General features: G+C 59.9%; 107 protein-coding genes, 4 tRNA genes and 1 riboswitch (1 of these 112 cut by a window edge). Of the genes, 51 read left to right on the top strand and 60 right to left on the bottom strand.

The features are described 5' to 3' along the window. The 10 genes from D8U70_RS24625 to D8U70_RS24575 all read right to left on the bottom strand — a co-directional run. Window positions 1–833 carry the 5' portion of a LysR family transcriptional regulator gene (locus tag D8U70_RS24625; RefSeq protein ID WP_130929963.1) on the bottom strand. The gene continues 145 nt to the left of window position 1, outside the view, so only the first 833 of its 978 coding nucleotides appear in the window; its start codon is at window positions 831–833; the stop codon falls past the left edge of the window. Between the two features lie 166 nt (window positions 834–999). Then, the gene (locus D8U70_RS24615; RefSeq protein WP_130929962.1) at window positions 1000–1947 is read right to left on the bottom strand and encodes a peptidylprolyl isomerase; all 948 of its coding nucleotides are present in this window, start codon (window positions 1945–1947) and stop codon (window positions 1000–1002) included. Next, window positions 1944–2414: a YbjN domain-containing protein gene (locus D8U70_RS24610; protein ID WP_130929961.1), complete on the bottom strand. Its 471-nt coding sequence runs from the start codon at window positions 2412–2414 to the stop codon at window positions 1944–1946. Before D8U70_RS24610 ends, D8U70_RS24615 begins: the two co-directional genes overlap by 4 nt. 17 nt (window positions 2415–2431) lie before the next feature. Then, on the bottom strand, window positions 2432–3061 hold the full coding sequence (locus tag D8U70_RS24605; RefSeq protein WP_130929960.1) for a DNA repair protein: 630 nt from the start codon (window positions 3059–3061) through the stop codon (window positions 2432–2434). 17 nt (window positions 3062–3078) lie between these two features. Beyond that, a complete protein-coding gene (locus D8U70_RS24600) occupies window positions 3079–4776 on the bottom strand; it encodes a putative porin (RefSeq protein ID WP_024012852.1) in 1698 nt (565 codons plus the stop codon). Window positions 4777–4815: 39 nt separating this feature from the next. Further along, entirely contained in the window at window positions 4816–5520 is a 705-nt protein-coding gene (locus D8U70_RS24595) for an energy transducer TonB (RefSeq protein WP_130929959.1), read from the bottom strand. Between the two features lie 3 nt (window positions 5521–5523). Then, window positions 5524–5949, bottom strand: coding sequence for a biopolymer transporter ExbD (locus D8U70_RS24590; RefSeq protein ID WP_003201710.1), 426 nt, complete (start codon window positions 5947–5949; stop codon window positions 5524–5526). Between the two features lie 11 nt (window positions 5950–5960). Then, a complete protein-coding gene (locus tag D8U70_RS24585) occupies window positions 5961–7760 on the bottom strand; it encodes a MotA/TolQ/ExbB proton channel family protein (protein ID WP_130929958.1) in 1800 nt (599 codons plus the stop codon). A 12-nt stretch (window positions 7761–7772) separates the two neighbouring features. Next, window positions 7773–9371 carry a ShlB/FhaC/HecB family hemolysin secretion/activation protein gene (locus D8U70_RS24580; RefSeq protein ID WP_071172333.1) on the bottom strand — a complete coding sequence of 533 codons (1599 nt, stop codon included), beginning with the start codon at window positions 9369–9371 and terminating at the stop codon, window positions 7773–7775. A gap of 54 nt (window positions 9372–9425) precedes the next feature. Then, window positions 9426–10037, bottom strand: coding sequence for a transposase (locus D8U70_RS24575; RefSeq protein ID WP_073474621.1), 612 nt, complete (start codon window positions 10035–10037; stop codon window positions 9426–9428). Window positions 10038–10413: 376 nt separating this feature from the next. Here D8U70_RS24575 and D8U70_RS24565 point away from each other — a divergent pair, with 376 nt between their 5' ends. From D8U70_RS24565 to D8U70_RS24550, 4 genes are all read left to right on the top strand, one after another. Next, the gene (locus tag D8U70_RS24565; protein ID WP_130929957.1) at window positions 10414–12039 is read left to right on the top strand and encodes an NADP-dependent glyceraldehyde-3-phosphate dehydrogenase; all 1626 of its coding nucleotides are present in this window, start codon (window positions 10414–10416) and stop codon (window positions 12037–12039) included. Window positions 12040–12141: 102 nt separating this feature from the next. After that, window positions 12142–12498 (top strand): DUF3302 domain-containing protein, encoded by a 357-nt coding sequence (locus D8U70_RS24560; RefSeq protein WP_016774599.1) that lies wholly within the window; start codon window positions 12142–12144, stop codon window positions 12496–12498. A 2-nt stretch (window positions 12499–12500) separates the two neighbouring features. Further along, entirely contained in the window at window positions 12501–13460 is a 960-nt protein-coding gene (locus D8U70_RS24555) for an HlyD family secretion protein (RefSeq protein WP_095179894.1), read from the top strand. Window positions 13461–13517: 57 nt separating this feature from the next. After that, window positions 13518–14558 carry an FUSC family protein gene (locus D8U70_RS24550; RefSeq protein WP_038861649.1) on the top strand — a complete coding sequence of 347 codons (1041 nt, stop codon included), beginning with the start codon at window positions 13518–13520 and terminating at the stop codon, window positions 14556–14558. Between the two features lie 3 nt (window positions 14559–14561). On the opposite strand, the gene D8U70_RS24545 is transcribed toward D8U70_RS24550, so the two are convergent. Continuing rightward, window positions 14562–15455, bottom strand: coding sequence for a DMT family transporter (locus tag D8U70_RS24545; protein WP_130929956.1), 894 nt, complete (start codon window positions 15453–15455; stop codon window positions 14562–14564). Between the two features lie 147 nt (window positions 15456–15602). On the opposite strand from D8U70_RS24545, the gene D8U70_RS24540 reads away from it, so the two are divergent. Continuing rightward, the gene (locus tag D8U70_RS24540; protein WP_056785725.1) at window positions 15603–16040 is read left to right on the top strand and encodes an Lrp/AsnC family transcriptional regulator; all 438 of its coding nucleotides are present in this window, start codon (window positions 15603–15605) and stop codon (window positions 16038–16040) included. A 58-nt stretch (window positions 16041–16098) separates the two neighbouring features. Beyond that, complete coding sequence (locus D8U70_RS24535; protein ID WP_024012842.1) at window positions 16099–16428, top strand: YceK/YidQ family lipoprotein; 330 nt, start codon at window positions 16099–16101, stop codon at window positions 16426–16428. 65 nt (window positions 16429–16493) lie between these two features. Here the strand turns inward: D8U70_RS24535 and D8U70_RS24530 are convergent, their stop codons facing one another. Continuing rightward, the gene (locus D8U70_RS24530) at window positions 16494–17165 is read right to left on the bottom strand and encodes a Bax inhibitor-1/YccA family protein (RefSeq protein WP_008006561.1); all 672 of its coding nucleotides are present in this window, start codon (window positions 17163–17165) and stop codon (window positions 16494–16496) included. A 123-nt stretch (window positions 17166–17288) separates the two neighbouring features. On the opposite strand from D8U70_RS24530, the gene D8U70_RS24525 reads away from it, so the two are divergent. After that, window positions 17289–17376, top strand: a tRNA-Ser gene (locus D8U70_RS24525). Between the two features lie 151 nt (window positions 17377–17527). Here D8U70_RS24525 and D8U70_RS24520 read toward each other — a convergent pair. The 6 genes from D8U70_RS24520 to pstS all read right to left on the bottom strand — a co-directional run bounded on the left by D8U70_RS24520 (window position 17528) and on the right by pstS (window position 22780). Then, window positions 17528–18169, bottom strand: a complete 642-nt coding sequence (locus D8U70_RS24520) for a hypothetical protein (protein WP_241664690.1) — start codon at window positions 18167–18169, stop codon at window positions 17528–17530. Then, on the bottom strand, window positions 18169–18867 hold the full coding sequence (locus D8U70_RS24515; protein WP_073474629.1) for a hypothetical protein: 699 nt from the start codon (window positions 18865–18867) through the stop codon (window positions 18169–18171). Before D8U70_RS24515 ends, D8U70_RS24520 begins: the two co-directional genes overlap by 1 nt. 93 nt (window positions 18868–18960) lie before the next feature. Further along, the gene (gene pstB, locus D8U70_RS24510; RefSeq protein ID WP_016774591.1) at window positions 18961–19722 is read right to left on the bottom strand and encodes a phosphate ABC transporter ATP-binding protein PstB; all 762 of its coding nucleotides are present in this window, start codon (window positions 19720–19722) and stop codon (window positions 18961–18963) included. A gap of 75 nt (window positions 19723–19797) precedes the next feature. After that, window positions 19798–20709, bottom strand: coding sequence for a phosphate ABC transporter permease PstA (gene pstA / locus D8U70_RS24505; RefSeq protein ID WP_130929955.1), 912 nt, complete (start codon window positions 20707–20709; stop codon window positions 19798–19800). Further along, on the bottom strand, window positions 20709–21674 hold the full coding sequence (pstC, locus tag D8U70_RS24500) for a phosphate ABC transporter permease subunit PstC (RefSeq protein WP_024012838.1): 966 nt from the start codon (window positions 21672–21674) through the stop codon (window positions 20709–20711). The genes pstA and pstC overlap by 1 nt, the downstream gene beginning before the upstream one ends. A 74-nt stretch (window positions 21675–21748) precedes the next feature. Beyond that, entirely contained in the window at window positions 21749–22780 is a 1032-nt protein-coding gene (gene pstS / locus D8U70_RS24495; protein WP_051600442.1) for a phosphate ABC transporter substrate-binding protein PstS, read from the bottom strand. 313 nt (window positions 22781–23093) lie between these two features. Between pstS and D8U70_RS24490 the strand changes: the two genes are divergently transcribed. Both D8U70_RS24490 and D8U70_RS24485 read left to right on the top strand, forming a co-directional pair. Beyond that, window positions 23094–24533 (top strand): ATPase domain-containing protein, encoded by a 1440-nt coding sequence (locus D8U70_RS24490; protein WP_130929967.1) that lies wholly within the window; start codon window positions 23094–23096, stop codon window positions 24531–24533. A gap of 23 nt (window positions 24534–24556) precedes the next feature. Beyond that, window positions 24557–24919, top strand: a complete 363-nt coding sequence (locus tag D8U70_RS24485; RefSeq protein ID WP_122746352.1) for a response regulator — start codon at window positions 24557–24559, stop codon at window positions 24917–24919. 21 nt (window positions 24920–24940) lie between these two features. Here D8U70_RS24485 and D8U70_RS24480 read toward each other — a convergent pair whose 3' ends face one another. The 9 genes from D8U70_RS24480 to D8U70_RS24440 all read right to left on the bottom strand — a co-directional run bounded on the left by D8U70_RS24480 (window position 24941) and on the right by D8U70_RS24440 (window position 34359). Further along, window positions 24941–25855 carry a LysR family transcriptional regulator gene (locus D8U70_RS24480; protein WP_130929954.1) on the bottom strand — a complete coding sequence of 305 codons (915 nt, stop codon included), beginning with the start codon at window positions 25853–25855 and terminating at the stop codon, window positions 24941–24943. Window positions 25856–25942: 87 nt separating this feature from the next. Further along, window positions 25943–26479, bottom strand: coding sequence for a 2,4'-dihydroxyacetophenone dioxygenase family protein (locus D8U70_RS24475; protein WP_016774574.1), 537 nt, complete (start codon window positions 26477–26479; stop codon window positions 25943–25945). 130 nt (window positions 26480–26609) lie between these two features. Next, on the bottom strand, window positions 26610–27734 hold the full coding sequence (locus D8U70_RS24470; protein WP_130929953.1) for a glycerol dehydrogenase: 1125 nt from the start codon (window positions 27732–27734) through the stop codon (window positions 26610–26612). Window positions 27735–27758: 24 nt separating this feature from the next. Next, window positions 27759–28529, bottom strand: coding sequence for an SDR family NAD(P)-dependent oxidoreductase (locus tag D8U70_RS24465; RefSeq protein WP_130929952.1), 771 nt, complete (start codon window positions 28527–28529; stop codon window positions 27759–27761). Between the two features lie 33 nt (window positions 28530–28562). After that, window positions 28563–29267: an ABC transporter ATP-binding protein gene (locus D8U70_RS24460; RefSeq protein ID WP_130929951.1), complete on the bottom strand. Its 705-nt coding sequence runs from the start codon at window positions 29265–29267 to the stop codon at window positions 28563–28565. Next, on the bottom strand, window positions 29260–31041 hold the full coding sequence (locus D8U70_RS24455; protein ID WP_206663056.1) for a branched-chain amino acid ABC transporter ATP-binding protein/permease: 1782 nt from the start codon (window positions 31039–31041) through the stop codon (window positions 29260–29262). Before D8U70_RS24455 ends, D8U70_RS24460 begins: the two co-directional genes overlap by 8 nt. A gap of 11 nt (window positions 31042–31052) precedes the next feature. Next, window positions 31053–31928 carry a branched-chain amino acid ABC transporter permease gene (locus D8U70_RS24450; protein WP_024012825.1) on the bottom strand — a complete coding sequence of 292 codons (876 nt, stop codon included), beginning with the start codon at window positions 31926–31928 and terminating at the stop codon, window positions 31053–31055. Between the two features lie 76 nt (window positions 31929–32004). Continuing rightward, complete coding sequence (locus D8U70_RS24445; protein WP_130929949.1) at window positions 32005–33252, bottom strand: ABC transporter substrate-binding protein; 1248 nt, start codon at window positions 33250–33252, stop codon at window positions 32005–32007. A 201-nt stretch (window positions 33253–33453) separates the two neighbouring features. Next, entirely contained in the window at window positions 33454–34359 is a 906-nt protein-coding gene (locus tag D8U70_RS24440) for a LysR family transcriptional regulator (RefSeq protein ID WP_130929948.1), read from the bottom strand. Window positions 34360–34477: 118 nt separating this feature from the next. On the opposite strand from D8U70_RS24440, the gene D8U70_RS24435 reads away from it, so the two are divergent. Together D8U70_RS24435 and D8U70_RS24430 are read left to right on the top strand one after the other, a co-directional pair. Next, complete coding sequence (locus D8U70_RS24435) at window positions 34478–35404, top strand: alpha/beta hydrolase (protein WP_177433993.1); 927 nt, start codon at window positions 34478–34480, stop codon at window positions 35402–35404. A gap of 94 nt (window positions 35405–35498) precedes the next feature. After that, a complete protein-coding gene (locus D8U70_RS24430) occupies window positions 35499–35708 on the top strand; it encodes a hypothetical protein (RefSeq protein ID WP_073474659.1) in 210 nt (69 codons plus the stop codon). Between the two features lie 25 nt (window positions 35709–35733). Here D8U70_RS24430 and D8U70_RS24425 read toward each other — a convergent pair whose 3' ends face one another. Continuing rightward, window positions 35734–36048 carry a hypothetical protein gene (locus D8U70_RS24425; protein ID WP_016774554.1) on the bottom strand — a complete coding sequence of 105 codons (315 nt, stop codon included), beginning with the start codon at window positions 36046–36048 and terminating at the stop codon, window positions 35734–35736. 320 nt (window positions 36049–36368) lie between these two features. Between D8U70_RS24425 and cyoA the strand changes: the two genes are divergently transcribed. The 9 genes from cyoA to D8U70_RS24380 all read left to right on the top strand — a co-directional run bounded on the left by cyoA (window position 36369) and on the right by D8U70_RS24380 (window position 44978). Further along, complete coding sequence (gene cyoA / locus D8U70_RS24420; RefSeq protein ID WP_130929947.1) at window positions 36369–37298, top strand: ubiquinol oxidase subunit II; 930 nt, start codon at window positions 36369–36371, stop codon at window positions 37296–37298. A gap of 3 nt (window positions 37299–37301) precedes the next feature. Beyond that, complete coding sequence (gene cyoB, locus D8U70_RS24415; protein ID WP_039760284.1) at window positions 37302–39275, top strand: cytochrome o ubiquinol oxidase subunit I; 1974 nt, start codon at window positions 37302–37304, stop codon at window positions 39273–39275. A gap of 2 nt (window positions 39276–39277) precedes the next feature. Next, window positions 39278–39892 (top strand): cytochrome o ubiquinol oxidase subunit III, encoded by a 615-nt coding sequence (locus tag D8U70_RS24410; protein WP_130929946.1) that lies wholly within the window; start codon window positions 39278–39280, stop codon window positions 39890–39892. Window position 39893: 1 nt separating this feature from the next. Continuing rightward, entirely contained in the window at window positions 39894–40232 is a 339-nt protein-coding gene (gene cyoD / locus D8U70_RS24405) for a cytochrome o ubiquinol oxidase subunit IV (protein WP_016774550.1), read from the top strand. Next, window positions 40190–41215, top strand: coding sequence for a heme o synthase (gene cyoE, locus D8U70_RS24400; protein ID WP_130929945.1), 1026 nt, complete (start codon window positions 40190–40192; stop codon window positions 41213–41215). Before cyoD ends, cyoE begins: the two co-directional genes overlap by 43 nt. Then, the gene (locus D8U70_RS24395; RefSeq protein ID WP_177433992.1) at window positions 41208–41468 is read left to right on the top strand and encodes a metallothionein; all 261 of its coding nucleotides are present in this window, start codon (window positions 41208–41210) and stop codon (window positions 41466–41468) included. The genes cyoE and D8U70_RS24395 overlap by 8 nt, the downstream gene beginning before the upstream one ends. Continuing rightward, window positions 41465–42649, top strand: a complete 1185-nt coding sequence (locus tag D8U70_RS24390) for an MFS transporter (protein ID WP_130929944.1) — start codon at window positions 41465–41467, stop codon at window positions 42647–42649. Before D8U70_RS24395 ends, D8U70_RS24390 begins: the two co-directional genes overlap by 4 nt. Window positions 42650–42676: 27 nt before the next feature. Next, window positions 42677–43351, top strand: a complete 675-nt coding sequence (locus D8U70_RS24385) for a polysaccharide lyase family 7 protein (protein ID WP_056785602.1) — start codon at window positions 42677–42679, stop codon at window positions 43349–43351. A 289-nt stretch (window positions 43352–43640) separates the two neighbouring features. After that, a complete protein-coding gene (locus tag D8U70_RS24380) occupies window positions 43641–44978 on the top strand; it encodes an MFS transporter (RefSeq protein WP_323167399.1) in 1338 nt (445 codons plus the stop codon). A gap of 7 nt (window positions 44979–44985) precedes the next feature. Here D8U70_RS24380 and D8U70_RS28150 read toward each other — a convergent pair whose 3' ends face one another. Together D8U70_RS28150 and D8U70_RS24375 are read right to left on the bottom strand one after the other, a co-directional pair. Then, window positions 44986–45114: a hypothetical protein gene (locus D8U70_RS28150; RefSeq protein WP_024012797.1), complete on the bottom strand. Its 129-nt coding sequence runs from the start codon at window positions 45112–45114 to the stop codon at window positions 44986–44988. A gap of 132 nt (window positions 45115–45246) precedes the next feature. Beyond that, complete coding sequence (locus tag D8U70_RS24375) at window positions 45247–45798, bottom strand: cytochrome b (protein WP_130929943.1); 552 nt, start codon at window positions 45796–45798, stop codon at window positions 45247–45249. Window positions 45799–45973: 175 nt separating this feature from the next. Between D8U70_RS24375 and D8U70_RS24370 the strand changes: the two genes are divergently transcribed. Genes D8U70_RS24370 through D8U70_RS24335 form a run of 8 tightly spaced genes read left to right on the top strand, consistent with a single transcriptional unit; the run spans window position 45974 to window position 52483 of the window. Continuing rightward, a complete protein-coding gene (locus D8U70_RS24370) occupies window positions 45974–46651 on the top strand; it encodes a thermostable hemolysin (protein WP_130929942.1) in 678 nt (225 codons plus the stop codon). Further along, on the top strand, window positions 46641–48119 hold the full coding sequence (locus tag D8U70_RS24365) for an AMP-binding protein (RefSeq protein WP_130929941.1): 1479 nt from the start codon (window positions 46641–46643) through the stop codon (window positions 48117–48119). The genes D8U70_RS24370 and D8U70_RS24365 overlap by 11 nt, the downstream gene beginning before the upstream one ends. After that, a complete protein-coding gene (locus tag D8U70_RS24360; protein WP_041478762.1) occupies window positions 48119–48793 on the top strand; it encodes an iron-containing redox enzyme family protein in 675 nt (224 codons plus the stop codon). Before D8U70_RS24365 ends, D8U70_RS24360 begins: the two co-directional genes overlap by 1 nt. Then, window positions 48780–49589, top strand: a complete 810-nt coding sequence (locus D8U70_RS24355; protein ID WP_130929940.1) for an SDR family oxidoreductase — start codon at window positions 48780–48782, stop codon at window positions 49587–49589. The genes D8U70_RS24360 and D8U70_RS24355 overlap by 14 nt, the downstream gene beginning before the upstream one ends. Continuing rightward, a complete protein-coding gene (locus D8U70_RS24350) occupies window positions 49586–50230 on the top strand; it encodes a tetratricopeptide repeat protein (protein WP_016774539.1) in 645 nt (214 codons plus the stop codon). Before D8U70_RS24355 ends, D8U70_RS24350 begins: the two co-directional genes overlap by 4 nt. Window positions 50231–50241: 11 nt before the next feature. Further along, entirely contained in the window at window positions 50242–50904 is a 663-nt protein-coding gene (locus D8U70_RS24345; RefSeq protein WP_016774538.1) for a response regulator, read from the top strand. Next, window positions 50901–52271, top strand: a complete 1371-nt coding sequence (locus tag D8U70_RS24340) for an ATP-binding protein (RefSeq protein ID WP_130929939.1) — start codon at window positions 50901–50903, stop codon at window positions 52269–52271. The genes D8U70_RS24345 and D8U70_RS24340 overlap by 4 nt, the downstream gene beginning before the upstream one ends. After that, complete coding sequence (locus D8U70_RS24335; RefSeq protein WP_241664689.1) at window positions 52268–52483, top strand: hypothetical protein; 216 nt, start codon at window positions 52268–52270, stop codon at window positions 52481–52483. Before D8U70_RS24340 ends, D8U70_RS24335 begins: the two co-directional genes overlap by 4 nt. Before the next feature lie 18 nt (window positions 52484–52501). Here the strand turns inward: D8U70_RS24335 and D8U70_RS24330 are convergent, their stop codons facing one another. Next, the gene (locus D8U70_RS24330) at window positions 52502–53389 is read right to left on the bottom strand and encodes a universal stress protein (RefSeq protein ID WP_130929938.1); all 888 of its coding nucleotides are present in this window, start codon (window positions 53387–53389) and stop codon (window positions 52502–52504) included. Between the two features lie 443 nt (window positions 53390–53832). Between D8U70_RS24330 and D8U70_RS24325 the strand changes: the two genes are divergently transcribed. Continuing rightward, entirely contained in the window at window positions 53833–54045 is a 213-nt protein-coding gene (locus D8U70_RS24325; RefSeq protein ID WP_241664688.1) for a hypothetical protein, read from the top strand. A 44-nt stretch (window positions 54046–54089) separates the two neighbouring features. Here D8U70_RS24325 and D8U70_RS24320 read toward each other — a convergent pair whose 3' ends face one another. Next, complete coding sequence (locus D8U70_RS24320; protein WP_130929936.1) at window positions 54090–55010, bottom strand: universal stress protein; 921 nt, start codon at window positions 55008–55010, stop codon at window positions 54090–54092. A 233-nt stretch (window positions 55011–55243) separates the two neighbouring features. Between D8U70_RS24320 and fnr the strand changes: the two genes are divergently transcribed. The 4 genes from fnr to D8U70_RS24300 all read left to right on the top strand — a co-directional run bounded on the left by fnr (window position 55244) and on the right by D8U70_RS24300 (window position 59766). Further along, on the top strand, window positions 55244–55984 hold the full coding sequence (gene fnr / locus D8U70_RS24315; RefSeq protein ID WP_130929935.1) for a fumarate/nitrate reduction transcriptional regulator Fnr: 741 nt from the start codon (window positions 55244–55246) through the stop codon (window positions 55982–55984). 71 nt (window positions 55985–56055) lie between these two features. After that, window positions 56056–57246 (top strand): cation:proton antiporter, encoded by a 1191-nt coding sequence (locus D8U70_RS24310; RefSeq protein WP_130929934.1) that lies wholly within the window; start codon window positions 56056–56058, stop codon window positions 57244–57246. 224 nt (window positions 57247–57470) lie between these two features. Beyond that, on the top strand, window positions 57471–58811 hold the full coding sequence (potE, locus tag D8U70_RS24305) for a putrescine-ornithine antiporter (RefSeq protein WP_122750783.1): 1341 nt from the start codon (window positions 57471–57473) through the stop codon (window positions 58809–58811). 49 nt (window positions 58812–58860) lie between these two features. Beyond that, entirely contained in the window at window positions 58861–59766 is a 906-nt protein-coding gene (locus D8U70_RS24300) for an amino acid ABC transporter substrate-binding protein (protein ID WP_130929933.1), read from the top strand. Window positions 59767–59807: 41 nt separating this feature from the next. Here the strand turns inward: D8U70_RS24300 and D8U70_RS24295 are convergent, their stop codons facing one another. Then, entirely contained in the window at window positions 59808–60719 is a 912-nt protein-coding gene (locus D8U70_RS24295) for a universal stress protein (protein ID WP_130929932.1), read from the bottom strand. Window positions 60720–60932: 213 nt separating this feature from the next. Between D8U70_RS24295 and D8U70_RS24290 the strand changes: the two genes are divergently transcribed. Further along, window positions 60933–61496 (top strand): GNAT family N-acetyltransferase, encoded by a 564-nt coding sequence (locus tag D8U70_RS24290; protein ID WP_122750780.1) that lies wholly within the window; start codon window positions 60933–60935, stop codon window positions 61494–61496. Between the two features lie 53 nt (window positions 61497–61549). Here D8U70_RS24290 and D8U70_RS24285 read toward each other — a convergent pair whose 3' ends face one another. From D8U70_RS24285 to D8U70_RS24270, 4 genes are all read right to left on the bottom strand, one after another. Continuing rightward, window positions 61550–62473: a universal stress protein gene (locus tag D8U70_RS24285; protein ID WP_130929931.1), complete on the bottom strand. Its 924-nt coding sequence runs from the start codon at window positions 62471–62473 to the stop codon at window positions 61550–61552. Between the two features lie 100 nt (window positions 62474–62573). Next, window positions 62574–63815, bottom strand: coding sequence for a DUF4010 domain-containing protein (locus D8U70_RS24280; protein WP_130929930.1), 1242 nt, complete (start codon window positions 63813–63815; stop codon window positions 62574–62576). A 37-nt stretch (window positions 63816–63852) separates the two neighbouring features. Then, a complete protein-coding gene (locus D8U70_RS24275) occupies window positions 63853–64077 on the bottom strand; it encodes a hypothetical protein (protein ID WP_016774525.1) in 225 nt (74 codons plus the stop codon). Window positions 64078–64112: 35 nt separating this feature from the next. Beyond that, window positions 64113–65186 (bottom strand): NAD(P)-dependent alcohol dehydrogenase, encoded by a 1074-nt coding sequence (locus D8U70_RS24270; RefSeq protein ID WP_130929929.1) that lies wholly within the window; start codon window positions 65184–65186, stop codon window positions 64113–64115. Window positions 65187–65442: 256 nt separating this feature from the next. On the opposite strand from D8U70_RS24270, the gene D8U70_RS24265 reads away from it, so the two are divergent. Next, window positions 65443–66369, top strand: a complete 927-nt coding sequence (locus tag D8U70_RS24265) for a universal stress protein (RefSeq protein ID WP_130929964.1) — start codon at window positions 65443–65445, stop codon at window positions 66367–66369. Between the two features lie 144 nt (window positions 66370–66513). Here the strand turns inward: D8U70_RS24265 and D8U70_RS24260 are convergent. After that, window positions 66514–66600 (bottom strand) — tRNA-Leu (locus D8U70_RS24260). A 488-nt stretch (window positions 66601–67088) separates the two neighbouring features. Between D8U70_RS24260 and D8U70_RS24255 the strand changes: the two genes are divergently transcribed. Then, window positions 67089–67628 (top strand): GAF domain-containing protein, encoded by a 540-nt coding sequence (locus D8U70_RS24255; RefSeq protein ID WP_016774514.1) that lies wholly within the window; start codon window positions 67089–67091, stop codon window positions 67626–67628. An 82-nt stretch (window positions 67629–67710) separates the two neighbouring features. Here D8U70_RS24255 and D8U70_RS24250 read toward each other — a convergent pair. The 6 genes from D8U70_RS24250 to D8U70_RS24225 form a co-directional block, all read right to left on the bottom strand. Continuing rightward, window positions 67711–67784: transfer RNA gene (locus D8U70_RS24250), tRNA-Cys, on the bottom strand. Window positions 67785–67830: 46 nt separating this feature from the next. Further along, window positions 67831–67906 (bottom strand) — tRNA-Gly (locus tag D8U70_RS24245). Between the two features lie 60 nt (window positions 67907–67966). After that, window positions 67967–68527, bottom strand: a complete 561-nt coding sequence (pgsA, locus tag D8U70_RS24240; RefSeq protein WP_016774513.1) for a CDP-diacylglycerol--glycerol-3-phosphate 3-phosphatidyltransferase — start codon at window positions 68525–68527, stop codon at window positions 67967–67969. 32 nt (window positions 68528–68559) lie between these two features. Then, window positions 68560–70383 (bottom strand): excinuclease ABC subunit UvrC, encoded by a 1824-nt coding sequence (uvrC, locus tag D8U70_RS24235; RefSeq protein ID WP_024012762.1) that lies wholly within the window; start codon window positions 70381–70383, stop codon window positions 68560–68562. A gap of 2 nt (window positions 70384–70385) precedes the next feature. After that, complete coding sequence (uvrY, locus tag D8U70_RS24230) at window positions 70386–71027, bottom strand: UvrY/SirA/GacA family response regulator transcription factor (protein WP_024012761.1); 642 nt, start codon at window positions 71025–71027, stop codon at window positions 70386–70388. A gap of 127 nt (window positions 71028–71154) precedes the next feature. Continuing rightward, window positions 71155–71598: a GNAT family N-acetyltransferase gene (locus tag D8U70_RS24225; RefSeq protein ID WP_130929928.1), complete on the bottom strand. Its 444-nt coding sequence runs from the start codon at window positions 71596–71598 to the stop codon at window positions 71155–71157. A 603-nt stretch (window positions 71599–72201) separates the two neighbouring features. Between D8U70_RS24225 and D8U70_RS24220 the strand changes: the two genes are divergently transcribed. Continuing rightward, entirely contained in the window at window positions 72202–73275 is a 1074-nt protein-coding gene (locus D8U70_RS24220) for a 3-deoxy-7-phosphoheptulonate synthase (protein WP_110646513.1), read from the top strand. A 17-nt stretch (window positions 73276–73292) separates the two neighbouring features. Here the strand turns inward: D8U70_RS24220 and D8U70_RS24215 are convergent, their stop codons facing one another. Then, a complete protein-coding gene (locus tag D8U70_RS24215; protein ID WP_130929927.1) occupies window positions 73293–74405 on the bottom strand; it encodes a hypothetical protein in 1113 nt (370 codons plus the stop codon). A gap of 334 nt (window positions 74406–74739) precedes the next feature. Here D8U70_RS24215 and D8U70_RS24210 point away from each other — a divergent pair, with 334 nt between their 5' ends. From D8U70_RS24210 to D8U70_RS24165, 10 genes are all read left to right on the top strand, one after another. Further along, window positions 74740–75609: a triacylglycerol lipase gene (locus D8U70_RS24210; RefSeq protein WP_110646565.1), complete on the top strand. Its 870-nt coding sequence runs from the start codon at window positions 74740–74742 to the stop codon at window positions 75607–75609. Between the two features lie 95 nt (window positions 75610–75704). Then, window positions 75705–75986, top strand: coding sequence for a peptidylprolyl isomerase (locus D8U70_RS24205; RefSeq protein ID WP_073474718.1), 282 nt, complete (start codon window positions 75705–75707; stop codon window positions 75984–75986). Window positions 75987–76117: 131 nt separating this feature from the next. Next, entirely contained in the window at window positions 76118–77986 is a 1869-nt protein-coding gene (locus tag D8U70_RS24200) for an extracellular solute-binding protein (RefSeq protein WP_130929926.1), read from the top strand. Further along, window positions 77986–79047, top strand: a complete 1062-nt coding sequence (locus tag D8U70_RS24195; protein WP_071172270.1) for a microcin C ABC transporter permease YejB — start codon at window positions 77986–77988, stop codon at window positions 79045–79047. Before D8U70_RS24200 ends, D8U70_RS24195 begins: the two co-directional genes overlap by 1 nt. Further along, on the top strand, window positions 79047–80069 hold the full coding sequence (locus D8U70_RS24190; RefSeq protein ID WP_024012756.1) for an ABC transporter permease: 1023 nt from the start codon (window positions 79047–79049) through the stop codon (window positions 80067–80069). The genes D8U70_RS24195 and D8U70_RS24190 overlap by 1 nt, the downstream gene beginning before the upstream one ends. A gap of 9 nt (window positions 80070–80078) precedes the next feature. Then, window positions 80079–81653, top strand: a complete 1575-nt coding sequence (locus D8U70_RS24185) for an ABC transporter ATP-binding protein (protein WP_073474724.1) — start codon at window positions 80079–80081, stop codon at window positions 81651–81653. 132 nt (window positions 81654–81785) lie between these two features. Next, window positions 81786–83201, top strand: a complete 1416-nt coding sequence (locus tag D8U70_RS24180; RefSeq protein WP_071172268.1) for a sigma 54-interacting transcriptional regulator — start codon at window positions 81786–81788, stop codon at window positions 83199–83201. A gap of 276 nt (window positions 83202–83477) precedes the next feature. Next, window positions 83478–84869, top strand: coding sequence for a GntP family permease (locus D8U70_RS24175; protein WP_016774505.1), 1392 nt, complete (start codon window positions 83478–83480; stop codon window positions 84867–84869). 7 nt (window positions 84870–84876) lie between these two features. Further along, on the top strand, window positions 84877–85650 hold the full coding sequence (hbdH, locus tag D8U70_RS24170) for a 3-hydroxybutyrate dehydrogenase (RefSeq protein WP_110599378.1): 774 nt from the start codon (window positions 84877–84879) through the stop codon (window positions 85648–85650). Between the two features lie 150 nt (window positions 85651–85800). Continuing rightward, a complete protein-coding gene (locus D8U70_RS24165; protein WP_130929925.1) occupies window positions 85801–87756 on the top strand; it encodes an acetoacetate--CoA ligase in 1956 nt (651 codons plus the stop codon). 48 nt (window positions 87757–87804) lie between these two features. Here the strand turns inward: D8U70_RS24165 and D8U70_RS24160 are convergent, their stop codons facing one another. Together D8U70_RS24160 and D8U70_RS24155 are read right to left on the bottom strand one after the other, a co-directional pair. Then, window positions 87805–91563 carry a hypothetical protein gene (locus D8U70_RS24160; RefSeq protein ID WP_130929924.1) on the bottom strand — a complete coding sequence of 1253 codons (3759 nt, stop codon included), beginning with the start codon at window positions 91561–91563 and terminating at the stop codon, window positions 87805–87807. 134 nt (window positions 91564–91697) lie between these two features. Further along, entirely contained in the window at window positions 91698–92807 is a 1110-nt protein-coding gene (locus tag D8U70_RS24155; RefSeq protein WP_130929923.1) for a PilT/PilU family type 4a pilus ATPase, read from the bottom strand. 109 nt (window positions 92808–92916) lie between these two features. Between D8U70_RS24155 and D8U70_RS24150 the strand changes: the two genes are divergently transcribed. Both D8U70_RS24150 and D8U70_RS24145 read left to right on the top strand, forming a co-directional pair. After that, the gene (locus D8U70_RS24150; RefSeq protein ID WP_130929922.1) at window positions 92917–95466 is read left to right on the top strand and encodes a PAS domain-containing protein; all 2550 of its coding nucleotides are present in this window, start codon (window positions 92917–92919) and stop codon (window positions 95464–95466) included. A 40-nt stretch (window positions 95467–95506) separates the two neighbouring features. Next, window positions 95507–95782 (top strand): peptidylprolyl isomerase, encoded by a 276-nt coding sequence (locus tag D8U70_RS24145; protein ID WP_007912322.1) that lies wholly within the window; start codon window positions 95507–95509, stop codon window positions 95780–95782. A gap of 116 nt (window positions 95783–95898) precedes the next feature. Here D8U70_RS24145 and D8U70_RS24140 read toward each other — a convergent pair whose 3' ends face one another. From D8U70_RS24140 to D8U70_RS24105, 8 genes are all read right to left on the bottom strand, one after another. Beyond that, window positions 95899–96819, bottom strand: a complete 921-nt coding sequence (locus D8U70_RS24140) for a sugar kinase (protein ID WP_130929921.1) — start codon at window positions 96817–96819, stop codon at window positions 95899–95901. Between the two features lie 134 nt (window positions 96820–96953). After that, on the bottom strand, window positions 96954–98168 hold the full coding sequence (locus D8U70_RS24135; protein WP_130929920.1) for an amino acid deaminase: 1215 nt from the start codon (window positions 98166–98168) through the stop codon (window positions 96954–96956). 38 nt (window positions 98169–98206) lie between these two features. Beyond that, window positions 98207–98971: an IclR family transcriptional regulator gene (locus D8U70_RS24130; protein ID WP_016774498.1), complete on the bottom strand. Its 765-nt coding sequence runs from the start codon at window positions 98969–98971 to the stop codon at window positions 98207–98209. Window positions 98972–99118: 147 nt separating this feature from the next. Continuing rightward, window positions 99119–99508 (bottom strand): RidA family protein, encoded by a 390-nt coding sequence (locus D8U70_RS24125; protein WP_016774497.1) that lies wholly within the window; start codon window positions 99506–99508, stop codon window positions 99119–99121. 31 nt (window positions 99509–99539) lie between these two features. Next, window positions 99540–100331: an amino acid ABC transporter ATP-binding protein gene (locus D8U70_RS24120; protein WP_110646500.1), complete on the bottom strand. Its 792-nt coding sequence runs from the start codon at window positions 100329–100331 to the stop codon at window positions 99540–99542. Then, window positions 100328–100990, bottom strand: a complete 663-nt coding sequence (locus D8U70_RS24115) for an amino acid ABC transporter permease (RefSeq protein ID WP_071172258.1) — start codon at window positions 100988–100990, stop codon at window positions 100328–100330. The genes D8U70_RS24120 and D8U70_RS24115 overlap by 4 nt, the downstream gene beginning before the upstream one ends. Window positions 100991–100999: 9 nt before the next feature. Next, a complete protein-coding gene (locus tag D8U70_RS24110) occupies window positions 101000–101662 on the bottom strand; it encodes an amino acid ABC transporter permease (RefSeq protein ID WP_024012746.1) in 663 nt (220 codons plus the stop codon). Between the two features lie 51 nt (window positions 101663–101713). Beyond that, window positions 101714–102562, bottom strand: a complete 849-nt coding sequence (locus tag D8U70_RS24105; RefSeq protein ID WP_122707956.1) for a transporter substrate-binding domain-containing protein — start codon at window positions 102560–102562, stop codon at window positions 101714–101716. Window positions 102563–103020: 458 nt separating this feature from the next. On the opposite strand from D8U70_RS24105, the gene D8U70_RS24100 reads away from it, so the two are divergent. Next, window positions 103021–103452 carry a thioredoxin family protein gene (locus tag D8U70_RS24100; protein ID WP_130929919.1) on the top strand — a complete coding sequence of 144 codons (432 nt, stop codon included), beginning with the start codon at window positions 103021–103023 and terminating at the stop codon, window positions 103450–103452. A 115-nt stretch (window positions 103453–103567) separates the two neighbouring features. After that, complete coding sequence (locus D8U70_RS24095) at window positions 103568–104644, top strand: GGDEF domain-containing protein (RefSeq protein WP_130929918.1); 1077 nt, start codon at window positions 103568–103570, stop codon at window positions 104642–104644. A 35-nt stretch (window positions 104645–104679) separates the two neighbouring features. On the opposite strand, the gene D8U70_RS24090 is transcribed toward D8U70_RS24095, so the two are convergent. From D8U70_RS24090 to cobW, 5 genes are all read right to left on the bottom strand, one after another. Then, window positions 104680–106239, bottom strand: a complete 1560-nt coding sequence (locus tag D8U70_RS24090; RefSeq protein ID WP_130929917.1) for a TerC family protein — start codon at window positions 106237–106239, stop codon at window positions 104680–104682. Between the two features lie 357 nt (window positions 106240–106596). Next, window positions 106597–107289, bottom strand: a complete 693-nt coding sequence (locus tag D8U70_RS24085; RefSeq protein ID WP_241664691.1) for a VWA domain-containing protein — start codon at window positions 107287–107289, stop codon at window positions 106597–106599. Further along, the gene (locus D8U70_RS24080; RefSeq protein WP_130929915.1) at window positions 107262–108272 is read right to left on the bottom strand and encodes an AAA family ATPase; all 1011 of its coding nucleotides are present in this window, start codon (window positions 108270–108272) and stop codon (window positions 107262–107264) included. The genes D8U70_RS24085 and D8U70_RS24080 overlap by 28 nt, the downstream gene beginning before the upstream one ends. A gap of 216 nt (window positions 108273–108488) precedes the next feature. After that, window positions 108489–112337 (bottom strand): cobaltochelatase subunit CobN, encoded by a 3849-nt coding sequence (gene cobN / locus D8U70_RS24075; RefSeq protein WP_130929914.1) that lies wholly within the window; start codon window positions 112335–112337, stop codon window positions 108489–108491. Between the two features lie 3 nt (window positions 112338–112340). Next, complete coding sequence (gene cobW / locus D8U70_RS24070; RefSeq protein ID WP_024012737.1) at window positions 112341–113405, bottom strand: cobalamin biosynthesis protein CobW; 1065 nt, start codon at window positions 113403–113405, stop codon at window positions 112341–112343. 98 nt (window positions 113406–113503) lie between these two features. Next, a riboswitch (cobalamin riboswitch) is annotated at window positions 113504–113716 on the bottom strand. Window positions 113717–114643: the final 927 nt, after the last annotated feature.

Below are 114643 nucleotides of genomic sequence, written 5' to 3'. Positions count from 1 at the left end.
GCGATGAGGCCACGATCGAATCTGCTCATGTATGCCGGCAGCAACCCGATGCACGCGCTGCAGCGAATCATCTCCAGCATCAATTCATAAGACTGCATCTGCACCACCCCAGCCAACCTCTCCTCCACCAACTCATTCCACGGCCGAAAGCTCTCAACCTGTCGATCATGCTGCCAGTGCACCAACATGAAATCAGCCAGATCATCCGGCGTTTCCGGTCGCGCTGTCACCCGCGAATAGCGCTTGGCAATGTGCGGCAGATATTCAATTCGCGCGAGGTATTGCGGTGCGCTGGTGGCGAAGGTGGGACCAAGGTTTGGAGCTTCGCCGGAGGCGAGCCAGAGGACAATGTCGGCGCTGACCGCACGCAAGGCCAGTTCGCTGTCGAGGGCGATGATTTCCAGGCGCAGGCTGGCGTTGCGCCGCAGCAGTGCGATGAGGTCGCGGCCGAGGATGTCGTGGAGGATGGATTCGGCGATGGCGAGGCGGATCAGCGGTTGTTCGATGACCGGGAGTTTGCGTTGGTGGGCCAGGGTGCTGAGTCGGGCCTGCAACTGTTGACCTTCGCGGGTCAGGCTGAGGGCGCTGCCCTGGAAGCTGAACAGGCTGTGTTGCAGTTGTTGTTCGAGTTGCGCGAGTTGTTTGCGCAGCAGCGTCGAGCGCACATTCAGGCTGCGCGCGGCTTGCATGAAGCAGCCGCAGCGGGCGCTGACGAGGAAGTATTGGGCGACTTCGCTGTCGATGGTCGCGGCCTGGAGCCAGGGTTCGGGGCTGGTTTGGGGCGTTTGGTAATCAGCGGGGCACGGGCGTCCTGCGGGTTCGGTGAATGACATTGATGACTCCCTGTCGATCTAATGTGGTTGCTCTGATACACCGGATTTCATTGTGGGAGCGAGCCTGCTCGCGAAAACGTTGGCACATTCAACATCTTCGCTGACTGACCCACCGCATTCGCGAGCAGGCTCGCTCCCACAGGGGTGAATGGCGTTCTGGCTAACGTCAGTGTTTTTCCTCCAGGACTTTGTTCAGTTCAGCGCCGTCGATGCTGAGGGTGGCGGTATTGAGCACGCCGTCCAGATAAGCCTGGGCGATCTGTTCCTGGCGTTGTGCGCGCAGGGCCTGGGTCAGTTGGTCGCGCAGTTCCTCCAGCGTCGCGGTGCGGGCCGGTTGTTGTTCGGTTAGTTTGATCACGTGGAAGCCGGCGGCACTTTGCACCGGATCAGACACGGCGCCCACCTTGAGCCGCGCCACGGCGCTGCGCACTTCCGGCACCAGTTGTTGCAACGGTTGCAGGCCGGTATCACCGCCCCGCTCTGCCGTGACGCGATCCTGCGAATATTGCGTAGCGAGCGCCGCAAAATCAGCCGGTGCTGACTGCGCCTTCTTGCTCAATTCAGCGGCTTGTTTGCGCACGGTTTCCAACGAAGCGGAATCACTGACAGCAAGGAAAATCTGACTGACCCGGTACAGCGCCGGCGTCTGCCAATTGGCCTTCCCCGCGTCGTACGCCTGCTGCAACTCGGCCGCGCTCGGATACTCCGCCGGCACCTGACTCACCGAGCGCAAATAATCACGGAACACGATCTGCTCAGTCGCTGCGCGAGTCTGCCGGGCGACGTCCGGACGCTGCGCCCACCCCTGCGCATCGGCCTGTTCCAGAACGGCTTTTTCCGCCAGTCGCGTACGAATCCAGCGTTCCAGCGCCTCACGGTTGCCGCGCAGCTGTTCGCGGGTTTGCGCCGGGACGGTGGCCAGCAGCGCCTGCAATTCCTCTGGCGAAACCTGCTGATTGCCCAACCGCGCGACCGCTGGCCCGGCTGCAACCGGCATCACCGGCGACGGCTGCTGAGCGGCGACCGGATCACTGCCCGGCCGCAGCACCAATGCCACGGCCACCACCAACAACGCCAGCGCTCCGGCGCCGATCACCATGGCAGGCTTTTTCACAGCGCGACTTCCTCTTGTTCGGCGATAGCTGATTTGGCGGTTTGCACACCAGTGGCCTGGCTGAAGTCGCGCAGGTAAACGATGAATTCCTGCAACAGGCGATCCCACAATTCCAGATTGCCGCGCAGGTGCTCGTTGCTCACGCCAGCAGCCACGACCACGTCCATCTCCATGACCAGAAACTCACCCTGCAACGACAACCGTGCAAAACGTCGAGTAGCATTCCACTGCTCTGCGACTCCCTCAGGCAACTCACCCTGCACGCGCAGCGCACAGCTGAAGGTGAAATCAACAAAGTTGCCCTGCTCCAGCGCCGCGTTGCCGAACCGCACGGCGTAGCCGATGCCCTGACTGGCGCTGAGCAACTGGACGATGCCGTTCTGTTCACTCTGGTTGACGCGGTAACCGGCGGCTTGCAGGACGTCGGTCAGCGATTGCGGGGAAACGTGGGTGATCAATTGAGTCATGGCTTTCTTCCTTGTTATCAGTGAGCGATCGCGGCTTGCGGCGCGTCGAATTGGGTTTTGTACAGCTCGTCGCCAAAGCCTTGGGCCAGTTCATCGAACTTGACCCGGGCACTGCCGGCGAATGGCTGGCGGATCTTCATCACTTCGGCGACGTCGATGTTTTCGTAGGCCGTGAGGATCTGTTTGGCGACGCCGTACATTTGCTGATTCTTGGCTGAACATTGCTGCACTTGTGTGTCACGTTCCGCCAGCTGCGCTTGCAGCTTCGCGCGTTCGGCTTCTTTGCCACGGGCGAGGACGAGCAACTCGTCGTAGGCTTTCTTGAACTTGCCAGTCTGCTCGGCACTGGCCGCGACTTGCGCCTGCGCCTGGCTGTGCAGGGCCTGCTGCTGCCCGGCCAGTTGCTCGGCGAGGCCTTTGGCTTTGGCCAGTTCGGCGGTCAGCTGCTTGATCTGCGCTTGGGCAGCCTTGGCTTCGTTCTGTGCCGCCAGTTGCGCGGCGCTGGCCTGGGCCTGCTGGCTTTGCAGGGCCTGCAATTGCTGGGTGGTGCTGCGCAATTGCGTGCGCAAGCGTTCTTCCATGCCTTCGCCGTTCGCCCCGGTGGCAATCAACAAACCCAGGCCCAGCGCGAGAAAACGCGTGTTCATAAAGCTCTCCCGGCGCCTTAGAAGCGCGTGTTGATCTCAAGCTGCAAGACGTCGATGTCGAACGGCGCGCCGTACACCGCTTCGGTGCTCATCCAGCGGCCCGTGGCGGAAACGTTCTTCGCCAGGCCGTAGTTGCCGCCCATGAAATAGCCCTTGGCGTTGGTGCCGCCGAGGTGGAACGACGAGTCGTTGAAGCCGTCCGGCAAGGCGTCCGGCTGGATGTACTTGTAGCCGGCGAACAGGTTCCAGTCGCCCTTGCGCTTGAGGTCCAGCGCGTTGCCGAGGGTGAACTGCACCATCCATGCATTGGCGCCGCTTTCGATCTCGCCGTTGCTGTCGAGGTTGTTGACGATCTGCCCGGCGGAACGCTTGCGCATGTCGCCTTCGTCGTAGCTGAGGTTGTGGATGTAGTTGCCCTGGCTGCGCAGTTTGAAGTCCTGCGGCAGGTCGGCATCCCAGACCACGTTGAGATCGAGCAGGTTGAACTCGGACGCAAGCCCGACGAATTGCGGCTGCGGCGTAGCGCTCGGGTTGAGCGGGTTCGGCGTGATGTCACGCAGTAGGAACACGCTGTTGCCCTTCTGCATGAACGCTGCGCGGGTGCCATCGCTGTCGCAGCCCGGCGCGCCGGCCCACGGTTCGCAGGGGCTGGAGCGCTGGCCTTGTATGTCGTCGAAGCGGTAATAGGCCAGCGCACCTTTGAGGCGGTTGTTGCTGTTGATCGCCCATTTCGCGCCGAGCTGCGCGCCGTACAGCCATTTGTTGTCGCTCTCTTCCTTGTCGAAACCGTTGCTGCTGGAGGTGTCGTTGGTGTAGTCCACCGGGAACGCGCCGACGGTGCCGAACACGCCCCAATCGCGGTTGAGCTTGTGATCGAAAATCGCCGCCACACCATCGAAATTCAGGTCGTTGGAATAGAGCATGTCGGTGGACATGAACGGGTTGGCGAAGCGCCCGCCGGTCAGGGTCAATTCGTCCATTGGCTTCCAGGTCAGGTAGCCCTGATCGAGCCAGATGTCCTTCTTGGCAAAGCCGCCGCCGAGGTTCTGCGTGGTCGATACCGGGTTGTTGTCCGAACCGGTGCCGATGCGAATGCCGGCGGTCCATTCCTCGGAGATCACCGCTTTCATGCCCAGGCGTGCGCGCAGGCGAAAGAGGTTTTCGCGGTCTTCGCGGGTGTTGAGCAACGGCGGCAGACTGGTGCTGCTGTTGGGATTTACGTCGTACGGGCCGTTGTTGTTGAGCTTGGCGAAGTCGACGATTTCGTTGCTGTTGTTGCCCGAGTAGTACCGCGACTCGTCTCGCAGGCGAATGTCACCGTCGAAGCTGATGCGCGAGGCCCAGTCCGGAAAGGTATTCGGCGCGGCCCAGTTTTCCTGTTTGGCGGTGGCCATGACCTCGGCTTTGACCTGATCGCGGATCTGGTCACGCACCGCTGCCGGCACGTACTGCACGCGCACATCGCCCGGCGCGGCGACCGGTCCGGCCGCGACTGCGGTGGACGCTGCGGCCTGTTTGGCCTGCGCCGCTTCGTTCTGCGCCTGGGCGATCAGCGCGTCGGCCTTGTCCTGCTTGAGAATGCCCTGCTCGACCAGCAAGCGGATCAGATTGATCGTGGCGTTCTCCGACGGCGCAGGCGCTGCCACGGCCTGACCGACCAGGGTCGCAATGACCATGCCGACCGCCAGGGACAATCGATTCACGTTGGAAATCATTTGCACACAACTCCTTTTGCCGAAGCTTGAATAAGTGAATTAACCCGGACGCCGCCCTTGCAGGGACAGGCGCACGGGCAAAGTGATGGAGGCCGGAGGCCGTTCGCTGAGGGCTGGCGCACCGCGTAAAGCGGCCAGCACCTGGGTATCGATTTGCGGGTTGCCGCTGGACTTGATCAGCTCGACACGGGTGATCTCGCCGACGCTGCTCAGCCAGACGTCGGCCTGTAGCGAGAACGCGAGGTTGCGCAGGTCGGGGTTCTCGCGCAGCAAACGCTGGAAGGTGAACGCGAGAAACTGGCTGTACGTGCCCGTGCCCAAACGCCCGCCGCCAGCACCGGCCATGCCGCCGCCCTTGCCCGCGCCGATGTTGAAAGCGTCGCTGCCGGACTGCGCGTCGCCGTCCATTTGCATCGGGTTGGCCAGATCGTCCGCCGGCGATGGCGGCGCCTCTTCTTCAGGCTTGACCTCCTCCGGCTCCGGCGTTGGCTCGGGCTCGACGACTTTTTCTTCCACCGGCGTTTCCGGCTCTGGCGGTTTCTCCGGCGGCGGTGGTGGCGGTGGCGGCAATGGAATGATCGTCGGCACTTTCGGCGCTTCGCGGCGCACGCCAGCCATGTCGTTGGCCCACTGCCAGAGGAACCACGCGGCGAGCGCGGCGACCAGCAGTCCGGCGCCCCACTTCACATAGCGCAACGGCGACTTTTTCACGGGCGGCGGTTCGATCGGGAGTTGTGCGGTCATGACTCAGCCCTGACTCGGTTTGCCGGTAACGAGACCGACCTGGGACAGTTCGAGCCGACGCAGCAGGTCGAGCACTTCGATGACTTTCTGGTACTGCACCGTCGCATCGCCGCGCACGATCACCGGGAAATCCGGGCTCTGCGCTTTCTCGATGCGCAGGCGCTCTTCCAACTCGGCCAAAGTGACCGGATAGGCATCGAGGAACACCTGGCCGCCGTCGTTGACCGAGATCGCCTTGGTCTTGGCTTCCGACAGCGACACCGACGCGCTGGCCTTGGGCAGGTTGATCTGGATCCCGGAGACCTGCGCCGTGGCGGTGAGGATGAACATCACCAGCACCACCATCAGCACATCGACCAGTGGGGTGATGTTGATGCTGTCGACGGCGGCATCGTCATCATCGTCGTGGGAGGCATTTACGGACGCCATGTCAATGCTCCTCAGGCCGGTACGGAGTGGTTGGCGTGATGGCCGCGCTGGTGCGACGCCTCACTGAACTGGCTCTCGCCATGCATCTCCGCCAGACGAGTGATGAACTCGTCGACGAACACGCGCATGTCGGCGCTGACTTCCTTGTTGCGGGTGATCAGGCGGTTGTAGCCAAACAGCGCGGGGATCGCGACGAACAGCCCCATGGCCGTGGCCAACAGCGCGGCGGCCATACCGGGAGCGATGGCGTTGATGTTGACGTCGCCGGCCATTGCCGTGCCGAGGAACACCACCATGATCCCCAGCACCGTACCGAGCAGGCCGATGTACGGGCCGCCGGCGATGGCGTTGGACAGGGTCGAGAGTTTCGAACTCAGCTGCTGGTTTTCGCGGGTACGCACACCGTCCATGGAGCAGCGGATGGCTTCGATGGTTGCCGCTGAAACCGAGGAGGTATCGGCGCCCTGCTCGCGACGGGTACGGATCTCTTTGACCGCCACCAGATACAGGCGCCACAGCGACGAATGCTGCAGACGCTGAGCCAGTTGCGCATCGTCGGCGAACATTTCCAGACGCGTGCCGACCTTGGCGAATTGCACGCGGAAGTCTTCGTTGGCAGCGGTGACGCGGCTGAGGCTGCGGTTCTTGCGCAGCATGATGATCCACGACTGGAACATCATCAGCACCAGCACGGCGATGATCACCCAGGCGTCGACTGGCACCGCGTTGAGCAGGAAGCCGAGGCTGCCGAAGCCAAAGCCGGATTGTTCTTCATCGACGCCGTAAGCCACCAGTTTCGACTCGGCGCCTTGCGAGGTGGCATCGGCCAGCAACAACGCGGCCGGACGGGCGACTTTCGACAGGCGCAGCTCATCAATAGCGCCAGCGAATGGCTGGAACGCGCCTTCCTGCAGATCGGCGCCGATGGCCATGACCGAGTTGAACGCCGGCATCGCCTGGGCCAACGCAGCACTTTCGCGACCGTTGATATACAGGGTGACTTTCGAGCCCTCGGCGGTCAGCGCAACGTGTTGCCATTGCGAAGGAGCCAGTGCTTGCGTGGCGGCAGCGCGCTGGCCGTCGATTTCCACGAACGGCAGGCCTTGGCTGACGCCGATCAGCAGACTTTGCGTGCCTTCGCGACGCGCCAGTATCACTTGTTCGCCGCTGGCCTGATCCAGACGCAGCCAGGCACTGAAGGTGAACGCGCTGCCGGCGTTGTGTTGCAGCGACGGACTGGCCGGCAGCAACAACGGCTGGCCGCTGAACTGCAAGGCGCGCCCGACGACGCCATCGATCGCTGTGCCGGTCGCGCTTTGCGCGGTGTTGCCGTACGCCGTGGTGTCTTTCGCCGGGGTGCCGGTGGCGCCGTCGAAGTGATACAGCGCGGTGTAATTCGGATCGAAAGTGAGTTGGCCGTTGCCAGTGGCCGGGGCTTTCTGGTTGCCGTAGTACATCCAGATGTCCTGACGCTGACCACCCTCGACATTCGGCACATCGACCCAGATCAGCGCCATCCCCATCAGCGCATCGAAACTTTCGATCTGGTGGTTGAGCACGGTTTTGTCATCCGCCGCGACGAAACGCAGATCGGAGCCATCCTCTTTCACGCCGTCGAAGGTGAAGTTGCCGGTGTGCAGGCGCACCAGCAGTGCGGTGCGGCCGAGGGCCTGATTGATCGCCGCGCCTTGTGGCGTGGTGTCGACGGCAATCTGTTTGCGGTAATGCCAGTCGTCCTGCCACCAGGCCTGAGCCGTGGCCGGGAGCACGAAGCCCAGGCAGATCAACAACGAAAGGAAGAGGCGTTGCATGGACGTGCTCCGTTAGAAAGTGGCTTGGAGGTTGAAGTGCAGGCGCGATTCCTGCTTTGAGGTGTTCGGCCCTTCGAGTAGCGGGTAGCCCCAGTCGAGGCTGCCGGACAGCCATTTACTCAGGCTGGCGCGGGTGCCGAGGCCGACGCTGGCCAGGGCGTAATTGGCGTCCTGATCCGGCAGTTCGTCGCGCAGGTAAAGTTGCGCACCCTCGGCGAAGGCGTAGAAGCGCCAGTCCTGCATCCACGTGCCGGCAAATTTCGCCAGCGACGGTGTGCGCAATTCCTGGCTGAGCAAATAGCCGTCATCGGCGGTGCGCTCTGCCGCGAGATAGCCGCGCACGGAGGTGGCGCCACCGGCGGAGAATTGTTCGTTGGAAACCAGCGGCCCCGAGGCGAGTTGGAATGCGGCTTTGCTTGCGCTCTGCCAGTCGTTGTCAAAGGTCCAGGTGTAGTTGGTGTCGCCCTTGAGCACGGCGAAACTCGGTTTGGCGCGATAGCGTTTGTAGTCGAAGTCTTCGTCGTCGCTGCCATAGCCGAACACGCTGCGGGTGGCGGCAACCAGACTCAGGCCGAGGCCGAGCTGGCTCTTTTCGCTATAGCGAAAGCCGTTGTAAGCGAAGGTGAACGGTGCGTATTTGAGCGGCACCTTGTCGCTTTCGCCGGACAGGCTCAGACGCTCGTCGAAGTCCTTGAAGTCGATCCCGGCCGACAACGAGTTCGACCAATTGCCGCTCGAGGGCAATGTGTAAATCGCCGCGACGCCGTAGCTGTGACCCTTGCCGAGCACGTTGCTGCCGCCGATGGTGGCGACGTTGCTGTCGGACTGGTAACCGGAGAACTGCACGCTCCAGCGCTCGCTCAGCGGCGCGGTGTAGGACCCGGACCAGACCTTGGCGTTGTCGGTTTCCTGCGGCGCGGTGAAGAACGTCAGGTTGACGCTGTGACCGAGTTGCCAGAGGTTGTTGTAACCGAGGCTGGTAACGCTGCGCAGCTTTTCGGTGTCGGCACTGTAGTCGTTATTGAGGCCGACGCTGGCCGTCCACGGGTTCTGGTCTTCGACCTGCAAGTCGACATCCATGGTGCCGGGGCGCTGACCCTCGCGCACCAAAGGCATGACCTGGCGACCGGGGGTCTTGTTGAGCTGCGCGAGTTCGCCCTGGACTTTGGCAAAGTCCGGCACCTCGCCTTCTTTCAGCGCCGGGACGTTGTCGCGGATGTCCAGCGGCGAATAGTGTTTGGCGCCGACCACGCGCACCCGGCCGACCTTGGTTTCGCTGACTTGCAGATAGACGATGCCATCGGCCACGGCCTGCTCGGGCAGCTCGACAAACACCGATTGATAGCCGCGTTCCTGATAGGCCTTCTGCAACGCATCGCGGGCGCCTTCGATGTCGCTCAAGGCTTTCTGCGGGCCGAGAAACGGGTACACCGCTTCTTCGATCGCGCGGGCATCGAGCACGGTATTGCCGCGCACGAAGTATTCGTTGACGTCGACCAGTCGCTGCGCGGCGGGCGCTTCTGTGCCCTCCTCGGCCAGCGCCGGCTGCGCGCCCGCCGTCACCAGCAGCCAGCCCCACAGCGCCAGCCGTGACGTGAAAATCCGTTCCACATTACCCCCTGAAATTCGCGATGACCTGTGGGCGTTAGCGCCCGGTGTGCTGCGTCAATTGCTGATCGTTGTGGCGCAGGCGTGCTTGCCCAGCCAGGTGTGCAACAGCGCAAAGTTCAGCGAGAACTCGGGCATTTGCAGCAGGGCACCGCAGAACACTTCGCCGATGATTTTCTGAATCAGCAGCACCGCGCGCGGCTCGTTGAGCAGCGTGGCGATGTCACGGCTGAGGGCGGTGAAACTCCAGACTTTCTGGTTCAGGCCGAGGCCGACGAACCAGCGGAACAGCAGGTTGTAGTTCAGCTGTTCATAGAGCTGCTGTTCGCTGGGCACCGAATACAGCAATTGCAGGAGCAGGATGTGCATCACCGTCTGCGCGGGAATGAGCATGCCGGGTGCGGCATTGAGGTCGTGCAGCAGGTCCTGGTGGGCGTCGAGCAGATCGTCGATCTGCGGGCGCAGCAACACCAGCGAATGGCCCGGCGGAATGTAGCTGGACACTTCTTTCAAAGCACCCTGCCAGTCCTCCTGCGAGACGATCCAGACCCACGGCGCGCCGTAGCGATACACCGAAACCGGCTTCTTGCGCGCCGCTTCGACGATCTTCGACAGGCGTTGATCGAGCTCCTGCATGCCCACTTTCGAATAGCGTTCCATAGTCCCCATTGCCTCACTCCCGGCGTCCCGCCCCGACTCGCAAAGTGCGCCCCGAAAGGCCCCTCAAGCGCGTTACACAGGCATGACCGGACTGGCAAAGGGCTACCGAACTTTTGTCATAAAAGCTTCATTACCGAAGACAGACTGACTGATTTAAACGATCGACCGTGGGAGCGAGCCTGCTCGCGAAAGCGCTGTGTCAGGCAATGAGGATGTTGGATGTGCCGCCGCCTTCGCGAGCAGGCTCGCTCCCACAGGGTGGACTGCGGTTGCACGGGTGCGTGACATTCGCGTGACATTCACAGGGTTAAATCCCGGCCCGTTCAGGCGTATAACCTTCACAAGACTTTCAATCGGCACGCCGACTTCAACACAGGGTAGTGACATGACCACAGCAAAAATCCTTGGCAACCTGTTCCCTTCGGTCAGCGACATCCCGGAAAAATATCGCCTCGACGCTCAGGTCGAGCAGCGTGAATATCTGGTCGATGGTCAATTGCGCCGCTGGGACGGCCCCCTCGCGCAGGTGCGCAGTCCGGTTTATCTGAAAAGCGAAAACGGCGAAGAACAGGTGATCCTCGGCAGCACGCCGCTGCTGGATGCCGACACCGCCCTCACCGCCCTCGACGCTGCCGTTCGCGCTTACGACAGAGGTCAGGGCCTGTGGCCGACCATGCGCGTGGCCGAGCGCATCCAGCACGTCGAAGCATTCCTCGGCCGCATGCGCGAGCAGCGCGAGGCCGTGGTCAAGCTGCTGATGTGGGAGATCGGCAAGAACCTCAAGGACTCGGAAAAAGAGTTCGATCGCACCTGCGATTACATCGTCGACACCATCAATGCCCTGAAAGAACTCGACCGCCGTTCCAGCCGCTTTGAGCTGGAGCAGGACACCCTCGGCCAGATCCGCCGCGTGCCGCTCGGCGTCGCCTTGTGCATGGGGCCTTACAACTACCCGCTGAACGAAACCTTCACCACGCTGATTCCGGCACTGATCATGGGCAATACCGTGGTGTTCAAACCGGCCAAGCTCGGCGTGCTGCTGATTCGGCCTTTGCTCGAAGCCTTCCGCGACAGCTTCCCGAGCGGCGTGATCAACGTCATCTACGGCAGCGGCCGCGAGACCGTCAGCGCTCTGATGGCCAGCGGCAAGATCGACATCTTCGCCTTCATCGGCACCAACAAGGCCGCCAGTGACCTGAAGAAGCTGCACCCGAAACCACACCGTTTGCGCGCGGCTCTGGGTCTGGACGCCAAGAACCCGGGTATCGTCCTGCCCGAAGTCGATCTCGACAACGCCGTCAGCGAAGCGGTCACCGGTTCGCTGTCGTTCAACGGTCAGCGCTGCACCGCACTGAAAATTCTTTTCGTGCATGAAGACGTGGTCGACAGCTTCATCGAGAAATTCAACGCCAGACTGGCCACGCTGAAACCGGGCATGCCGTGGGACAGCGGCGTGGCGCTGACGCCGCTGCCGGAGTCGGGCAAGGTCGATTATCTGCACGGTCTGGTCGCGGATGCGCAAAGCAAAGGCGCACAGGTGGTCAACCCGAATGGTGGCGAGTCCCACGCCTCGTTCTTCTACCCGGCAGTGCTCTATCCGGTGAACCCGCAGATGCGCGTGTATCAGGAAGAACAGTTCGGCCCGGTCGTGCCCATCGTGCCGTACCGCCACCTCGATACCGTGATCGACTACGTGCTGGAATCCGATTTCGGCCAGCAGTTGAGCATCTTCGGCACCAACCCGGTGGCGGTCGGCCGGCTGGTCGACACTTTCGCCAACCAGGTCGGGCGGATCAACCTCAACGCCCAGTGCCAGCGCGGCCCGGACACTTACCCGTTCAACGGTCGCAAAAACTCCGCCGAAGGCACGCTGTCGGTTCACGATGCCTTGCGGGTGTTTTCGATCCGCACGCTGGTGGCGACCAAATTCCAGGAGAGCAACAAGGACCTGATCAGCGAGATCATTCGCGGGCGGGATTCGAGTTTCCTGACCACCGATTACATCTTTTGACGGATGATCGGCAGGATTGAACGATCCTGCCGATCCGTCAGCCCCCCGGCGATTCAGTGACTACACTCAGCCCAGCATTGCTGAATGCCCGGGAGGCTGACCATGCTCGATTACTTCGCGTTGGGTCTGTTGGTTTTTGTCGGTCTCGTGCTGTTTTACGGGATCATCGTGCTGCATGACATTCCGTACGAGATCGCCGTCCACCGCAACCACCCGCATCAGGACGCGATCCATGCCACGGGCTGGGTCAGCCTGTTTACCCTGCATGCGCTGTGGCCGTTTCTGTGGATCTGGGCGATGGCCTATCGCGAGGATCGCGGTTGGGGTTTCGGCGATGGCAAACCCATTCAGAATCACGTCAATCAACTGGAGCAGCAGGTCGTCGAGCTGCAAGCCCGGATCGAGCGGCTCGAAGCGCAGTCGCCGGTTGCGCCGCAATCTGACAGCCGGGGGATCTGAGCATGGATCTGTTGCTCATCCTCACGTACGCCGCACTCTGCGTCGCCATTTTCAAGATCTTCCGCATTCCGCTGAACAAATGGACGGTGCCCACCGCTGTGCTGGGGGGCGTGCTGATCATCGGCGCGCTGATTTTCACCATGAACTACAACCATCCCTATTCCGAGGTGGCGCGCTCCTACTTTGTCTCGGTGCCGGTCATTCCGATCATCAGTGGCCAGGTGATCGACGTGCCGGTAAAGGGCAACGAACCCCTGGAAAAAGGCGACGTGCTGTTCCGCATCGATCCCACGCCTTTCCAGAACCGCTTGAAATCGCTGAAGGCGCAACTGGTTGCAGCCAAAGGCGACCGCTACCGCATCACCGAACTGATCCGCCGCAACTTCGGCACCCAGCGTGAACTGGATGCAGCCATTGCCCGCACCGACGATCTGCAGGCGCAACTGGACAATGCGCAGTTCGAGCTGGACAACACCGTGGTTCGAGCGCCGAGCAAAGGCTTCGTCACCCACGTTTCGCTGCGCCCGGGGATGATGGCGAGCAAGCTGCCGCTGCGCCCGTCGATGGTGTTTATTCCGCAGGAAGGTCAGTACTTCGCCGCCTGGATGCGTCAGAACAGCCTGCTGCGTCTGACCGTGGGCGACGAGGCCGAAGTCGCCTTCGACGGCATTCCCGGCAAGGTCTTCGCCGGTCGGGTGAAAAGTGTGATCGGGGTGATCGCCGAGGGCCAGGTGCAACCTTCCGGTACCCTGATCAGTTACACCGGCTCGCCACCGGCCGGACGGGTGCCAGTGATCATCGAGATAACCGATCCGGCGTTCGCCGAATACAGCGCGCTCATGCCAGGCGGCGCGTATGGACAAGCGGCGCTGTACAGCAAGCACTTTCAACACATCGGCGCGATGCGCAAAATCCTGCTGCGCATGTCCGCCTGGATGAATTACATTTTCCCCTTCCATTGATTTGACTGACTCACGAGGTTCGCACTGACTACTTACAGCACCCACCGCCTGCCACCGCTGTTGCGCCGTATCCTGCGTCCGCTGCTGGACCCGTATCGGCGCTACCGTCACGCCCGCCTGATCCATTCCGTGCGGGTGGCCTTGGGGTTGCTGGCGACGATTCTGCTGACCACTGGCATCAATCTGCCCCACGGCGAATGGGCATCGGTGACCATGCTGGTAGTCATCGGCGGTTTGCAGCACCACGGCAACATCGGCAAAAAAGCCGCCGAGCGCGCTATCGGCACCCTGATCGGCGCGGGGGTCGGATTGGCCCTAGTGGCGCAGCACGCCTGGCTGGGCATGCCGTGGCTGACCTATTTTTCCATGGCCGTGGTCTGTGGGTTTTTCTCTTATCACGCGATCGGCAAGGGCGGCTACACCGCTCTGCTCTCGGCGATCACCGTGTTCATCGTTGCCGGGCATGGCGACAACCCGATCACCGATGGTCTGTGGCGCGGCGTCGACATCCTGATCGGCATCGCCCTCGCCCTGGCGTTTTCCTTCGCCCTGCCGCTGTACGCGGTCTACTCGTGGCGTTACAACCTCGCCGACGCCTTGCGCGACTGCGCCACAGTGTACGGGCGCATCATCAACGGTGAAGCGGTCAGCGCCGACGAGCATGTGCGGCTGATGAGCAAAGTCGGCGCGGTGATGGTGCAATTGCGCTCGCTGATGCCGTCGGTGTCCAAGGAAGTGAAAATCTCCATGACCGAGCTCGACGCGATTCAGCGCAACCTGCGCATGTGCATCAGTACGCTGGAAATTCTCGGCAATATCCGTCCCAACGCAAGCGACCCGCAGGCCACGGCACATCTGCAAACGGCACTGAAGGCTGAGCACCGGCAGATTCGTGTGCAGCTGATCGGCATGGCTCGCGCGTTGAAAACCGGGGCCTCGCAACGGCTGGAGCGACCGATGGAGCTGCCAGCAGCGGACCTTGATGCGCCAGTCGCCAATACGCTCGACGGCTACCGGATGCTGACCCGGCAACTGGCGGCCAATATCAGCGAGATGCGCCAGCGCTTGGCAGCAACCGCACCGCGCTGGAACATCTGATCCTTATTGTGCCGCCAGCCGCCGGGCTTTCCAGCCCCAACCTTGTTGCATGCCGGCGGCCGCCAGCAGGATCGCTGCGACGCCTATCCATTGCAGCAATTGGAGGCGATGGCCGAAGGCGAACCAGTCAACGAAAATTGCCGCGATCGGATAGATAAAGGACAGCGCGCCGGTCAATGCCGTCGGCAATTTTTGAATCGCGCCGTACAGCAAGACGTACATCAGACCGGTGTGCACGATCCCGAGAGTCAGCAGACTGGCCCAGGCATCGACGCCTTGCGGCAACGCATCGAAATGCGCAAAAGGCGCGAGCAACAGCACCCCGGTGCAGACTTGAATCAGCGCGATCAGGTGCGGCGGCGTGCCGGTCAGGCGCTTGATGATCAGTGCCGCGATCGCATACAGAAACGCCGCGCCCAACGCCAGGGCAATCCCCATCAAGTAATCGTTACCCTCCTCGCCTTGCGTGCCATGGGCGCTGACGATCGCCAGCATGCCCATGAACGAAATCGCCAGCCAGAACAGCTTCTGCAGGGTAATTTTCTCGCCGAGGAACAACGCCGCCAGGCCGACCAGCATGAATGGCTGCACGTTATAGACTGCGGTGCCGATGGCAATCGAGGCGCGGGAATAGGATGCGAACAGCAGCACCCAATTGCCGACAATCGCCATGCCACTGAGCACCGCCAGCAGAAACGTTGTGCGAGTCAGCATTCCCGGACGCAGGAAGCCAAAAGCGGCGCAGACCAAGAGCAAGGTGCCGGCGCCGAACACGCAGCGCCAGAACACCACGTCGAGCACCGGTTGCCCGGACACCAGCACAAACCAGCCGATCGTCCCGGATATCAGCATGGCGGCGGTCATTTCCAGCGAGCCGCGGCGGATTGCGTTGTCCATCATCTTCTCCTGAGGCTGTGAGCGAAGCATGGCAAAAGTATGCCAAGCGCACCTCGCGCTGCTCCAGCGCATAAAGCAGGCTAAACTTGGTTTTCGCCTTTTTTATCGAGGGTGATTTGCGCCCTTCGCCTAATCCGGAGTTTGAATGTGACTGACGATATCGATCAGATCCTTATCAGCGCGCTGATGGAAGACTCGCGGCGCTCGCTCAAAGCGCTGGCGCAGATCAGCGGCCTGTCATCGCCTAGCGTGGCAGAGCGGTTGCGGCGCCTGGAAGAGCGCGGCGTGCTCAAGGGCTACACGGTGGAGATCGATCCGAAATGCTTCGGCTATCAGTTGCAGGCGATCGTCCGTGTGCGGCCGCTGCCAGGGCAATTGCAGGAGGTTGAGCGGCAGATCATGTCGATTCCGGAGTTCACCGAGTGCGACAAGGTCACCGGTGACGACTGTTTTATCGCCCGCCTGCACGTGCGCTCGATGGAGCAGCTCGATACCCTGCTAGACCGACTGAATACGTTGGCCGAAACCAACACCGCGATCGTCAAGAAGACCCCGGTCAAGCGACGCCTGCCACCGATGGCGTAGGTGTCTTTTACCAGTGATCAGGGTAGATTGGGGTTTTTCGCGGCTAAGGAATGGCGCTATGAAAATTCAGGCAATACTGCTCGCGGCCCTGCTGCTCGGCGGTTGTGGCACGATTCAAACGGTGGCGCGCGACGACCAGGCTGCCATTGACGGGCTCAAGCAGCAGAAAAGCTATTGCGGCGCGGTACCGAGAATCTACAGCGGCCTCGCTTATGACTTCTGCACGCTGAACGCTCCGCTGGCCTCAGGCATCGATCCCGATGATCACCGCAACGCGGCCATTCCGGTGGTGCTGGTGGACGCCGTGGTGTCCGGCGCGCTCGATACTTTGCTGCTGCCCTACACGATCTACCGTCAGCAAGTGGACGGCAGCATCGTCATCAACTGAGCAGACACTTTTCTCCAGACGATAAAAAACCCGCCGAAGCGGGTTTTTTATTGCAGCCATTACGATCAGTCGTCGCGGCTCATGATGCCGAACAGTTGCAGCAGGCTGACGAACAGGTTGTAGATCGATACATACAGGCTGATGGTCGCCATGATGTAGTTGCGCTCGCCGCCGTGGATGATCGCGCTGGTCTGGAACAGAATGCAGACCGACGAGAACAGCACGAAGCCGGCGCTGATCGCCAGTTGCAGGCCGCTGATCTGGAAGAAGAAGCTCGCCAGCGTAGCGCCCAGCAGGACAAAGAAACCGGCGGTGATGAAGCCACCGAGGAAGCTCATGTCCTTGCGGGTGATCAGCACGTAGGCCGACAGACCACCGAACACCAGCGCGGTCATGGCGAACGCCGAGCTGACCACTTCAGCGCCGCCCTGCATGCCCAGGTAACGGTTGAGGATCGGGCCGAGCAGGAAACCCATGAAACCGGTCAACGCAAAGGCGGACACCAGGCCCCACGCGGAATCACGGAGTTTGTTGGTGAGGAAGAACAGCCCGTAGAAGCCGATCAGCACCACGAAAATGTTCGGGTAGCCGACACGCATCTGCTGGGCTACGAAGGCCATCACACCGCTGAATGCGAGGGTCAGAGCCAAGAGACCATAAGTGTTGCGCAGGACGCGGCTAACCTCTAGCTGCTCAGCCTGCACGCTGTTATTAACTGCGTAATCCTGTTCGCGCATGGCGACACTCCTGTTGGTTTGAAACGTTCAGTCGCAAAGATCATAACAGACGCTCTGTAACAAGCCATGCAGAGAGTTTGACAGTGTGTTTCATTCAGGTATTATGGCGCCCGCAACGCAAACGGAGGTGTGGCCGAGTGGTTTAAGGCAACGGTCTTGAAAACCGTCGACTGTAACAGGTCCATGAGTTCGAATCCCATCGCCTCCGCCATCTTATGTACGACAAAGCCCTGATTATTCAGGGCTTTGTCGTTTCTGCGAGACATGTTTGCACAGCAGCGTTTGCGCATCTGTTGAGTCATTTCACAGCAGTGCCTCGTACACCTGAGGCGCTGCTGTCCAGATAGCCAATGTGTACTCGCTCAGCCAAGCGACTCAAAGACAGCCTCCGCACGCTGTTGCACCGGCGCCTGAGGTCTGAGCATTTGCTGCCAGGCGAGCTGCGCCTGGACCTTGGCCACCGAATCGAGCACTTTCTGCGCCCAGCGATCATCCTCGGGATGCACCACGACCACCCGGAAGCCATGATCCTTGCCTTCAATCTGCACGCCCTCCGAATCATCGACATGCAAGTCGATATCGAACGCTGGCGGATACTTGGAAGGCGCATTCGACATCCCGTGCGCCGTCAGGGCACGGTTGTGCAGCACGCTGTTGACCACGCCATCGACGCGGATACCGTACAGCGCCAACCAGCGCCTGATATAGGACGGCGTGCGCCCGGATGAGGTGTAGACCCAGACACTGCAATCCTGGCGACGCAGCTCTCGGATCAGCGATCGTGTGCCCATCCGCAACGGTTCACCCAGCCAACGATGAATACAGGCCGGTAGTCGACTGGTCTCGACTGCGCAGTGATGAAGCTGGCAAGCGAGCGTGTCATCGATATCGAACGAAATCCGTATGCGCTGACGTTCGAACAACTGCGGCAAAGCGCAGCGGATAGCCTGCCCTGCCCGGCTGCCGAAGGTTCTCAATCTGGCAAATGCTGGAGCCCAGCTCATCAATTACTACCCTGCGAGAGAGGCAAAGGCTTGCCTTTGAGAAAGAACTTCATTGGATCAGGCGCCTGTTCTTCCAGGAATGCTGCATATTTTTTCTTGATCTTGGGCAATTCGTACAACGCCTTGACGCCATGCTTGGCGGAGTTGCGGATGACCGAAGACGGGTTGAAATAGCCCTCGGCATTTTCCAGGGTCAACACGAATGGAGGCAGCCCTGCCCGCATGAGCAGGTAGCTGACAATCAGCGAGCCACTGCGGTTGTTGCCTTCGATAAACAGCTGCGGCTTGCTCAGAATGCGCACATAGACACCCGCTGCACGCTTCCAGACTGACTCACTGCGATAAGCGCAATACCAGTTGTACAAGTCCTTGATGCCTCCCTCAACATTGTTGAAGAAGTGCGCCTCGGTAGCTGCCAGATGCTGGGCGTATTCGAGCCGGCGCGCCGGATCCCGGCCACAAAGCACTGTGGCATTGATCTCCAGCATCAGGTTCAGTTGCTGCAGATCGAACAGGTCGACGCCGCGGGCAACATATTCGTCAACCAACGCATAGCCTTCAAGCACATTGTTCAGGACTTCGTCAGTGAACGGGTCTCGGGGCTCGGTGAAGTGCCGGCTGAGCTCGGCGAAACGACTCTGCACATTACGCAGTGCGCGTTCAATCGCAGGCAAATCAAGGCGATGCGTGGCAGGCATTGGAGCTCCTTGGAAACGCTTGGTAAATGTCCACCGATGCCCGCCAAATCCATTTGGCTTGTGCAGGTAGGCGGCCGTGACCGGTGGCAAGGCTCAGCTGAACTTGCCGCTGATGTAATCGCCGGTCATCTGTTCACGCGGGTTGTCGAAGATCTGCGCGGTCGGGCCCATCTCGACCAGATAACCGGTGCGTGTGCCCTGGGAAATATCCACCGAGAAAAACGCCGTGGTGTCAGCAACACGGATGGCTTGCTGCATGTTGTGAGTCACCAGTGCGATGGTGTAGTCCTTCTTCAACTCGACCATCAGTTCTTCAACGCGTCGGGTGGCGATCGGGTCCAGTGCCGAACAAGGCTCATCCAGCAGCAGGACTTCCGGCTCAGTGGCGATCGCCCGGGCGATACACAGGCGTTGTTGCTGGCCACCGGAGAGCGACAGGCCGCTGACCTTGAGCTTGTCCTTGACTTCGTCCCACAGCGCGGCGCCTTGCAGCGCATGCTTGACGCGGTCGCCGATATCGCCCTTGTAGCGGTTGAGGCGAAGACCAAACGCGACGTTGTCGAAGATGCTCATCGAGAACGGGTTAGGCTGTTGAAACACCATGCCGATGTAGCGGCGCACGACCACCGGATCGACGCCCTTGCCGTAGACGTCCTGCCCGAGGAAATGCACATGGCCCTCGAAACGAAAGCCCTTCACCAGATCGTTCATGCGGTTGAGGCTGCGCAGCACGGTGCTTTTGCCGCAGCCTGAGGGACCGATGAATCCGGTGATCTTGTTTTTCTCGATGGGCACGTGGCTGTCACGTACTGCCATGAAGTTGCCGTAGAAAATCTTGTCCAGTTTGCAGTCCATGACTACAGGCGCCTGGGTGACAAAAGGAGCGGCAATTTGCGCAGTGGATACGTTCAAAATCAGATGCTCCCGTTCTTAATACTTGGGCTTGCCGAAGATCCGGCTGATGATGTTCACGAACAGCACGATCATCACCAGCACCAACGAGGCCGCCCATGCGAGCTCGAGCTGGTTATCGAAAGGCATGCCGGAGAAGTTGTAGATCAGCACCGCCAATGAGGCAGTCGGATTCATGACATCGAGATTGCCCTGGTGGTAGATCCAGTAGTTGCTGAACAGCGCGGTAAACAACAAGGGGGCCGTCTCGCCTGCGGCACGCGCCACGGCGAGCATCACGCCAGTCAGGATCGCCGGCATGCCGGTCGGCAAGATGATCTTCCAGATGACCTGCGAGCGAGTGCAGCCCATGCCATAAGCAGCATCTTTCATGATCTTGGGCACCATCCGCATCGATTCTTCTGCGGTCAGCGCCACGATAGGCAGCATCAGGACGGCGAGCGCCACGCCACCTGCCGGTGCCGAATACGTGCCGGTGGTCATCACTACCAAGGCGTAGGCAAATACACCTGCCAGGATTGATGGCAGGCCCGTAAGCATCTTGGCGGCAAAACGTGCGGCGTTCCCCAGCTTGCTGTCCGGCCCCAGCTCAGCCAGAAAAATGGCCGCCATGATCCCGACCGGCACCGCGATCGCTGCCGCGATACCGACCATCACAAAGGTACCCGCCATCGCGTTGCCGAAACCGCCGCCCATCTCGAAGCCGGTCGGCGGCAGTTCGGTGAAGACTTCCAGGTTCAGACGCGCGCCACCACGGGTGATCAGCATGTAGAGCACGGAAATCAGCGGCACGCTGGCCAGCAAAGCACCTGCCCAGACCAGGGTGGTCAGGATCAGGCTGCGCAGCGCGCGGCCTTCGAACCTGCGTTGCAAGCTGGGCATCGCACCGGTTGGCGCCGTCAGGTCTGTTGCTGCGGTCAGATCAGTCATCACTTGTTACCCCGTTGGGCGTACATCATGATCATCGAGCCGAAAATGTTCACGATCAGCGTAATCAACATCAGCACGAGCGCGGCATACATCAACACCTCGATCTCGTTCGGCCCGGCTTCGGGGAAGTTCAGCGCCAGCAGAGCGGCAAGCGTGTTGGCCGGTGCAAACAACGAAAGGGAAATGTTGTTGGCATTGCCGACCAGCATGGCCAGCGCCATCGTTTCACCCAGCGCGCGCCCCAGGCCCAGCACCAGCGAGCCGAAAATGCCGGTGGCAGCCGAAGGCACCATCACCTTGAGAATCGCTTCCCAATGGGTTGTGCCCATGCCGTACGCGGCCTGTTTGGTTTTCATCGGCACAGCCGTCAGCGCGTCCTGCGAAACGGCGGCAATGGTCGGCAGAATCATGATGGCGAGCACCAGCGCTGCGGGCAGCAGGCCCGGACCGCTCAGGGACGTGCCGAAAAAGGGTATCCAGCCCAGCTCGCTGTTCAACCAGGTCGTCAGCGGCCGAATCGCCGGGATCACCACATAGATCCCCCACAGGCCATAGACCACGCTGGGGATGGCCGCGAGCAGTTCGACGATGGTGCGAAACAGCGCAGCGAGCTTGGTCGGCAGGAAATCCTGGGTCAGGAAGATCGCCATGCTCACACCAAAAACACCGGCGATCAGCAACGCGATGAACGCGCTGTAGAGCGTGCCCCAGATGGCTGGCAGAATGCCGTATTTGCCTTGGTTGACGTCCCATACGCTGCCCAGAAGCACATCGAAGCCGTGCTTCTCCATACCGGGAAGTGCCTTGCGTCCGACTTCGAACACCAGTGCAAATACCAGCGCCAGAATCAGTACCACACCGATGCGCGCCAGCGCGCGGAAGGTGCGATCAACCAGGAAATCCTTCGTCGAAGGTGGCTGGCAGGCAGAGTCGGGATTAACCGGTACGACAAAAGGTTTGTTCATGGGCTAAGTCCGGAACAGGGGGAAAACTCTCACGGCGTGGCGCAGACGCACACGCCGTGAGAGACCTCACGGCGTTACTGAATGTTGGCGGACGCTTTGCGAACCTGTTCGACGACCGATTGCGGCAACGGGATGTAACCCATCGAATCGGCAATCTTCTGCCCCTCGGTCAGGCTGTATTCGACCATTTCACGCATGGCCTTGGCCTTGGCCGGGTTGCCATTGTCCTTGCGGAAAATCATCCAGGTATAAGAGGTGATCGGATAGGACTTGGCACCGTCCGGATCAGGCAGCCAGGCCACCAGGTTTTCCGGCATCTTCACCGCCGCCAGGGCCTCGGCACCGCTTTCGGCGTTTGGCACGACGTAATTGCCAGCCTTGTTCTGCAACTGGGCAAAGTCGACCTTGGCCAGCTTGGCGAAGCCATATTCGATGTAACCAATCGCACCAGGGGTCTGGCGTACGGTAGCGGTTACGCCATCGTTTTTTGGCGATTTGATGAACTTGTCACTGGCCGGCCAGTTGACGGTGTTGCCCTCACCCAACGCCTGCTTGAACTCGGCGTTGACGGTTGCCAGGTGCTTGGTGAATACCGCGGTCGTACCGCTGGAATCTGCACGCACGACAACGGTGATCGGCGTATCGGAGAGTTTCAGGTCCGGGTTGGCTGCGACGATCTGCGGATCGTTCCAGCGCGTGATCTTGCCCAGGAAAATGTTGGAATAGACGTCGCGTGGCAGCTTCAGACCCTTGGGATTGCCCGGCAGGTTATAGGCCAGCACGATTTCACCGGCGGTCATTGGCAGCAACTGCACGCCTTCGGCGACCTTGGCGATATCTTCGTCTTTCATTGCCGAGTCACTGGCAGCGAAATCCACGGTTTTGTTCAAGAAGTCCTGTACGCCCGCGCCACTGCCCTTGGATTGGTAATCGACAGTGACGCCATCGGATTTCTTGCTGAAATCCTTGAACCAGGTCAGATAGATCGGCGCCGGGAAACTTGCTCCGGACCCCGTCAGGCGAACATTTTCTGCTGCAAAGGAGGCCGAGGTGGCACAAAGAGATACCGCAATGGCGAGCGCAGCAGACTTCATCAAACTTTTCATTAAATGACACCTAGTGATTACGGGCTCCCGAACTCTGCAGCAGTTTTGTGACGATTTCATGAAAGCAAAGTGGCAAGCGTTACCCTCATGGTCCGCAGCAGCGCCTATGGATGTAATCGGCTTCCGGGTTTCGAAAAATCGAATCTTCCTGTGCCGGGCTTGTCACTACCCCCTGATCCCGAGCAGTCACGTGCCAGGTTCACATTGCAAAAACGCTACTTTTCCCCAGCCTTTATGGCCCTCAACCGGAAATGGCGTTAGCATTTCACTCATTCGGCTGAACAAGCCTGTTTATTCAGATCAGGGTCGCATTGTGGAAAAGCTAAAACGCCTTCAAAGCGGGATCGAAGGGCTCGACGCGCTGCTTCAGGGGGGCTTTGTCGCCGGCGCTTCATACATCATTCAAGGGCGCCCGGGCTCCGGCAAGACCATCCTTGCCAACCAGCTAGGGTTTCACCATGCCCGCAACGGCGGCCGTGTGCTGGTCGCCACGTTGCTGGCCGAGTCCCACGACCGCCTGTTCCAGTTCCTGTCGACCATGAGTTTTTTCGACGCTTCGCGAGTCGGCGCGGAAATTCAGTTTGTCAGCGCATTCGATACGCTGGAAAACGAAGGCCTCGATGAAGTCGTGAAGCTGCTGCGACGTGAAATCACTCGGCAGAAGGCGACCGTCATGGTCGTCGATGGCCTGCTTAATGCACGCTCCAAAGCCGACTCGCCGATCGACACGAAAAAATTCATTTCCGAACTGCAAGGCCATGCCGCATTTGCCGGTTGCACCGTGCTGTTCCTGACCAGCTCGCGCCTGGACGACGGCAGCCCCGAGCACACGATGGTCGACGGCGTCATCGAAATGGGTGAAGAGCTGTTCGGTACCCGTTCGGTGCGCCGCATTCATTTGCGCAAGACTCGCGGCAGCGGCGCGTTGACCGGTCTTCACGAATGCGAAATCACCGATAACGGCCTGGTCGTCTATCCGCGCCTCGAAAGTCTCTACAAGCGCCCTTCCGCCCCTGACAGCGCGGACATGACGCGCATCCCCAGCGGCATTGCTTCACTGGATGACATCCTCGGTGGTGGCTTGCACAGCTCCAGCGTGACGCTGGTCATGGGGCCTTCCGGGATCGGCAAGACCACGCTGGGTCTGAAGTTTCTCGCGCAATCTACGGCCGAAGCGCCTGGCCTGCATTTCGGTTTCTATGAAAGCCCGCAGCGCCTGCGCCTGAAAGGCCGTTCGCTGGGCATCGATATTGAACACATGGAACACAGCGGCGCATTGAGCATTGCCTGGCAGCCAACAACGGAGGGTTTGCTCGATGGCCTCGGCGCACGCCTGCTGAGCCTGGTCGATGAGAGAGGCATCAAGCGCCTGTTCATCGATAGCCTGAGCGGCATGACACGGGTGTCAACCACACCGGAACGCATCACCGACTTTTTCAGTGCACTGATGAACGAACTGCGGTCCAGAGGCGTGACGGTCTTTGCCTCCTGGGAAATGCGCGATTTGTTCGGCTCCGAGGTCAGCGCACCGAACTCTGACCTGTCCAGTATTGTCGACAACCTGATCCTCATGCGGTTCTTTGAAAATCACGCTGAACTTCGCAGGACGCTTTCCATTCTCAAGATACGCGATAGCTCCTACAACCCGTCGCGGTTCGAGGTGGTTGTACGCGATCAAGATGTGTTCCTGGAAAAGGCTTTGAAAAATGAACCTTCAGTCGCAGCTGAGTCATTGCCTGGTTCAATTTCGTAAGTCTTCAAGCGGGTTGAAATAACATGACCACCATTCTGGTAGTCGACGACGAGTATCTGATTGCTGACATTCTTGGCTTTGCGCTTGAGGATGAGGGCTTCATGACTGTGACCGCGAGCAACGGCAAGAAAGCGCTCGAAGTGCTGGAAAGAGAACGTCCGGCGCTGGTTATTACCGACTTCATGATGCCAGTCATGGACGGCCTCGAATTCGCCGAAGCCGTGCGTGCCCAGCCGTCCGTCAAACACTTGCCGATCATTCTCATGAGTGGCGCGCAAGCGCACATCGGCATGCAGCGTTCGGATCTGTTTGATGTGGTGGTGCCCAAGCCGTTTGATATTGCGGTGATTGTGGCTGAGGTAAAGAGGCTGTTGGCGACGGAGTAGTCCGTCGCTGACGCCAGTCTTTTACAGCCAGCTTGCAGTTTTCCACGGATGCTCACGCCACTTGTTCTGAAAAAACTCGATGAACACTCGTATCCGTGGACTCAAATGCTTGCGATCCGAATAAAGCAGGTAGATCGGCTCGACCACACCCGTTTTGAAATCCTCAAGCAACGGCACCAGTGTTCCCGCTTTTACATCAAGCCCGATATGAAAGTCCGCAAGCTTCACCACGCCAGCGCCTGACAGCGCCATGTCGCGCAACAGATCGCCTTGAGTAAACGACGCGCTGGCGGTCACCGGTACCGAGACGCCGTCTCCATCCTGCAAAAATGACCATTTGTTCCACGGGCTGACGAAGCTGAAATTGAAGCAACGATGATTCAGCAAATCTGCGGGTGTGGTTGGTGTGCCGTGTACGGCCAGGTACTGGGGCGAGGCACAGATCAGCCATTCACATTCGCCGATGCGTCTGGCAATGCGTGATGAGCTGGGCAATACGCCGCTGTGGATGGCGATATCCAGACCTTGCTCGAAGTGATCGACAAATTGCGCACCGAGCTGAATCTCAACGTCCAGTGAGGGATACAAATCCAGAAATTCCGGCAGCCACGGCACGATCTGGTGTTTGGCGAAAGAGGTCATGGTGTGGATGCGCAGGGTGCCACTGACCCTGGAGGGCAACGCCTCGGCCAGCGAGTCCGCCTCGTTCATGGCTTCGACGACGGCTTTGGCGCTGCGCAGGTAAGCGGCGCCCTCCTCGGTCAGCGTCAGCACGCGTGAGCCGCGCTGGAACAGCCGGACCTGCAAGCGATCTTCCAGGCGAGTGATCAGTTTGCTGACCGCTGATGGCGTCAGGTGATGGGCGCGCGCGGCAGCAGAAAAACTTCCACATTCGGTAGACCAGATAAAAGCGAGTAGCTGCGAATAATTGTCCATGGCCGGTCCTGGCGAAAAGCTTGAAGGCATGTTGTCTCAACGCTCATGAAAAAGCGCGCCGAAGCGCGCTTTTTCCTGGGGGCCGGGTCAGCGAATGAACTGTTCGATGTAGTCGTCCGGCAAACCCAGCGTCTTGTAATGCGCTCGGGCGGCTTCAAGCTTGGTGAACACATCTTCGTAACCCACGGCAACGCCCTGCGGATCGACGTAAGTGTAGCCACCCTGCACGTGGAACCAGGTGATCATTTCACTCACATCCTCGGGGACGAACAGGGTATGCGTTTCACCGGGCGGCTCATAGGCAAAAGACCCCTCCTCCGCGATCCAGTCATGCTCCAGGTAGTACCAGCGACCCTTGAGCACGATCGCATGCACGCCGCCGGTATGGCGGTGACGCGACAGCACGCCGGCCTGACGCACCCGCAACAGGTTGATGTAATAGCCGCCGCTGGTGTTGAGCAGCAATGGCTTGAAGGAGACAGATTTCGTTACCGGCACCCACAGCGCATCGTCTTCGAGCCACTGCGTCATGACGCCCGGATGCACCATGTCGGGCGTCATGAAGGGAACTTGCGGCAACTGGTACGCAATGGCGAGCTCATCAGGTTTAACAGGAGTATTCATAGTCAGGCCTCTAGGTTTTCTTGACGAACTCACAGCACTTGATTGCGCCAGGACTTCGCTTGAGGGAAAGGTTATGGCGTCGCTGTACGGGAGAAAACAGCTACTTGGTCACACCTGTTGTGACGCAGGATCACAGCGTCGCGGGCGGCTTCGCGCAGCCTCTGATCAACCGCGCCCCCAGGCTGTCAGCCGCCGCCAATCCTTCCACCAGGCGCTGGTAGGTCAAGGGCGGCTGCATGTTTCTGGCGTATGCCGCCGATAAGGTCGCGTCCACGAGAATACTGATCTGCGCCGTCGTCAACGGCGTGCGCTGACCCAGCTCAGCGAGCGTCACAGGCAGCTTCACCGCGTGCAGCAGACGCGCGACCTGTTCAATCTCTTCGACCGGTCGCGCCTCCACCGCCATCTGCACCAGCGTGCCGAACGCTACCAGTTCGCCGTGCAGCATCGACGCCATCGCCGGTATCGCGGTCAGCCCCCGAACGAGGGCATGGGACAGTGACAAACCACCGCTCTCGAAACCGACACCGCTGATCAGCACGGTGCCTTCGATGACCCGCTCGACATCATCGGTGAGTTCATGTCGACACACCGCCTGATAAGCCGGCACGCCGTACTGCATCAGCGTGTCGAAAACCAGGTTGGTGAGCATCAACGCGGTGTGCAGAGGCGGTGTGCCGAAAGAGTTGTGGCCTGCGGCGGCGTAGCACTGTCGGGCTTCGAATTTCTTGCTGATGGCATCGCCGATCCCGGCCGCGAAGAACCGTGCCGGCGCCTGAACGATGACCTCTGTATCGACAATCACCGCAGCGGGATTCATCTTCAGGAACTCCACGCCCACCACTTTGTGCTCTTCGTCGTAAAGCACGATCAGCCGACTCGTTGGCGCGTCACTTGAAGCGATCGTGGGGCAGACAATGATCGGTACGTCGAGATTGGCCGCCAGCCCCTTCGCCGTATCGATGGTCTTGCCACCGCCCAGCGCAATGATCGTGTCGGGGGCGTGCAGCAATGCCTGCTCGGATAACTGCGCAATGGCAGCGCGCGTGCACTCGCCGGGAAACTCGATGTGCAATGGTTCCAATCCCTGGTCCTGCAACGCGGCGCCAACCTGCGGCCATAGATGCCGGGCGACAAACTCATCGCAAAGCACCAGCGGCCGTGATCGGCCCATGTCGCTCAGCACTCTGCCCAATTGTTGCAATGCATTCGGACCCTGCTCGTAGCGACCGGGAAATCCCATCGTTTTAACCATGACAAACGTCCTCGCAAGAAGTCATCAGCGCATCAACCAGCCGCCCGCGACATCAATCACCTGGCCGGTGATGAAGTCGCTTTCGCTCGACGTGAGAAAACACGCCGCCCTTGCCACCTCAAGCGGTGTGCCCAGCCTGCGCAGCGGCGTCTCGTCGACCACGGCTTGATTGGCCTGGGCCGATACGGTCTTGAGTAATGGCGTTTCGATTCGTCCCGGTGCCAGCGCATTGGCGGTGACTCCGAACGGCCCGAGTTCGCCGGCCAGGTGGCGGGTAAAGCCGATGATTGCGGCTTTGGTCGCACTGTAGTGCGCTGCGACAATCGGCAAGAACGCGCTGCCCGCCACCGAAGACATATTGACGATGCGCCCGAACCGGCGCTCGACCATGCCGGGCGCGAGCACTCGCACCAGGTTGAAGGAGCCATTGAGGTTGATATCGACCACCCGCAGCCACTCATCCGGCGCCATGGTCCAGATCGGCGCGGGTGCGCCGTGGTGTTTGGGCGAAATGCCGGCGTTGTTGATCAGCGTATCGATGAGGCCGAGCTCACCTTGCAAGCGCTCGCAGGCAGCAGCGCAGTCTTGAAAACTCGCGACATCAGCCTGCGCCCACGCGACCGCAAAACCCGCATCACGCAACGCCCCGGCCTGCTGTTGCACCTTGTCGGCATCAGCGTCGAGCAGCGCCACGGCTGCACCTTCTTCGCAATACAACCGCGCGATCGCCGCACCGATGCCACCACCGGCGCCGGTGACCAATACGGTGCGCCCGGCGTGTCTGGAATGAGTCATGACCTTCTCTCGCTTGCAGATGAATGGACTGGGTCAGAGCCCCAGATAAGCACGCTTGACGTGCGGGTTTTCCAGCAGTTCCTGGCCGGTGCCGCTGAGCACCACTTCGCCGTTCTCCAGCACGTAACCTCGATGAGCAATGCGCAGCGTATGAACGATGTTCTGCTCGACGATCAACACGGTGGTGCCCAACTGGAGAATCCTGTTGATGATCTCGAAGACCTGCGACACCAGCAGCGGTGACAGGCCCAGCGACGGCTCATCAAACATCAACAATTTCGGCTCGGCCATCAGGCCCCGGGCGATGGCAACCATTTGTTGTTCGCCGCCCGACAGTGTCCCGGCGTTCTGATCAAGACGTTCGCGCACCCTCGGAAACAGATCGAGAATATTGTCCAGACGCTGCCTGTAGCCCGCTCGTGCACTGCGTTTGTAAGCGCCCATCAACAGGTTGTCGCGCACGCTGATGAAGGGAAACAACTGGCGCCCCTCCGGTATCAGCGTCAGGCCCGCGTCGACAATCTGATCGGGGCGATGGCCATCGATGCGCTGGCCTTCGAATTCGATCGTGCCTTGGGACGGTGTGACGATGCCGCACAAGCTGCGCAGGGTCGTGGTTTTGCCGGCGCCGTTGGCGCCGACGATAGTCACCACCTCACCGGCATTGACCTCGAACGACACGCCACGAAGGATCTCCGTACCGCCATAGCCGCTGTGGACGTTGTCGAGTTTAAGCATGGCTGTACTCCTTACCGAGGTAGGCTTCGATAACCTGAGGATCGTTGATCACATCGTGAGGCGCGCCCTGCATCAGCAGCGTGCCGGAACTGATCACGACGATGCGGTCAGAAAGGCTCATGGTGGCTTGCATCAAGTGCTCGATCATCAACACGCTGACGCCCGAATCACGCACCCGGCGAATCACTGCGATGGCCCTGGCAACATCCGTCGGGTTGAGGCCGGCCATGACTTCGTCGAGCAGCAGGATGCGCGGGCGGGTCGCCAGAGCGCGTGCCATTTCCAGGCGTTTCATGCCGCCGACCGTCAAGTTGCGCGCCCGGGTGTCGAGCAGCGCGGTGAGTTCGGTCAGCTCGGCGACTTGCTCGGCGATCGCCCTCGCCTCCTTCGCGTCGGCGGTGTGCATGAATGCACCGAGCATGATGTTCTCGCAGACACTCAAATCAGCGAATGGCTGGACGATCTGAAAGGTCCGGCCAATGCCTGCCCTGGCGAACTCGGCCGGGCTGCTCGGGGTGACCCAGTCGCCATTGAGCAGGCGCACTTTCACTTGGCCTTTGGACGGCAGGAGAAATCCGGAGAGCTGGTTGAACACCGTGGTTTTGCCGGCGCCGTTCGGGCCGATCACACCCACGATTTCGCCTTCGGCCAAGCTCAGCGAAACATCGTTGGTAGCGTGCAGTCCGCCAAAGAACTTGTGCAGGTTTTCTGCGACCAGAACCGGCTCACCGTGCGTGGCCGAGTGGGCTTGCGCCAAGGTCGGCCCGATCGGTGCTTCTGTATTTGCCATCGAACGACGGCCGCCGGGCAATGAGTCGAGCCAGGCAAATATCCGGGCCCCAAAACGCCCCACCACGCCTTGCGGAATAGTCAGCACCACCGCGACCAGCACGATGCCATAGACCAGACCGTGCACACCGCTGCCCAGATCGCCCAGCCAGCCGCGTGCCAGTTCAGCCAGCGGCAGCACCAGCAAAGTGCCGATCAGCGGTCCCGATACCGTGCCCAGTCCACCAATCAACGCGAACATGGCGATCTGAATCGACATCTCCAGAGAAAACATCGAGCCGGGTTCGATGAAGGTCAGGTACATCGCGTGAAAGCTGCCGACCAGGCTGGTAATAAATGCGGACAACACCACGGCGATCAGCTTGACCTTGACCGAGTTCACGCCCACCGCATGGGCGGCGTCTTCACGTTCACGCACGGCGATCAGGTAATAACCCAGTCGGGAATTCTTGATCTTCCACGACACTGCCAATGTGATGACCAGAAACGCGAAGGCGATCAGCAGGTACGGCCAGCGCGGGCGGAACAACATCCACTCGAAACCGAGCCTCAGCGGTACGCCCAGCCCTGCCGCACCACCGGTCACGTCATGCTGATTGATCGCCACCAGACGCACGACCTCCAGCACCGCAATGGTCGCCAAGGCAAAAAACGGCCCGCGCAATCTGAAGCATGGCCAACTGATCAGCACCGCGACAATCGACGACAGGATTGCGCCAGCGAACATGCCGATCCATGGACTGATGCCCAGTTTCATCATCAACAGCGTCGTCGTGTAAGCGCCCACTCCATAGAACACGGCATGCCCCAACGACAGCTGGCCGGCAAACCCGCCGACGATGTTCCAGGCACTGGCCAGTGCCGCATAACTGCATATGAGGATGAACAGGTGATAAACGAACGGCGAGCCAACGCTCAATGGAATGATCAGTAACAGCGCCAGGGCCAGTGCACTGACATAGACACGCGGGTGCAAAATATTCATGACCATTTTCCTCACTCAGACCCGCGACCGGCGCCGAAAAGACCTGTCGGACGAAACACCAGGATGCCCAGGAAAATCGTGAAATAGACGACCTCCTTGAGGTCTGGCGCGATGTAGTAACCGGCGAGACTGTCGACGATGCCGATCAGCATTGAACCGATCAGTGCGCCGGACAGGCTGCCCAGACCGCCCAGCACCACAATCACAAACGCCGTCAGCACGAAGAAAGTGCCAACGGTTGGAAAGACCGGATATTGCGGAGCGATCAGTCCCGAGGCGACGCCCAGGCAGGCGCAACCCAGGCCGAAGGCAAACACATAGATGTTCTTGACGTTGACGCCCATCAGTTGCGCCGCGTTGCGATGCTGTGCAGTAGCGCGGACAGCCCGGCCGAGAAAGGTGTTCTGCAAAAACCAGTGCAGCCCCGCGACCAGTGCGAGCGACGCGACAAACGTGATCAACTGACCGCTGCTGACGCGAAAGGCGCCAAAGCTGACGGTTGTGGTACCGACGCTGATGTTCTTCACCGTCATGACGTCGGCACCGAAGATCAGCAACGCGCCGTTCATCAGAGCAATCGAGACGCCCACGGTGGCGAAAATCTGGATATGTCCCTCAGCGCCAAGCAACGGCTGAATGATGAAACGCTGCATTGCCGCACCAGCGGCAAACAACAGGATCGTCGCAGGAATGATCGCCATATACGGGTGGATGCCGAAGTGCGAATTCAGCAAGTACACGGCATACAGGCCGATCATCAGAAACTCGCCATGGGCGAAGTTGACCACACGCACGATGCCGAAAATCAAAGTCAGGCCGATGCTGATGATGGCCAACGTGCCACCGAGCAATAAGCCGTTCAACAGGAGCTGGATGAAAATTTCCACGGTTGGCGCCCTCTTTGCGAGCGAACGAACCCGTGAAGCTCAATGATCAAGCTTCAGCAGATTGCGGGTTCAGGTATCAGGGTTGGTCGGAAAAACGCGCTTGGGCAACGGCGGCTGCCTGGGGGTAAACGGTTTTCAGCAGTCCGTTCTGCCACTGCATGATTGCCGTATTGGCGCGCTGGTTCTGGCCGTTCTTGCCAAACCTGGCACCGATGCCGGCAGCCGTACCGCCGAGAGGAATATCGATGGTTGCCACCGACGCACGGATCGCATCGGCGTCCAGCGAAGTACTGTTTTCCATGGCATCGAGGAATATCTTCGCCCCGACATAGTTGATCAGGCTGTGGCCCGAGCGCGGTTCGCTGCCGTAGCGATCCTTGTATGCCTTGGCGAACGCACCGATACCGGGAGCGCCGTTTTCATTGGTCTGGAACTGTGGGAAATCGACATCGAGCACGCCTTCCATATTGGCTGCGCCGACGACCTTGACCGTGTCCTGCATGGAATAGCCGCCGCCGGCGCCGATAACGGCTTTGGGCCTGAAACCGGCTTCGCGGATCTGGCGGAAAAACAGCGTCGTGTCGTTCTGATAACTGGTCTGCAATACCACATCCGCCTGGGCGCCTTTCAAACGCAGGATCAGCGATGAGAGATCGACCGCTTTGGCCGAATACGGTAGTACCTCGACCACATTCAGACCTTGCTCCTGAGCGATTTTTTTCTGAAACCCGGCGATGGTCGTACCGTACAGCGCATCCTCGTGGATGATCGCGACCTTCAATTGTTTCGGATCGACCTTGAGCGATGGGCTGACAATCTCCGTGATGGCGGTGATGGTGCCTTCGGCAAAATTCCTGGCGGTCGGGTTGCTGCGCATCACGTAGCTCAGATCACGCTCAGTGATGTGGTCGGACACCGCACCCAACTCGAAAAACGGCACCCCCGCCATCTCCGTCACCTGCGTGGCCGCAAATGACAGCGCCGAGGAATAGCTGCCAAATACAGCAGTGACGTTCTCAACAGAGGTGAGCCGGCGCGCGGCACCGACCGCTTGTCCCGCATCGACTGCGTCGGCCTTGAGCAACTTGATCGGCTCGCCCTTCAAACCGCCCGAGGCATTTCGTTCGGCGACGGCCAGTTCGAGGCCACGGAAGCTCTCGTCGCCCAGCAACGCCAGGGATCCACTCAGGGGATAAAGCGCACCGATCCTGATGTCCGCGAGCGCGGCAACCGGAGTGGACAGGCAAAGCAGGATGCCGGCAGCTTTCAGCCAGCTTTTCGCGGTAGCCGCCACGGCCACGACTTCCTCTTGAGCGAGTCTCATTGGATTCATCTCCCGCAGATATTGTTTTTATTGTTCCTTCAAGTGATCCGTGCCGAGCACAGACATCGTCGGATTACAGTGGCAATGAAACGGCAGTTTCTGCGCCACTGTTTGCAAGAGTACGGCTCGCCGAGATTGGCTGGATATAGCTGAAAAAGCACACCTGCTGTGAATTTGCGGCACAGCTTTTATCGCCGCTGATCAGTCCCAAGGCGCCGGCGACCATGCTTCCACCAGCCTGTCGATGAACAGCCGAATCTTCGGCGACAGGTGTCGCTTGCTCGGATAAATCACCCGGATCGGCTCGGCAGCCTCGGCGTACTCTGCGAGCAACTGCACGAGCTTGCCACTGCGCAGGTCATCGTTGACCACATAGGATGGCAACGTCGCGATACCGAGGCCTGCCGCAGTCGCCTGATGCAAGGCTTCGGCGCTGTCCATTTGCAGCCGTCCGGCATGAATGACCGGCACAGGCTGACCATTGACGCGAAAATTCCACGGCAGCAATCGGCCACCGCTGACGAAGTGCAGGCACGCATGCCCGGCGAGATCTTCGGGTGTCTGCGGTGCCGGATGTTCATTCAGATAATCGGGCGCGGCACAGGTGATCATTTGCTGGTAAGCCACCGTGCGCGTGAGTAGTCCGGAGTCTTCCTTGGGCGGACCGATGCGAATCGCCAGATCGAAACCCTCGTCGATCAGGTCGACCAGTCGATCGGAAAACGTCGCATCGATGGCGAGCGACGGCCAGTCTCTCAGGCAGCGCTCGATGTGCTGTACAACGTGCAGCCGGCCCAGTGCTACCGGCAGGCTCATGCGCAAGCGGCCGCTGGGCGTCGAACGGCGGAACGCCAAAGCTTCTTCGACCTCGTCCAGATCCTGCAGGATGCCCACACATCGCTCATACAGCACCCGACCATCGTCGGTCAGGCTCAGGCTGCGGGTGGTGCGGTTGAGCAGGCGGACCTGCAGACGTGATTCGAGCCGCACGATCGATTTACCGACGGCCGAGCGGGTCAGCCCGAGTTGCCTGGCCGCCGCCGTAAAACTTCCGGTATCCACCGAGGCGACGAAGGCGGCGATGTCGTTCAGGTTATGCAGTTCCATGTGGCCTCCGGGTTTGGCATTCAAGCGGCTTGGCACCGGTTATGGGGAACCCTATTCCCCAATAATGAGCATAACATCTCGATTAGTTAAGCCATCACTAACGCCTGATCGAGGTCATATGAACACTGAAGTAAAAGCAGCCGTGCAAACCTGGGCCAACAGCCTCAGCGATCTGGTACCTGTGCTCAAGGGCACCGATACCACCACAAGGATGAGCGACATCCGCGATGCCTACGCAAAAATGCTCGGGCAGAATCAGTCGCCTGCTGGCGTGGCGTTTGAAGCAGTCGACATGGGCGGCGTGCCCGCTACGCTGGTGACTCCGGATGAGCTCAAGACCGATGCGGTGCTGATGTACATCCACGGCGGTGCCTACATCGTCGGTCGACCTGACGGCTACCACGGCATCGGCGGCAACTACGCAAAAATGCTTGGCGCGCGGGTGTACATGCCGGATTACCGCCTCGCACCCGAGCATCAGTTCCCCGCCCCCATCGATGACACTTTGCGCGCCTATGAGTGGTTGCTTGAGCAGAACATCGCCGCCAGCAAGATTGCCTTCGCAGGCGAGTCGGCGGGTGGCGCGATGGTGGTCAGCGTGATGGTCGCGGCAAAATCCAAAGGCTTGCCCTTGCCCGCAGTGGGTTCGTCAATCTCGCCTTGGGCCAACCTCGAACACACCGGCGCCTCCATGAGCAATCGTGAAGGCCTTGATCCGCTAAACTCCAAGCCCGTGCTGGACATCCTCGCGCGAGCCTTTCTCGGCGACACCCTGGCCAACCATCCGCTGGCCTCGCCGGTGTTCGCCGACGTCACCGGACTGCCACCGATTCTGGTACAGATCGGCGAAAACGAACTGATGCTCAGTGACGCCATGCGTCTGGCCAATCACCTGGCGGACAACCGCGTCCGGGTCAATCTTGAAGTGTGGCCCGGCATGTTTCACGCATGGCATTTCTACGCGGGCATACTGGCCGAGGGGCAGCAGGCGCTGGAGAGTTCGGTGAGGTTTATCGAGGCGGGGTTGATTGGGGCGGCTCGCTGATCAGACAGCATTCGCTGCTGATCGGCGACACTTCTGGCTGTATAGCTCGGCGCCTTGGCGGTATGGTGGTTTGCCGACCGCCGAGGAACCCTGAATGCCGAAAAAACCACCACCCCCTGACAGCACCGCCAGCGCAGCCGACATCGAACGCGCCATTCTGGCCTTGAACAAAATGGCCGAGCGTCTGTGGGGTGACGGGCGCGAAGCCGAGGCCAAGGCGCTGCTCGATGCGCTGGATGCGTTGAACCGCGCCCTCGACCGGATCCGCATCGGGGAAAGTCGCAGGGCCGTCACCCTGCACTGAATCAGACCTGATGAAACTTGCACGGTCACTCATTCTCGTGACCGTGCGCATCGGCACAGGACAATCGTCCGGACTCGCCGCCGGCGATTCGTTCTGCCTGATCGATGCCACGTTTGAGCGCATCCTCGACTTCCCATTCCACGCCGGGCAATTTCCTGATGCGCTCGTAGGCGCACTCGCCGGTCGCGGTGTAAACGCTGATGAACATTTCGACGTCGCCATCATCGGCTTCCCGTGCCCGTACCTCGATATGACAGCCGTTTTCAACTTCTTCGGTATGGCACTTTTCCGCCTTTTCCGTCGCCTTCCATTTGTTGTAGGTTTCGCCGCGTTTGAACATGTCGAACTCCTGAACTCAACTCGCTCACGTCAAAGATCTTTCCTTTGGCGGAATAATTCCACGGATTGCCAAGAGGCATTTTCAGCATAGCGCGTTGATTCGCGCCCGCCGTTTCGCTAGTTCAACCGTTCGTCAGCTTGCGTAACATTCTGTAAAACCAACGTCGGAATGCTCATTCAAAACGTTCGAGGCCCAGGCGAGCTCAAGTACAACTCGTTATTCAGCCCAGCGTGATTAGCCGGTACAGAAACAGGGTTTTCTGTCCATGGCCAACTGTTGCCCGAAGAAAACAAGGATCGATATAAAGAACAGGAGCATGTATGAAGCGAACAATCAGCTATTGCCTGGTCTATCTCGCTACCAGCGTTCTGCTCGCCGGTTGCAACCTGGTGGTGTTCAACCCCAAGGGCGATGTTGCCCGCGATGAACGCGACCTGATCATTCTCGCCACGGGCCTGATGCTGTTGGTGGTGATCCCGGTCATCGTCATGACCTTCCTGTTCGCCTATCGCTACCGCGCGACCAACAAGAAGGCCCGTTATTCGCCGCGTTGGGCCAGTTCGCACAAGATCGAAGCGGTGGTCTGGGGCGTGCCATTCCTGATTATTTGCGTACTCGGCTGGGTGACCTGGGAAACCACCCATGCACTCGATCCCTATCGCCCGTTGGACTCCGACGTGCCGCACCTCAATGTGCAAGTGGTGGCAACGGACTGGAAATGGCTGTTCATTTACCCCGATCTGGGTATTGCCTCAGTCAATGAACTGGCGATACCGGTGAATACGCCGGTAAGTTTCACCGTCACTTCCGACGCGGCCATGACTTCATTCTTTATTCCGGCACTCGGTGGGCAGATATATGCCATGGCCGGCATGCAGACCAAGTTGCATTTGATCGCCAATGAAATCGGCCAGTATCGCGGGATTGCTGCGAACTATAACGGCCACGGTTTTTCCGACATGCACTTCAGCACCCTGGCACTCAGTGGCGCGGATTACGAAGCGTGGGTCAACAAAGTCAAAGCGGCGCCCGGGCAACTTGATCAGGCCAGTTACGCGGAATTAGCCAAGCCCTCCGTCGCGCACAAGATCAATTATTACTCGGCTGTGCAGGAGCGACTGTTTCTCGACATCGTCGACAAGTACGAAGGAATGAACAAAGCACCGCGCAAGAAGGAAACCCAGGTGCAACGCAACGGCGACGATGTGCGCGTCAATCAACAACCGAGTCTGCTGGCCGAGGAGCGTTAAATCATGTTCGGGAAACTTTCATGGGACGCGGTTCCACTGCACGAGCCGATTGTCATGTACACCCTGGCTATCGTCGGCCTGATGGGCTTTGCCCTGGTCGGCACCGTGACCTGGAAACGCAAGTGGGGTTACCTCTGGCGCGAGTGGTTCACTTCGGTCGACCACAAGAAGATCGGCTGCATGTACATCATCGTCGCGCTGGTCATGCTGCTGCGTGGTTTCTCCGACGCGATCATGATGCGTACCCAGCAGGCGATGGCATCCAGTGGCGGGCCGGGCTATCTGCCGCCGGAACACTACGACCAGATCTTCACCGCCCACGGCGTGATCATGATTTTCTTCATGGCCATGCCGTTCGTGGTCGGCCTGATGAACATCGTCGTGCCGTTGCAGATCGGTGCCCGCGACGTCGCTTACCCGTTCCTCAACGCGCTGAGTTTCTGGCTGTTCGTGGTTGGCGCGGCACTGGTGAATATTTCCCTGGGCGTCGGTGAATTTGCCCGCACCGGTTGGGTCGCCTACCCGCCCCTGTCCGAACTTGGCTACAGCCCCGGGGTGGGGGTGGATTACTACATCTGGTCATTACAGATATCCGGCATAGGGACGCTGTTAACCGGGGTTAACTTCTTCGTGACCATTCTGAAGATGCGCACCGAAGGCATGACCCTGTTCAAGATGCCGGTGTTCACCTGGAACGCACTGTGCACCTCGATCCTGATTCTCGCTGCGTTCCCGATCCTTACCGCCACCCTGTTGATGCTGACCCTCGATCGTTATCTGGGCATGCACTTTTTCACCAACGAGGCCGGCGGCAACCCGATGATGTACGTCAACCTCATCTGGGCGTGGGGCCATCCGGAGGTGTACATCCTGATCCTGCCGGCGTTCGGGATCTTCTCGGAGATCGCCGCGACCTTCAGCAGCAAGCGCCTGTTCGGCTATGTCTCGCTGGTGTGGGCGACGATTGCGATCACGATTCTGTCGTTCATTGTCTGGCTGCACCACTTCTTCACCATGGGCGCGGGGGCCAACGTCAACGCGTTCTTCGGCATCATGACGATGATCATTGCAGTGCCGACCGGGGTGAAGATCTTCACTTGGCTGTTCACCATGTATCGCGGCCGCGTGCGCTTCGAAACGCCGATGCTGTGGACGCTGGGCTTTATCGTCACGTTCAGTATCGGCGGCATGACCGGCGTGCTGCTGGCGGTGCCCGGGGCCGACTTCCTGCTGCACAACAGCCTGTTCCTGATCGCCCACTTCCATAATGTGATCATCGGTGGCGCGGTGTTCGGCTACATGGCCGGGCTGACTTACTGGTTCCCCAAGGCGTTCGGCTTCCGCCTCAACGACCGCCTCGGGCGCATCGCGTTCTGGTGCTGGCTGGTCGGTTTCTACTTCGCGTTCATGCCGTCTTACGTGCTCGGTTTCATGGGCATGACCCGGCGCCTGAACCATTTCGACAACCCGGCCTGGCAACCGTGGCTGCTGCTGGAACTGTTTGGCGTCGGCATCATTCTTTGCGGCGTGTCCGCGCAGGCGTTGCAGCTCTACGTGAGCATCCGCAACCGCGCGAAACTGCGCGACCTCACCGGCGACCCGTGGGACGGTCGCACCCTGGAATGGGCCACGGCCTCGCCGCCACCGTTCTACAACTTCGCCGAGCAACCGAAAGTCAACGATCTCGACGCCTATTGGGGCATGAAGGAGCGCGGCGTCAGCACCCTCAGTCACACCGACTACCGCGCCATTCACATGCCGCGCAACACCTCCGCCGGCCTGGTGATCAGTGTCTTCGCGCTGATCTGCAGCTTCGCCTTGGTGTGGCATATCTGGTGGCTGGCGATCTTCGGCCTGGTCGCTTCGGTGGTGGCGATGATCGTGCGCAGCTATGACGAAGACATCGACTATTTCGTCCCGGCGCAGGAAGTGGCGCGGATTGAAAAAGCGCGTCTCAAAGACTTGGCGGAGGCTTGAACATGTCCAACATCGTTCTGGATAAAGACATCGCGCACAGCCATGAACATGGCCACGAAGACGCGGGCTCGATGCGCATTTTCGGTTTCTGGATCTACCTGATGACCGACTGCATCCTGTTTGCGACGCTGTTCGCAGGCTATGCGGTACTGCGTGACAGCGTGGCTGGCGGGCCTTCGACTGTCGACATTTTCGAACTGCCCTACGTCCTTGCCGAAACCGCGTTGCTGCTGCTCAGCAGCATCACTTACGGCTACGCGATGCTGGCGATGAACCGCAATGACAAATCCCACGTGCTGCGCTGGCTTGGCGTCACCTTCGTGCTGGGTTGCGGCTTCATCGCCATGGAAATCAACGAATTCCATCATCTGATCGCAGAAGGCTACGGGCCGGATCGCAGCGGATTCCTGACCGCGTTCTTCACCCTCGTCGGCACCCACGGCGCCCACGTGCTCAGTGGTCTGGTGTGGATGGCGGTGTTGATGCTGCAAGTGCGCAGCCGGGGCCTGACCAATACCAACACCACGCGCCTGAGTTGCCTGAGCCTGTTCTGGCACTTCCTCGATGTGGTGTGGATCTGCGTATTTACCGTGGTTTATCTGCTGGGGGTGGTGTGACATGTATAACCAGAGCCCGATTCATAGCAGTGCCGGCACCAGCCATGGCACCAGTCGTTCGTACATGGTCGGTTTCATCATTTCGGTGATTCTGACCGTCATTCCCTTTGGCCTGGTCATGTACCCGACGTTGCCACGCAGCGTCACCGCCTGGGTGGTGGTTGCACTTGGCGTGGTGCAGGTCTTCGCCCACCTCAAATATTTCCTGCATCTGGACACCGCCAAGGAGCAACGCTGGAACCTCAGAGCGCTGATCTTCTCGGTGGTGATCATTCTTCTGCTGGTGGGGCTTTCGCTATGGATCATGGACAGCATTCACCACAACATGCTGGCGCACTGAAGCAATGGCGGCTGTCGCTGAATGTCGGGCTGGAACTGACCAAGCCCGGCATCATCGTCGGCAATCTGGCTTCGGTGTTCGGCGGCTATCTGCTTGCCGCCGGTGGCCGCCCGGTGTCCCTGGCGCATTTATTGGCCGCCCTGCTCGGCACCGCGCTGGTCATCGCTTGCGGTTGCGTGACCAACAACTGCGTCGACCGCGATATCGACCGGCGCATGGTGCGCACCTGTCATCGGGCGCTGGCCGTTCGCGCTGTGTCGTTGCCCAGTGCGTTTTGCTACGCGGCAGTGCTGGGTGTGATCGGCTTCGGTTTGCTGTGGGTCGGCACCACAGCACTGGCCTGCGCCATGGCGGCAGTCGGTCTGATCGTTTATGCGGGCGTTTATACCTGCCTGATGAAACGCCGTTCGCACTGGGGCACGCTGGTCGGCAGCCTGTCCGGGGCCATGCCGCCGGTGGTCGGTTATTGCGCCGTGACCGGCAGCTTCGATGCCACGGCGCTGATGCTGATCGTGGTGTTTTGCTGCTGGCAGATGCCCCACTCCCACGCGATAACCGTCATGCGCCATGAAGACTTTCGTGCCGCCGGATTGCCGACGTTGACGCTCAGACAGGCACGACGCGAGATCAACCTGTACATGGTCGCGTTCCTGATCAGCGCGGCGATATTGGGCTGGGTGGCGGCTATCAATGTTTCTTATCCGCTGGTGGTGCTCGGGCTGGGCGGCTACTGGTTTTATCTGACGTTGCGACCGGTGCGAACCACCAATGCGAAAGTCTGGGCGAGGCGCATCTTCAGCGTGTCGATCCTGCTGATCCTGGCGCTGAATCTTTCCTTGGCACTGAACGCCGTACTGCCCTCGCCCTCTGCGCTCTACCGCTCATCGGGCGTGGCGGAAAATCATCAAACGCAGGTGCGGGGCGGGTTATCACAATCGGTAACGACTGCCTTTACAGACCACCTGGAGGAAACCCATGGCTAACGATCCTTCAACAATTGATTGCGCCTGCCCGGGCTGCACCTGCAAATGCGGCGGCGAGCAAACCTTCGAGCGTGACGGCAAGCAGTTTTGCAGTCAGGCCTGCGCCGATCTTCACCCGAAGGGCCAACCGTGCCCGTCCTCGGCCTGCCATTGCGAGCAGAACCTTGGCGCCGATGAGCGCAATGTCAGTGACTCGAAACTGGATCAGGCGGTCGAGGAAACCTTCCCTGCCAGCGATCCGATTTCCCCGTGAGCCTCAATCGACGCAGCCTCAATCTGGTCGCAGCAGCCTTCGCGCTGACCGCCTTGTCCTATGGCTTGGCGCGCTTCGCCTATGGACTGCTGCTGCCACAGATTCGTCAGGATCTGACGCTCAGCGTGACCGCTGCCGGATGGATCGGAGGCAGTGCGTTTGCGGCTTACTGTGTGGGCATCGTTGCGACGTTTGCCTGCAACGGCAAAGTCAGTCCGCGCGGGTTGACGGTGATGGCCGGCGCCGCTGCGACGCTGGGCATGGGATTGGTGGTTGTCGCTTCGTCGGGATTGGCGTTGGGCTGCGGTGTGGCGCTGGCGGGATTGAGCACGGGTCTGACTTCGCCGCCATTGGCCAGTGCGGTGGCAGCGCGTCTTGATGATGCGGATCGCCCGCGGGCCAATGGTTTTATCAATGCCGGGACAGCGGCGGGCATCGTTTTTTCCGGTTTGGCGGCGATATTGGCGGCCGGGCAATGGCGCCAGCTGTATGCCCTGTTTGCCTTGATCGGCATCGGCGTCACAATCTGGCTCTGGTTTGCGCTACCGCGCCGGGTCGAGCGTGACGTCGCGCAGAACTTCTCGCTGGCAATGCTGCGTCGACCCGGCGTACTGCCTTTGTGCGCCAGTGCTTTCCTGATGGGCCTGGCGAGCACGGCGATCTGGACATTCGGTGCCGATATCCTGCGCAGCGAGGCTGGACTCAGCGATCAGTCGATCGCCTGGGCGTGGATCGTCCTGGGGGCGGCGGGAATCAGCGGCTGCATGACGGGCGTGTTCACCGGCCGATTCGGTGTCGTGCGTATTCAGCATCTGGCACTGGCAGGGATCGCCCTCGGGACGTTGAGCCTGGCGGTCGCTGCCGTTTCAGCCGGCTGGGCCCTCGCAGCAATGTGCCTGTTTGGCGCGGCCTATATCATTTCCTCGGGCGTTTATCTGCTGCAAGGCATCCGCCTGTTTCCGGATCGTCCCGACTTGGGATTGGGCATACCGTTTCTGCTTCTGGCACTCGGCCAAACCGCCGGCACGCCGATTTTCGGCGCAGTGCTGGAGGCAACGGGCGTGACGTTTGCCCTGTGTGTTTTCGCGGCGGCCGCTTGCGCCGCCATGGTGCTGTGCCCAAGAGATGGTGAAAGTCCGCGCGGACAGATGTGCCAATCCACCGAAGGCTTGGGTCGCTAATGATTTTTATCGTCAGGAGTACAAACCATGGCCGTAAACATCAGCAATCTCACCCTCTCCACTCCGGTCCCCGTTTCGGCAACCAATCCGGTCGCACTTGAGCTCAACGGCGCCGAGGCCATTGCGCAGTTCCCCAGCATCGTCACGGTGCTGCCGGATGGATCGCTGCAACTGTCCGCGCCAACCAAAGGCGCCTCGAGCAAGAGCACTCACCGCACTCGCTGCGAATGGAAAGAATCCTTCTATTGGTCTCTGGCCAGCGCCGCTGACCACCTCAACTATCAGGAAATGACCGTGACCAAGGTCAACTCTGCGCAGAAAGTGGTTATCTCGCAGATGCATGTGAAAAACGACGACAGCCCTGCAATCAAAGTGTTCTGGCAGAAAGGCAACATCACCATGGGCTTCCGCCAGAGCTTCAACCAGCCCACCCCGGTCAACACCACGGTGCTCAAGGGCGTGCCGCTGGGGGCGAAGTTCAAGGTGACCATTCGCGCCAACTCTGCCGGCGTAGCTCGAGTCACCGTCGACTACAACGGCGTTGTCGGTACATCAGGTGATTTGCAGCTCGACTCAACCTGGAATTCGCAGGTGTTCAATTTCCACGGCGGGGTCTACAACCAGATCGACTACACCGACGCCACCCCGCCAGAGGATGGCTCGATCTGCATCATCAGTGATTTGTTGATTTCGCATACTTAGGCGCTGAAACGAGCAAGGGCCTGCGTCAGCTTTCGCTGGCAGGCCCTTGTCAGAGCTGAGCTCGATGGTGGGTTTTCAGCCTCCTCTTCGACTTCGAAATTGCCTGCGTCCTAACGTCGCAGCCGTCAGCTATTGGCAAATCCTGCGCAAGCCGTAGAATCCCGCGCGCTCTTGCAAGCGCGCGTCTGGTCACAGACGCGAACTTGCAGGGCTGGCCATGTCGTCCGACGCCACCGCCCTGCCCGATCGGCAGACATTTGCACAATACCTGTTCCAGCCTGGCAACCGCATGCGCAGAGGCGCACGTTGCGCTGTACGATTTCTTGAGGTTTTTATGTCTCCGCGTTTGCTGGCCATGGCGCTGGCGCCCCTGCTCGGGCTGTTCATTATTGCTCTGGGCAACGGTTTTCTGTCGTCCCTGACCACCCTTCGCCTGGACGCCGCCGGCGCCTCGGCGACGATGATCGGAATTGTTTCGTCGGCCTACTTCATCGGCCTGACGCTGGGCGCAGTGTTCAACGACCGGCTGATTCTGCGCATTGGCCATATACGCGCCTACGGCAGCTTCGCCTCGCTGATTGCCGTGACGATCCTGTTGCAAGGTCTGTTTTATGACACCTGGGGCTGGCTGGTCCTGCGCCTGATCAACGGCTGGGCGACGGTCGGTGTGTTTCTGGTGATCGAAAGCTGGCTGCTGCTGGCCGGTGACGAGAAGATTCGCGGGCGTTTGCTCGCGCTGTACATGATCGTGCTTTATGGCGCTGGCGTTCTGGGCCAGGCGACGCTGGGAACCATCACTGGCATGAGTGACAGCGCGCCGTTCATGGTCGCTGGCATGCTCGCTGCGTTGTCGGTGCTGCCGATCGTGATCCTGCCGCGCGTGTCGCCGCTGCTCGATCAGGTCGAACCGCTCAAGCCCCGGCAACTGCTGGGCGTGACGCCGACCGGGCTGGTCGGCTGTTTCGGCTCGGGCGTGACCATCGCGGCGATCTACACCTTGTTGCCGCTGTATCTGCAACGCAGAGGTCTGGACGTCGGTGAAGTCGGCAGCATGATGGCCTGGACGATTCTCGGCGCGATGTTGCTGCAGTATCCGGTCGGACGCTGGTCCGACCGCACCGATCGCTTGCAGGTGCTGACGCTGCTGACGGTGGCGTGCACCGCGTTATCACTGGTGATTGTGCTGCTGCCGCTGTCTTCGACAATGCTCGCGGCGATGCTGTTTCTGCTCGGTGGCGGTGTCTTCGCGCTGTACCCCGTGGCCGTCAGCCACGCGGCCGACCGCGCCCCGGCCGAAGCGCTGGTGCCGATGATTCAGGGTTTGCTGCTGATCAACTCGCTGGGCTCGGCCATCAGCCCGATGATGATCTCGCCGGTGATGAACTCGTTCGGCGCCAACGGCCTGTTCTGGGTCTTCGCAGTGGTCAATTTGAGCATGGTCAGCTTTTTCTTCTGGCGCCGCGGCAAACGCCCGGTGCCAGCCAACCCCGCACCGTTCACGGCGGCAGCCACCTATTCGCCGACGGGTGCGGAGTTGCGGGTCACCGAGGATTTGCGCGTCGCCGCTGAGGAGCATCCGGCGATGATGGATGCGATCAGCGGAGAACTGGTGACGCAGCCGCGGTGACAGGTGATCAGCAACTGCCCGGCGGGATGCCGTCCTTGTTGAAGTCCTTCAAGCGCTCGCGCTCTTCTTCGGTGGAATGCGCCGGGGTTGTTTGATCCGGTACTTCTTGCGGCACTTCGGTTTTTTCTTCAGTCATGGCTTTGCCCTCGTTGTCGATGCTATTTCGGCATCGGCGAGGGCTGGCAGTTCCGGATTTGCAGCTCCACCGCAGCCATGCGCTTGAGTTGCGGCGAACACTCCCTTCGACGAACAGCGCAAGATGCTTGCCTCAAGAGCGGGCACGCTCAATCAACATCCTCTGCAACGTGTTGTCCTTCACCCAATAATGGTGGAACAGCCCCGCCAGCGCGTGCAGGCCGATCAGCCAGTAGCCGGCACTGCCAATCCATTCGTGCCAGTACTTGAGTTTTTTGGCCAGGTCCGGATCAATAGCCACCGGCGCCGGCACATGGAAGCCGAAGTACGGAAACGGCTTATCGCCCGCCGCGAGCATCAGCCACGCGAGGAGCGGTGTGGCAATCATCAATCCATACAGCGCCAGGTGTGTCAGGTGCGCGATTGCGGTCTGCCACGCCGGCGGCTTGGGGATAATCGGCGGACGCGGGGTCAGGCGGCCGATCAGGCGAATCCACACTAATGCGAAGATGCTGGCGCCAAACAGGCCATGCAGGCCCATCAGCACGCCGCGTCCCTCACTGCCCTTGGGCAGGTAGCCCTTGATTTCGACGCACGCATACACCCCGACGAACAACGCCAGCATCAGCCAGTGCAGGATGATTGAGAGTTTTCCATAACGGGTTACAGCGGTGTCGCGGATCATAGGAAACGCCTCGTGATTGTTGTGGAACGACGAACTTTTCGCTGGCCTACCGTGCTCGCCCAGCCTTAAGGCAGTCTGAAGATCGGCGCTGCGGTTAACGGTTTTTCATCTTCAGACTTCGTTAAGAAATGGCTTGGATACTGCGCTCAAACCCATTGAGGGAGGCGCTCTGCCCATGCCCGAATTCGACTGGAACATCCCGCTGCCCTTGCACTTCGGCCAGGCCGAATCGATGACGATGACGCTGAGAAACGCGTTGCCGGAGGACGAGCTGCGCGCGCCCTTCGAAGCCTTTATCCAGCAGCGTTTCCGCACGGCTCACGGTGCCGAAATCCGCCATTTCATGCCCGAGCTGTTCGGCATGCACAACAGCGATGGCCAGTTGTGCGCCGTGGCCGGGGTCCGTCGAGCGCATCTGCAGGCACTGTTTCTCGAGCGCTATCTGGATGACCCAATCGAGCCGTTGATCAGCGCCGCCGCCGGTCGTGCAGTGGATCGCAAGGTCATTGTCGAAGTCGGCAACCTCGCCGCCAGCGACACCGGCAGTGCGCGCCTGAGCATCATCGCCATCACCTATCTGCTGGCCATGGGTGGCCTGGAATGGGTGACCTTCACCGGCAACATCGGGCTGGTCAACAGCTTCCATCGCCTCGGATTGAAGCCCGTGACATTGTGCGCCGCTGATCCACAGCGACTGGGTGACGAGCGTCAACACTGGGGCAGTTATTACGAAAGCAAACCCTGGGTGCACGTCGGCAACATTCGCGCGGGATTTGTTCATCTGCGCAATATTGGCCTGTTCACTCGCCTGGGTTTGCCGACTTCTGTTGAAGGAGCCTGCCATGTCGCTTGAATTGCAACGCTTCCAGGAAACCCTGCGCGACCATGCCCGGCGCAATGACAACGCCTCAGCCCTGTGGGGCGACACGCTGAGAATAGATTACGCCACGCTGTATGCCGAGGTGTTGTATCGCCAGGAGCGCCTGCGCGATGAGCAGGTGCGGGTGATCGCGCTGGCGCTGGACAACGGCGTCGACGCGATGCTTTGGGATCTGGCCGTGTTGTTCGAAGGCTTGACCTGCGTAACGCTGCCGCCGTTTTTCAGTGCCGCGCAGCGCGCCCATTGTCTGGAGCAGAGCCAGGCCGAACGGGTGATCGCCGAGCCGCAACTGCAAGCCGAGCTGCTGGCGGCGGGCTATGAATTACGAGGTGAATTCTGGTGTCGCTCGTTCAATGGCCCCAGTCGCATGCCGGCGGGCACCGCGAAACTCACGTTTACCTCCGGGACCACCGGCACGCCGAAAGGGGTGTGCCTGAGCGCCGACAGCTTCTTGCGCGTTGCCCGGGAGCTTGATCAGGCAAGCGCAGCTACTGGGCCGGAGCACCATCTGGCGCTGTTGCCTTTGGCGATCCTGCTGGAGAACCTGGGCTGTTATGCCGCGCTGTACGCCGGTGCGGTGTTGAGCCTGCCAAGCCAGACAACCCTCGGCATTCAAGGCGCCAGCGGCATCGACGTTGCGCGCCTGCTCGGTTATCTGGCCAAGCGTGCGCCGGAGAGCCTGATACTCGTACCACAGCTTCTGCAAGTTCTGGTCAGCGCCGCTGAACAGAAGGCTTTCGATCCGCAAACTTTGCTCTTCGCCGCGGTCGGTGGCGCGCGGGTGTCAGCGGATCTGCTGCACCGCGCGCAACGGGTCGGGTTATCGGTTTACGAGGGATACGGCTTGTCCGAATGCGCCTCGGTCGTATGCCTCAATCGCCCCGGCGCACGCCGTCCGGGCAGCGTCGGGCGCCCTCTGCCTCATATCGAGGTGCGGTTGGCCGAGGACGGGGAAGTGCTGATCAAGGGTTCGGTGTTGCTCGGTTATCTGGGGGAGCCGGCGTATACCGATCAATGGTGGCCGAGTGGCGATCTGGGCGAGTTCGATCCGGAAGGTTTTCTTTATCTCAAGGGCCGCAAAAAACACCAATTCGTCACCAGCTACGGGCGAAACGTCAACCCGGAATGGGTCGAGTCGGAACTGACCCAGCGCCGCCACATCGCTCAAGCGTTCGTCTATGGCGAGGCGATGCCGCACAACCACGCCCTGCTCTGGCCGCATCGTCCGGACTGCACCGATGCCGAGCTGGCCGCAGCCGTCGCCGAAGCGAACGAGGCGTTGCCCGATTACGCCCAGGTGCATCAGTGGACGCGCCTGGCGCAGCCCTTCACCGCCGCCAACGGCCTGCTCACCGCCAATGGCCGGCCACGCCGTGACGCCATCGTCGCGCAGTACCGCACGCAACTGACCGAATCCGCCACTTCCGAGGAATCCGCATAATGAGTTTTTTCGACACCCTGCAAGAAGCCACGCAACGCGAACGCCACGAGCTGTTCAACCTGCCGATCATCGTCGATGCGTTGCAAGGCAAGGTCAGCCTCGACAGCTATCGGGCCTTTCTTGCCCAGGCTTACTACCACGTGCGCCACACCGTGCCGCTGATGATGGCTTGCGGTGCACGCCTGCCGACGCGCCTGGAATGGCTGCGCAAAGCGGTGTGCGAGTACATTGAAGATGAATACGGCCACGAGCAGTGGGTGCTCAACGACATTGCCGCCTGTGGTGGTGATCGCGACGCCGTGCGCGATGGTCAGCCGTCATTGTCAATCGAGCTGATGGTCAGTTTTCTCTACGACCTGATCGCCCGGGGCAATCCGGTGGGTCTGTTCGGCATGGTAAACGTGCTCGAAGGCACCAGCATTGCCCTGGCCACCCACGCGGCGGGGAGCATTCGCGATCGCCTGGCGCTGCCGGAAACCGCATTCAGCTATCTGAGCTCCCACGGCGCGCTCGATATCGAGCACATGCAGACCTATCGGCGGTTGATGAATCAGCTGGAAGACCCTGACGATCAAGCGGCGGTCATCCACGCATCGAAAGTCGTCTATCGCCTCTACACCGACATGTTCCGTGATCTGCCGCGCGATGCTGAGGCTCAACATGCAGCTGCATGAAGCCCGCGTGGTGCTGACAGGTGCCAGTGGCGGCATCGGCCTGGCCATCGCCAGTGCCTTGTGCGCCGCCGGTGCCAGGGTATTGGCCGTGGCGCGGCATCAGGAGGCGCTGTTGCCGCTGCTTGAGCGGTATCCGCAGAACCTGTGCTGGGTCGCCGCCGATCTGACCTTCATCAGCGATCGGCGCAAAGTGTTGGCCGCCGCCGACGCCATCAGCGGCATCAACCTGCTGATCAACGCCGCCGGGGTCAATCACTTCGCCATGCTCGAACAGCTCGATGACAGTGACATCAACGCGATGCTGGCGGTGAACATCAGCGCGCCAATCTGCCTGACCAAAATGCTGTTGCCGCAGCTCAAGCAGGCTGACAGCGCGATGGTGGTCAACGTCGGCTCGACCTATGGCTCGATCGGCTACCCCGGTTACGCCAGTTATTGCGCGAGCAAATTCGCCCTGCGCGGGTTCTCCGAGGCGTTGCGCCGCGAGCTGGCCGACACGCGGGTCAGCGTGTTGTATGTAGCGCCCCGGGCCACCCGCACCTCGATGAACAGCGCCGCTGCGCAAGCCTTGAACGATGCCCTCAAGGCCAGCGTTGACGATCCGCAGACCGTGGCGTCGGCAGTGATGCATGCGATTGCCGGCGATCGTCGTGATCTGTACCTAGGCTGGCCGGAGCGATTTTTCGTCCGTTTGAACAGCTTACTGCCGCATCTGGTGGATCGCGGTCTGCGCAAGCAATTGCCACTGATCCGCCGTCTCAGTGAAAAACCTGACAACGAGGCTTCAAAGCCATGAAAAAACTTTCCACTTGCCTGCTGTTCGCCGCCCTCAGTCAAAGTGTCTGGGCGCTTGAGCCGGCTGATCAGCAACGTCTCACCGGCATCCAGCAGAACTGGGCGCACATTCAATACGAGGTGGCGGAAAAACAGCGCGCCGCGGCGTTCGAGCAATTGGCCAGCGAAGCCAACGCGTTCACCACGCAACGTCCGAATGTGGCCGAAGCCTGGATCTGGAAAGGCATCGTCACCAGCAGTTGGGCCGGTGCCGAAGGCGGGCTTGGTGCCCTGGGCAAAGCCAAGGACGCCAAGGCGGACCTGGAAAAATCCCTGACGCTTGACCCCAAGGCCCTGCAAGGCTCGGCATACACCAGCCTCGCTGCATTGTACGACCGGGTACCGGGCTGGCCGATCGGCTTCGGCGACAGCGACAAGGCCGAGCAATTGCTCAAACAAGCCCTGCAGCTCAACCCCGATGGCATCGACAGTCTGTACTTCTGGGGCGACCATCTCTACCGTCAGAAGCGCTACGCTGAAGCCAAGGCAGCGCTGATCAAGGCCAGACAAGCCGCACCCCGTGCGGGCCGCGAAAGTGCCGATGCCGGGCGTCGTAAAGAGATCGACACCTTGCTGGTGGACGTGAACAAGAAACTCGACTGAAAGGAGTGCGCGTGCGTTTATTACTGATCGAGGATGACGTGGCGCTGGGTGAAGGCATCTATCAGGCGCTGGGCCGTGAGGGATACACCGTCGACTGGCTCAAGGACGGCAGCAGCGCCTTGCACGCGCTGCTCAGCGAAACGTTTGACGTCGCCGTGCTGGACCTCGGCCTGCCACGCATGGATGGCCTCGAAGTGTTGCGTCGTCTGCGTGACAGCGGATCGAACCTGCCGGTGTTGATTCTCACCGCGCGCGATGCCACCGAAGACCGCATTGCCGGACTCGACGCTGGTGCTGACGATTACCTGGTCAAGCCGTTCGACCTCGCCGAACTCAAAGCCCGTCTGCGCGCTTTATTGCGCCGCAGTGCCGGGCGCGCCCAGGCGCTGATCGAACACGCCGGCATCAGCCTCAACCCCGGCACCCAGCAGGTCAGCTATCAAGGCCAACCAGTCGCGCTCACCCCCAAGGAATATCAGCTGCTGCACGAACTGCTGTCGCCGCCGGGGCGGGTGATGACGCGCGATCAATTGATCCAGTTGCTTTACGGCTGGAATGAAGAAGCGGAAAGCAACACCCTCGAAGTGCACATTCATCACCTGCGCAAGAAGTTCTCCACCGACCTGATCCGCACCATCCGCGGCGTGGGTTATCTGGTGGAGGAGCGTCGATGACCTCGATCCGCCGGCGCACGCTGACCCTGATCATCGGCCTGTTACTGGCCGGTCTGGCGGTACTCAGCCTCTTCAACGTGCATGACAGCAACCACGAAATCGCCGAGGTCTACGACGCGCAATTGGCGCAGAACGCACGCCTGCTGCAGGGCGTGATGCGTATGCCGATGGCGAGTACCGAGCACGCGCAGTTGTATCAGGCGTTCAATCAGGCTCTCGGGGAAGCCAAGCCACGGGTTGATGGACATCCTTACGAAAGCAAAATCGCCTTTCAGGTCTGGAACCCGCAAGGCGAGGTGCTGGTACATACCGCCAGTGCGCCCTCCTTCACTGCGCCGCCGACGAGAACGGGGTTCAGCGATGTGGTCGACCTGAAAGGTCGGCAATGGCGAGCGTTCATGCTGGAAGACAGGCAGAACGGCTTGCGCATCTGGGTCGGCGAGCGCGACGATGTGCGCACCGACCTGGTCGACCGCATCGTACGCCACACGCTGTGGCCGAACATGCTCGGCAGCCTGATCCTCGCCGCGATGATCTGGCTGGCCATAGGCTGGGGGCTCAAGCCCCTGGCAGACATGGCGGCGACTCTGCGCGCCCGTCACAGTGGTTCACTTGAGCCGCTGCAACTGACGCCCCTGCCCAGTGAGCTGGAGCCCATGCAGGCAGCGCTCAACCGCATGCTCGCGCAGATTCAGGAAGTGCTCGGCCGCGAGCGTCGCTTTATCGCCGATGCCGCGCACGAAATGCGCACGCCGCTGGCGGTGCTGCGGGTGCATGCGCAAAATCTGCAGGAGGCCGGTACCGAAGAGGAGCGTCGTGAGTCGCTGGAATTTCTGATCTCCGGAGTCGACCGCACCAGCAGACTGGTCAACCAGCTGCTGACCATGGCGCGTCTTGAACCCAAACCCAACCCGCCGCCACTGCAACGCATTGATCTCAGCGAAACCGTGCGCAACAGCCTGGTGCAACTGACACCGTGGTTACTGAGCAAACACCTTGAATTGATCTTCGAGGTCAGCGACCAACCGTTTCATGTCCTCGCCGACCCCGCCGCCATCGATATCGCGCTGAATAACCTGATCACCAACGCGGCGAATTTCTCCCCCGAACACGGTGCGATCACCGTGCACCTGAGCAAGTCTGATGGCTTCTGTCATTTGACGGTTGACGATCAAGGGCCGGGAATCGATGAATCGGACAGAGAGCGATTGTTCGAGCGTTTCTACAGCCGTGGCACGGCGCATGGCGCCGGGTTGGGGTTGACCATTGTCAACACCATCGCGATGCGACTGAACGGACGGATTGAACTGACAAACCGCGCAGAGGGCGGTTTGAGGGCGACGTTATCGATTCCGGCGGGGGAATGATCATCCGATTGATTCAGCTGTATGCCGCCGGCCCCAAATACCTGCTGCTCAGCGCTCTGCTCTACGCGCCTGGCTCGTTGATTTACCTGGGCACGCTGAAAACGCGTCAGGGTCAGCCGCTCAGCGGTCCGGAAACGGGTGTGTTGATCATCATCTGGGCCGCCGCGATTTACGCTGGGCGGATGTTGTGGGCCGGAACGCTGACTTTGTAAGGTGCACCAGCGTTTGCGCTAGACCGCCAGTACGCTGCAGGGAACCTGGTACAGAATATGTTCGGTGGTACTTCCCAGCAGTTTTTCCAGCCCGTGACGTTTAACCCTGCCCATCACGATCACGTCCACATCGTGCTCATCGGCAAACTCACTGATCGCCGCCACGGGATGTCCCTCCCTGCTATGCCTATGCTCGGCCGTCACACCGAATTTCCTCGCCAAAGCGCTGTAATGCGCTTGCAGTTCCTGGCGCCGGGCATTCATCAGTTCCGAAACAGTCCAGTTGTTCACCACTTCATCCAGATAGTTTTGCGAGACGTCATAGGCATATAACAGGTGCAACTCTGCACCGAACTGAGTGGCGAAGGATGTGGCCTGTTCGACGATCCGGTCATTGAGAGCGCCCCCATCATCTTCGCTTGCAGCTACATCCACTGCCGCTACGACCTTGCGCGGCAGACCCGGGCCAGCAGCGCCCAACAAGTAGACCGGCACCGGACAATCACGCAGCAGCTGCCAATCCAATGGGGTAAACAAAGCGCATTTGAGTAAGGATTCGTGCTGCACTTCCTTGATCAGCAAGTCGGGCTGGTTCACGGTGACGTGATCGAGGATCTCCCGTTTCATGTCTTCGGACCAGCCAACCTCCGTCGTCACCCGCAAACCTTCGGCTCGCAGGCTGGCAGCCTGGCTTGCCAGCCACTCGTGATGGTCCTGCAAATAGGCCGCACGGGCCCTTGCCCGATCCCCTTCCTCCAGCAGCGACAGGAAATCCCACCATTTGATCAACGCTGCGATGTGCAGCGATGCGCCGCTGGCTTTAGCCAGGGCGGCGGCCTGGCTTATCGCCGGGGAATGGCGCAGGGCCGGGTTGATGATCAGCAACAAGTGTTGATATTGGCTCATGTTTGTCTCCAGAGAGATGGACGTCTGCGCTCATGTCACTCGCAGCTGACCCGGGCCGAAAGAACCGGACAACAACGTCAATCGAGGTTGCGCCATAGCCCGGCGACGTCCTTGATAAATGTCATATGCAAGGCCCCTGGTGCGCGTCCTCCCCCTGAAAAACCTGAATATCGAGGCTTGTCCACCACCCTTGCGCAAGCGCCTGGAAAACCGACAAAGCGGCGATGAAACTGGCGAGCGACATTGATCTGGATCAATCGCTGCGACGACAAACTGGATCGAAATAGAGTCATGACTCGGCTGCGCCCGCATCTCGGATCAGGGACAGTCACAAGCTGCTCGAACGCGTGAAAGTTACAGATGCGGCCACAGGGTGACAGGTCCGCAACCCACCCTCATTCTTGCTTTGCGAGGTTCACGATATGGTCATCAATGATCCAGCCATGACAACCGCCAATGTCCCCGACGCGATCGATGACAGTGGCGCACTGTTTCACGAAGCTGATCGGCTCAGCGAACAGGCCTATGCCGTCCTTGAAGAGCCGTTTTCTCCAGACATCATGCACAAGTTCACTGAAGCGAGGAAACGCGCCGATGAGAAATATCGGCACGCCTGGCAACAATGGCATTACGCACACGGCGGGCGCAGTCACTGATGGATTACCCCCAACCGATTACCATCAACTGCTGCGATGACCGGTCAGGCTGTGGCAGGCATTGCCTTGACCATCAACAAACTGCAAGGAGCCCGGTTCATCAGGCATTCGGCCGTGCCGCCGATAAAGCCGTCGAGCGCTTGATGGTGACAGATGCCGAGCACCAGCAGATCGAACGCGTGCTGCCGGGCGAAGTCTTCGATCACCCGGAACGGGACACCTGAGAGCAGGTGGCTATGTTCTTCATCGAGACCATAGCGCTCGGCCAGCGTATCGAAGGCTTCCTGCTGAGTGTCGTTGATCGCATCGCGCAAACTGTGATCCAGACTCAAGTTCGGCACACTCATCGCCGCATCACCCACCACCGACCAGTTGCTCACATTCAACAAGTGCAGCGAGGCATCGCATTTCGCTGCCAATGTCGATGCAACGTCAAGTAACCGGTCGTTGAGGCCTTGGGTCAGATCCTCGAGATGCGACAGGTCAACGGCCGCCAGTATCTTCAAGGGTTTCGGATGTGCGGCCTCGGTGACCAGATGCACGCAGGCGGGACAATCTCGTATCAATAGCCAGTCCAATGGCGGATGAAACGTTTGATTGAGCGCTGAAACATGGTGAGCATCCTTGATCACCAGATCGACATGAAAGTCATTGATGTACTCAAGTACATGCGCCGGCGTGGCCCTGGCCCAGACCACTTCGGTGCTGACTTGCACGCCGGCGCCACGTTGAAACCGGGCCTGCTGCTCCAGCCACTGGCGATGCATCTGCAAATAGCCTTCACGCGCTTGCGCCATGGTGTCGTGATCGAACAGACCGGCCAACGCCAGGGACTGGACATGATCGAACGCCACGATGTGCAGCAACGCGCCAGTGGCCCGAGCCAGCGCCTGGGCGCGATCAAACGCCGGGGTGCGGGTCATTTCGGCAGGTGCGATCAACAGAATGCGTTTGAGCCTGAACATCACGAGTGTTTCCAGTCAGCGCCATCGGACGATTCTGCAACTCTGCCAACCGCCACGCTTGATATGCATCAAGTCTCCCCATTAACCCTGCAATACAAGAGCGGCGAAGAGCCCGACGCTTCTGTGAGTTCCCTCCCCGCCGTTCGTCCGTAATCACGCTGACACGCCAAACGAAAAGTACATGCGCTGCGAAGACTTCTATGCTTATCACACTCATTGGAGGCTGCTAATCCATGCTTGAAGCCCACTCGCCCCCGCCGATTCTCAAAACTGCCTGTTCCAACTGCAGCGTGGTTGAGTTATGCCTGCCGCTTGGCCTGACGGGCGCGGAGGTCGAGCGGCTCGACACGCTGATCGTGCAGCGATACAAGGTGAAGAAAGGTGCCGCTCTCTACCGGACCGGGGATCCGCTGCGCTCGCTGTACGCTGTGCGAATAGGTTCGTTCAAGACCAGCGTGGTCTCCGTCGATGGCCGCGAGCAAGTGACCGGTTTTCATATTCCCGGCGAAATGCTCGGGCTGGACGCCATCAGCATCGATCAACACGCGTGTACTGCGTATGCGCTGGAAGACAGCGAAGTCTGTCCGATTCACTTCGCACAGCTGGAAAAACTCGCGCAAAGCCTGCCATCCCTGCAGCACAACCTCAATAAACTGCTGAGCCGGGAAATTGTGCGCGATCACAGCATGTTGATGCTCATGGGCAACATGAACTCCGATGAGCGTCTGGCCGCTTTCCTGCTCAACCTCTCACAACGCCTGAGCTCCCGTGGCTATTCCTCGAAAGAGTTCGTGCTGAAAATGCGCCGCGAAGAAATCGGCTCCTACCTTGGGCTGCGTCTGGAGACCATTTGCCGCGGCATTGCCCACTTGCGCGATCAGGGTTTGGTGGAAATCAACGCGCGCGACGTAAAAATCCGCAACATGGACGGCCTCAAGCAGATGGTGTCGGGCTGCAACCGCCAGAGTCATTGAGCCCGTCCATGCCCGCCTGAGAAGGCCCGTAATGCCATTGCTGTGGCATCCATCAGAACAGGCAAGCGGTCATGTATCAGAACCTCGCCCTGCTTGCCGCTTTCCTTCTGACCTACAGCATATTTGCCGGGCGATTCGAGTCACGTCTGCTCAATGGACCACTGATGTTCATGCTGGCGGGTCTGATTCTCGGCCCGGCGTTTCTGGGCATTCTGCAACCACGGATCGATAGTCATGGGCTCAGGATTCTTGCAGAACTGACATTGGCGATCGTCCTGTTCAGCGATGCCGCCAATGCCGATCTCAAAGTTCTCAAGGCGCACGAAGGATTACCGCTGCGCTTGCTGTTGATCGGTCTGCCGCTGACCATGCTGAGTGGCTGGCTGCTGGGCATCTGGCTGTTCCCGCAGGCGCCCTTGATCGAGTTGGCATTACTGGCAATCCTTCTGGCCCCCACAGACGCAGCGCTGGGCAAGGCTGTCGTGAGCAATCCCAAGGTTGCGGCGCCCGTGCGCGAGGGATTGAACGTGGAAAGCGGGCTCAACGACGGCATTTGTGTTCCGGTGTTGTTGATGTTCCTGGCCTTGTTGATCGAAGAGCACACGCAGTCCCCCCTCTCGCTGGCGATAGAGCTTTTTTTCGAGGAGCTTGGTATCGGCGCGCTCATCGGCGGCACCCTGACTTTCATGGCCTGGCTGATGCAGCGCTACTCTGGAAAACATCACTGGCAGACACCGATGTGGTCGCAGCTGACGCTGCCCGGGTTGGCGGTGCTTTGCTTTGCCACCGCCCAAACACTGGGTGGTAGCGGGTTTATCGCCGCGTTCGTCGGCGGGCTGCTCGCCAGCTATCTGTTCGCTGAACAAAAACATGACCTGCTCAAGGCCAGTGAAGAGTTCGCCAGCCTGCTGTCGATCATCACCTGGGTCGTGTTCGGCGCGCTGGTGATCCCTTCGGTCTGGAGCAGATTCACGGTCGATGTCTGGCTGTATGCGCTGCTCAGTCTGACCGTGATTCGCATCGTGCCGGTACTTGTCAGCCTGGCGGGAACCGGCTTCGACTTCGAAACCCGCCTGTTCATCGGCTGGTTCGGCCCGCGAGGTTTGGCCAGCATCGTCTTCGCCATAATGATTTTGGACTACCCTCTGCAAACCGGTCGGACGTTGGTAGCCGTGGCGGCCTGTACCGTTTTACTCAGCGTGCTGCTCCATGGCTTGAGTGCCAATCCATGGGTGTCACGGCTGGCAAATCGGATTAATTGATAATTGTCAGAAATGCCACCGTCTGCCGCGACTAGGGTTGTGAGGAAAACGTGATCAAGCGTCTGCCCGAACAACCCTCACAGCACAAGGAATGGGCAGGCGCATGAGCCTTTTCAGGCAGTTGCTCAGATAGCCCGTCGCCGTTTTCGTCGGCAGCCTGAGCCTGTCTCCCAGTGCGTTCGATGGCTGAGCGGTGACGCGTTGCGCAAATCGAGGGAACTCCGATGGCCGACTCAAGCAAGAAAATGAGCCTCATGGGGCTCACCACACTGGTGACGGTGAACATGATGGGCTCAGGCATCATCATGTTGCCGACGAGCATGGCCCAACTCGGGGCTGTTTCATTGCTGTCATGGATCGTCACCGCTGTCGGCTCCATGGCCATCGCGTACTGCTTTTCCCAGTGCGGAATCTTCTGCCTGCGCTCAGGCGGGCTATCCGCCTACACCGAAGAGGCGCATGCAAAGTCAGGCTTTTTTCTGTGCTCGTACCTGTACTTCCTGTCGCTGGCCATCGCCAACGTGGCGGTGGCCATTTCGGCAGTGGGCTACATGACGTCGTTCATGCCTTGGCTGGGAAGCGGCGCCATTCCTTTATTCGTGGGGACGGTCGGCCTGCTCTGGCTGACCACCGTGGCGAATTTCGGCGGCCCAGGCATCACCGGCAGGATTGGTGCAGTTACGGTGTGGGGGGTGATCATTCCTGTAGCGGGCTTGAGCATCATCGGTTGGTTCTGGTTCAAACCGGAGCTGATCATCGCCGCCTGGAACCCGAACCAACTGCCAATATCCGAGGCCATCAGCAAAGCGATTCCCCTCACGCTTTGGGCGTTTCTCGGCATGGAGTCGGCAGCCCAGGCCTCAGATGCGGTGGAAAACCCCAAGCGCACCGTACCGCTGGCCTGTCTGTTCGGGACACTGGGGGCAGCGGTGGTCTATGTGCTATCGACGACGGTCATTCAGGGCATTATTCCCAACGCCGAACTGGCCAACTCGTCAGCGCCTTTCGCGCTCGTTTATGCGCACATGTTCAATCCCCTGGTCGGCAACATCATCATGGCGCTCGCGGTAATGGCCTGTGTTGGCTCGCTGCTGGGCTGGCAGTTCACATTGGCGCAAACGGCCAAGGTGACCGCTGATCAGGGCATGTTTCCAAAACTCTTCAGCAAGGTCAGCGCACGCAACGCCCCCATCGTCGGGATGCTGGTCTGCGGCGTCCTGCAGACCTTGATGGCGCTGTCGACCATTTCGCCGAACGCGAGCGCGCAGTTTGGAAAACTCGTCAGCCTCGCGGCGGTGACCAACCTGATTCCCTATGTGACGGCAGCCACCGGGCTGCTGGTCATGATGTACAAAGCCAGAGTCAGCGCAGCCGTATACACGCGCAATACCCTGCTGTTAGTGGTTGCCGTGGCCTATTCCTTGTATGCGCTGTATGCCTGCGGCAAGGACGCGGTGTTCGGCGGCATCTTGGTCCTGGTGTTCGGCTACCTGCTTTACGGTTTCCTTGCCAAACGTTTTGTCGATGCCCCTGCGCCTGTCGGCCCCCGGCCTGATAACCCTTGATCGAAGTCTTCGGTACAGCACAGATATCTGAATTCGAGGAACCGCGCGCATGAACGTGAAACTGATCAGAGCCCACCACCTGCTGCTCGCCTGCGTCCTTGCGCTGCTACCGGTAGTGACCCATGGCAACACGCTGGAGCGCATCCGTGCCAGTCAAGCGATCACCCTTGGCTACGTGCCTGACTTCATGCCGTTCAGTGATCAGGCCGCCGATAAAGCCAGCGGCTATGCCATCGATCTCTGTCTGAAAATAGCCGAGAGGGTAAGGATCGATCTGAATCTGCCGGCGCTGAAAATCCAGTACCAAGCGGTCTCGCTCAACGACGAGATGAGCGCTGTCAGTTCCGGCAGGATCGACATTCTTTGTACTCCGACCCCACCCACGCTGGCGCGGCGCAGGATCGTCAGTTACTCGGTGCCGATTTACACCGCTGGCCTCTCGGCTGTGGTGCGCCAGGATGCGTCCGAAACCTTGCTCAATGTGCTGAATGGCAAAGTGGCCCATACCGGACCAACGTGGCGAGCCACGGTGAACCGTGGTCTGGCCAACCAGACGTATGCCGCCATCGCCGGCGGGGTCACCGAAACGTGGATACAACAGCAGATGCGATTGCTGGGTGTGGTAGCCACGCTGGTCACCGTAGAAAACGCAGAAGCCGGTCTGAATCTGGTTGCCAATGGCAAAGCCGATGCCTTCTTCGCTGAACGCATGATGCTCAAACATCTGCTGACCAGAAATTATCCATCGGGCAACCTGGTGCTGCTGGAGCGGATTTTCGAGTACGCACCGACGGCGATGGCAGTGGATCGAGAGGATGAGGACTTTCGTCTGCTGGTCGACACGGCGCTGAGTGAAATGTACCGATCCGGCGAAATTGAACAGGCATTCGACAAACATCTGGGCGGCGCCAACAGTGCCGCCAAAAAGCTCTTCAGGATCTATGCAATACCCTAGCGGGCCAGCGAACAGGCCGGCTCGCTACGCTGCGATCATGCTCACCGCACAGGCTCTTTCCTCACCGCCAGAATGCTCCCCGGCACCGAATACAAGGCGCGCTCGGTGGTGCTGCCGATCACGCGTTCGATGCCCACGCGATGAACCGTGCCCATCACCACCACGTCGGCCAGGTACTGCTCGACGAACTCATTGATGACCTGCACTGGATGGCCCATGACGAAGTGTCGACGCTCAGGGGGCACGCCGTGGCGATCGGCAAGGGCGACAAAAGCCTGATGCAGTGTCTGACGCAGTTCGTTCGCCAAATCTTCGTTCCAGCCACCGTTGACCACTGGCGCTTCGCCGTTGAAGGCAGCGGACAAATCGTAGGCGCAGAGCAGGTGCAACGGCACGTCGCATTGCAACGCCAAAGTGTTCGCCGATCGTATGATCACGTCGTTCAAGCCACTGATTTGGGTATCCGGATCGAACGGGTCCACGGCTGCCACGACACGATGCGGCAACGCATAGCGAATCTGATTGACCAGATGCACGGGGACCGGACACTCACGCAGCAGGTGACAATCGAGCGGCGTGATGAACACGCGCTTGAGCGCCGGTTCCAGTCGCACATCCTTGATCAACAGGTCGGGCTTGAGCACATGGACGGTCTTCAGGATGTCCAGCAGCGGATGGCTGGAGAAGACCACATCAACCGTGCCGTCCAACCCCTGGTTACTGAGCTGCTCGAGCTCATCGGCCACCCAGCGACGGTAGCGCCGCTGATAGCGCTGAGCATCCACGTCATCGATTTTTTCCTCCCACAGATGGGTGACGGGCACCGGCGAGACAAAGGCCCGCACATCCAGCGCCGCCCCGCTCGCCTTGGCCAGCGCGATGGCACGCAGCATCGCCGCTGATTGATGCAGCGTCTGGTCAGCGACCAGCAACAGACGTTCATATTGGCCCATCACACACCTCCGCTCGGCACCGGCGCGCTGGGCCGGCAGGCTTCAAGACTGCGCCCGCTCGCCCTGGCCGGGCGTTGATTTACATCAAACCCGGGTCAATGAAAGAGGCGTCTGATGTAGATCAGATGTCGCCGTGGGCAACCGCGTAGAAGGAAGGCAAGCGGACGCTTTTTTCAACGCCCGCCAGCCTCTCGAACCGGATGGAGAATGACCATGCTCACCGTCAAAGACCACAACGATCAGGCCGTGGCCGCTTATGCGGCGGTCGCCGGACAATACTGGATTGAGGCGCTCAAGGACGGCCGCCATGTCCTGATCCGGCCGCTCAGGGAGAAGGATCGCCTGCGCGAATACGACTTCATCAAGCGCCTGTCCCCCGAATCCAGGCACATGCGTTTTCTCGCCCAGATCAGCGAACCCGGCACCGCTCTGCTCGACCAGTTGATGGACACCGATAACAAACAGCGCACCGCCTTCATTGCACTGGTTCACGAGAACGGCAAGTTGATCGAAATCGGCATCAGCCGCTATGCCGGCACAGGCGCCCATCAATGCGAGTGCGCGGTGACGGTCGCCGATGAATGGCAGCACCTGGGCTTGGGCACGTTGCTGATGGAGCATCTGATCAAGGCAGCCCGCCGCAACGGATTCCGCCAGATGTACTCAGTCGATGCCGCCAGTAACGCGGCGATGCGCGACCTGGCCAAAAGCCTGGGCTTCGAAACCCACAATGATCCTGACGACGCACGCCAGGTCATTCATCGTCTTGACCTGTAAATGAATCGCCCTGAGGTGAGTCGGCCAACGATTCACCTCGGGGCGATCGTGTCTCAGGATTGCAGTGTGGGTTGCGGCTTGATCGCCAGCACACTGCAAGGTGCCCGATGCAGCAGCTGTTCGGCGGTGGTGCCTAACAACTTGCTCAAGCCGTGGTGCTGCACTGTGCCCATGACAATGACATCAATCTGCTTGTCGATGGCGAACCCGCAGATACTGCGCACCGGTGCGCCCTCGATGAAGTGCCGGCATGAGACCGGCACGCCGTGGCGCTCGGCCAAGGCCGTAAATGCCTCATGCTGCGCAGTGCCCAGCGCTTCATGAATCCCGGTGGCCAACGGCAATGCGCCGAACCCCATTTCCGTGGCGTAAACCGCCGTCCAGTCGTAAACATGCACCACATCAAGACCGGCATCGCACTGCGCGGCCAGTTGGGCGCCGGCATCGATGATTTGATCGTTGAACAGGCAGTCCTGCTCTTCGCTGCGCAAGACATCGACGATGGCCAGCACACGGCGTGGGCGCGGATGAGTGTCGTCGGTCACCAGATGCACCGGCACCGGGCAATCGCGTAACAGTTGCCAGTCCAGCGGGGTGTAGAAAATACGCTCCAGCACGGACTCGTGCTGCACATCCTTGATGATCAATAGCAACGGCATCTCGTTGATGAACTGCAGGATCTCGGCGAAGGGATCCTGAACCCACATCACCTCGCTGGTGACCATGATCTGATGCCTCGCCAGCAATGAAGCCTGCTCTGCGAGCCACTGCCGGTGAGTGCGCAGATAACCATCGCGGGCGAGGCGGATCTGCTCGGGGGCAAACAGCCCTGCCACGGCCAGCGCCTGCAAGTAGTCGAAGGCCACGATGTGCAGCGGCAACTGCATGGCCTGGGCCAGTGCAGCCGCGCGCTCGAACGCGGGCGTGCGCTCCATGGCTGAAGGAGCGATCAACAGTAAACGCGGAGTCTGTGACATTGGATACCTCGGTATGCGGCCAGCCAGGAGAAACAGACTTCAGGGTGAATGCTGTGGCCATTGGCAGCTTGATCTTTATCAGCAAGAGCACCGATCGCGCTCAAAACAGCACATTGCCCGCCCACATGGCCAAGGTCAGCAATACCTGGCCCGGGATCACGCAGGCAGCGAAACGCCTGCCGCCGCTGACCCACGCCACCACGCATTTGCTCACCGAGTTACTGCTGACGGCAATCAGCGCTGGCACCGCTATCGAGTCATAAGGCACCTGGCCCGCCTTGGCCAGGCTGGCGATGGACGCTGTGGCAGAGTGCGCATCGGCAAAGCCCGAAAGCATTGCGGTCAGCCACAAGCCTGCCTGACCAAAGTGGCTGAGCATGGCCGATGAGACGAATGTGATGCCGGTAAGGGTCAGTGTCACGATGACCGCGAGTTTCAGATTGAACGCCCCTGCCGTGTCGACCGGCTTGCTGCGGCTCCCTCGCGTGGGGTCGGGGAACATCAGGCAGGCGCCGTACAACAACGTAGCGATCAAGCCGAAAAGCAGTGGCGCCCATACACTGTTCAGCAGATCCGCATCAACCATCGTCAGGATCAGGCCGATCTGTATCACCGTCGCGAGATTGGAAAAAATCGCAGCGGCGCTGAGGATGCGGATGTTGTCCGGCTCATGGGCAAGGCGTTGGCCCATGGTCGCGATCGTCACGGTACTGGAGGCGAAGCCGGATGCAATCGCGCTGATGACGTAGCCATAACGCGAGCCCAAGGCGCGCACGGCAATGTGGCCGAACGCGCCGACCAGCATCAGCAACACCGTCACGGTACAAATGGTGCGCAGATTGATCGCGGCGTACGGGCCGATATATCGGTCCGGTGCCAAAGGCAGTATCACCAGCGCTGCGATCAGCAGGATCAGGCCATCACGCATTTCCGTTTCGGACAACTGGCTGTTGGCAAAGTGATGCAGCGCCTGGCGATACGCCAAAAGGCCCGCGATCACCACGCCAAGGGCAATGGCCAGCGCCGGCGCGGTTGCGCACAACGCGCCCAGAACCAGCACCGCGATCAACGCCACCTCGCTGGTCAACCCGGGATCGTCGCTCTGGCTGCGCCAGTACGCGACGCTGGTCAGCAACGTGACACAGACAGCGATGATCCCCAGCAACAGGCCACCGCCGACTTGTAGCGCGACATATCCCAACAGCGCGGTAATGGCGAACGTGCGCAAGCCGGCGCAGTGTCGCGCATCGCCAGTACCCTTGTGCCGTTCACGCTCAAGACCGATGAGCATGCCGATCCCCAATGCCGCAGCGGCGCCGGACAGATCAAAAACCTCATTCATGGGTAGCGTCCCGCAGGGTTTGCGCACCCTGCTCGGCTTATGGCGAGCATTCAACACTTGCGCTGATGCGGCGAGCCGTTGCCGGCCTTGCTGGCAACGGCTGGGCAAACGCATTCGGCCACTCGTGAGGGGCGTTGATACGGGCCTCAAGCACCTCGACAAATTCCTGCGCAGCCTTGAGGCTCCTGAAGCCCACATCCCAGTCATCCATGTGCACGACCCAGCCGTGGGGAGCGTGTTTTTCAGTGATCTTGATGTTCATGCAAACCCCGGTTTCAGCGGCACGCCAAGGTGCTTTCAAGGAGTGATTGCGACTTTCATGACTCCGTCGCGTTGATGAGCGAACAACTCATAGGCCTGCTCGATGTCGTCCAGTCTGAAACGGTGAGTCACCAGCGGTGACAGATCGACGGCGCCGCTCTGCACCACCGCCATCAGGCGACGCATGCGTTCCTTGCCGCCCGGGCACAGGGTGGAAACGATGCTGAAATCCCCCAATCCGGCGGCAAACGCGCCGAGCGGGATGTGCAGATCGCTGGAATACACCCCAAGGCTGGACAAGCGCCCACCCGGACGCAGCACACGCAACGCCGACTCGAACGTGCCTTGGGTGCCCAGTGCTTCAATGGACACATCCACGCCACGGCCATCGGTCAACGCCATGATCTGCTCCACCACATTGCCGTCCTTGAAATTGACGGTATGGGTCGCGCCCAGTTGGCGCGCCATGGCCATGCGTTCGGGCACCGCGTCGACACCGATAATCGTCGTGGCGCCCTTCAGCCGTGCTCCGGCCACGGCGCAGAGGCCGATCGGGCCCAATGCAAATACCGCGACAGCGTCGCCGATGGCGATCTCGCCGCGCTCGGCCCCCGAGAACCCGGTGGACATGATGTCCGGGCACATCAGCACCTGTTCATCGCTCAACTCATCGGGGATCGGGCACAGGTTGGCCTGTGCATCCGGCACCAACACGTAGTCGGCCTGGCAACCGTCGATCGTGTTGCCAAACTTCCAGCCGCCGATGGCCTTGAAGCCGTGCCGGGTGTCCGGGCCGTCCTGCGAGCCGCAGCCACACAGGCACGCATAACTGTGCCCGCTGGGGGTGATGGCACCGGCAATCACCCGCTGCCCTTCGACAAAACCGCGTACTTGCGAGCCCAATCGCTCAATAATTCCGACCGGTTCGTGGCCGATGGTCAGTCCTCTGGCCACTGGGTATTCGCCGCGCAGGATATGCACGTCGGTGCCGCAAATGGTGGTGGTGGTCACGCGGATCAACGCATCCAGCGGCCCGACCTCGGGAATCGGCTTGTCATCGAGCACGATGCGGTTTTTTTCAACGAATATTGCGGCTTTCATGGTGGCCATGATGGCTTTCCCTCCGCCGACAGGTGAGTGCAGAGCAGAGCTTGAGCCGCGGCGGCAGGGTCGTAGTTGATAATGGTCAACTATCCGAGGATCAGTGGTCTTGCTCGACCATACATCCGCTCACGACCACGCGCTGACGTCTGGTTGATAAATATCAACCCCGCCCTGCTGGCTCGCTCCAGGATAAGCGCATGCGCCACTACTCACTCCAGGCATGCAGCGCAATGCCTGGGTGACCACCCTCGGGAGTCCTGTCATGTCTGAGCAATCGCGTTTCATGCTGGTCGTGTCGCCGCTGATGAAAAACAGTCCGGCGTTCGACCGCGCCGCCTCCCTGGCCAAAGCGTCGGATGCCGCACTGCATATTGTCGCGTTTGATTATCTGGAGGGCCTGGCGACCGCAGGAATGGTCAACGAGCAAGCCCTGGAGCAGATGCGTCTGGGCTATGTCGAACGCCATCATCAATGGCTCGAAGACCAGGCCCGGCCGCTGCGCAAGATCGGGGTGACCGTCACCACCGAGGTCGTCTGGGTGGACAATCCTTTGAAGGAAATCCTCATTCATTTGAAGGAACAGCCGATGGCTGTCCTTATAAAGGCTCTGGAGCACGAATCAGTTTTGTCGCGACTGATGTTCACCCCGCTGGACATCCATCTGTTGCGCGAATGCCCGGTGCCGCTGCATTTTGTCAGCCACGCTCAAAACGCACTGCCACGCCGAATCGTCGCGGCGGTCGACCCTTTCCATCGTGAGGGCCAATACCAGGGCCTCAACGATCGGATCCTGCGCGAAGCAGCAAGACTGGCCAGTGTCTGCAATGGCAGCCTGGACGTGATTTATGCCCATGACCTGTCATCGATCAGCGCTGCCGAATTCGGCTTCAATAACGCGTCCGCGATCTTTTCTTCCAGCGCAGCCAAGAAACTGTTCGAGGCCCAGGGCGAAGCTTTCCAGGCGCTGGCTGCACGCAACAACATTCCAGCAGAAAACCAGCACATGATTCTGGGCGATCCCGCCAAGGTGCTTTCCAGCTATGCCGATGCGTACGACATCGATGTGATCGTAATGGGCCGCGTCACTCATCGAGGAATAGGCAGACTGGTTGGCAGCACGGTGGAGCATCTGTTGTACAAAATGCCATGTAGTGTGTGGGTTGTGGCCCCGGAAACGCTTACTCGCTGATGGATGCAATCGACGCTGAAGAAAGGAGTGGATGTCCAGGCACCAGACGGTGACGGAATGGCCAGTCAGGAGCGTGGAAAACATTTCCACCGCACAAAAAATAAGGGCTTGCATGACATATGTCATGCAAGCCCTTGATATTCATGGTGCCCGAAGCCGGAATCGAACCGGCACGCCCTTACGAGCGGGGGATTTTAAGTCCCATGCGTCTACCAGTTTCGCCATTCGGGCGGTAGCGCGGTGTTGCTTTGCTCAGCCTTGCGGTTGCGATCCTGACAGGATGGCCGCTTGAAAAGCCGAGCGGGGAATATATACATCACGTCCCGGTGAAGCAAGTTTGGAGTGCGTGATTTGAGAACTAAATATTGCTGACCGCGAAAAATCAAAAAGCCTCAGAAATCAGGGAGCTACGGAGTTTGCTTGAAGTAGACGCCGAGGTTAGTGGCAAATCGCAGCAACCAGACTGGAAATTGGGGCGATAAACACAAAAGATTCAAATGCTCACTATCACCGTAGCTGCACGGGTGACAGATGATTCATCCATTGAGATTATGAGCAGGCAACCCAAGTCTGGACGGGATGTCTACGCTAAAGGATGGCGCCGAAATCAATAATCAAAGGGTAATCAGCACGCCCCCCCCTTCAACCACGATCACGCCTCACAGAACGTCACCAGAGCAGTGCTCAGGGATGTACAAGCAATCAGGAGATTTGATTCCATGCAAATGAGTGACACCGTTCTAAAAGCGTCTTTAAGCCAAGAGGAGCGCTCGGCGATCGCCGAGATCGAAGCGACCACCAATATCCTGCAACTTGTCACCCGTCTGACCGGTACACGCTTTGCCGGCATCGCAAAATTCACTGAAACAGAGTGGATCGTTTGTTCGGCGTACGATCCGATTGAACTGGGAATAAATGTCGGCGATACGCTGGATCTGGAAACCACCCTTTGCAGTGAGTTTCGACGAAATCCGCAAGCCCTCTTCCTTCCACAAATCAGCCAGGATGGACGACTTTCGTCACGTCCTGTGGTGAAGCAATATTCGATTGAAAGCTACGCAGGCGCGCCTGTTTTCCTGCCGGACGGGAGACTCTGGGGTGCCTTATGTGCTCTGGACTCAAGGGCTGTTCTGTTTGACAACCCCGATCTCGCAGAGACATTGACGCTGTTCGCGCGGCTCATTGGCTGCATCTTTTTCTCGAATCTGACGGTGGAAGGTGCCAGCCACATTCAGACCGGATCGTGCTTGACTGATTGACCCTGGGCAAACAGGTGAACACCACTTTTTTTGCAGACAACAAAAAACCCCGTAGATCATTGATCTACGGGGTTTTTGATAGTGGAGGCCGAGGTCGGAATCGAACCGGCGTAGGTGGATTTGCAATCCACTGCATAACCATTTTGCTACTCGGCCTCAAAGTATTCGCTGTCAGTAGCACAACAACAAACACTGTACAAATTGGAGCGGGAAACGAGACTCGAACTCGCGACCCCGACCTTGGCAAGGTCGTGCTCTACCAACTGAGCTATTCCCGCTTGGTGTGGCGCATTCTATAGAATTAAGATGCCCCGTCAACCCCTTGATTCAAAAAACTTTTATTTCTTTTCGACATCGGTCTTCAGGTGCGGCCAGGCGGCGCGAAGGTATTGAACCATCGACCACAGGGTCAGCCCTGCCGATACGATCAGCAGCGTATAACCGAGCACGACCCAGAAGCTGAATGCCTTTGGATGAGCCAGCAGAATCACCAGCGCGAGCATCTGCGCAGCGGTTTTCCATTTGCCGAGATTGGAAACGGCCACCTGTGCCCGGGCGCCGAGTTCGGCCATCCATTCGCGCAGTGCCGAAATCACGATCTCACGACCGATGATGACCGCCGCTGGCAGCGTCAGCCAGAGATTGCCGTGTTCCTGTACCAGCAAGACCAGGGCAACAGCGACCATCAGCTTGTCGGCGACCGGATCGAGAAACGCCCCGAACGGTGTGCTTTGCTCCAGTCGGCGCGCCAGGTAACCATCGAGCCAGTCGGTTGCGGCCGCGAAGGCGAACACCGAAGCGGAGGCCATGTAACTCCATTCGTAGGGCAGATAGAACAGCAAAATAAAGATCGGGATGAGCAGGACGCGTAGAACGGTAATCAGATTAGGGATATTCATCGGCACAACTGGCTACGAGGTGAAGGGGCATTCTACTCACTATGCAGGTTCGCATAAATCGACTCAGCGAGCTTTTTACTGATCCCCGGGGCTTTGGCGATCTCTTCGATGCTTGCACGAGACAGCTCCTGCAATCCACCAAAATGTTTCAACAGGTCACGGCGACGTGTCGGCCCTACCCCTGCCACGCCTTCCAGCGTTGAGGTTCGGCGGGTCTTGCCGCGACGAGCGCGATGCCCCGTAATTGCGAAGCGGTGCGCCTCATCGCGGATCTGCTGAATCAGGTGCAAGGCGGGTGAATCGCCGCGCAAGGTGAACTCGTGCGCTGCATCATTCAGATACAACGTTTCGAAACCGGCCTTGCGCGTGGCGCCCTTGGCCACGCCCAAAAGAATCAGATCCGGTACGGCCAGTTCGTTCAGCACATCACGGGCCATCGACAATTGGCCTTTGCCACCGTCGACCAGCAGGATGTCCGGCAACTTGCCCTCGCCGTCCTTGAGTTTGCTGAAGCGGCGAGTCAACGCCTGGTGCATGGCCGCGTAATCGTCGCCGGCGGTGACGCCTTCGATGTTGTAGCGGCGATAATCCGACTTGATCGCGCCTTCCGGCCCGAACACCACGCAGGAGGCCACCGTGGCTTCGCCGCTGGAATGACTGATGTCATAGCATTCCAGGCGTTGCGGCGGTTCATCCAGATTCAGCACTTCAGCCAGCGCATCGAATCGCGCGGCGGTGTGCTGACGGTTGGCCAGACGCGCGCCCAACGCTTGCTCAGCGTTGGTCACCGCCAGTTGCTGCCAGCGCGCACGGGTACCGCGCACCCGATGACTGATGGCCAACTCACGGCCGCGCAAGGTGTGAATCCCTTCGATCAACGCCGGGAAGTCTTCGTGAACCACGTTGACGATCAGTTCGCTCGGCAGATCGCGTTCGGGGCTACTGATGTAGTACTGACCGAGGAACGCTGCCATGACCTCGGAAACGTCTTCCTCAATGCCGACCTGCGGGAAGAAATTCTTGCTGCCGAGCACGCGCCCGCCGCGCACGCTGATCAGGTGGACACAGGCGCCGCCTGGGTTGACGAATGCGGCAATAACGTCGATATCGCCGGTTCCGCCTTCCATGCTCTGCTGGTCCTGCACCCGGCGCAGCAAGGCAATCTGGTCGCGCAATTCGGCCGCGCGTTCGAATTCGAGATTGATCGCTGCCTCTTCCATCGCGGTGGACAGCTCGTTGGTCAGCGCGTGGCTGCGACCTTCGAGGAACATCACCGAGTGGCGTACGTCTTCGGCGTAGACGTCAGGCTCGACCAGGCCCACGCATGGTGCCTTGCAGCGTTTGATCTGGTATTGCAGGCACGGACGGGTGCGGTTCTTGTAATAGCTGTCTTCACACTGACGGACGAAAAAGGTTTTTTGCAGGATGCTCAGGCTTTCACGTATGGCGCCGGCACTCGGATAGGGGCCGAAATACTTGCCCTTGGCCTTTTTTGCGCCGCGATGGATGCTCAGGCGCGGAAACTGTCCGTCGGAGAGAAACACGTACGGATAGGATTTATCGTCGCGCAGCAGGATGTTGTACGGCGGGCGCCACTCCTTGATCAGCGTCTGTTCCAGCAGCAGCGCTTCGGTTTCGTTGGCGGTGATGGTCGTCTCGACCTGAGCGATACGCCCGACCAGTGCAGCCGTTTTCGGCGCCAGCCCGGTCTTGCGAAAGTAGCTCGCCAGACGTTTCTTCAGGTTTTTGGCTTTGCCGACATACAGCAGGCGCGCCTCGCTGTCGAACATGCGATAGACGCCCGGGCGACCGCTGACGGTCGACAGGAAAGCACTGGAATCAAATGTCTCGGTCATGGTCAGGCGCTGGCATCCACCATGCCGTGACGCACCGCGAGCAGTGTCAGCTCGACGTCGCTGCTGATCGAAAGCTTCTCGAAAATGCGGTAGCGGTAGGTGTTCACGGTTTTCGGCGACAGGCACAACTTGTCGGAAATGATCTGGACCTTCTGGCAGCCGACAATCATCAAGGCAATCTGGATTTCCCGCTCCGACAAGGCATCGAACGGCGAATCATTGGTTGGCTGGAATGATTTGATCGCCAGCTGCTGAGCGATCTGCGGACTGATGTAACGCTGCCCGGCGAAAACCAGCCGAATGGCCTGAACCATCTCCGGCAGACCCGCGCCCTTGGTCAGGTAACCGGCGGCGCCGGCCTGCAGCAAACGCGTCGGGAAAGGGTCTTCCTCGCACACCGTAACGGCAACCACCTTGATGTCCGGGTGGCTGCGCAGCAGTTTCCGCGTGGCTTCGAGGCCGCCGATGCCGGGCATCTTGACGTCCATGAGCACTACGTCAGGCTTCAATTCACGGGCTTTGATCAGGGACTCTTCACCTGACTCGGCCTGACCCACCACCTGCAGGCCATCGATATCGGCCAGCATTCGTGTAATGCCTGTGCGAACGAGATCATGGTCGTCGACCACTAGCACCCTAATCAAGCAGACACCTCGCGATATGGTCTTATTGGGATGCCGGACACCTTAGCAAAAAGTGCCAGACAGACCTAGCGGAAAGCCGCATTTAAAAAGTTTCAATTCGTCATTCAGGGCTGGCCGGCTGTGGGTTTCAGAGCACAGCTGTACTCAAATCGAGCTGCATTCTGAGGAAACACTCATCCCTGCCCACGATGTGCAGTCCTTTAGATGCATACAGTTTTTGCGCCGGGTTATTGTCAAACACTGTCAGCCGCAGTGCCGGTCGCCTTGCCTGCCGAGCCATCTGGATAACCTGATCAATGGCCCAGGAACCGGCGCCCTGCCCTTGCCAGGGCTGATCAATCTGCAATTCGCGTATGTACAGCGCTCGGGCATCCTGGCTCAGACTGACAAAGCCGATCAGCAGTTCATCCTGAAGGATCATCCAGTTCTCACGATGCTGCCAGCCTGCGTCGAATGCCTCGTCCTGCCACAACAGATCGTGGTCAATGTAATAGCGCAGCATGTTGCGACAGGTCAGGTCCCGCGCAAAAGCAAGATCATCATGGGTGGCATGCCGAATTCGATAACTCATTCAGCTCTCTCCAATCGTAAAAATGTACTTTAACCAGATCGTTTGCCAGTGATAGCCGTTTCGCTCGGCACGCAATAGCATTTTCTGATTGCTGACGCGTATCAGCGTCGAGTAAGCTCCGCGTATTCATCGGAGACAGACCATGTTCAACGCCCCTTCACAGTCTTGCATCGCCAGCGCCTCGCGCTCGATTGCGGCTGCGCGGGTGAACGACGCCTGCGCTCCAGACAACTTTTATTTTGGGTATTGGTTTAGCCACTGGCGCGCCTGATACCCAAACGGCGCCCATGATAACGGGTCGCCTACCAGAGATTTCTCAACCCCCGGTCGGCCTCCCGACCGGGGGTTTTGTTTTTTCAGGCCCATCACTTTCAGCGACACACCACATTTCGAGGATTACACCATGAACTACGCCACTTATTACCGTTACGACAGCTTTAGCGCCTGGCGATTTACCAGCCTCCGCTCGGGACAGCCTGCCGCCTCCGATCGGTCACCCACAGGTGGCAAACACACATGCCTAGCCAGTACGGCCATTTGTCGAACACCCCAGTAGGGCCGAGTGCGCGGGAAAAACCCGCCATCCGCCCAGGAAGACCGAACATGAACTCTTCAGTTTCCGCTTTGCCGCTGTCCACCCTCGATTCTGCCAACGAAGCGCTGACCCTGCGTCTGCCCAGCTCGTTGCAGCTCAAACAGCAATTACCGCTCAGCCACTCCCTGCATCAGCAGGTCAATGCCCATCGCCAGGCGGTGCGCGCCATCCTCGACGGTGAAGACCCGCGCCTGCTGGTCATCGTTGGCCCCTGCTCCATCCATGATCCGCAGTCGGCAATCGAATACGCCAGCAAACTTGCTCGACTGGCCGAAGATGTCAGCGGTGAAATGCTGCTGGTCATGCGTGCTTACGTCGAAAAGCCGCGAACGACGATCGGCTGGAAAGGTCTGGCCTACGATCCGCATCTGGACGGCTCTGACGACATGGCTGCCGGTCTGACGCTGTCGCGCGAACTGATGCTGGAAATGATCCGGCTCGGACTACCGGTCGCTACCGAACTCCTGCAACCCATGGCCGCCAACTACTTTGATGACCTGCTGAGCTGGGTGGCCATTGGTGCCCGCACCACCGAATCGCAAATCCACCGCGAAATGGCCAGCGGCCTGAACATGCCGGTGGGCTTCAAGAACGGCACCGACGGCGGCGCCGCCGTTGCTGTCGACGCCATGCGCTCGGCAGCCCATCCGCATCGACACTTCGGCGTCGACAGCCAAGGGCATCCGGCGATCGTGCAGACAGCCGGCAACGCTGACACCCACATCGTGCTGCGCGGTGGCCATCAAGGGCCGAACTACGATGCAACCAGCGTGGCCAACATCAGCGCCGAGCTCAGCCGACTGAAGATCCCCAGCAGGATCATGGTCGATTGCAGCCATGCCAACAGCGGCAAGGATCCACTGCGCCAGCCAGCGGTGTTCAATGACGTCCTTGAACAACGCCTGCGTGGAAACCACTCGCTGATCGGCATGATGCTGGAATCTCACCTGTTCGAAGGCTGCCAGCCGCTGAGCAGTTCTCTAAGCTACGGCGTATCGATCACCGACGGCTGCCTCGGCTTCGATGCAACTGAGCGATTGCTGACCGATGCCGCACGACGCGTCGCACAAGCCAAACGTTGATCGAACCGCCCTCCCGCTCATTCAAAGCGCGGAGGGCCGGCATTCACTGGCAAAGCCTCCACGCTGATCTGCCTAACAGGGGATTGCTGACTGACATCGTCCAGACGCTCCACGGTGTAGGCGATCTGCACCGTTGTGCCGTGATGTTCACGCCAGAACCGGTGAGGGACGATGAAACACACCGCTTGACCAGCCGTCTCCCGCGTAATTTCAAGATCATCCCGGTGACTGAAGAACTCACCGTCACACTTGAGATAGACCAACTCATCCTCTTGCACCTGCGCCCCTTCGATGAGAACGGAAACGCCGTCGACCGAATCCTTCAGTGACAACACGTTTTCAACTGCCTCGACGACATCCGGCGCAGGCAATTGCGCACGCACTGCAGGCCCTAGGAAAACCGTGGCAGGCTCGGACGCTCGAACCGTTCCACAGCGTTGTTCGACACGGTAGGCGACGACCACTTCACCACCTCGGTGAGCTTCGATGTAGCTCCCCGGCACCCAGAACGACAGGCATTGCGCGACGGAGTAGGCCTCCACGTTCAATGTGTCGGTAAAGATCTCGAGCGAGGTATCGCCGTGCCAGGACAACATCACCCGATCACCCGCCGACATCCTCGCGTAAGGCTGCAGAGTCACCAGGGTGCCCTCTGCCACTCGCGATGGCTCCAGCGCTCCGTTTACCGAGCCTTCGATCTGTGGAGCCAACAATTGCGTGCGCATATCGCCCACAGACAGTTGCAGGCGTGCAGATTCCACTGCCTTGGGCGCGGACGCATTGTGAAGTGTCCAGTAAACCTCCAGCGAGCCTCCATCCAGCGCAGCCACATGCATGGCCTTGATGACGAAGATTACGTCCCTGCCGACCTGAGCCTGGCTGATGAATCGAACACTCTCGTATTGATAGGCGAAGCCTTCGATATCCAGCCCCTCCCAATACAACACCAACTGATCGCCGCAGCTCATGTTGGCATAAGGAGAAATGCGAACGACGGCTTTGACCAGTGAAGGATCCAACACGCTCCCTCTGAGCCCGTCAATCATCGGCGCGACAAGAGGTTCGATGGACACTTCGGCAACCATCGGCTGACGCATCCGCCAGCAAAACTCGACTTCATGGCTATTCATTTTCGTTTCCACTCCCTGGAAAACGTGCCGCCCCGAATGGCGACACTGACATCTACATTGAGGACTTCTTTGAATGTTCTTGATGTCAGCCGAATACACCGCGACGACGGCGCAAGCGCTACTCGCATAGTAGGCAACAGCAGAACTCACGCGGTTATGCCGACAAACGACCCACTGAACTTCCGATTCGGATTTCACAGCTCTCCGAAATTTCGTACGCCTCGTAGTCCATTTTCAAACACAACGCGAAGCCTCTTCGTACTTCCTCAGCGACAGGGGTGTTTTAGAGTGGCTCGGTGATTTCCCGATGAACTTCTACGAAAAAGGTAAGAACATGCAACGGAATGCTACAACTCGTTATCCCATCCTGTTGGTCCACGGTCTGTTCGGGTTCGAGCGTATCGGTCATTTCGAGCTGTTCCATGACGTCAAATCCGCTATGAAAGCGGCTGGCTGTCGATTGTTTGTTCCACACCTTTCGGCCACCCACGACAATGAAATGCGGGGTGAGCAATTACTGTCACAGATGGCCTGCGTGCTGCGAGGCACAGGAGCGAAGAAAGTCAACCTTATAGGACACAGTCAAGGTGCACTCGCTGCACGCTATGCGGCAGCGCTTGCACCAAACGTCGTCGCTTCAGTCACCTCCGTCAGTGGTCCGAACCATGGTTCGGAGCTCGCCGACTTCCTGCGCAAGGCACTGGTCCCGGGCAAGCTGCCGGAGGTCGTTGCACAAAACGTGGCGACGCAATTTGCCGATTTGTTGTCGCTGCTCAGTGGCAGCGTGGCACTGCCACAGAATGCGGTGGCTGCTCTCAACGCACTGACCACCGTCGGCGTCGGGCAATTCAATGACAAATTCCCACAAGGCCTGCCACACACCTGGGGCGGTCACGGCCCGGAGCAAGTCAACGGCGTGCGCTATTACTCGTGGAGCGGGGTTGTTGCGCAATCCAGGCTGCCGGCGCTGGATCCGGTTCAAGCAACCTGCCGGGTCCTGTCGCAATATTTCACCACCGAACCCCAGCAGAATGACGGCTTCGTCGGACGCTTCAGTAGCCATCTCGGCCAAGTGATCCGCTCTGATTATCCAATGGATCACCTGGCGAGCTTGCGGCGCAGCCCGGGCGTAACCGCGTCTTCGCCGGACCCTATCGAGCTGTACGTCGAGCATGCCCAGCGCCTGCGTGCGGCGGATCTTTGAGTAGAGTCAGGAAATCAGAATGGAACTTTGCCGAGAATTCACCGACTGATTCCGGTACGCTCCACCTTTTATTGAAACAGTTCGGAGAATTCCCCATGGCCAAAGCCACTGCCCGCCACATCCTGGTTTCCAGCGAAGACAAGTGCAACGAACTCAAGGCTCAGATCGAAGCCGGCGCCGATTTTGCTGATGTAGCCAAAGCCAACTCCAGCTGCCCATCCAGCCGTCAGGGCGGTGACCTGGGTTCGTTCGGTCCAGGCCAGATGGTCAAGGAATTCGACACCGTGGTGTTCAGCGCGCCGATCAACGTCGTGCAAGGCCCGGTGAAGACCCAGTTCGGTTACCACCTGCTGGAAGTCACCAGCCGTCAGGACTGATTCGTCGTCCTGTTGCTGACAACGGCCCACCCTTTGGTGGGCCGTTGTGTTTCGGTTACATATACGGCTGGCGAGTGGCGCGCCGCTCGCGTACAACTTGCGCTTATCGATTTTGCGTTCCAAGGCTGACGATGCGACTGGTTTTTCCCACACTGATGCTCACCGCCCTCGCCCTGCTCACGGGTGCCGCCGGTGCGACCGCTGCCCCGCAACACGCACTGACCGTTTACGGCGAACCGGCCAAATACCCCGCCGGCTTCGGCCATTTCGACTACACCAATCCGCAGGCGCCGAAGGGTGGGACGATGCGGCGCTCGGCAATCGAAATCGGCCACTTCGATCATCTGCTGCCCTATATAGACAAAGGCATCGGCGTCACGCAGATCGACGGCCTGCTGTATTCGCCGCTCGCCCAGCGCTCGCTGGATGAGCCCTACACGGTGTACGGTCTGGTGGCGGAGAAAATGGAACGCTCTGAAGACGGTCTGTCGCTGCGTTTCTTCATCAATCCGAAGGCGCGTTTTGCCGATGGCAAACCGATCACCGCCGAGGACGTTCGCTACACCTACAACCTGCTGATGACCCAGGGCAGCCTGCGTTATCGCACCCAGTTTGCCGACGTCCAAGGCGTCGAAATCGAGGCACCACTGACCGTGCGCTTCGACTTCAAAAGTAACGAAAACCGCACCCTGCCCCTGGATATCGCGACCCTGCCGGTGTTCCCCGAACACTGGTGGAAGAGTCGCGATTTCGCCGGCGGCGGTGGTTATGAGCCGCCGCTGGGCAGCGGGCCGTACCGGGTTGGCAAGGTCGACTCCGGGCGCAGCATCACTTTCGAACGCAATGGCGACTGGTGGGGCAAGGACCTGCCGGTCAGTCGCGGCCTGTACAACTTCGACCATTTCAGTATCGAGTACTTCGGCGACACCGACGTCGCCCGTCAGGTGCTGCGTGGCGGTGCCTATGACTACAACCGCGAGTTTTCCGCGACCGGCTATTCGATCGGCTACGACAGTCCCGCCCTCAGCGATGGCCGTTTGCAGAAGGCCCACCTCGCCACTGAAGCGCCGCAATCGGCCCAGGGTTTCGTGTTCAATCTGCAAAAGCCGATGTTCCAGGACCGCCGGGTACGCCAGGCACTCGCGATGCTCTGGGACTTCGAATGGAGCAACCGGCAGATGATGCGCAACGTTTATATCCGCCAGCAAAGTTACTTTTCCAACACCGATCTCGCCGCCCGGCAGTTGCCCGATGCGAAAGAGTTGGAAATTCTTGAACCGCTGCGCGATCAGATTCCCGAAGAAGTGTTCACTAAAGTCTTCGAGGCGCCGAAGACCGACGGCAGCGGCATCATCCGTGACAAGCAGTTGCAAGCCCTGCAACTGCTGGAGCAGGCCGGCTGGAAACCGGATGGCGATCAACTGGTCAACGGCGCCGGCGAGCGGCTGAGCTTCACTTTTCTGGTCAGCCAGAACGGCATGGACCGCCTGCTGTTGCCCTACAAGCGCACGCTGAAGCAGATCGGCATCGAGCTGAATATCCGTCGCATCGACGCCTCGCAATACGTCAATCGCCTGATGAGTCGCGACTACGACATGATCGTCACCGGCTACCCCGTTACCACTTCTCCGGGCGGTGAGTTGCTCAATTATTTCGGCTCGGCAGCGGCCAACGACCCGGGCGCGAACAACTACATGGTGCTGAAAAATCCGGCAGTCGACACTTTGATCAACGGCCTGATCCGCGCCTCGACCCAATCGGACATGCTGCATTACGCCCATGCGCTGGACCGGGTGCTGCAATGGAATTACTACTGGATTCCCAACTATTACCCGCCGGGCACCTCGACCGTGTGGTGGAACCGCTTCGGCATTCCCACGGTGCAGGCGAGCAACGACGAAGCCATCGAGAGCTGGTGGGAAATCAGCCGCACGCCACTGACCAATCAGCAGATGACCGCCGAGAAAATCAGTCGCGGCAGACCCGGAGGGCCGCACTGATGTGGGGTTACATACTGCGGCGCCTGCTGCTGATCATTCCGACGCTGGTGATCATCCTGCTGGTCAATTTCGTCATCATCCAAGCCGCGCCCGGCGGACCAGTGGAACAAGCCATCGCCCATCTGCAAGGCATTGGCGGCGCCAGTGTCGGCGGCGGAGCCGGCGAGACCTCGAGCAACGCTTCGCGCGCCAGCCGTGGCCTCGATCCGCAACTGATCAAGGACATTGAAAAGCAGTACGGCTTCGACAAACCGGCCCACGAGCGCCTGTGGCTGATGCTGAAGAATTACGCGCAACTGGACTTCGGCAAGAGCTTCTTCCGTGGTGCAACAGTCACCGACCTGATTCTGGAAAAGATGCCGGTGACCATTTCGCTCGGGCTGTGGGCGACGCTGATCACCTATCTCGTGTCGATCCCGCTTGGCATCCGCAAGGCTGTGCACCACGGCAGCCATTTCGACATCTGGAGCAGCACGGCGATCATCATCGGTTACGCCATGCCGGCGTTCCTGTTCGCGATGTTCCTGATCGTGGTATTCGCCGGCGGTACTTCGTTGAACTGGTTTCCGGTGCGCGGACTGGTTTCGGACAACTTCGAATCGCTATCGACGCTGGGAAAGATCGCCGATTACTTCTGGCATCTGGTGCTGCCGGTCACCGCGCTGGTGATCGGTGGTTTCGCGACGCTGACAATCCTGACGAAAAACTCGTTCCTCAATGAAATCACCCGACAGTACGTAGTAACGGCCCGCGCCAAAGGCTTGAGCGAACGCCGCGTGCTGTACGGACACGTGTTTCGCAACGCCATGCTGTTGGTGGTCTCGGGCATACCTCAGGCGTTCATCAGCGTGTTCTTCGCCGGCTCGCTGCTGATCGAAGTGATCTTCTCCCTCGATGGCCTTGGGCGCATGAGTTACGAAGCAGCGGTATCGCGGGACTATCCAGTGGTGTTCGGTTCACTGTTCATCTTCACCCTGTTCGGCCTGCTGATAAAACTGATCGGCGACCTCTGCTACACCCTGGTCGACCCGCGTATCGACTTTGCCGCGAGGAATGCCTGATGTTCAAGCTCTCGCCTTTGGGTCGACGCCGTTTCGAACGCTTCAAGAAAAACCGTCGTGGCTGGTGGTCGCTGTGGCTGTTCATCGGCCTGTTCCTGCTGACGCTGGGTGGCGAATTGATCGCCAACGACAAACCGTTGATGGTCAGTTATCAGGGCCAATGGTACTTCCCGGTGTTCAAGCGCCATACCGAACAGGAGTTCGGCGGGCAACTGCCTTTTCAGGCCGATTACCGCAGCGAGTACGTGCAGAATCTGATTCGCAAGGACGGCGGCTGGTTGCTGTTCCCGCCGATTCCGTTCAGCGATGACACGCCCAACTATGACCTGAACAAACCGGCGCCGAGCCCACCAACTTCGGTGAACTGGCTGGGCACCGACGATCAGGCGCGGGATGTGCTGGCGCGGGTCATCTTTGGTGCTCGGGTGTCGATTCTGTTTGCCCTGATGCTCACATTTGTCAGTGCGCTGATCGGTATCGCCGCCGGCGCGTTGCAGGGCTATTACGGTGGCTGGGTCGATTTGCTCGGGCAGCGCGTACTTGAGGTCTGGTCGGGGCTGCCGGTGTTGTATCTGCTGATCATCCTTTCCGGGTTCGTCGAGCCGAATTTCTGGTGGCTGCTGGGGATCATGGCGCTGTTTTCCTGGTTGGCGCTGGTGGACGTGGTGCGCGCCGAGTTCCTGCGCGGGCGCAATCTGGAATACGTCAAAGCCGCGCGCGCCCTGGGCCTGACTGACCGCAAGGTGATCTTCCGGCACATCCTGCCCAACGCAATGAACGCGACGCTGAGCTACCTGCCGTTCATTCTGACCGGCGCGATTTCAACGCTGACCGCGCTGGATTTTCTCGGCTTCGGCATGCCGGCCGGCAGTGCCTCGCTGGGTGAACTGATCGGTCAGGGCAAGCAGAACCTGCAAGCACCGTGGCTCGGGTTGACCGCGTTCTTTACCCTGGCGTTGATCCTCTCCTTGCTGGTATTCATCGGCGAAGCGTTACGTGACGCTTTTGACCCTCGATCCTGAAGCGTGACCATGACAGAAAACCTGATTGAAATCCGCAACCTCAATGTCGCCTTCCATGGCCAGACCGTGGTGCGCGACCTGTGCCTGGATATCCGCCCCGGTGAGTGCCTGGCACTGGTCGGCGAATCGGGCTCGGGGAAATCGGTGACCGCGCATTCGATCCTGCAACTGCTGCCCGAGAGTGAGGCGCAAACCCGTGGCAGCATCCGCTATCGCGGGCAGGAACTGCTCGGTGCTGATCCGAAGGTCTTGCGCGAGCTGCGCGGCAATCGCATCGCCATGATCTTTCAGGAGCCAATGACCTCGCTCAATCCATTGCACACCATTGAAAAGCAGATCGGCGAAACCCTGTTGCTGCACCGCGGCCTCGGCGGCAAGCAAGCGCAGCAGCGCATTCTCGAATTGCTCGGACTGGTCGGCATTCAAAAGCCCAAGGAACGGTTGAAAGCCTATCCGCATCAGCTCTCTGGCGGGCAACGGCAACGGGTGATGATCGCCATGGCCCTGGCCTGCGAACCGGAGTTGTTGATTGCCGACGAGCCGACCACGGCGCTGGATGTCACCGTGCAGCGCAAGATTCTCTTGCTGCTCAAGTCCCTGCAACAGCGGCTCGGCATGTCGCTGCTGCTGATCAGTCACGATCTCAACCTGGTTCGCAGCATCGCGCAGCGGGTGTGCGTGATGAAGGCTGGCGAGATCGTCGAGCAGGCGCCCTGTGAAACCCTGTTTACCGAACCCAAACACCCCTACAGCTGCGTGCTGTTGAACGCAGAGCCGGAAGGTGAAGCCCTGCCCCGTGACGAACGCGAAAATGTGCTGGAAGTCGCTGACCTGCGCGTCGATTTCCAGGTCGGCGGCGGGCTGTTCAGGCGCAAGCAGTATCTGCGCGCTGTCGATGGCATCAGTCTGAATATTCAGCGCGGCAAGACCTTGGGCATAGTTGGCGAATCCGGTTCAGGCAAGTCGACGCTGGGTCAGGCGATCCTGCGCTTGCTGGATTCCGAGGGCAGCATTCGCTTTCAGGGCGAAGCGCTGGATGGCCTCAATCAAAAGCAATTGCGCCCGTGGCGGCGGCAGATGCAGGTGGTGTTTCAGGACCCGTTTGGCAGCCTCAGCCCGCGCATGTCGGTGGCACAGATCATCAGCGAAGGTCTGGAAGTGCATTGCGAGTCGACGGCCAATGAGTGTGATGAGCAAGTGATTCGCGTGCTCAAGGAAGTCGGCCTCGACCCGGAAAGCCGCCATCGCTACCCGCATGAATTTTCCGGCGGCCAACGCCAGCGCATCGCCATCGCCCGGGCTCTGGTGCTCAAACCCGCACTGATCCTGCTCGATGAACCGACCTCCGCGCTCGACCGCACCGTACAGAAACAAGTGGTCGCCCTGCTCCGTGATTTGCAGGAAAAATACGGTTTGACCTACCTGTTCATCAGCCATGATCTGGCCGTGGTGCGCGCGTTGGCCCACGACATGATCGTGATCAAGGACGGCCAGGTGGTCGAGCGTGGGGCCAGTCACGACGTGTTTGACAACCCGCAGCATCCCTACACCAAAGAGCTGTTGGCGGCGGCGCATCCGGGGTAGGTTTTTTTCTGCTTATTCTCGGCGCGGCATTCGCGAGCAGGCTCGCTCCCACATTGGAATGCAGTCCCCTGTGGGAGCTAGCCTGCTCGCGAACGGGCCGGTACCGGCAACAAACAATCAGGACCAGCCTCCATGAACACCACCGAAAGCCTCAAGGACTACCAACGAGTCCGCACCCTGGCGATCCGTTCGCTGTTCGAGATCATCGAGCAATCCAGCGAAGGAACGGTGATTGTTGACCGCGATGCGAATATCGTCTGGATGAACGAACGCTACGCCCGGCGCTTCGGTCTCGATTCAGCGGCAGGCGCTATCGGCAAACCCTGCGAAAGCGTGATCCCCGGCAGTCTGCTGCGCGAGGTGGTACGCACCGGTCGGCCGATTCTGCTGGACATGCAGGACACGCCGAAGGAACCGCTGGTGGTGATGCGCCTGCCGATCCACGACGATGCCGGCAGCGTGATCGGCGCCATCGGTTTCGCCCTGTTCGACGAGTTGCGTACGCTGTCGCCGATGCTCAAGCGTTACCTGAGCATGCAGGAAGAACTGGCCTCGACCCGTTCGCTGCTGCGTGCGCGGCAGACCAAATACAACTTTGCCCACTTCATCGGTACCAGCGCTGCCAGCCTTGAAGTCAAACGCCGTGCGCGCCGCAGTGCCAGCGCTGATTCGCCCGTGTTGCTGCTGGGAGAAACCGGCACCGGCAAGGAGTTGCTGGCCCAAGCGATTCACAGCGCCTCACCACGCGCGCACAAAGCCTTCGTCAGCATCAACAGCGCGGCAATTCCCGAGGCGCTGCTGGAAGCCGAATTCTTTGGCACGGCACCCGGCGCCTTTACCGGCGCTGACCGCAAGGGCCGCACCGGTAAATTACAAATCGCTCAGGGTGGCACGCTGTTTCTCGATGAGATCGGCGATATGCCGCTGCCGCTGCAAAGCAAACTACTGCGCGTGTTGCAGGAAAAGGAGTTCGAGCCGGTCGGCTCCAATGAAGTGATTCAGAGCGATGTGCGGGTAATCGCCGCGACGTCGACGGATTTGCAGGCGGCGATCAAGCGCGGCGAATTTCGCGCCGATTTGTACTACCGCCTCAACGTACTGCCGATCCAGGTGCCGCCGCTGCGTGAACGCCTCGATGATCTGCCGGCGCTGAGCGAGGCGATTCTCGAAGAACTGCGCAGCCAGCATGAACTGCACCGCGACGCGCTGGCGTTGCTCGGCCAGCATGCCTGGCCGGGCAACATCCGTGAGTTGCGCAACGTGCTGGAGCGGGCGGCGTTGCTCAGTGATGATCTGATCCTGACCGAGCAGGATATTCGCGGCGCGATTGGCACCTTTACTCCGGTTGAGCGGACGGCCGAGCCGAGCATGCAAGCCTCCGCTGGGGAGACATTTGCACAGGCGCGGGCGCGGTTTGATCGGCAGTTGATCGAGTCGACCCTGGCGCAATGCGCGGGAAAAGTGCCAGAGGCGGCGGTTCGGCTGGGGCTGGGGCGGTCGACGCTGTACAAGAAAATGGCTGCGCTGGGGATCGTTGAGTCTACATAAAGAGATAATGAGTCTCCGCATGAAGACAAAACAAAAGCCTCGCGAGCAGGCTCGCTCCCACAGGAGAATGCATGACAAATGTGGGAGCGAGCCTGCTCGCGAAGGCGTCCTTCCAGCATAAGAAGTCTCTGAATAGAGACAAAACCAATCAAAACATCTCCTCGCAAGGAATAATCTTCATATATTTCAATTACTTGAGCTTCTGGCACAAATCTCGCTAACCCACTCTCCGCACCCGTTCCACCCACAAAAATAACAATCCTGGAGAGACACACCATGAGTGTGATCATTGCCTTGGCAGCCCTGACGCTGCTGATGCTCGCCGCCTACCGTGGCTACAGCGTCATCCTCTTTGCCCCGATCGCCGCCCTCGGCGCGGTCCTGCTCACCGATCCGTCCGCCGTTGCCCCTGCGTTCACCGGGGTGTTCATGGACAAGATGGTCGGTTTCATCAAGCTCTATTTCCCGGTATTCCTGCTCGGCGCGGTGTTCGGCAAGCTGATCGAGCTGTCCGGTTTCTCGCGCTCGATCGTCGCCGCTGCGATTCGCTTGCTCGGGACTAAACAAGCGATGCTGGTGATCGTGCTGGTGTGTGCCCTGCTCACCTACGGCGGCGTGTCGTTGTTCGTCGTTGTCTTCGCTGTTTACCCGTTTGCAGCGGAGATGTTCCGCCAGAGCAATATTCCCAAACGCCTGATCCCGGCGACCATTGCCCTCGGTGCATTCTCGTTCACCATGGACGCCCTGCCCGGCACGCCGCAGATCCAGAACATCATCCCCAGCACCTTCTTCAACACCACCGCATGGGCGGCGCCGTGGCTGGGTGTGATCGGCACGATCTTCGTGTTCTGCGCCGGCATGCTGTTTCTGCAACGCCAACGCAACAAGGCGCAACGTGCCGGCGAAGGTTACGGCACTGAACTGCGCAACGAACCGGAAACCGCCGAAGACCTGAAGCTGCCCAACCCGTGGATTGCCCTGTCGCCATTGCTGGCGGTGGGCATCATGAACCTGCTGTTCACCCAATGGATTCCGCAGTGGTATGGCAAGACCCACAGCCTAGCGCTACCGGGCATGGCTGCGCCGGTCACCACCGAAATCGCTAAGCTCACGGCGATCTGGGCGGTGCAGGCGGCGTTGCTGGTCGGCATCCTCATGGTCCTGGCGTTCGGCTTCAAGGCGATCAAAAGCAAGCTCGCCGAAGGCAGTAAAAGTGCGGTCAGCGGTGCGTTGCTCGCGGCCATGAACACCGCGTCTGAATACGGCTTTGGTGCGGTAATCGCTTCGCTGCCGGGCTTTTTGGTGCTGGCCGACTGGCTCAAGCAGATTCCCAATCCGTTGGTCAACGAAGCGATTACCGTGACACTGCTCGCCGGCATTACCGGATCGGCGTCGGGCGGCATGAGCATCGCGCTGGCGGCGATGTCCGAGCAGTTCATCAGTGCAGCGCACGCGGCGAATATCCCGCTGGAAGTGCTGCACCGCGTGGCCGCGATGGCCAGCGGTGGCATGGACACCCTGCCGCACAACGGCGCGGTAATCACGTTGCTGGCGGTGACCGGACTGACCCACCGCGAAGCCTACAAAGACATTTTCTGTATTACGCTGATCAAGACCCTCGCGGTTTTCGTGGTGATCGGCACTTTCTACGCCACTGGCATTGTGTGAGGTATTCATGACCACTCTTTCCGGCAAGACAGCGTTGGTAACCGGCTCCACCAGCGGCATCGGCCTGGGCATCGCGCTGACTCTCGCGAAAGCGGGCGCCAACCTGATTCTCAATGGCTTCGGCGACGCCTCGAAGGTGATCGCCGACGTCGCTCAGTTCGGCGGCAAGGTCGGCCATCATCCCGCCGATGTCAGCGACCCGGCGCAGATTGCCGACATGGTCGCCTACGCCGAGCGCGAGTTTGGCGGTGTCGACATTCTGGTCAACAACGCCGGCATTCAGCACGTTGCGGCCGTAGAAGAGTTTCCTGTTGAGCGCTGGGATTCGATCATCGCGATCAACCTGTCATCGGTATTCCACAGCACGCGGTTGAGCCTGCCGGGCATGCGCCGCAAGAACTGGGGGCGCATCATCAATATCGCCTCGGTGCACGGCCAGGTCGGCTCCACCGGCAAAGCCGCGTACGTCGCCGCCAAGCATGGCGTGATCGGTCTGACCAAAGTAGTCGGGCTGGAAACCGCGACCAGCAATGTCACCTGCAATGCGATCTGTCCGGGCTGGGTGTTGACGCCGCTGGTGCAGAAGCAGATCGATGATCGCGCGGCCAAGGGTGTCGATCCGCAGCAGGCGCAGCATGATCTGCTGGCGGAAAAACAGCCGTCGCTGGAGTTCGTTACACCGCAGCATCTGGGTGAGCTGGTGCTGTTCTTGTGCAGTGAAGCCGGCAGCCAGGTGCGCGGCGCGGCGTGGAATATTGATGGTGGCTGGCTGGCGCAATAAACACCTGGCCATTGTGGGAGCGAGCCAGCTCGCGAATGCGGTTTATCAGACACAGTTCGGGATACTGACACAACGCTTTCGCGAGCAGGCTCGCTCCCACAGGGAATGATCTCCCTGGCCTGTACGAATCAGATAAGAAGAGGCAAACCCATGTCCGACATCCTCTGGCAACCCGACGCCCAGCGTATCGACCGTTCGCGGATGGACGTTTTCCGGCGCGAAATCAATCAGCGGCATTCGCTTAAGCTCGACGACTTCCCTGCCCTGCACCAATGGAGCATCGATCAGCGCCCGGCGTTCTGGCAGGCGATCGTCGATTTCTTCGACATCCGCTTTCACACCCAGCCAGACGCCGTCTTGCGTGAAGGTGCAGAGATGCCCAGCGCCGAGTGGTTCCCCGGCGCGACGCTGAACTTTGCCGAACACCTGCTGCGCCGCCGCGACGATGCCGTGGCGGTGGTCGCTGTGGCGGAAAACGGCCAGCGCGAACAACTGACCTGGGCCGAACTGGCCGAACACGTCGCCGGTTTTCAGGCGAGCCTGCGCGCAACAGGCGTTGGCCGGGGTGATCGCGTGGCGGCTTGCATGCCCAACACCTGGCAAACTCTGGTGGCGATGTTGGCCACCACCAGCCTCGGCGCGATCTGGTCCTGCTCGTCGCCGGACTTCGGCACCCACGGCGTAATCGATCGATTTGGCCAGATCGAACCGAAAGTGCTGCTCACCTGTGCCGGTTATCAATACGCCGGAAAAATCCTGGATCAGACCGCCAAGCTCAACGAAATCCTGGCACAACTGCCATCACTGCAGCAGTTGATCATCGTCCCGTACGCCCGTCCGCAAGCGCGCATCGAGGATTATCAAACCCACGCTGATGTCTGCTTCTGGGAAGACTTCTATCAATCCGGCGGTGAACCGGATTTCACCCCGGTGCCGTTCAATCATCCGCTCTACGTGCTGTACTCCAGCGGTACCACTGGCGTGCCGAAATGCATCGTCCACAGCACCGGCGGTGTGCTGCTGCAACACGTCAAGGAACATGGTTTGCACTGCGACCTCGGTCCCGGTGACCGCTTGTTCTACTACACGACCTGCGGCTGGATGATGTGGAACTGGCTGGTTTCGGCGCTCGCGGTTGGCAGCGCCGTGGTGCTCTACGACGGCTCGCCGTTTCATCCGGACCATCAGCGCTTGCTCGACCTGATCGACGACGAACGCATCAGTGTGTTTGGCACCAGTCCGAAATTCCTTGCCACGTTGGAAAGCAGCGGCGCCAGGCCCCGCGAAAGTCATGACTTGAGCAGCTTGAAAACCCTGCTGTGCACGGGCTCGGCTTTGTCACCGCAAAGCTACGATTTCGTTTACCGCGACTTCAAAACCGATGTGTGCCTGGCTTCAATGTCCGGTGGTACCGACATCGTCTCGTGCTTCGTCAATGGCAACCCGCTGTCAGCGGTACGTCGCGGAGAAATCATGGGCAAGAGCCTGGGCATGGCCGTCGAGGTGTGGAACGACGCTGGCCAACCGGTGATCGGTGAGAAAGGTGAGCTGGTTTGCACACGGCATTTCCCGGCGATGCCGATCGGCTTGTGGAATGACCCCGACGGCTCAAAACTCCGCCAGTCCTACTTCAGCCTGTTCCCCGGCGTCTGGGCACAAGGTGATTACGCCGAACAGTTGCCCCACGGCGCGATGATGATCCATGGCCGCTCGGATGCGGTGTTGAACCCGGGCGGCGTGCGCATCGGCACGGCGGAAATCTATCGCCAGGTCGAGAAAATCACCGAGGTACTGGACAGCGTCGCCATCGGTCAGCAGTGGCAGGATGATGTGCGGGTCGTGCTGTTCGTGCGTTTGCGCGATGGTGTCGAACTCGATCAAGGACTCGAACAGCGAATCCGCGAAGTGATCCGCGCCAATACCACGCCGAGACATGTCCCGGCGCGGATTGTTGCAGTGACGGACATACCGCGCACCATCAGCGGCAAAGTCGTGGAGCTGGCGGTGCGTGATGTCGTGCATGGAAGGCCGGTAAAAAACACCGATGCACTGGCCAATCCCGAAGCGCTGGAGCAGTTTCGGGATCGACCGGAACTGGCTGATTGAAACCGGCACTGACGCCCTCATCCGCCAGGCTGGCGGCAGTGCTTTTCATCAACGAGGTTTGTTCAAGGTAATGACCACCGGCTCGCCAATCGCCCGCCCCGCACTGGCCTCGAGCGCACTGTCAAGAACAGTCATGTTTTGATCGAAAGTGACCTCGTCAGTGATCAGTTGACTCAGCAATGAGGTGACCAGCGTGAGCGAGTCGGCGTTTTCGAAGGCTCTGGACGGCGCATGACAGTCAGTGCCGCTCTGCGACTGCGCCAGGCAACCTGCCCCCAGATTGAGCAATACGGACACATCCAGCTGCTGTCCGCTGTCACTGGCATGCACGGCGTCGGTGGCATAACCGACATCGTCGGTTTGTGCGCTGGCGTGGAACAGCTCATGAATCAGGTCGTCGGCGATCACATCGTGGTTCAGACCCATGCTGACGAAGTGTCGGTTGAAGTTTTTCGTGTAGACCTCAACAAACGCTATAGCGCAATCGCCGCTCGAACCCGCGTCTTTCCAGCGCTGGTAATTGTTTACATCGAACGATGCCAGGGTGTCGTTGATCTTGAGGCCGTCGAGAACCATGTTGCTCAAGGAGAAACCGGCGAAATCGAAGCGGATCAAACGCAAGTAGTTCACCAGCCGATCGGTGGACACCTGAGAAGCATCGCCGAACACGATCTTCATCAGCGCGTCGCGATCGCGTTTGAAATCATGACGGTTGAAGATTTCCAATGCGTTGTCGATCTTGGCCCGTGCACGGGGCAGGCTTTGCTCGATGAACTTGCGCGTGTAACTGAGCGGCAACGTGCGCGGCGAAGCAGGCAGTTGCAAGGGGGCTTGATACACAAAACCCTCCAGAGACTTGCCCCACAAGTTGCCGCGTCGATTCAGCGAGTACCATTTGTCACCACTGCGCGCGGCCAGCACGGCGACGGCTTCATGCGTAGCCCCGCGTGGCCGCCAGCTCCCCAACCCGAATTGCGCGTTATCGGCCGCTTCAAGCAGATCATAGGATTGCCGGCGACCGCTGATCCTGTGCAATTGCCCCCTGGCCAGAGTAATCAGGTCATGAGTGTTCTTGTTGAACCGCAGCAGGCCCTTGTGTACCAGTTTACCGCCCGCCTGCAGACCAGAGGGCACACCGTCGAAGGGATTGAAAAGCGAGATGGCCGAAGTAAACGCCAGCCGGGTGAAACGCGCGGCCTTGGCAGTAGTGGAAATGGCCCTGGTGGAAATACTCAGCGCCTTCGAGCTGGCGCCAGCCACTGTTCCCACCAGGCCGATGCCGTCCATCAAACATCCGTAAACCCCGTCCACCATCTTGTTGTGTTCGCCCGAGGCGATGTCCTCGATGCATTTTTTGAACGGCACCAACAGGTCGATGAAGTAAGTCAGCAAGCGTTCGCCCTCTTCCCGGGAGAGTTCGAGCGGCGTCGGTACACGCACGAGCTCTCTGAGCTCGGTTTTATTCAGGAACGGTCTGTTCTCGGCGAGAAACCCGGCGATGCGCACGACGTTCGGGTCGTTGAATTTCTGGTAGAACCCTGTCTGCAACTGCGCAGATTGCGCTGGTGCTTCCAGTGCGCCGAAGTAATCGATGATCGCCATACTGCTGCTGATCGAAGCGTCCTCGGCCGCGGCATGGGTATAGCGCCTGATGTTCAGCGGAACGCTCTGGGTCAGGGTGTTGCTCAGGGGCGTCGTCATGTTGGCACTGGCGCTCATTCTTGAGCGTTGCTGAAGCTTTCTTTCCCGTCTGATGAAAGCACCCAGCGCATCATTCCTGCGGGTTTCTGCACGCGAAGTGAATAATTCATAACAAAGATCAGCGTCTTCATCAGACGTGTACATCACAACACCGAAGCTACCCGTGGCGGCATCCCGGCTCTGTTGTGTTTCTTGTTCAAGCCCTACATTCAAAGGCCCGCCGGCCCGGCGCGTAGTCACATAGGATGCCGATTCGCGCACGGTGAAAAAATGAATCTCGGCATTCATGAACACTTGCAGATCCGCTTCCGGCATGTGTGCCAACGCCAGCTTGACGGCAGACATCATGCCGCCGTTCACCGCTTCGAAATGCACGGCCAACTGACGATCCATTTCCTCGTCACAGGATTCAATTGTCAGCAGTTGCGGATAACGCTGATAAAGACTGAGACCCGCAGGGTTGTAGTTGATCGCAGGTTGCAGCAATCCGTTGACGATCAAACGTACGGTGCGCCTGTCCCACTGACCGGTGACCAGATCGCCCGATTGGTGCAGCTCGACCATGGACATGATTTGCTGTCCGCCTTTCTCGGAAAGCGCCTTTTCGTCCAGTGTGTCGCAGCCAGGTGCAGCTTTTCTCAATTGGCTTCGGGCAATTTCCGCTCGGTTGGGTAACGGTGTCGAAAATGCGCGGGCTAGTTGGGCGAATTGGTCTGCGTGGTGCTCAAACGCGTCAATCGCCCTTCGTGTACAGGTTTCTTCTGCCTGTTCGAGCTCGGCTCTGGAGATAATCCGGTTGAGCAACGCCCACTCGACAATCGGGTCGATCAGCGCCAGATCGCGCATATGCTTCTGCGCTTCACTGACCGGCTCCAGTTCGCCGTAAGCGATGATCTGTGCATAGGTCAATTCCCGCGAGGCCCCGGTTTTTACTGCCTCGACCAATACTACAGCGCGACAGAACTTGATCCAGGCGATCGACCCAAGTGTGACCTCTGTCGGAATTTTCCTGACTAGAAATTCGGGCGCGTTGCGTGCCAGGAGAAGATGAACCACCAAAGGCGCCAATATCGGATCTACCCAGCGCTTGTTCCGCACAAACTCGGTGTACTCCTCGAGTATCTCTGATGGATGGCGCTCAACATTGTCTGGCGAGTACAGGTCTCGCCGTTCGACCAAGTGGCGATGGCCGATCGATGGGTCCAGGTCGAGTAATATCGCGGTCATCAACAATTGGCGGAGAATATTTTCGGAGAGCGTTTGCCCGTCATTCACCCCGTACCAATTCAGCTCTTTGATATAACTTCTGGCAAGATCCAGCGAAACTGGATAGGCGACAAATTCAACGAGGCGCTGCGCCGCCGTTTCGTGAGATATATCCGCGCGCCCCGTGACGTTGTACAAGGCTGACAACAGTTTGCGCTTCGGCATCAACTTGGCGGTGACGCCACGAATATCTGCAAACTGCTCTTCGGATAATGCGTGATGACTCTGCTCACTGGATTGAAAGTGATCCCAAAAAGCAACTGGCTCCCTGACCTCGGGTGAAAACTTGAACAAGCCGATCAAGTTACTGATCTTCGCCTTGGTGTCAGGCAGATCGATATCATGAAACTTGAACCACTGATCCAGGGTTACATCCAGATCAGGCCATACAAAACCGCCGGCGACTGCGGCAATGTCGGCGATGAGACTCACCGTCGAGCGCGTAGGTTGACTGTATTCAAAATACTGCGCCGCAACCAGATCTACCCAACCTCTGACGGCACGGACTTCCATCTTGCCTTCCGGCGTAATCCGAACCAGGCCGTTATGCTCGCGCGCCTCCTCTCGACCGATTGCACCAATGACCGGCCCGGTTTTCAGCAGTTCATTGAGCAGAAGTCTGCCGGGGTTATATATTTCATGCAGTGATGAGCCTGGTTGCAACTCTACTTCACGCCCATACCAGTCTATATCGTGATCTTCAGTGTACTCATTCAATGCCTCTTCCAGATGCCGAAGAACCATATCGCGCTCGGTGGCATCTGCCGCAGACCGATACTTCCATTCAGCCAGCGCAACTTTCGACGGGCGGAATACTTTATTTTTCTTAACTTCGTTCAAGGCAAAACCTCATCAAACCAACTAGCTGACCATTCAGCGTGATGACGTTTTACCCAAACACATACAACCGAACCACGAGTTAATTATTAAGTGTTGTTGCCGCGCAATCAGTCGACGCAATTGAAGACACCAAGTCAATCCATCAAACCCCACTCGCCGGCGCCTGTATTGTTAACACCTGCCTGATCGCGCTGAAGTTTGATTCGCAACTTCAAGTTATTTACCGAATCGGCATTCTTCAATGCTTCCTGCTCACTGATTGCACCTTCTGCAAACAGCGCAAACAGTGCCGCGTCAAATGTCTGCATACCGAGTCCGGTCGATTTTTCCATCATCGGCTTGAGCTCTTCGAACTGGCCGCGTCGGACCAGGTCAGCGATGGTCGGCGTACCCAGAAGAATTTCGACTGCCGCGCGCCTTTGCCCATCGACAGTGCGGAGCAGACGCTGCGAAACACAGGCTTTGAGGTTGTTGCCCAATGTCTGCAAAAGCTGCTCGCGCTTCTCTTCGGGGAACATATTGATGATTCGATCCAGTGCCTGACTGGCATTGGTCGCATGCAGCGTCGACAAAACAAGATGGCCGGTATCAGCGAATGACAGCGCATGCTCCATGGTTTCGCGATCGCGGATCTCACCAATCAATACAACATCCGGAGCCTGGCGCAGAGTGTTCTTCAAAGCCGCATGAAAGCTTCGGGTATCTACGCCGACTTCACGCTGATTGATGATCGAGCGCTTGTGCCGATGGATATATTCGATCGGGTCTTCGATCGTCACGATGTGTCCGGCACTGTGGCGGTTACGGTGATCGATGAGTGCCGCCAGTGAAGTCGACTTGCCTGAACTGGTCGCGCCGACAAAAAGAATCAGGCCACGTTTGAGCATCACCGTTTCCAGCAACACCGGCGGCAGCTTCAGGTCTTCGAATCGCGGGATGTCGACCTTGACGTTGCGGATCACGATCGAAACGTCGTTGCGCTGCTTGAAAATGTTCACCCGGAACCGCCCGACGCCCGTTCGGGAGATTGCCAGGTTCATTTCCAGATCCCGGTCGAACTCCCGGCGCTGCTCGGCGTCCATCAGGGAGGTGGCGATGGCTGCGGTTTCGCCGGGTTTGAATGGCTGATCGCTGAGCGCCGTCAGCGCGCCATCAATGCGCGCACTCGGCGCTGCGCCGGTAGAGAGGAACAGATCCGAGCCGTTTTTTTGCGACAATGTTGACAACAGTGCATCGATTTCCATGGCTGAAAGCACCCGCGAAGCATTGAATGAGCAGATTTGGCCGACGCTTGGCGCGGCTCCTGCAACAATGATAGACCCCGTCTCACCGAACCACGCTCAGGATTGAAACATGAATGCTGTATCCACCACCGATGACGCTCAGGCCCTGATTGCCCGCACCGACTGGAGCCGCAGCCCGCTGGGCGCCGCCGGCACCTGGCCGCAGAGCCTGCGCACGGCGGTGGACATCGTGATTCATTCGCCGATGCCGATGCTGCTGTTATGGGGCCCGCAACTCACGCAGATCTACAACAATGGTTTTGCCCTGCTCGCTGGCAGCAAGCATCCCGAAGCGTTCGGGCAGCCGACGCATGAGGTCTGGCCGGAAGTGAGGGATTTTGCCGAGCCGATATACCAAGCGGTGCTGCAGGGCCAGGTGCGCAGCTTCAGCGAGCAGCGGTTCAGCGTGCAGCGGGACGGCAAAAAAACCGATTTCTGGCTGGATCTGACCTACAGCCCGATTCGCGATGAAACCGCACAGGTGGCCGGGATTCTGATCACTGCCATCGAAACCAACGAGCGCCGACGCATTGCCCTGGAATTGCAGCGTCGTTCCGAAGAAAGCCTCAAGGCCCAGCGCCAGTCCGAGGAGCGTCTGCAACTGGCCCTCGCCGCCACCGACGCCGTCGGCACCTGGGATTGGGACATTGGCGAAGACCGTTTCATCGCCGATGCGCACTTCGCCGAACTGCACGGCGTCGATCCGACCAGAGCCGGGCAGTTGCCGATCAGCGAATACATGCACGGGGTGCACCCCGAAGACCGCGCCATGGTCGCGCGCGGCATCAAATACTGCATCACCCATGGCACCGAGTACGCTGAGGAATATCGCTTGTTGCAGGCCGATGGCACGCTGCGCTGGGTGTTCGCGCGCGGGCGTTGCTACAAGGATCATCATGGTCGGCCGATGCGCTTTCTCGGCGCCGCGCTGGACCTGACCGAACGCAAACATACGGAACAGGCGCTGCGTCAGAGCCAGACCGAACTTCAGCTGATCATCAACGCCATGCCGATCCTGATCAGCTACGTCGACGCCGAAGAACGTTTTCGCCTCAACAATGCAGCGTATCTGGACTGGTACGGCCTGACGCCGCAGGAGTTGTATGGGCGCACGATCCGCGAAGTCATCGGCGAAGAGGCGTATTTCCTGCGTGCGCCGTACATCGCCGAAGCACTGGCCGGGCGCTCCTGTTCCTTCAGTTTCTACACGCCGCACCGCGATGGCAGCACCCGTCATGCCCTCATGAATTATCTGCCGCGACATGGCGCAGACGGTGCAGTGAATGGCTTCTACATCTTTGTCATCGACGAAACCGAGCGCAAGAAAACCGAGGAAGCCCTGCGCAATCTCAACGAGACCCTCGAAGAGCGGGTCAGCGCGCGCACCGAGCAACTGGCGCAGGCCAACGAGCGTTTGCAGAACGAGATGTTCGAACGCGAGCGCGCCGAAGACGCCTTGCGCCACGCGCAGAAGATGGAAGCTGTCGGCCAGCTCACCGGCGGCATCGCCCATGACTTCAACAACATGCTCACCGGCATCATCGGCAGCCTCGACTTGATGCAGCGCTATATCGCTAACGGTCGCGCCGATGAGATTGGTCGCTTCACCGAGGCGGCCGTGTCGTCGGCCAACCGTGCGGCCGCGCTGACGCATCGCTTGCTGGCCTTCTCGCGGCGCCAGTCGCTGGACCGCAAGCAACTGCACGTCAATGAACTGGTGCATTCACTGGAAGACCTGATCCGCCGCACCAAGGGCGATGCCATCGAGCTGCAACTGCGCCTGCCCGAGGATTTGTGGCCGGTGAGTACCGACGTCAGCCAGCTGGAAAATGCCCTGCTCAATCTGGTGATCAATGCCCGCGATGCGATGCCCGAAGGCGGCACGTTGCTGATCCAGACCGCGAACGTGTATCTCGACAGCAGCGACACCACCATTCTCGAGCCGGTGAAGGCCGGCGAATACGTGATGCTCGCGGTCAGCGATAACGGCACCGGCATGACGCCGTCAATCCGTTCCAAGGCGTTCGACCCGTTTTTCACCACCAAACCGATCGGCCAAGGCACCGGGCTCGGCCTGTCAATGATTTATGGTTTCGCCCAGCAGTCCGGCGGCCATGTCAGCCTCGACAGTGTGCCGGGGCAAGGTACTTGCGTACGTCTGTACTTGCCGCGTTTGCTTGAGCCGACGCCCGAATCCTCGTCTGTGGAGAAAGCCGAACCGATTGCAGCTTCATCTTCAGGCGAGACCGCGATTGTGGTCGAGGATGATCCGGCAGTGCGCATGCTGGTGCTGGATCTGCTCAAGGAACTGGGCTACACCACCTTCGAAGCGGAAAACGCCACGAACGCCCTGCCCGTGCTCGAGTCCGTGCAACGCGTCGATCTGCTGGTTACCGATGTCGGGCTGCCGGGCATGAACGGACGCCAGTTGGCGGAGATTGCTCGCCAGCATCGTCCGGGGCTTAAAGTGCTGTTCATGACCGGTTACGCGCAGATTGCTGCCGAGCGTCAGGGCTTTCTTGAAGAGGGCATGGACATGGTCGCCAAGCCCTTTGTCCTTGAAGTGCTGGCGAGCAAGATTCGCAAGTTGAGCAACCCGACCCCGCGACTTGAGGCATAATCGCGCGCCCCGCTGTCACCCCGTTATCAGGTATTGCACGATGAAAGCCCAAGCCCGCCACATTCTGGTGAAAACCGCCGAAGAGGCCGAACAACTCAAACAGCGCATTGCCAAGGGCGAAGCGTTCGATGTGCTGGCGAAGAAATTTTCCACCTGCCCGTCCGGCAAACGCGGCGGTGATCTGGGCGAAGTACGTCCAGGACAGATGGTCGGCGCGATTGATGCGGTGATTTTCAAGAAACCACTGCGCACCGTGCATGGGCCGATCAAAAGCAAGTTTGGTTATCACCTGGTGCAGGTTTTTTATCGAGATTGATCGGCTGGCTGCCGGACTTCTTCGCGAGCAGGCTCGCTCCCACATGTCCACCGCGTTTTCATTGCGGGAGCGAGCCTGCTCGCGAACCGATTGCGCAGCAAGCGGCCATTCTCTGATTACCTGGGGATCAGCGCTCCAGGCACCTGTATCACCCGACTGGCCAATTCATGTCCCGCTTGCGCCGCCTCTGCCGGACTGCCGCCGAGCAAGCGCCTGGCCAGATACGCCGCACTGAACGAATCCCCCGCCGCTGTGGTGTCGACGACCTTATCGACCTTCTGCGCCGGCACTTCAAACGCCTCCCCCTGACAACGAATCAGACACGCCTCGGCGCCGCGCTTGAGCACCACTTCCGGCGTGCCGATCTGTGCGTAAGTGGCAAACACTTCAGCGCCATCGGCAAACCCGAACAACGCCTGTTCGTCATCCACCGTCAGCAACGCCAGATCGACATAAGGCAGGACGCTGCGATACGCCGCGCGCGCCTCTTCCACCGACGCCCACAGGCGCGGGCGGTAGTTGTTGTCGAAAACGATGCGTGCGCTGCGCTGCCTGGCTTCTATCAGGGTCTTGATCAGTCGGGCGCGGCCTTGCATTCCGAGTACAGCGAGGGTGATACCGCTGAAATACAGCACGTCGTAGTGCGGCAACGCCGCGAGGATCGGCTCGGCCGCAGGGGTGGTGAAGCAATCGCGTACCGCTGCTTCGTTGCGCCAGTACAGAAAACGCCGCTCGCCGTTGGCGTCGGTCTGGATGCAATACAAACCAGGCAGCCGACCGGGCAAACGCTGCACCAGATCGAGGCCGATGCCTTCGCTGCGCCAGATCTGGCACATGGCGTCGCTGAAACTGTCATCGCCCAGCGCGGTGACGTAGTCGACTTGCGCCTTGTCGCCCAGCGCACGGGACAGATACACCGCCGTGTTGAGGGTATCGCCACCGAAGCTTTGCTGCAGACTGCCGTCGGCGCGTTGTTGCAGTTCGATCATGCATTCGCCGATCAGGGCGATGCGCGGGGTGTTGCTGAGGATTTTCATCGGGCGGGATCTCGGGTGGTTCAGTGGAGACTAAGCGGGCGTCTTCGCGAGCAGGCTCGCTCCCACAATGGAACGCATTGATCTTGTGGGAGCGAGCCTGCTCGCGAATAGCCGCCGCAACGCAATCTCAAGCCTTAGAAACAAGTTTCCATGGTCTCGATGACCGCCAACTGCTCATCCACCAGCAACCCTACCCGCCACTTGTCAAAAGTCAGGCATGGATGCGAAGTACCAAAGGAAATGATGTCGCCGACCCGCAGTTCTACACCCGGCGCCACGGTCATGAACGCATGCTGATCCATCACCGCCGTGACCTTGCACGCGCCGACATCATCCCCCGCCGCCGGCACCACACCGGCCTTGTAGCGCAACAACGGCACCGGCAAACCGGCATCGAAGGCGACGTCGCGCTTGCCCAGAGCAATAACCGCAAAACCCGGTTCCGGCAGCGACTGCACGTGGGCCCAGACTTCCAGCGCCGGGCGCAGGCCTTCGTGCAGGTCGCTGCGACGGTCGAGCACGCAGCACTGCGCCTCTTTGTAGATGCCATGGTCGTGCGCCACGTAACTGCCCGGGCGCAACACACTGAGGAAGCGGCCAGCGGCGTTCTGGGTTTCGAAGGATTCGGCGATCAGGTCGTACCAGGCCGAACCCGACGCAGTGATGATCGGTCTGGCGATGGCAAAGGCGCCGCTGTCCTGTAGCTGCACCGCGAGGCGAACCAGCGACGCGGCGAATTCGCGAATGCCACGGACCGCATGATCGCCGTGAATCACGCCTTCGTAACCTTCAATACCGGTCAGGGCCAGTGCCGGTTGCGCATCGATGGCCTTGGCCAATTCGATGACTTCCTGCTCGCTGCGGCAACCGCAACGGCCGCCAACCACGCCGTATTCGATCATCACGTTGAGCTTGACCCCACGGGAAGCGAAGTAAGCCCCGAGGTCGGCGACGTTGTCCGGGTGGTCGACCATACAATGGAAATCGAACGTCGGATCGGCGAGCAGATCGGCAATCAACGCCATGTTCGGCGTACCGACCAACTGGTTGGCCATCAACACGCGACGCACGCCGTGGGCATAAGCCGCGCGGGCCTGGGTGGCGCTGGCGAGGGTGATTCCCCAGGCGCCGGCGTCAAGCTGTCGTTTGAACAGTGCCGGGGTCATGCTGGTTTTGCCGTGGGGCGCCAGCTCGGCGCCGCTGTCGCTGACGAATTTCTGCATCCAGCGAATGTTGTGCTCCAGCGCCTCGCGGTGCAGCACCAGCGCCGGCAGGCTGACGTCGCGGGTCAATTGCGCGCCGATGGCGGCGTCGCCTTTTTCTACGGCAGAGTTGATGGCAGTGGTCATGGTCGAATCCTCACAGGCGCGGCCGCAGGCAGCCGCGGTTATTCGTTGATCCGCCGGGCGAGGCTGTTGGCGCTCTCGATCAGCACCCGGCGATAGTCGTTGTAATTGTTTTTCGCATCGGCGCGCGGGGCGACGATGCACAAAGTGCAAATGGCCACGCCCTGCGGGTCTTTGACCGGCGCGGCGAAGCAATGGGTGAAGGTGTCGGCGACGCTGTCGAAGGAGAAGAAGCCATCGCTGCCGGCCTGACGAATCTCCGCCAGAAAACGGTCCAGTGGCAGGCGTTCGCCGTCGGGCAGGATGTAGTCGTCTTCGTCGATCAGGTCGATGATCTGTTGATCGCTCAAATGCGCGAGCAACAGACGCCCGGACGCTGTCCATGGGATCGGCGCGTTTTCGCCAATATCGGAGGAAATGCGGAAATGCCGCTCGCCCTCCTTCATCAATGCAACGGTGTATTTGCGCCCGTTGAGCAGACACATCTGCGCAGTTTCGCGGGTCTGGCTGACGATCTCCTGCAAAGCGTGATCGGCCTCGCGGCTGAGGTCGAAATGCCGCAGATGTGCCTGGCCAAGGAAGTACAGCTGGCGGCCAAGATAGACGTGACCGTCCTTGCCCACCGGCTCGAGAATCCTTCGCTCCAGCAAGGACGCGACCAGTTCGTAGACCGTCGACTTCGGACTGCCGATGCCATTGGCGATGTCGTTGGGGCGCAGGGGCTGGCCGATTTCCTTGAGAAAATCGAGGATATCGAACGCCCGGTCCAGACCGCGTGCCCGGCGCTTGATGGTGTCTTCGGTCATGTCAGTGGTTTCCATTCAAAGTCGCCGGGAGTTTACAGCCAATGATCGTTCCCATGCTCCGCGTGGGAATGCCTCCGCGTCCACTTTTGGGACGCAGAGCGTCCCGGGCTGCATTCCCACGCAGAGCGTGGGAACGATCGGCGTGTATCAGGCCTTCTTCTTGTAGGCAATGCAGTCAATCTCAACCTTGCAATCAACCATCATGCTCGCCTGCACACAGGCCCGCGCCGGGGCGTGTTCGGGTTTGAAATACTCGGCGAAGACCTTGTTGAAACTGCTGAAATCCCGTGGATCGTCCAGCCAGACGCCAGCGCGGACCACATCCTCGAGGCCATAACCAGCCTCTTCGAGAATGGCGATCAGGTTCTTCATGGTCTGGTGGGTCTGTTCGACGATGCCACCAACGATGATCTCGCCATCCACCGCCGGAACCTGGCCGGACACATGCAGCCAGCCATCCGCTTCAACTGCGCGGGCGAATGGACGAGGCTGGCCGCCGGCGGCGGTGCTGCCGGTGCCGTAACGCGTAATGCTCATGGGTGTTTCTCCTGATTGCAAAAGTGCAGATTCAAAACCGCGTGCTCTTGAGAAATTCCGCCAGACGCGGCGATTGCGGGCGTTCGAACAGTTCCTTGGGAGGTCCCTGCTCTTCGATCCGCCCTTGATTCATGAAAACGATCTTGTCCGAGACCTCGAAGGCGAAACGCATTTCGTGGGTCACCAGCAACATGGTCATGCCATCTTCGGCCAGCCCCTTGATCACGTTGAGCACCTCACCGACCAGCTCCGGATCGAGGGCCGAAGTGACCTCATCGAAGAGCATCAGGCTGGGGTTCATCGCAATCGCTCGGGCAATCGCCACGCGCTGTTGCTGACCGCCGGACAACTGACCGGGAAAGTGATTGCGCCGCTCCAGCAGGCCGACACGCTCCAGCCATTTTTCCGCGAGCACCACGGCTTCGTCCTTGTGCATTTTCTTCACCTTGAGCAGGCCCAAGGTGACGTTCTGCAACGCGGTCAGGTGCGGGAAGAGGTTGAATTGCTGGAAGGCCATGCCGGTCATCGCACGATGGCGGGCAATGACCTTTTCCGCATGGCGCACACGTCTACCGTTGACCTCGTCGTAGCCGATGGACTCGCCGTCGAGCAGGATCTGCCCGCCCTGGAATTCTTCGAGCATGTTCACGCAACGCAGCAGCGTGGTTTTGCCCGAACCGCTGGAGCCGATCAGCGTGACGACGTTGCCGCGCTGCATGCTCAGGTCGACACCCTTGAGCACTTCCACCGTGCCGTACTGTTTGTGCAGGCCGCGAATATCCAGCAATGCCTGATCCTGTGAAGCAACTTGAGCTTGAGTCATGGCAGGGCCACCCGCTTTTCAATGTGCCGGCCGAGTAATTCGATGCCGTAGTTGATGACGAAGAACAGAAAACCGGCGAACAGGTAGAACTCCAGGGTCATGAAGTTCCGGGCGATGATCTGTTGCGTACTGAGCAGCAATTCAGCAACGCCGATCACCGAGAGCAAGGTCGACGCCTTGACGATTTCGGTGGACGAGTTGACCCAGGTCGGCAAAATCTGCCGCAGCGCCTGAGGCAACAGCACGTAGCCGAGGGATTGGTAGAACGTCAGGCCGATGGCTTTCCCCGCCTCCATCTGCCCGCGCGGCAGGGCTTGCAGCGCACCACGAACGATTTCGGCGACGTGCGAGCCGCAAAACAGTGTCAGGCCCAGGGCTCCAGCCTGAAACGCACTGATCTGCCAACCGAGCGCCGGCGCCATATAAAAGCAGGCCAGCACCAATACAAACACCGGTGTGCCGCGAATCAGATCGACGTACAGCCGAAACGGCGCACGCATCCAGAACTTGCCGTAAGTCAGGACCAGGCCGGCAACCACGCCGAGCAAGGTGCCCAACACAATGGCCAGCGCCGAGACCTGCACACTGGTCAGAAAGCCCTGCCACAACGGCTCGCGCGCGACCCACAATTCATGCAACCAACTGGGAGATTCGTACATCGCAGCCTCCTATCGGCGGATCGCCAGACGCTGCTCGAGGTAACGCAGCAGCATGGCAATGAGGTAACAGGCCGCGACATACAACGCCGTGGTCACCAGCCAGGTTTCGATCACCCGGTAGCTCTCGACGTTGATCTTGCGCGCGTAATAAGTCAGCTCCGGCACCGCAATCGCAGCCGCCAGCGAGGTGTCCTTGAACAGCGAAATGAAGTTGTTCGACAACGCCGGCAACACGTTGCGCAGCATCACCGGCACGGTGACGTAAGCCTTGACCTGCCATTCACCGAGACCGATTGCCAGCCCGGCTTCGCGCTGGCCTTTGGGAATGCTCAGCAAGCCGCCACGGAAGACTTCGGTCAGGTACGCGCCGGCATACAGCGACAGCGTGATGATGAACGAAGGAATCTTGTCCAGACGAATGCCAAGGCTGGGCAGTGCAAAGTAGATCAACAGAATCAACACCAGGATCGGCGTGTTACGCACTACCGTGACGTACACCGAGGCCAGCACCCGCAAGGCGCGATGCTTCGACAGCAAGGCAAACGCCATCAGCAGGCCGATCACGCAGCCGATGGCGATCGACACCAGCGCCAGTTGCAAGCCCAGACCGAGCCCCGCCAGCAAGGTGTCGAAATCGCGCCACACGGCGGCAAAGTTCAACTGATAGTTCATGGTCAGCAGTACCTTGAGCGGGGCGACGGTCATCGCCCCACTCTCACGGGATCATTTGAATTCGACTGGGAAACCGATGGCTGGAGATGGCAGATCAACACCGAACCATTGTTTGAACGAGGCGGCGTAGGTCGGGAACTCAACACCGGTCATGGCTTCATGCAGCGCGGTGTTGACGAAGTTCAGCCAGTCCTGATCGCCACGTTTGACGGCGCAGGCGTAAGTCTGCGGGCTCCAGGCATAGCTCGGGCTGCGGTAGCGGCCAGGGTTCTGCACCATCAGGTATTTGACTGAGGACTGATCGGTGGCGGCGGCATCGGCGCGGCCGGAGTTCACGGCCTGGTACATCAGGTCGACGCTGTCGTACTGATCGACTTTGGCCTTGGGCAATGCCTGATGCACCAGTTCTTCGGCGTAGACGTTCTGCAGCACCGCAACGGTGACGTCATCGCCCGCCGCCTGCAGGTCTTCGATTTCCTTGTACTTGCTGTTGTTAGGCAACAGCAGGCCAACACCTTCGCGGTAGTACGGCAGGGTGAACGCGACTTGCTGTGCGCGGCTGGCGGTAACGGTGATGAACTGGCAGCTCATGTCGACCTTGTCGGTGAGCAGATTGGGAATCCGCGCATCGGACGACTGCACCACGAACTCGACCTTGCTCGGGTCGTTGAACAGCCCTTTGGCCACCATCCTGGCGATGTCGATATCAAAACCCTGCAACTTGCCGTCCGCGCCCTGAAAGTGCCACGGCGCATTGGTGCTGCCAGTGCCCACGATCAACTTGCCACGGGCAAGAACACTGTCGAGCTTGCTGTCGGCAGCCTGGGCCAGGCCCATGATCGACGAAGAAGCTGCAAGAACAAAAACACACGCTTTGAACAACGAAGGACGGCGATGCATGGCAAGCACTCCAGAATTGTGTTTATTCCGCTATACCGGAACACGGTTTGTTACTACGGAATAGACAGCAGAAAGTGTGCCACAGGAATCTCGCGAAATCTGTAACTGCTTTGAACGCTATTGGAATCAACAAGATATGGTTCGTGGACCAAAGGGTTTGGCCCGACTTAGAACGAAGGAAAGACCTGACACAGCCATTAAAGGGGTAATGCGTTCCCAACTTGGGTCAGATCGCGCCGTTGTGGTGCGAATCAGGGTGACAGTTGAACAAGACCCGGTATCAGCGCTTTAGCGCCTGCCTGTAGACATCCCCACCCTGCCGTTTCCCGACGGCTATCACCGTCACGACAGCACTTCTCGTGGTTACGCAGCCCACCTGTAATTTCTGACAGTAGACCGCGACGCCCCTGCTCCTTTAACGTCAAGGTGCCTACCCGCTCGTTGAAAAGGACCCTTCGATGAACGCCACAAACACAACTTTCGCGCTGGACCCGGTTTACCGCAAAGCCCTGAAAACCTGGCGTCCGGTCATTCTGTATTTCGCCAATGATCACTGCCCCGCCTGCGAATGGGCCGGGCCGGTCTTTCGGCAGATTGCCGAGCCTTACCGACTGCGCGCCAACATCTATATGCTCAACACCAGCCAATCGCCCAAGCACCCGAATGTCACGGGCACGCCAACAGTGCTGTTCTATAAAAACGGCAGGCTGCTGAAAAAGCTCAAAGGTATCGGCACCGAGGAAACCCTGGCGAAGGATATGGCCCGGCATGTCGGCAGGACAAAGGCTCCCGCAACGCCACGCAAACCTCACCATGATCTGGCCTGGCTGCGGCGCACGCTCAAGTCGTTGCGCACCGTCACTGGTTCGCGCCACCGGCTTCTGCGCTGAACCCGACCGGGATTGGACAACCCGTTGTCTGCCTGCTTTGCTGTTGAGCGAACACATTGCGCGCCGCCCGCCGGTTCGGGTGGTTGCCAGGATCGGCGCAGACAGCGGGATAAGCATGTTCGAAACCATTGAAGCGCAAGCGTGGAAGGAAACCGCGTCTAACGAGTTGAGGGAAGAGTTTCTCCAGCGCGAATTCGAACGGCTCAAACCGTTCAGCTTGTTGATCTATGTGGTCAGCATTTTCATGTGGCTGCTGTTTGATCTGATCGTCAGTTTTCTCGGCGGCCAGGGTTTCACGTGGCGCTCGATGGCGTTTCTCGCTGGTTTCGCGCTGTTGACGGTGGTACTCGGCTTTACGCGCAAAGCCAGTCATTTCGATGTGCTCACCCTGTTGCTGGTCCTGGGATTGACCGTCGGTGTGCGAATGATCGTCGACGGCCTCGCGCCTGATTCGCACAGCTTGTGGCTGGTGCTGGCCGCAGCGAGCATGTTGTACAGCGTGTCAGTACTGCCGCTGCGGCGCTGGGCGTTCTTTGCGGTACAAGTTGTGATCTGGGTGATCCTCAACCCGTTTCTCGCCACCACTACCGAAATCACTGAACTGCGCGGCGTCCTGACTGCCTGCTACAGCGTGTTCCTCTGCGCGCTCACGGTGTACACCTTTTTGAAATTTCGTGAGGCCAAGCTGAACAACTACCTGATGTCGCGGCTGCTGCTGGATCAGGCCTATAACGACCCGCTGACGCAGATTCCCAACCGACGCTCGTTCATGACCCACGCAGGGCAACGGCTGCTGGCAAGCCCGCGCGAGCGCGATCATTACCTGATGATGATCGACATCGACAACTTCAAGAAGGTCAACGACACCTACGGGCATGACATCGGTGATGAGGTGCTCATTCGCGTCGCAGCCGATATCAAGGCAGTGATGATTTCGTTTGACTACGCGCGTATGGGCGGTGAGGAGTTCGCGATCTATCTGGCGGGAGTGCGGCACGAGGATGTTGAAAGCCTTGCCACGCAACTGTGCCAGTCAGTGCGTGAACACCCCACCCGGCACCCGGTCACCATCAGCATCGGCATTACCCGGGTGGCTGAGGGTGACTCGTTGAATCAGGCGCTGATCAAAGCGGATGCGGCGTTGTACGAATCAAAGCATACGGGCAAGGACCGCTTTACGTTTCATCAGTAACAAGCGCAGCGACCGCTGCGCCATTCCACGAATGCTCAAGCCACCTCACGCTCCAGCAATACCCGCGTCACCCGCCGTTCTTCTACCACTTTGACGGTCAGTTGCCAGCCCTCGTATTCCAGTCGATCGCCGGTCATCGGCAACCGATCCAGCAGACTCATGACCAACCCGGCCATGGTCTGATAATCCTCGGTCGGCTCGGCATCGAAGCCGGTACGCTGGCGAACGCGAGCCAAGGGCAGCGCGCCGCTGACCAGAAACCCGCCGCGCTCTTCGACCACGTCAGGGCCTTCGATTTCGCTGGCATCGGGCAACTCACCTGCGATCGATTCGAGGATGTCGGTCATGGTCAATACGCCGACGAAATCGCCAAACTCATTGACCACGAAGGCGATGTGCGTCGATGCCGCGCGCATTTGCTCCAGGGCATTGAGGATCGAGTAACTGTCGAGCAGATTGACGGTCTTGCGTGCCAGATGCTCCAGGTTCGGCTCGTTGCCGGCCAGATACTCCTTGAGCAATTCCTTCTTGTGTACGAAGCCAAGCGGCTCGTCCACCGCGCCATCGCGAATCAGCGGCAAGCGTGAATACGACGAATGCATCAACTTCGTGCGAATGGTTTCGGCGTCATCGGCAAGATCAATCAGGTCAACGTCGGCGCGCACCGTCATCAGGTTGCGAATCGGCCGCTCCGCCAGTTGCAGCACGCCGCTGATCATCACCCGCTCACGACGGTCGAACAGCTCGGCCACCGGCGCTTCACCGTTGTCCAGCAGGTCGGAGATTTCCTCACCAACCTCCTCCGCCGCCAGCTTGCGGCCACCGAGCAGACGCATCACCGCATGGGCTGTGCGCTCGCGCATCGGGCGCACGCCCTGCATCGAACGTTTGCGCCGAGCCCGGGCGATCTGGTTGAAGACTTCGATGAGGATCGAGAAACCGATGGCGGCGTACAGGTAACCTTTCGGGATATGGAAGCCCAGACCTTCTGCGGTCAGGGCAAAACCGATCATCATCAGGAAGCCCAGACACAGCATGATCACGGTCGGATGCGCGTTGACGAAGCGGGTCAGCGGCTTGCTGGCGACGATCATCAGGCCGATGGAAATGATCACGGCGATCATCATCACCGCCAGTTCATCGACCATGCCCACAGCGGTAATCACCGCATCGAGGGAGAACACCGCGTCGAGCACCACGATCTGCGCCACGATCGGCCAGAACAGCGCGTAGGTTGTGTTGGTCGAGCGCTCGCCGACATGGCCTTCGAGCCGTTCATGCAACTCCATCGTCGCCTTGAACAACAGGAACACGCCACCGAACAGCATGATCAGATCACGCCCGGAGAAGCTCTTGTCGAACACCTCGAACAACGGCTGTGTGAGCGTAACCAGCCAGGAAATGCTCGCCAACAGGCCCAGGCGCATGATCAACGCCAGGGACAGACCGATGATCCGCGCACGATCGCGCTGATGCGGCGGCAGTTTGTCGGCAAGAATTGCGATGAACACCAGGTTGTCGATACCCAGTACCAGTTCCAGCACGATCAGAGTCAACAGGCCTAACCAGGCTGTGGGATCCGCTAACCATTCCATAAAACGTCTCGATCTCTCTTCAGTGAATTCAGGCGGCCGGACACGGCGAAGTGCAACGCGAAAGCTCAAGAGCCGCGTTATCAACCATAGTCGGAAGTCGGAAGACGGGATGCTGCGAAAGGATCAAGACCGCGCGAAGGCGTGCTGGAGAGTGCTGACTGGGAGGCTCCGAGAGGGTGTTCATGTAGATCCTGAATGAAAAATGGCCTTCGAGCGTACAGCGTCGACCGGCCTGTTCTACAGCGGCAAATCATTTCAAAATCTGTACGAATCAATGTAACCGAAGATTTTCAGCGTTGCTGAAGAAGCCTTCGCGAGCAGGCTCGCTCCCACAGGGTGCGAGCGGTGCGGCGGATTTCAGCGCAAATCCAGCTCATCGATATGCTGATACTGCGCTTGCAGCGCGGTCGCCAGATCCTTCGCCCGGCCCAGTCGAATCGGCCCGCGCTCGATGTCGATCAGCAATCCGGGGCACGCCAGCACTGGCAACGCCGACAGTTCTTTCACGCGACCATCGGTCACGATCAGGCAGCGTTGCTGTTCGGCAGGAAAACGCTTGCGTCGCAGCGTCAGCCATTGCTGCGCCTGCGCCAGTGCCGCGAGCAACGGCGTGCCGCCACCGGCGCCCAGACCGTCGAGCCAGACGCTCAGGCCGCTTGAGGCCTTCAAGCCTTGCACCTGCCATTTCGGCGCAGAACCACTGGCGGTCAGCAACGCCAGCCGCGCCCGCTGGCGGTAAGCATCGTCGAACAGCTGCGCGAGCAGGCCCTTGGCATCGCTCAAGGCCTGATGGCGACGGGTCGAGGCCGACGCGTCGACGATCACCAGCCAAATTTCATGGGGCGAGCGGGTGCGCTGTTGAAACAGCAGATCGGCGCGGCGCTGAGGCCGGCCATTGAGCAGCGTGCCCGGCCAGTTCACCGAACCGCTGCTGGCGCTCTGGCGTCGGCCTTGGCGGCCATTGTCGAGTTGTCCGGCACGGGGTCTGGCATTCGCCCCCGCGTCGGATCGGGGGCGAATGCCTAGGGCTTTTTTGCCTGCGGCGGCCAGCTCGGAACTTCGCGGCGGGCACCGGTGGCTTGCGCCGTTGCCGGCATCTCGCCCCACTGGCCCTGCCCTTCACCGGTTTTGCTGTCTGCGCCTGACGGAGATTGCGCTTGTGGCTCCGCGCCGGCCAAGGGCTGCTCGCGACGGCGATGGCGCAGGGCAAATTCGGCCACCGCGTTGATGTCCTCTTCAGCAATCGCATCCGCCCCACGCCACGCGGCATGGGCGCGGGCCGCGCGCAACCAGACCAGATCGGCACGCAAGCCATCGACGCCAGCAGCGAAACAACGCTCGGTAATCAACGCCAATGCCGCGTCATCCAGCGGGATGGCTGCCAAACGCTCGCGGGCGCTTTCACAGCGCGAACGCAGGATGTGTTGCTCGCTCGCCCACTGCGCGCAGAACCCTTGTGGATCGCTGTCGAAATCCAGCCGCCGGCGAATGATCTGTCCGCGTTCGGCGGGCGCGGTGTGGCCGCTGAGGGCAACGTTCAAGCCGAAGCGGTCAAGCAGTTGCGGCCGCAGTTCGCCCTCTTCCGGGTTCATGGTGCCGATCAGGACGAATTTGGCCGAATGTCGATGGGAGATGCCGTCGCGCTCGATCAGGTTGATACCGCTGGCGGCGACATCGAGCAGCAGATCGACCAAGTGATCGGGCAGCAGATTGACCTCATCGACATAGAGCACGCCACCGTCAGCCTTGGCCAGAACACCGGGCGAAAACTGCGCGCGACCGTCGCTGAGGGCAGCATCGAGATCGAGGGTGCCGACCAGCCGCTCTTCAGTTGCGCCCAATGGCAACGTGACGAATTGGCCGCTGGCGAGCAGGTCCGCCAGGCCCCGGGCCAGGGTCGACTTGGCCATGCCGCGCGGACCTTCGATGAGTACGCCGCCGATTTTCGGGTCGATGGCGGTCAGGCACAGGGCGAGCTTCAAGTCATCGGCGCCGACCACGGCGGAGAGTGGGAAATGCGGGGTGTCGGTCATGGGTTGCTCTTTCGTGGTCGTGGATGGTCGTGACGGTGTGGTGTGTCAGTTGTTGCCCTCACCCTAGCCCTCTCCCAGAGGGAGAGGGAACAGACCGTGATGGCCTCTCGAGTTCTGTCGACGTGATGCATCGGGTCGACGCAAATTTCGACAGCGCTAGAGATCGGCTCCCTCTCCCTCCGGGAGAGGGCTGGGGTGAGGGTAGCTTTTTAGCGGCTACATATCTTCCTCGATATCCAACAGCAAATTCTCCAGCGCCTCTTTATAAGCCCCAGGCTCCTGCCACATCCCGCGCTGCTGCGCTTCGAGCATGCGTTCGGTCATGTCGCGCAGAGCATGCGGATTATGTTCACGAACAAAATCCCGGGTCGCCGGATCGAGCAAATATGCCTCCGCCAGCAACGCGTACTGATGGTCATCGATCAACTGCGTGGTCGCATCGAAAGCGAACAGATTATCAACCGTCGCCGCCAGTTCGAACGCGCCTTTGTAGCCGTGACGCTTGACCCCGTCGATCCACTTCGGATTCGCCGCGCGCGAGCGCACCACACGGTTCAACTCTTCCTTCAGGGTACGAATCTTCGGCAGATCCGGCTGGCTGTGATCACCGTGATAACTGGCCGCCGCTTCGCCGCGCAGCGTCTCCACCGCCGCGAGCATGCCGCCCTGGAACTGGTAGTAATCGTTGGAATCGAGCAAGTCATGCTCGCGGTTGTCCTGGTTCTGCAGAACTGCCTGGACTTGGCTCAGACGCTGGCTGAACTGCTCGCGGGCAGCCGTGCCCTCGTCGGCGCCGCCGTAAGCGTAGGCGCCCCAGTTCAGGTAAACCTCGGCAAGGTCTTCGCGGGTCTGCCACAGACGCCCATCGATGGCGCCTTGCACCCCGGCGCCGTAAGCTCCCGGTTTTGCGCCGAAGATGCGCCACCCGGCCTGACGCAGCGCGGTATCTTCATCGACGCCCGACTGCAACAGCGCCTGGCGTTCGGCGCGCACCTTGGCGGCCAATGGGTTCAAGTCATCCGGCTCATCCAGCGCGGCCACCGCTTGCACGGCGGCGTCGAACAGGCGGATGAGATTGGCAAACGCATCACGGAAAAAGCCCGAAACCCGCAGCGTCACGTCGACCCGGGGACGATCGAGCAGACTCAGCGGCAGAATCTCGAAATCATCCACGCGCTGACTGCCCGTGGCCCAGACCGGACGCACGCCCATCAACGCCATGGCCTGAGCGATGTCGTCGCCGCCGGTGCGCATGGTTGCGGTGCCCCAGACCGACAGGCCGAGCTGGCGCAAGTGATCGCCGTGATCCTGCAAGTGTCGTTCAAGGATAAGCGTCGCCGACTGGAATCCGATGCGCCACGCGGTGGTGGTCGGCAGATTGCGCACGTCCACCGAATAGAAGTTGCGCCCGGTGGGCAGCACGTCGAGACGGCCACGGCTCGGAGCACCGCTGGGGCCGGCGGGGACGAAACGACCGCTGAGGGCGTCAAGCAGACCGCGCATTTCGGCCGGGCCACAAGCGTCGAGCCGTGGGGCGACGACTTCGCGCAGATGCTCGAGTATCGAATTAACCTCCGCCCACCCCGACCCTTGTGGGAGCGAGCCTGCTCGCGAACTCGGTGTGTCATTCAACAATGATTTACCTGACGCACCGCTTTCGCGAGCATGCTCGCTCGCACAGGGGACATTCAGTGTTTGGGAGATCAGGTCTGCGGCAAACAATTCGAGGCGTTCGCGGGTGTCGCCGGCGGTGCGCCAGACTTCTTCGCTGAAGGTCTGCAACTCGGGCGGACGCGGGCCGTTCCAAGGATCGGCCAAGGCGCAATCCAGCGGATCAAAACCGAGATCAAACGCTTTGGCCAGTGCTCGCAGCAGACTCGACTGCGAGCCTTTGCCGTCACCGCGCGGGATGCGCAGCAACGCCAGCAAGGTATCGATACGCAAGCGCCCGCTCGGCGATTCGCCAAAAATGTGCAACCCGTCGCGAATCTGCGATTCCTTCAGGTCGCACAGATAAGTGTCCAGACGCGGCAACCAGATCGCCGCATCGGCATCGCTGTCCAGCGCAGCATCCAGTTGCAGTTCCCGGTCGATTTGCGTGTCCCGCACCAGTTGCAGAATGTCGCGTTGCAACTCGCGGGCGCGGCGCGGATCAAGCAGTTGCGCCTCGTAATACTCGTCGGCGAGCAGCTCCAGATTGCGCAGCGGCCCGTAGGTTTCGGCGCGGGTCAGCGGTGGCATCAAGTGGTCGATGATCACCGCCTGCGTGCGCCGTTTGGCCTGGGCGCCCTCGCCCGGATCGTTGACGATAAACGGATAGATATTTGGCAGCGGGCCGAGCAACGCATCCGGCCAGCAGTTTTCCGATAGCCCAACGCCCTTGCCCGGCAGCCATTCGAGATTGCCATGCTTGCCGACGTGGATCACGCCGTGGGCACCGTAGGTGTTGCGCAACCAGAAATAGAACGCCAGATAGCCGTGCGGCGGAACCAGATCCGGGTCGTGGTACACCGCGCTCGGATCGACCTGATAACCGCGTGCAGGCTGGATGCCGACAAAAGTCAGACCGAAACGCAGACCGGCGATCATCAGCCGGCCGTCGCGACACATCGGATCGTTTTGCGGCGATCCCCAACGCTCTTGCACCGCGACACGATTCGCCTCCGGCAACGCATTGAACATTGCCAGGTAATCGTCCATCGCCAGGCTCTGCTGGCACGGGCGCAAGTCGAGACTATCGAGGTCGTTGCTGACGCCGCCGAGCAGTTGCTGGATCAGTTCGGTGCCGCTGTCGGGCAACTCGGCCGTGATCGGATAACCTTCGGCACGCAATGCGCGGAGGATATTCAGCGCCGCCGCCGGCGTATCGAGGCCGACGCCATTGCCGATGCGGCCGTCGCGGGTCGGGTAGTTGGCGAGGATCAACGCGATGCGTTTTTCGCCGTTCGGCACGTGTGCCAAAGCAACCCAGCGCCGCGCCAGTTCGGCGACGAAATCCATGCGTTCGGGCTGGGCGCGATAGCAGACCACATCGGACTGACTGCGCTCGCTGCGCCACGCCAGATCCTTGAAGCTGATCGGTCGGCTGATGATGCGCCCGTCAAGCTCCGGCAAAGCAATGTGCATCGCCAGATCGCGCGGCCCAAGGCCCTGTTCGCTGTCGCGCCAGCCGGGCTCATTGTCCTGGGCGCAGATCGCTTGAATCACCGGGATGTTGCGGCGAAACGGGCGCAGATGCGGTGCTTCGGGGCTCGATTGGGCAAAACCGGTGGTGTTGAGAATCACCCCCGCCTCGACTTCATCCAGCCAATCCTCGACAACCGACAGACAACCGGGTTCTTTCAGACTGGCCACCGCGATCGGCAGCGGATTGAGCCCGGCTGCCTGCAAACGCTGACAGAACACATCGATGAACGCGGTGTTCGCCGCCTGCAAATGCGAGCGATAAAACAACAGCGCCGCCACCGGTTGACCGGGCAGCCATTCGGCTTGCCAGTCGCTCAGGGCAGCGCTGTTTTTCTGTGGGTGATAAATCGCCGTGCGCGGCAGGGTTTGCGGCTCGTTCCACGGGTAATCGCGGGCGAACCATTGGTTGCCCAGGCAACGGAAGAAATCCAGCGCATTGCCCATGCCGCCCTGACGCAGAAATTGCCAGAGTCGATCGCGTACTTCGGCGCTGACCGTGCTCAAGTCACTGAGCTCGGGGTCCGGGCGGTCGTCGCCGGGCACCAGAATCAGTTGCCCGCCGCGTTCGGACAACTCGACCAGCCGCTCGACACCGTAGCGCCAATAGGCGATGCCGCCGTGCAGTGAGATCAGAATGACCTTGGCGTGGCGCAGCACTTCGTCGACATACAGATCGACCGAGGCATGATTCTGCACCTGCATCGGGTTGGCCAGACGCAGGCTCGGATAGTCATCGGGCAATTGTTGCGCAGCCTCGGCAAGCAGCGCCAGGCTGGAATCGCCGCTGCACAGGATCACCAGCTCGGCGGGGGTTTGTCCGAGGTCGGCAATGTTGTCGTCCGAGACGAATCCGCCGGGCTGGGTCCTGAGCAGGTGCATGGCTTAAACGCTGAGCGCAGCGCGCAATTGCGCTTCGAGTTGTGCGGCATCGAGTTCCTGACCGATCAGCACCAGACGCGTGACGCGCGCTTCTTCGGCGCCCCACTGACGGTCGAAATGCTTGTCGAAACGCGTGCCCACACCCTGGATCAACAGGCGCATCGGCTTGTTCGGAATCGCCGCGAAGCCTTTCACGCGCAGAATGCCGTGTTGCACCACGAGTTGCGTCAGCGCATCGAGCAGCAGGCTTTCGTCGGCTTGCGGCAGTTCGATGGAGATCGAATCGAAGGCGTCGTGATCGTGGTCGTCGTCATCACCGTCGTGATGGTGATCGTGGTGACTGTGGCGGCTGTCGATGTGTTCCTCGGAGCCGGCACCGAGGCCGATCAACACGTCGAGCGGCAGGCGGCCATTGCTGGCTTCGATGATTTTTACCGCTGGCGGCAGCTCTTCGGCGACTTCAGCGCGCACCCGAGCCAGATCTTCCGCGCTGGTCTGGTCGGCCTTGTTGAGGATGACCAGGTCAGCACTGGCCAGTTGATCGGCGAACAATTCGTGCAGCGGCGACTCGTGATCAAGGTTCGGATCAAGTTTGCGCTGGGCATCAACTTGATCCGGGAACGCTGCGAAGGTGCCAGCAGCGACGGCCGGGCTGTCGACCACGGTGATCACCGCGTCAACGGTGCAAGCGCTACGGATTTCCGGCCACTGGAAGGCTTGCACCAGCGGTTTTGGCAGGGCCAGGCCGGAGGTTTCGATGAGAATGTGATCGAGGTCACCTCGACGGGCGACCAGTTCGCGCATTACCGGGAAGAATTCTTCCTGCACCGTGCAGCACAGGCAGCCGTTGGCCAGCTCATAAACGCGGCCGCTGGCCTCTTCTTCGGTGCAGCCGATGGTGCATTGCTTGAGGATTTCACCGTCGATGCCCAGCTCGCCAAACTCGTTGACGATCACCGCGATGCGCCGGCCCTGAGCGTTATCGAGCATGTGCCGCAGCAGCGTGGTTTTGCCCGAACCGAGGAAACCGGTGACGATGGTGACGGGGAGTTTGGCCAGTGTTTTCATCGGTATGCCCTTTGGCAAGCGGCGGGCATACGGGACGAGAACCGGCAGCGCGCATGCACGCCGGAAGCATTCGCCACCGGATCACCCCGCCCGGTTGTAGTGAGAATCTGTGACGAGGCAGGTCTCCTGGCTGACGGCGTTCAGGCGCTGGGCCTGGCGTCCATTGCGCCTTCCCGCTGGCTCATCGGTTGAGCTGGCAGTGGCGTGGCAACGAACATCACCGTTCACAGTTGCGGGGGCAGCCGCGGCTTTGACCGCGTTCCCTTCTTAGCTTCGGCGAGTGCCGAAGAACCTCGAAAGCGCAAGGCTACGCATGGGTCCGTCGTGGGTCAATGCTCGGTGAGTCTGAAACTGGGGGTATATCCGTTGCTGCGGTAACGGCTTCTTAAGGTTTTGCTCTTACAGCGAGTCCCTTTTTCAAACGCCGGAGTGCCGGCACAGCAAAAAGGAACCAAAAGGCTTTGCCCCGGCGTACGGCCCGCTCGCTGGAGCTCGGGGTACCTTCGTTACGGGACCGATCCGGGCGCAGCCTGCTGAAGGGGCAAAAGATCAAAGCCAAAGCAAAAGCCAGATCTAGAGCCCCTCACCCTAGCCCTCTCCCCGAGGGAGAGGGGACTGACCGAGGTGTTTAGGCGAAATACGCCGACTTGCGATATCGAGTCGGATGCAGATTCTGAAAAGCCCGCAAATCGGCTCCCTCTCCCTCGGGAGAGGGCTGGGCGGGCGGCGTTCCGATGAGGGGCGAATCCAACACAGATCCAAAGCAGACCACACGCTTTTCACCACTCAACAATGAGCGTTAGCTCGAGTGCTTTTGATCTTGATCCACCGGCGACGTCGGAAGGCTGAGCGGAGGGATTGATCCGGGCGTGGGAGCGCAGCGACCGTACGACGCAGTCGTACACAGCGGAAGGAGGTGCAGCGAAGCAAACCGTAGCCGCTGCGCCCGGATCAGTCCCGCAGCGAAGGAACCCGAGCCTGCGAGGGCCGAACGTAGGAGCAAGCCTTTTTGGGTACTTTTTCGGCGTTTGGAAAAAGTGCCTCGCCGTAAGGGCGAAACCGTAATCAGCAACACCCACAGCAACGGATATACACACAAAAACATCAGAAAAATACCTCCACCGCAGCACCGAAAACTCCCGGGAAATTGACTAAAAACCCAAACCCATGTTCTCCTGCCCACCTTGTTACGGGTGCCCTTCACAGGGTGAAACGGGAAACCGGTGAATCATGTGCTT

Origin of the sequence: Pseudomonas sp. Sample_20 (assembly GCF_004307585.1) — a bacterium.
In the GTDB taxonomy this organism is placed as follows: domain Bacteria; phylum Pseudomonadota; class Gammaproteobacteria; order Pseudomonadales; family Pseudomonadaceae; genus Aquipseudomonas; species Aquipseudomonas atacamensis.
The sequence above is the reverse complement of the archived record's forward strand: the minus strand, read 5'-3'. Positions and strand labels throughout refer to the sequence as shown.

Excerpts from the sequence above, each read along its gene's own strand:
- D8U70_RS24380 (WP_323167399.1), top strand. The coding sequence starts at position 43,641 with ATGCGCAGAGGCGCACGTTGCGCTGTACGATTTCTTGAGGTTTTTATG.
- D8U70_RS24270 (WP_130929929.1), bottom strand. The coding sequence starts at position 65,186 with ATGGCCACCATGAAAGCCGCAATATTCGTTGAAAAAAACCGCATCGTG.
- D8U70_RS24295 (WP_130929932.1), bottom strand. The coding sequence starts at position 60,719 with ATGGGCCAATATGAACGTCTGTTGCTGGTCGCTGACCAGACGCTGCAT.
- D8U70_RS24365 (WP_130929941.1), top strand. The coding sequence starts at position 46,641 with ATGTCGCTTGAATTGCAACGCTTCCAGGAAACCCTGCGCGACCATGCC.
- D8U70_RS24610 (WP_130929961.1), bottom strand. The coding sequence starts at position 2,414 with ATGACTCAATTGATCACCCACGTTTCCCCGCAATCGCTGACCGACGTC.
- D8U70_RS24425 (WP_016774554.1), bottom strand. The coding sequence starts at position 36,048 with ATGTTCAAACGCGGCGAAACCTACAACAAATGGAAGGCGACGGAAAAG.
- D8U70_RS24110 (WP_024012746.1), bottom strand. The coding sequence starts at position 101,662 with ATGAACTATCAGTTGAACTTTGCCGCCGTGTGGCGCGATTTCGACACC.
- D8U70_RS24115 (WP_071172258.1), bottom strand. The coding sequence starts at position 100,990 with ATGTACGAATCTCCCAGTTGGTTGCATGAATTGTGGGTCGCGCGCGAG.
- pstA (WP_130929955.1), bottom strand. The coding sequence starts at position 20,709 with ATGACTGATCTGACCGCAGCAACAGACCTGACGGCGCCAACCGGTGCG.
- D8U70_RS24350 (WP_016774539.1), top strand. The coding sequence starts at position 49,586 with ATGAAAAAACTTTCCACTTGCCTGCTGTTCGCCGCCCTCAGTCAAAGT.
- D8U70_RS24370 (WP_130929942.1), top strand. The coding sequence starts at position 45,974 with ATGCCCGAATTCGACTGGAACATCCCGCTGCCCTTGCACTTCGGCCAG.
- D8U70_RS24515 (WP_073474629.1), bottom strand. The coding sequence starts at position 18,867 with ATGCCTGCCACGCATCGCCTTGATTTGCCTGCGATTGAACGCGCACTG.
- cyoB (WP_039760284.1), top strand. The coding sequence starts at position 37,302 with ATGTTCGGGAAACTTTCATGGGACGCGGTTCCACTGCACGAGCCGATT.
- D8U70_RS24575 (WP_073474621.1), bottom strand. The coding sequence starts at position 10,037 with ATGGGGACTATGGAACGCTATTCGAAAGTGGGCATGCAGGAGCTCGAT.
- D8U70_RS24410 (WP_130929946.1), top strand. The coding sequence starts at position 39,278 with ATGTCCAACATCGTTCTGGATAAAGACATCGCGCACAGCCATGAACAT.
- pstC (WP_024012838.1), bottom strand. The coding sequence starts at position 21,674 with ATGAACAAACCTTTTGTCGTACCGGTTAATCCCGACTCTGCCTGCCAG.
- D8U70_RS24255 (WP_016774514.1), top strand. The coding sequence starts at position 67,089 with ATGCAAATGAGTGACACCGTTCTAAAAGCGTCTTTAAGCCAAGAGGAG.
- D8U70_RS24475 (WP_016774574.1), bottom strand. The coding sequence starts at position 26,479 with ATGAATACTCCTGTTAAACCTGATGAGCTCGCCATTGCGTACCAGTTG.
- D8U70_RS24100 (WP_130929919.1), top strand. The coding sequence starts at position 103,021 with ATGAACGCCACAAACACAACTTTCGCGCTGGACCCGGTTTACCGCAAA.
- D8U70_RS24470 (WP_130929953.1), bottom strand. The coding sequence starts at position 27,734 with ATGGTTAAAACGATGGGATTTCCCGGTCGCTACGAGCAGGGTCCGAAT.
- D8U70_RS24325 (WP_241664688.1), top strand. The coding sequence starts at position 53,833 with ATGACAACCGCCAATGTCCCCGACGCGATCGATGACAGTGGCGCACTG.
- D8U70_RS24455 (WP_206663056.1), bottom strand. The coding sequence starts at position 31,041 with ATGAATATTTTGCACCCGCGTGTCTATGTCAGTGCACTGGCCCTGGCG.
- D8U70_RS24135 (WP_130929920.1), bottom strand. The coding sequence starts at position 98,168 with ATGACCACTGCCATCAACTCTGCCGTAGAAAAAGGCGACGCCGCCATC.
- D8U70_RS24300 (WP_130929933.1), top strand. The coding sequence starts at position 58,861 with ATGAACGTGAAACTGATCAGAGCCCACCACCTGCTGCTCGCCTGCGTC.
- D8U70_RS24180 (WP_071172268.1), top strand. The coding sequence starts at position 81,786 with ATGAACACCACCGAAAGCCTCAAGGACTACCAACGAGTCCGCACCCTG.
- D8U70_RS24340 (WP_130929939.1), top strand. The coding sequence starts at position 50,901 with ATGACCTCGATCCGCCGGCGCACGCTGACCCTGATCATCGGCCTGTTA.
- hbdH (WP_110599378.1), top strand. The coding sequence starts at position 84,877 with ATGACCACTCTTTCCGGCAAGACAGCGTTGGTAACCGGCTCCACCAGC.
- D8U70_RS24535 (WP_024012842.1), top strand. The coding sequence starts at position 16,099 with ATGAAAATTCAGGCAATACTGCTCGCGGCCCTGCTGCTCGGCGGTTGT.
- D8U70_RS24440 (WP_130929948.1), bottom strand. The coding sequence starts at position 34,359 with ATGGAACTGCATAACCTGAACGACATCGCCGCCTTCGTCGCCTCGGTG.
- D8U70_RS24565 (WP_130929957.1), top strand. The coding sequence starts at position 10,414 with ATGACCACAGCAAAAATCCTTGGCAACCTGTTCCCTTCGGTCAGCGAC.
- D8U70_RS24590 (WP_003201710.1), bottom strand. The coding sequence starts at position 5,949 with ATGGCGTCCGTAAATGCCTCCCACGACGATGATGACGATGCCGCCGTC.
- D8U70_RS24090 (WP_130929917.1), bottom strand. The coding sequence starts at position 106,239 with ATGGAATGGTTAGCGGATCCCACAGCCTGGTTAGGCCTGTTGACTCTG.
- D8U70_RS24275 (WP_016774525.1), bottom strand. The coding sequence starts at position 64,077 with ATGAACATCAAGATCACTGAAAAACACGCTCCCCACGGCTGGGTCGTG.
- D8U70_RS24095 (WP_130929918.1), top strand. The coding sequence starts at position 103,568 with ATGTTCGAAACCATTGAAGCGCAAGCGTGGAAGGAAACCGCGTCTAAC.
- cobW (WP_024012737.1), bottom strand. The coding sequence starts at position 113,405 with ATGAAAACACTGGCCAAACTCCCCGTCACCATCGTCACCGGTTTCCTC.
- D8U70_RS24385 (WP_056785602.1), top strand. The coding sequence starts at position 42,677 with ATGGCCGTAAACATCAGCAATCTCACCCTCTCCACTCCGGTCCCCGTT.
- D8U70_RS24480 (WP_130929954.1), bottom strand. The coding sequence starts at position 25,855 with ATGGACAATTATTCGCAGCTACTCGCTTTTATCTGGTCTACCGAATGT.
- D8U70_RS24265 (WP_130929964.1), top strand. The coding sequence starts at position 65,443 with ATGTCTGAGCAATCGCGTTTCATGCTGGTCGTGTCGCCGCTGATGAAA.
- D8U70_RS24145 (WP_007912322.1), top strand. The coding sequence starts at position 95,507 with ATGAAAGCCCAAGCCCGCCACATTCTGGTGAAAACCGCCGAAGAGGCC.
- D8U70_RS24520 (WP_241664690.1), bottom strand. The coding sequence starts at position 18,169 with ATGAGCTGGGCTCCAGCATTTGCCAGATTGAGAACCTTCGGCAGCCGG.
- D8U70_RS24200 (WP_130929926.1), top strand. The coding sequence starts at position 76,118 with ATGCGACTGGTTTTTCCCACACTGATGCTCACCGCCCTCGCCCTGCTC.
- D8U70_RS24585 (WP_130929958.1), bottom strand. The coding sequence starts at position 7,760 with ATGCAACGCCTCTTCCTTTCGTTGTTGATCTGCCTGGGCTTCGTGCTC.
- pgsA (WP_016774513.1), bottom strand. The coding sequence starts at position 68,527 with ATGAATATCCCTAATCTGATTACCGTTCTACGCGTCCTGCTCATCCCG.
- fnr (WP_130929935.1), top strand. The coding sequence starts at position 55,244 with ATGCTTGAAGCCCACTCGCCCCCGCCGATTCTCAAAACTGCCTGTTCC.
- D8U70_RS24605 (WP_130929960.1), bottom strand. The coding sequence starts at position 3,061 with ATGAACACGCGTTTTCTCGCGCTGGGCCTGGGTTTGTTGATTGCCACC.
- D8U70_RS24210 (WP_110646565.1), top strand. The coding sequence starts at position 74,740 with ATGCAACGGAATGCTACAACTCGTTATCCCATCCTGTTGGTCCACGGT.
- pstS (WP_051600442.1), bottom strand. The coding sequence starts at position 22,780 with ATGAAAAGTTTGATGAAGTCTGCTGCGCTCGCCATTGCGGTATCTCTT.
- potE (WP_122750783.1), top strand. The coding sequence starts at position 57,471 with ATGGCCGACTCAAGCAAGAAAATGAGCCTCATGGGGCTCACCACACTG.
- D8U70_RS24215 (WP_130929927.1), bottom strand. The coding sequence starts at position 74,405 with ATGAATAGCCATGAAGTCGAGTTTTGCTGGCGGATGCGTCAGCCGATG.
- D8U70_RS24190 (WP_024012756.1), top strand. The coding sequence starts at position 79,047 with ATGTTCAAGCTCTCGCCTTTGGGTCGACGCCGTTTCGAACGCTTCAAG.
- cyoE (WP_130929945.1), top strand. The coding sequence starts at position 40,190 with ATGGATCATGGACAGCATTCACCACAACATGCTGGCGCACTGAAGCAA.
- D8U70_RS24360 (WP_041478762.1), top strand. The coding sequence starts at position 48,119 with ATGAGTTTTTTCGACACCCTGCAAGAAGCCACGCAACGCGAACGCCAC.
- D8U70_RS24320 (WP_130929936.1), bottom strand. The coding sequence starts at position 55,010 with ATGTTCAGGCTCAAACGCATTCTGTTGATCGCACCTGCCGAAATGACC.
- D8U70_RS24555 (WP_095179894.1), top strand. The coding sequence starts at position 12,501 with ATGGATCTGTTGCTCATCCTCACGTACGCCGCACTCTGCGTCGCCATT.
- D8U70_RS24310 (WP_130929934.1), top strand. The coding sequence starts at position 56,056 with ATGTATCAGAACCTCGCCCTGCTTGCCGCTTTCCTTCTGACCTACAGC.
- D8U70_RS24125 (WP_016774497.1), bottom strand. The coding sequence starts at position 99,508 with ATGAGCATTACGCGTTACGGCACCGGCAGCACCGCCGCCGGCGGCCAG.
- D8U70_RS24545 (WP_130929956.1), bottom strand. The coding sequence starts at position 15,455 with ATGGACAACGCAATCCGCCGCGGCTCGCTGGAAATGACCGCCGCCATG.
- D8U70_RS24150 (WP_130929922.1), top strand. The coding sequence starts at position 92,917 with ATGAATGCTGTATCCACCACCGATGACGCTCAGGCCCTGATTGCCCGC.
- D8U70_RS24280 (WP_130929930.1), bottom strand. The coding sequence starts at position 63,815 with ATGAATGAGGTTTTTGATCTGTCCGGCGCCGCTGCGGCATTGGGGATC.
- D8U70_RS24375 (WP_130929943.1), bottom strand. The coding sequence starts at position 45,798 with ATGATCCGCGACACCGCTGTAACCCGTTATGGAAAACTCTCAATCATC.
- D8U70_RS24290 (WP_122750780.1), top strand. The coding sequence starts at position 60,933 with ATGCTCACCGTCAAAGACCACAACGATCAGGCCGTGGCCGCTTATGCG.
- pstB (WP_016774591.1), bottom strand. The coding sequence starts at position 19,722 with ATGGACTGCAAACTGGACAAGATTTTCTACGGCAACTTCATGGCAGTA.
- D8U70_RS24445 (WP_130929949.1), bottom strand. The coding sequence starts at position 33,252 with ATGAGACTCGCTCAAGAGGAAGTCGTGGCCGTGGCGGCTACCGCGAAA.
- D8U70_RS24185 (WP_073474724.1), top strand. The coding sequence starts at position 80,079 with ATGACAGAAAACCTGATTGAAATCCGCAACCTCAATGTCGCCTTCCAT.
- D8U70_RS24105 (WP_122707956.1), bottom strand. The coding sequence starts at position 102,562 with ATGCATCGCCGTCCTTCGTTGTTCAAAGCGTGTGTTTTTGTTCTTGCA.
- cyoA (WP_130929947.1), top strand. The coding sequence starts at position 36,369 with ATGAAGCGAACAATCAGCTATTGCCTGGTCTATCTCGCTACCAGCGTT.
- D8U70_RS24195 (WP_071172270.1), top strand. The coding sequence starts at position 77,986 with ATGTGGGGTTACATACTGCGGCGCCTGCTGCTGATCATTCCGACGCTG.
- D8U70_RS24080 (WP_130929915.1), bottom strand. The coding sequence starts at position 108,272 with ATGACCGACACCCCGCATTTCCCACTCTCCGCCGTGGTCGGCGCCGAT.
- D8U70_RS24430 (WP_073474659.1), top strand. The coding sequence starts at position 35,499 with ATGCCGAAAAAACCACCACCCCCTGACAGCACCGCCAGCGCAGCCGAC.
- D8U70_RS24530 (WP_008006561.1), bottom strand. The coding sequence starts at position 17,165 with ATGCGCGAACAGGATTACGCAGTTAATAACAGCGTGCAGGCTGAGCAG.
- D8U70_RS24435 (WP_177433993.1), top strand. The coding sequence starts at position 34,478 with ATGAACACTGAAGTAAAAGCAGCCGTGCAAACCTGGGCCAACAGCCTC.
- cyoD (WP_016774550.1), top strand. The coding sequence starts at position 39,894 with ATGTATAACCAGAGCCCGATTCATAGCAGTGCCGGCACCAGCCATGGC.
- D8U70_RS24220 (WP_110646513.1), top strand. The coding sequence starts at position 72,202 with ATGAACTCTTCAGTTTCCGCTTTGCCGCTGTCCACCCTCGATTCTGCC.
- D8U70_RS24600 (WP_024012852.1), bottom strand. The coding sequence starts at position 4,776 with ATGATTTCCAACGTGAATCGATTGTCCCTGGCGGTCGGCATGGTCATT.
- D8U70_RS24395 (WP_177433992.1), top strand. The coding sequence starts at position 41,208 with ATGGCTAACGATCCTTCAACAATTGATTGCGCCTGCCCGGGCTGCACC.
- D8U70_RS24205 (WP_073474718.1), top strand. The coding sequence starts at position 75,705 with ATGGCCAAAGCCACTGCCCGCCACATCCTGGTTTCCAGCGAAGACAAG.
- D8U70_RS24560 (WP_016774599.1), top strand. The coding sequence starts at position 12,142 with ATGCTCGATTACTTCGCGTTGGGTCTGTTGGTTTTTGTCGGTCTCGTG.
- D8U70_RS24120 (WP_110646500.1), bottom strand. The coding sequence starts at position 100,331 with ATGACTCAAGCTCAAGTTGCTTCACAGGATCAGGCATTGCTGGATATT.
- D8U70_RS24355 (WP_130929940.1), top strand. The coding sequence starts at position 48,780 with ATGCAGCTGCATGAAGCCCGCGTGGTGCTGACAGGTGCCAGTGGCGGC.
- D8U70_RS24165 (WP_130929925.1), top strand. The coding sequence starts at position 85,801 with ATGTCCGACATCCTCTGGCAACCCGACGCCCAGCGTATCGACCGTTCG.
- D8U70_RS24140 (WP_130929921.1), bottom strand. The coding sequence starts at position 96,819 with ATGAAAATCCTCAGCAACACCCCGCGCATCGCCCTGATCGGCGAATGC.
- D8U70_RS24460 (WP_130929951.1), bottom strand. The coding sequence starts at position 29,267 with ATGCTTAAACTCGACAACGTCCACAGCGGCTATGGCGGTACGGAGATC.
- D8U70_RS24595 (WP_130929959.1), bottom strand. The coding sequence starts at position 5,520 with ATGACCGCACAACTCCCGATCGAACCGCCGCCCGTGAAAAAGTCGCCG.
- D8U70_RS24175 (WP_016774505.1), top strand. The coding sequence starts at position 83,478 with ATGAGTGTGATCATTGCCTTGGCAGCCCTGACGCTGCTGATGCTCGCC.
- D8U70_RS24155 (WP_130929923.1), bottom strand. The coding sequence starts at position 92,807 with ATGGAAATCGATGCACTGTTGTCAACATTGTCGCAAAAAAACGGCTCG.
- uvrC (WP_024012762.1), bottom strand. The coding sequence starts at position 70,383 with ATGACCGAGACATTTGATTCCAGTGCTTTCCTGTCGACCGTCAGCGGT.
- D8U70_RS24130 (WP_016774498.1), bottom strand. The coding sequence starts at position 98,971 with ATGACCGAAGACACCATCAAGCGCCGGGCACGCGGTCTGGACCGGGCG.
- cobN (WP_130929914.1), bottom strand. The coding sequence starts at position 112,337 with ATGCACCTGCTCAGGACCCAGCCCGGCGGATTCGTCTCGGACGACAAC.
- D8U70_RS28150 (WP_024012797.1), bottom strand. The coding sequence starts at position 45,114 with ATGACTGAAGAAAAAACCGAAGTGCCGCAAGAAGTACCGGATCAAACA.
- D8U70_RS24335 (WP_241664689.1), top strand. The coding sequence starts at position 52,268 with ATGATCATCCGATTGATTCAGCTGTATGCCGCCGGCCCCAAATACCTG.
- D8U70_RS24330 (WP_130929938.1), bottom strand. The coding sequence starts at position 53,389 with ATGAGCCAATATCAACACTTGTTGCTGATCATCAACCCGGCCCTGCGC.
- D8U70_RS24465 (WP_130929952.1), bottom strand. The coding sequence starts at position 28,529 with ATGACTCATTCCAGACACGCCGGGCGCACCGTATTGGTCACCGGCGCC.
- D8U70_RS24285 (WP_130929931.1), bottom strand. The coding sequence starts at position 62,473 with ATGTCACAGACTCCGCGTTTACTGTTGATCGCTCCTTCAGCCATGGAG.
- D8U70_RS24485 (WP_122746352.1), top strand. The coding sequence starts at position 24,557 with ATGACCACCATTCTGGTAGTCGACGACGAGTATCTGATTGCTGACATT.
- D8U70_RS24225 (WP_130929928.1), bottom strand. The coding sequence starts at position 71,598 with ATGAGTTATCGAATTCGGCATGCCACCCATGATGATCTTGCTTTTGCG.